This is a genomic window from Lachnospiraceae bacterium GAM79 (genome assembly GCA_020735665.1).
GTDB lineage: Bacteria > Bacillota > Clostridia > Lachnospirales > Lachnospiraceae > Coprococcus.
Window position 1 is genome coordinate 1,166,029 of the sequence record CP085928.1, and the last position, 115,343, is coordinate 1,281,371.

Annotated in this window: 114 protein-coding genes, 1 tRNA gene, 1 other RNA gene and 1 other annotated feature (2 of these 117 only partly in view); of the genes, 9 read left to right on the top strand and 107 right to left on the bottom strand. The window is 39.7% G+C overall.

What is annotated here, in order from left to right:
- The 17 genes from plsX to LK416_05265 all read right to left on the bottom strand — a co-directional run.
- A protein-coding gene (plsX, locus tag LK416_05185; protein ID UEA75577.1) for a phosphate acyltransferase PlsX crosses the window boundary here: on the bottom strand, nt 1-90 show its 5' portion. Its footprint begins 927 nt before the window's first position; only the first 90 of its 1,017 coding nucleotides appear in the window; it begins with the start codon at nt 88-90; its stop codon lies beyond the left edge, outside the window.
- A 235-nt stretch (nt 91-325) separates the two neighbouring features.
- On the bottom strand, nt 326-508 hold the full coding sequence (rpmF, locus tag LK416_05190; GenBank protein ID UEA75578.1) for a 50S ribosomal protein L32: 183 nt from the start codon (nt 506-508) through the stop codon (nt 326-328).
- 13 nt (nt 509-521) lie between these two features.
- Nucleotides 522-1,037, bottom strand: a complete 516-nt coding sequence (locus tag LK416_05195) for a DUF177 domain-containing protein (GenBank protein UEA75579.1) — start codon at nt 1,035-1,037, stop codon at nt 522-524.
- Nucleotides 1,038-1,134: 97 nt separating this feature from the next.
- On the bottom strand, nt 1,135-2,322 hold the full coding sequence (locus LK416_05200; protein UEA75580.1) for an acetate kinase: 1,188 nt from the start codon (nt 2,320-2,322) through the stop codon (nt 1,135-1,137).
- 154 nt (nt 2,323-2,476) lie between these two features.
- Nucleotides 2,477-3,160, bottom strand: coding sequence for a dephospho-CoA kinase (coaE, locus tag LK416_05205; protein UEA75581.1), 684 nt, complete (start codon nt 3,158-3,160; stop codon nt 2,477-2,479).
- The gene (polA, locus tag LK416_05210; GenBank protein UEA75582.1) at nt 3,147-5,783 is read right to left on the bottom strand and encodes a DNA polymerase I; all 2,637 of its coding nucleotides are present in this window, start codon (nt 5,781-5,783) and stop codon (nt 3,147-3,149) included. Before polA ends, coaE begins: the two co-directional genes overlap by 14 nt.
- On the bottom strand, nt 5,776-6,369 hold the full coding sequence (locus tag LK416_05215; GenBank protein ID UEA75583.1) for a zf-HC2 domain-containing protein: 594 nt from the start codon (nt 6,367-6,369) through the stop codon (nt 5,776-5,778). Before LK416_05215 ends, polA begins: the two co-directional genes overlap by 8 nt.
- 41 nt (nt 6,370-6,410) lie before the next feature.
- Nucleotides 6,411-6,908 carry a transcription elongation factor GreA gene (gene greA, locus LK416_05220; protein ID UEA75584.1) on the bottom strand — a complete coding sequence of 166 codons (498 nt, stop codon included), beginning with the start codon at nt 6,906-6,908 and terminating at the stop codon, nt 6,411-6,413.
- 137 nt (nt 6,909-7,045) lie between these two features.
- On the bottom strand, nt 7,046-8,068 hold the full coding sequence (gene ilvC, locus LK416_05225) for a ketol-acid reductoisomerase (protein ID UEA75585.1): 1,023 nt from the start codon (nt 8,066-8,068) through the stop codon (nt 7,046-7,048).
- Nucleotides 8,069-8,159: 91 nt separating this feature from the next.
- Nucleotides 8,160-8,648, bottom strand: a complete 489-nt coding sequence (gene ilvN, locus LK416_05230) for an acetolactate synthase small subunit (protein UEA75586.1) — start codon at nt 8,646-8,648, stop codon at nt 8,160-8,162.
- Between the two features lie 102 nt (nt 8,649-8,750).
- Complete coding sequence (locus LK416_05235; GenBank protein ID UEA75587.1) at nt 8,751-11,174, bottom strand: homocysteine S-methyltransferase family protein; 2,424 nt, start codon at nt 11,172-11,174, stop codon at nt 8,751-8,753.
- Nucleotides 11,167-11,652, bottom strand: coding sequence for a ribonuclease HI (rnhA, locus tag LK416_05240; GenBank protein UEA75588.1), 486 nt, complete (start codon nt 11,650-11,652; stop codon nt 11,167-11,169). The genes LK416_05235 and rnhA overlap by 8 nt, the downstream gene beginning before the upstream one ends.
- Before the next feature lie 87 nt (nt 11,653-11,739).
- Nucleotides 11,740-12,552: a purine-nucleoside phosphorylase gene (locus tag LK416_05245; GenBank protein UEA75589.1), complete on the bottom strand. Its 813-nt coding sequence runs from the start codon at nt 12,550-12,552 to the stop codon at nt 11,740-11,742.
- Nucleotides 12,553-12,686: 134 nt separating this feature from the next.
- Nucleotides 12,687-12,774, bottom strand: a tRNA-Ser gene (locus LK416_05250).
- Between the two features lie 114 nt (nt 12,775-12,888).
- Nucleotides 12,889-14,589 (bottom strand): peptidoglycan binding domain-containing protein, encoded by a 1,701-nt coding sequence (locus tag LK416_05255; protein ID UEA75590.1) that lies wholly within the window; start codon nt 14,587-14,589, stop codon nt 12,889-12,891.
- Nucleotides 14,590-14,601: 12 nt separating this feature from the next.
- Entirely contained in the window at nt 14,602-15,465 is an 864-nt protein-coding gene (locus LK416_05260; protein UEA75591.1) for a metallophosphoesterase, read from the bottom strand.
- Between the two features lie 11 nt (nt 15,466-15,476).
- Complete coding sequence (locus LK416_05265) at nt 15,477-16,787, bottom strand: D-alanyl-D-alanine carboxypeptidase (GenBank protein ID UEA75592.1); 1,311 nt, start codon at nt 16,785-16,787, stop codon at nt 15,477-15,479.
- 199 nt (nt 16,788-16,986) lie between these two features.
- On the opposite strand from LK416_05265, the gene LK416_05270 reads away from it, so the two are divergent.
- Nucleotides 16,987-18,015, top strand: a complete 1,029-nt coding sequence (locus LK416_05270) for a 3-deoxy-7-phosphoheptulonate synthase (protein ID UEA75593.1) — start codon at nt 16,987-16,989, stop codon at nt 18,013-18,015.
- A gap of 92 nt (nt 18,016-18,107) precedes the next feature.
- Here the strand turns inward: LK416_05270 and LK416_05275 are convergent, their stop codons facing one another.
- The 5 genes from LK416_05275 to ilvB form a co-directional block, all read right to left on the bottom strand.
- The gene (locus LK416_05275; protein ID UEA75594.1) at nt 18,108-18,434 is read right to left on the bottom strand and encodes an SCP2 sterol-binding domain-containing protein; all 327 of its coding nucleotides are present in this window, start codon (nt 18,432-18,434) and stop codon (nt 18,108-18,110) included.
- A gap of 15 nt (nt 18,435-18,449) precedes the next feature.
- On the bottom strand, nt 18,450-19,118 hold the full coding sequence (locus tag LK416_05280) for a DivIVA domain-containing protein (protein ID UEA75595.1): 669 nt from the start codon (nt 19,116-19,118) through the stop codon (nt 18,450-18,452).
- 154 nt (nt 19,119-19,272) lie between these two features.
- Nucleotides 19,273-19,719, bottom strand: coding sequence for a D-tyrosyl-tRNA(Tyr) deacylase (gene dtd, locus LK416_05285; protein UEA75596.1), 447 nt, complete (start codon nt 19,717-19,719; stop codon nt 19,273-19,275).
- A gap of 14 nt (nt 19,720-19,733) precedes the next feature.
- Entirely contained in the window at nt 19,734-20,240 is a 507-nt protein-coding gene (gene ilvN / locus LK416_05290; protein UEA75597.1) for an acetolactate synthase small subunit, read from the bottom strand.
- 13 nt (nt 20,241-20,253) lie between these two features.
- Entirely contained in the window at nt 20,254-21,978 is a 1,725-nt protein-coding gene (gene ilvB / locus LK416_05295; GenBank protein ID UEA75598.1) for a biosynthetic-type acetolactate synthase large subunit, read from the bottom strand.
- Nucleotides 21,979-22,065: 87 nt separating this feature from the next.
- Nucleotides 22,066-22,329, bottom strand: a binding site (T-box leader).
- A gap of 114 nt (nt 22,330-22,443) precedes the next feature.
- Here ilvB and asnB point away from each other — a divergent pair.
- The gene (gene asnB / locus LK416_05300) at nt 22,444-24,300 is read left to right on the top strand and encodes an asparagine synthase (glutamine-hydrolyzing) (GenBank protein UEA75599.1); all 1,857 of its coding nucleotides are present in this window, start codon (nt 22,444-22,446) and stop codon (nt 24,298-24,300) included.
- Nucleotides 24,301-24,658: 358 nt separating this feature from the next.
- On the opposite strand, the gene LK416_05305 is transcribed toward asnB, so the two are convergent.
- From LK416_05305 to thiM, 25 genes are all read right to left on the bottom strand, one after another.
- Complete coding sequence (locus tag LK416_05305) at nt 24,659-25,243, bottom strand: dipicolinate synthase subunit B (GenBank protein ID UEA75869.1); 585 nt, start codon at nt 25,241-25,243, stop codon at nt 24,659-24,661.
- A 150-nt stretch (nt 25,244-25,393) separates the two neighbouring features.
- On the bottom strand, nt 25,394-26,257 hold the full coding sequence (locus LK416_05310; GenBank protein UEA75600.1) for a dipicolinate synthase subunit DpsA: 864 nt from the start codon (nt 26,255-26,257) through the stop codon (nt 25,394-25,396).
- 84 nt (nt 26,258-26,341) lie between these two features.
- A complete protein-coding gene (locus LK416_05315; protein ID UEA75601.1) occupies nt 26,342-27,643 on the bottom strand; it encodes a D-alanyl-D-alanine carboxypeptidase in 1,302 nt (433 codons plus the stop codon).
- Nucleotides 27,644-27,751: 108 nt separating this feature from the next.
- Nucleotides 27,752-28,381: an SMC-Scp complex subunit ScpB gene (gene scpB, locus LK416_05320; protein UEA75870.1), complete on the bottom strand. Its 630-nt coding sequence runs from the start codon at nt 28,379-28,381 to the stop codon at nt 27,752-27,754.
- 169 nt (nt 28,382-28,550) lie between these two features.
- On the bottom strand, nt 28,551-29,399 hold the full coding sequence (locus tag LK416_05325) for a segregation/condensation protein A (GenBank protein UEA75602.1): 849 nt from the start codon (nt 29,397-29,399) through the stop codon (nt 28,551-28,553).
- A gap of 60 nt (nt 29,400-29,459) precedes the next feature.
- Entirely contained in the window at nt 29,460-30,932 is a 1,473-nt protein-coding gene (spoIVA, locus tag LK416_05330; GenBank protein ID UEA75603.1) for a stage IV sporulation protein A, read from the bottom strand.
- A 149-nt stretch (nt 30,933-31,081) separates the two neighbouring features.
- A complete protein-coding gene (locus LK416_05335) occupies nt 31,082-32,083 on the bottom strand; it encodes an NAD(P)H-dependent glycerol-3-phosphate dehydrogenase (protein UEA75604.1) in 1,002 nt (333 codons plus the stop codon).
- A gap of 58 nt (nt 32,084-32,141) precedes the next feature.
- Nucleotides 32,142-32,819 (bottom strand): glycerol-3-phosphate 1-O-acyltransferase PlsY, encoded by a 678-nt coding sequence (plsY, locus tag LK416_05340; GenBank protein UEA75605.1) that lies wholly within the window; start codon nt 32,817-32,819, stop codon nt 32,142-32,144.
- Complete coding sequence (der, locus tag LK416_05345; GenBank protein UEA75606.1) at nt 32,819-34,141, bottom strand: ribosome biogenesis GTPase Der; 1,323 nt, start codon at nt 34,139-34,141, stop codon at nt 32,819-32,821. The genes plsY and der overlap by 1 nt, the downstream gene beginning before the upstream one ends.
- Nucleotides 34,134-35,009: a peptidoglycan editing factor PgeF gene (pgeF, locus tag LK416_05350; GenBank protein ID UEA75607.1), complete on the bottom strand. Its 876-nt coding sequence runs from the start codon at nt 35,007-35,009 to the stop codon at nt 34,134-34,136. Before pgeF ends, der begins: the two co-directional genes overlap by 8 nt.
- 17 nt (nt 35,010-35,026) lie before the next feature.
- Nucleotides 35,027-35,398 (bottom strand): YraN family protein, encoded by a 372-nt coding sequence (locus LK416_05355; protein ID UEA75871.1) that lies wholly within the window; start codon nt 35,396-35,398, stop codon nt 35,027-35,029.
- Nucleotides 35,399-35,424: 26 nt separating this feature from the next.
- Nucleotides 35,425-36,198: a ribonuclease HII gene (locus LK416_05360; GenBank protein ID UEA75608.1), complete on the bottom strand. Its 774-nt coding sequence runs from the start codon at nt 36,196-36,198 to the stop codon at nt 35,425-35,427.
- Nucleotides 36,199-36,258: 60 nt separating this feature from the next.
- Nucleotides 36,259-36,801, bottom strand: coding sequence for a signal peptidase I (gene lepB / locus LK416_05365; GenBank protein UEA75872.1), 543 nt, complete (start codon nt 36,799-36,801; stop codon nt 36,259-36,261).
- A gap of 356 nt (nt 36,802-37,157) precedes the next feature.
- Entirely contained in the window at nt 37,158-38,015 is an 858-nt protein-coding gene (ylqF, locus tag LK416_05370) for a ribosome biogenesis GTPase YlqF (GenBank protein ID UEA75609.1), read from the bottom strand.
- Entirely contained in the window at nt 38,012-38,584 is a 573-nt protein-coding gene (gene lepB / locus LK416_05375) for a signal peptidase I (GenBank protein UEA75610.1), read from the bottom strand. The genes ylqF and lepB (LK416_05375) overlap by 4 nt, the downstream gene beginning before the upstream one ends.
- Nucleotides 38,585-38,664: 80 nt before the next feature.
- A complete protein-coding gene (gene rplS / locus LK416_05380; GenBank protein UEA75611.1) occupies nt 38,665-39,015 on the bottom strand; it encodes a 50S ribosomal protein L19 in 351 nt (116 codons plus the stop codon).
- Between the two features lie 167 nt (nt 39,016-39,182).
- Nucleotides 39,183-39,529, bottom strand: a transfer-messenger RNA (tmRNA) gene (gene ssrA, locus LK416_05385).
- 42 nt (nt 39,530-39,571) lie between these two features.
- Entirely contained in the window at nt 39,572-39,961 is a 390-nt protein-coding gene (locus tag LK416_05390) for a hypothetical protein (protein UEA75612.1), read from the bottom strand.
- Nucleotides 39,962-40,112: 151 nt separating this feature from the next.
- A complete protein-coding gene (gene smpB / locus LK416_05395; protein ID UEA75613.1) occupies nt 40,113-40,580 on the bottom strand; it encodes an SsrA-binding protein SmpB in 468 nt (155 codons plus the stop codon).
- Nucleotides 40,543-42,729, bottom strand: coding sequence for a ribonuclease R (gene rnr / locus LK416_05400; GenBank protein ID UEA75614.1), 2,187 nt, complete (start codon nt 42,727-42,729; stop codon nt 40,543-40,545). Before rnr ends, smpB begins: the two co-directional genes overlap by 38 nt.
- 74 nt (nt 42,730-42,803) lie before the next feature.
- A complete protein-coding gene (gene secG, locus LK416_05405) occupies nt 42,804-43,046 on the bottom strand; it encodes a preprotein translocase subunit SecG (protein ID UEA75615.1) in 243 nt (80 codons plus the stop codon).
- Nucleotides 43,047-43,143: 97 nt separating this feature from the next.
- Entirely contained in the window at nt 43,144-43,944 is an 801-nt protein-coding gene (gene thiD, locus LK416_05410) for a bifunctional hydroxymethylpyrimidine kinase/phosphomethylpyrimidine kinase (GenBank protein UEA75616.1), read from the bottom strand.
- An 83-nt stretch (nt 43,945-44,027) separates the two neighbouring features.
- The gene (locus LK416_05415) at nt 44,028-44,678 is read right to left on the bottom strand and encodes an HAD family phosphatase (GenBank protein ID UEA75617.1); all 651 of its coding nucleotides are present in this window, start codon (nt 44,676-44,678) and stop codon (nt 44,028-44,030) included.
- Between the two features lie 2 nt (nt 44,679-44,680).
- Nucleotides 44,681-45,334 (bottom strand): thiamine phosphate synthase, encoded by a 654-nt coding sequence (thiE, locus tag LK416_05420; GenBank protein UEA75618.1) that lies wholly within the window; start codon nt 45,332-45,334, stop codon nt 44,681-44,683.
- Between the two features lie 15 nt (nt 45,335-45,349).
- The gene (gene thiM / locus LK416_05425) at nt 45,350-46,171 is read right to left on the bottom strand and encodes a hydroxyethylthiazole kinase (protein ID UEA75619.1); all 822 of its coding nucleotides are present in this window, start codon (nt 46,169-46,171) and stop codon (nt 45,350-45,352) included.
- Between the two features lie 216 nt (nt 46,172-46,387).
- On the opposite strand from thiM, the gene LK416_05430 reads away from it, so the two are divergent.
- A complete protein-coding gene (locus LK416_05430; GenBank protein ID UEA75620.1) occupies nt 46,388-47,368 on the top strand; it encodes a hypothetical protein in 981 nt (326 codons plus the stop codon).
- 13 nt (nt 47,369-47,381) lie between these two features.
- On the opposite strand, the gene LK416_05435 is transcribed toward LK416_05430, so the two are convergent.
- The 10 genes from LK416_05435 to LK416_05480 form a co-directional block, all read right to left on the bottom strand.
- Nucleotides 47,382-48,107, bottom strand: a complete 726-nt coding sequence (locus LK416_05435; GenBank protein ID UEA75621.1) for a hypothetical protein — start codon at nt 48,105-48,107, stop codon at nt 47,382-47,384.
- 13 nt (nt 48,108-48,120) lie between these two features.
- The gene (gene coaD, locus LK416_05440; protein UEA75622.1) at nt 48,121-48,606 is read right to left on the bottom strand and encodes a pantetheine-phosphate adenylyltransferase; all 486 of its coding nucleotides are present in this window, start codon (nt 48,604-48,606) and stop codon (nt 48,121-48,123) included.
- A gap of 1 nt (nt 48,607) precedes the next feature.
- Nucleotides 48,608-49,165: a 16S rRNA (guanine(966)-N(2))-methyltransferase RsmD gene (gene rsmD / locus LK416_05445; protein UEA75623.1), complete on the bottom strand. Its 558-nt coding sequence runs from the start codon at nt 49,163-49,165 to the stop codon at nt 48,608-48,610.
- 62 nt (nt 49,166-49,227) lie between these two features.
- Complete coding sequence (locus LK416_05450; GenBank protein ID UEA75624.1) at nt 49,228-50,856, bottom strand: cellulase family glycosylhydrolase; 1,629 nt, start codon at nt 50,854-50,856, stop codon at nt 49,228-49,230.
- An 18-nt stretch (nt 50,857-50,874) separates the two neighbouring features.
- Nucleotides 50,875-52,125, bottom strand: a complete 1,251-nt coding sequence (locus tag LK416_05455; GenBank protein ID UEA75625.1) for a hypothetical protein — start codon at nt 52,123-52,125, stop codon at nt 50,875-50,877.
- Nucleotides 52,115-53,236, bottom strand: coding sequence for a DUF58 domain-containing protein (locus LK416_05460; GenBank protein UEA75626.1), 1,122 nt, complete (start codon nt 53,234-53,236; stop codon nt 52,115-52,117). The genes LK416_05455 and LK416_05460 overlap by 11 nt, the downstream gene beginning before the upstream one ends.
- Before the next feature lies 1 nt (nt 53,237).
- Nucleotides 53,238-54,188, bottom strand: coding sequence for a MoxR family ATPase (locus LK416_05465; protein UEA75627.1), 951 nt, complete (start codon nt 54,186-54,188; stop codon nt 53,238-53,240).
- A 13-nt stretch (nt 54,189-54,201) separates the two neighbouring features.
- Complete coding sequence (gene recG / locus LK416_05470; protein ID UEA75628.1) at nt 54,202-56,232, bottom strand: ATP-dependent DNA helicase RecG; 2,031 nt, start codon at nt 56,230-56,232, stop codon at nt 54,202-54,204.
- Between the two features lie 15 nt (nt 56,233-56,247).
- Nucleotides 56,248-57,930, bottom strand: coding sequence for a DAK2 domain-containing protein (locus LK416_05475; protein ID UEA75629.1), 1,683 nt, complete (start codon nt 57,928-57,930; stop codon nt 56,248-56,250).
- A 17-nt stretch (nt 57,931-57,947) separates the two neighbouring features.
- Nucleotides 57,948-58,307 carry an Asp23/Gls24 family envelope stress response protein gene (locus LK416_05480; protein ID UEA75630.1) on the bottom strand — a complete coding sequence of 120 codons (360 nt, stop codon included), beginning with the start codon at nt 58,305-58,307 and terminating at the stop codon, nt 57,948-57,950.
- 283 nt (nt 58,308-58,590) lie between these two features.
- Here LK416_05480 and rpmB point away from each other — a divergent pair, with 283 nt between their 5' ends.
- Entirely contained in the window at nt 58,591-58,776 is a 186-nt protein-coding gene (rpmB, locus tag LK416_05485; GenBank protein UEA75631.1) for a 50S ribosomal protein L28, read from the top strand.
- A gap of 351 nt (nt 58,777-59,127) precedes the next feature.
- Here the strand turns inward: rpmB and LK416_05490 are convergent, their stop codons facing one another.
- The 6 genes from LK416_05490 to LK416_05515 all read right to left on the bottom strand — a co-directional run bounded on the left by LK416_05490 (nt 59,128) and on the right by LK416_05515 (nt 63,841).
- Nucleotides 59,128-59,535, bottom strand: a complete 408-nt coding sequence (locus tag LK416_05490; protein UEA75632.1) for a sporulation protein — start codon at nt 59,533-59,535, stop codon at nt 59,128-59,130.
- Nucleotides 59,535-60,608 (bottom strand): DUF2953 domain-containing protein, encoded by a 1,074-nt coding sequence (locus LK416_05495; protein UEA75633.1) that lies wholly within the window; start codon nt 60,606-60,608, stop codon nt 59,535-59,537. Before LK416_05495 ends, LK416_05490 begins: the two co-directional genes overlap by 1 nt.
- Nucleotides 60,609-60,622: 14 nt before the next feature.
- On the bottom strand, nt 60,623-60,952 hold the full coding sequence (locus LK416_05500; protein UEA75634.1) for a hypothetical protein: 330 nt from the start codon (nt 60,950-60,952) through the stop codon (nt 60,623-60,625).
- Between the two features lie 32 nt (nt 60,953-60,984).
- The gene (locus LK416_05505) at nt 60,985-62,412 is read right to left on the bottom strand and encodes a hypothetical protein (GenBank protein UEA75635.1); all 1,428 of its coding nucleotides are present in this window, start codon (nt 62,410-62,412) and stop codon (nt 60,985-60,987) included.
- Between the two features lie 40 nt (nt 62,413-62,452).
- Nucleotides 62,453-63,295, bottom strand: a complete 843-nt coding sequence (locus tag LK416_05510; protein ID UEA75636.1) for a hypothetical protein — start codon at nt 63,293-63,295, stop codon at nt 62,453-62,455.
- Between the two features lie 210 nt (nt 63,296-63,505).
- The gene (locus tag LK416_05515) at nt 63,506-63,841 is read right to left on the bottom strand and encodes a LysM peptidoglycan-binding domain-containing protein (protein UEA75637.1); all 336 of its coding nucleotides are present in this window, start codon (nt 63,839-63,841) and stop codon (nt 63,506-63,508) included.
- Nucleotides 63,842-64,099: 258 nt separating this feature from the next.
- On the opposite strand from LK416_05515, the gene LK416_05520 reads away from it, so the two are divergent.
- On the top strand, nt 64,100-68,317 hold the full coding sequence (locus tag LK416_05520; protein UEA75638.1) for a 2-hydroxyacyl-CoA dehydratase: 4,218 nt from the start codon (nt 64,100-64,102) through the stop codon (nt 68,315-68,317).
- 478 nt (nt 68,318-68,795) lie between these two features.
- Here the strand turns inward: LK416_05520 and hisF are convergent, their stop codons facing one another.
- From hisF to LK416_05620, 20 genes are all read right to left on the bottom strand, one after another.
- Nucleotides 68,796-69,557: an imidazole glycerol phosphate synthase subunit HisF gene (gene hisF, locus LK416_05525; protein UEA75639.1), complete on the bottom strand. Its 762-nt coding sequence runs from the start codon at nt 69,555-69,557 to the stop codon at nt 68,796-68,798.
- Between the two features lie 2 nt (nt 69,558-69,559).
- Nucleotides 69,560-70,171: an imidazole glycerol phosphate synthase subunit HisH gene (gene hisH / locus LK416_05530; protein UEA75640.1), complete on the bottom strand. Its 612-nt coding sequence runs from the start codon at nt 70,169-70,171 to the stop codon at nt 69,560-69,562.
- A gap of 139 nt (nt 70,172-70,310) precedes the next feature.
- The gene (locus LK416_05535) at nt 70,311-71,372 is read right to left on the bottom strand and encodes a HipA domain-containing protein (GenBank protein ID UEA75641.1); all 1,062 of its coding nucleotides are present in this window, start codon (nt 71,370-71,372) and stop codon (nt 70,311-70,313) included.
- Between the two features lie 21 nt (nt 71,373-71,393).
- Nucleotides 71,394-72,164 (bottom strand): Fic family protein, encoded by a 771-nt coding sequence (locus LK416_05540; GenBank protein UEA75642.1) that lies wholly within the window; start codon nt 72,162-72,164, stop codon nt 71,394-71,396.
- A gap of 9 nt (nt 72,165-72,173) precedes the next feature.
- Nucleotides 72,174-73,151: a hypothetical protein gene (locus LK416_05545; GenBank protein UEA75643.1), complete on the bottom strand. Its 978-nt coding sequence runs from the start codon at nt 73,149-73,151 to the stop codon at nt 72,174-72,176.
- Between the two features lie 85 nt (nt 73,152-73,236).
- Nucleotides 73,237-73,707, bottom strand: coding sequence for a hypothetical protein (locus tag LK416_05550; GenBank protein ID UEA75644.1), 471 nt, complete (start codon nt 73,705-73,707; stop codon nt 73,237-73,239).
- Entirely contained in the window at nt 73,704-74,150 is a 447-nt protein-coding gene (locus LK416_05555) for a DUF4869 domain-containing protein (GenBank protein ID UEA75645.1), read from the bottom strand. The genes LK416_05550 and LK416_05555 overlap by 4 nt, the downstream gene beginning before the upstream one ends.
- 75 nt (nt 74,151-74,225) lie before the next feature.
- Nucleotides 74,226-74,567, bottom strand: coding sequence for a hypothetical protein (locus LK416_05560; GenBank protein ID UEA75646.1), 342 nt, complete (start codon nt 74,565-74,567; stop codon nt 74,226-74,228).
- Nucleotides 74,551-75,339 carry a hypothetical protein gene (locus tag LK416_05565; protein ID UEA75647.1) on the bottom strand — a complete coding sequence of 263 codons (789 nt, stop codon included), beginning with the start codon at nt 75,337-75,339 and terminating at the stop codon, nt 74,551-74,553. Before LK416_05565 ends, LK416_05560 begins: the two co-directional genes overlap by 17 nt.
- Before the next feature lie 193 nt (nt 75,340-75,532).
- A complete protein-coding gene (locus LK416_05570) occupies nt 75,533-75,934 on the bottom strand; it encodes an ATPase (protein ID UEA75648.1) in 402 nt (133 codons plus the stop codon).
- Nucleotides 75,924-76,376, bottom strand: coding sequence for a DUF4869 domain-containing protein (locus LK416_05575; protein UEA75649.1), 453 nt, complete (start codon nt 76,374-76,376; stop codon nt 75,924-75,926). The genes LK416_05570 and LK416_05575 overlap by 11 nt, the downstream gene beginning before the upstream one ends.
- Entirely contained in the window at nt 76,354-76,563 is a 210-nt protein-coding gene (locus tag LK416_05580) for a hypothetical protein (protein ID UEA75650.1), read from the bottom strand. Before LK416_05580 ends, LK416_05575 begins: the two co-directional genes overlap by 23 nt.
- Nucleotides 76,553-77,023: a DUF4869 domain-containing protein gene (locus LK416_05585; protein UEA75651.1), complete on the bottom strand. Its 471-nt coding sequence runs from the start codon at nt 77,021-77,023 to the stop codon at nt 76,553-76,555. The genes LK416_05580 and LK416_05585 overlap by 11 nt, the downstream gene beginning before the upstream one ends.
- A 14-nt stretch (nt 77,024-77,037) precedes the next feature.
- The gene (locus LK416_05590) at nt 77,038-77,361 is read right to left on the bottom strand and encodes a hypothetical protein (GenBank protein UEA75652.1); all 324 of its coding nucleotides are present in this window, start codon (nt 77,359-77,361) and stop codon (nt 77,038-77,040) included.
- Between the two features lie 96 nt (nt 77,362-77,457).
- Entirely contained in the window at nt 77,458-77,784 is a 327-nt protein-coding gene (locus LK416_05595) for a hypothetical protein (protein ID UEA75653.1), read from the bottom strand.
- On the bottom strand, nt 77,781-78,605 hold the full coding sequence (locus tag LK416_05600; protein UEA75654.1) for a hypothetical protein: 825 nt from the start codon (nt 78,603-78,605) through the stop codon (nt 77,781-77,783). Before LK416_05600 ends, LK416_05595 begins: the two co-directional genes overlap by 4 nt.
- A gap of 42 nt (nt 78,606-78,647) precedes the next feature.
- On the bottom strand, nt 78,648-79,415 hold the full coding sequence (locus tag LK416_05605; GenBank protein ID UEA75655.1) for a Fic family protein: 768 nt from the start codon (nt 79,413-79,415) through the stop codon (nt 78,648-78,650).
- A 187-nt stretch (nt 79,416-79,602) separates the two neighbouring features.
- Nucleotides 79,603-80,103, bottom strand: a complete 501-nt coding sequence (locus tag LK416_05610; protein ID UEA75656.1) for a hypothetical protein — start codon at nt 80,101-80,103, stop codon at nt 79,603-79,605.
- A 31-nt stretch (nt 80,104-80,134) separates the two neighbouring features.
- A complete protein-coding gene (locus tag LK416_05615; GenBank protein ID UEA75657.1) occupies nt 80,135-81,043 on the bottom strand; it encodes an ATP-binding protein in 909 nt (302 codons plus the stop codon).
- Nucleotides 81,044-81,178: 135 nt separating this feature from the next.
- On the bottom strand, nt 81,179-81,880 hold the full coding sequence (locus LK416_05620; protein ID UEA75658.1) for a hypothetical protein: 702 nt from the start codon (nt 81,878-81,880) through the stop codon (nt 81,179-81,181).
- 271 nt (nt 81,881-82,151) lie between these two features.
- Between LK416_05620 and LK416_05625 the strand changes: the two genes are divergently transcribed.
- Nucleotides 82,152-84,059 carry a hypothetical protein gene (locus LK416_05625; GenBank protein UEA75659.1) on the top strand — a complete coding sequence of 636 codons (1,908 nt, stop codon included), beginning with the start codon at nt 82,152-82,154 and terminating at the stop codon, nt 84,057-84,059.
- Between the two features lie 120 nt (nt 84,060-84,179).
- Here the strand turns inward: LK416_05625 and LK416_05630 are convergent, their stop codons facing one another.
- From LK416_05630 to LK416_05730, 21 genes are all read right to left on the bottom strand, one after another.
- Nucleotides 84,180-88,289: an AAA family ATPase gene (locus LK416_05630; GenBank protein ID UEA75660.1), complete on the bottom strand. Its 4,110-nt coding sequence runs from the start codon at nt 88,287-88,289 to the stop codon at nt 84,180-84,182.
- Between the two features lie 467 nt (nt 88,290-88,756).
- On the bottom strand, nt 88,757-91,036 hold the full coding sequence (locus LK416_05635; protein UEA75661.1) for a DNA topoisomerase (ATP-hydrolyzing) subunit A: 2,280 nt from the start codon (nt 91,034-91,036) through the stop codon (nt 88,757-88,759).
- Nucleotides 91,037-91,053: 17 nt separating this feature from the next.
- Entirely contained in the window at nt 91,054-92,958 is a 1,905-nt protein-coding gene (locus LK416_05640) for a DNA gyrase subunit B (protein ID UEA75662.1), read from the bottom strand.
- 67 nt (nt 92,959-93,025) lie between these two features.
- Nucleotides 93,026-94,633, bottom strand: coding sequence for a HAMP domain-containing histidine kinase (locus LK416_05645; GenBank protein UEA75663.1), 1,608 nt, complete (start codon nt 94,631-94,633; stop codon nt 93,026-93,028).
- The gene (locus LK416_05650; protein UEA75664.1) at nt 94,608-95,309 is read right to left on the bottom strand and encodes a response regulator transcription factor; all 702 of its coding nucleotides are present in this window, start codon (nt 95,307-95,309) and stop codon (nt 94,608-94,610) included. Before LK416_05650 ends, LK416_05645 begins: the two co-directional genes overlap by 26 nt.
- An 80-nt stretch (nt 95,310-95,389) precedes the next feature.
- On the bottom strand, nt 95,390-96,115 hold the full coding sequence (trmD, locus tag LK416_05655) for a tRNA (guanosine(37)-N1)-methyltransferase TrmD (protein ID UEA75873.1): 726 nt from the start codon (nt 96,113-96,115) through the stop codon (nt 95,390-95,392).
- 17 nt (nt 96,116-96,132) lie between these two features.
- Nucleotides 96,133-96,642: a ribosome maturation factor RimM gene (gene rimM, locus LK416_05660; protein ID UEA75665.1), complete on the bottom strand. Its 510-nt coding sequence runs from the start codon at nt 96,640-96,642 to the stop codon at nt 96,133-96,135.
- A 70-nt stretch (nt 96,643-96,712) separates the two neighbouring features.
- Entirely contained in the window at nt 96,713-96,940 is a 228-nt protein-coding gene (locus tag LK416_05665; GenBank protein UEA75666.1) for a KH domain-containing protein, read from the bottom strand.
- A 21-nt stretch (nt 96,941-96,961) separates the two neighbouring features.
- Nucleotides 96,962-97,207 carry a 30S ribosomal protein S16 gene (gene rpsP / locus LK416_05670; GenBank protein UEA75667.1) on the bottom strand — a complete coding sequence of 82 codons (246 nt, stop codon included), beginning with the start codon at nt 97,205-97,207 and terminating at the stop codon, nt 96,962-96,964.
- A gap of 41 nt (nt 97,208-97,248) precedes the next feature.
- Nucleotides 97,249-98,595 (bottom strand): signal recognition particle protein, encoded by a 1,347-nt coding sequence (ffh, locus tag LK416_05675; GenBank protein ID UEA75668.1) that lies wholly within the window; start codon nt 98,593-98,595, stop codon nt 97,249-97,251.
- A 32-nt stretch (nt 98,596-98,627) separates the two neighbouring features.
- Complete coding sequence (locus tag LK416_05680; GenBank protein UEA75669.1) at nt 98,628-98,984, bottom strand: YlxM family DNA-binding protein; 357 nt, start codon at nt 98,982-98,984, stop codon at nt 98,628-98,630.
- A gap of 95 nt (nt 98,985-99,079) precedes the next feature.
- Nucleotides 99,080-100,009, bottom strand: coding sequence for a bifunctional riboflavin kinase/FAD synthetase (locus LK416_05685; protein UEA75670.1), 930 nt, complete (start codon nt 100,007-100,009; stop codon nt 99,080-99,082).
- A gap of 14 nt (nt 100,010-100,023) precedes the next feature.
- Nucleotides 100,024-100,956: a tRNA pseudouridine(55) synthase TruB gene (truB, locus tag LK416_05690; protein UEA75671.1), complete on the bottom strand. Its 933-nt coding sequence runs from the start codon at nt 100,954-100,956 to the stop codon at nt 100,024-100,026.
- Complete coding sequence (locus LK416_05695) at nt 100,950-101,897, bottom strand: bifunctional oligoribonuclease/PAP phosphatase NrnA (GenBank protein ID UEA75672.1); 948 nt, start codon at nt 101,895-101,897, stop codon at nt 100,950-100,952. The genes truB and LK416_05695 overlap by 7 nt, the downstream gene beginning before the upstream one ends.
- Nucleotides 101,887-102,276, bottom strand: a complete 390-nt coding sequence (gene rbfA / locus LK416_05700; protein ID UEA75673.1) for a 30S ribosome-binding factor RbfA — start codon at nt 102,274-102,276, stop codon at nt 101,887-101,889. The genes LK416_05695 and rbfA overlap by 11 nt, the downstream gene beginning before the upstream one ends.
- Nucleotides 102,276-105,203 carry a translation initiation factor IF-2 gene (gene infB, locus LK416_05705; GenBank protein UEA75674.1) on the bottom strand — a complete coding sequence of 976 codons (2,928 nt, stop codon included), beginning with the start codon at nt 105,201-105,203 and terminating at the stop codon, nt 102,276-102,278. The genes rbfA and infB overlap by 1 nt, the downstream gene beginning before the upstream one ends.
- Before the next feature lie 3 nt (nt 105,204-105,206).
- Complete coding sequence (locus LK416_05710; GenBank protein ID UEA75675.1) at nt 105,207-105,530, bottom strand: ribosomal L7Ae/L30e/S12e/Gadd45 family protein; 324 nt, start codon at nt 105,528-105,530, stop codon at nt 105,207-105,209.
- Nucleotides 105,520-105,789, bottom strand: coding sequence for a YlxR family protein (locus tag LK416_05715; GenBank protein ID UEA75676.1), 270 nt, complete (start codon nt 105,787-105,789; stop codon nt 105,520-105,522). Before LK416_05715 ends, LK416_05710 begins: the two co-directional genes overlap by 11 nt.
- A 69-nt stretch (nt 105,790-105,858) precedes the next feature.
- On the bottom strand, nt 105,859-107,040 hold the full coding sequence (nusA, locus tag LK416_05720; GenBank protein ID UEA75677.1) for a transcription termination factor NusA: 1,182 nt from the start codon (nt 107,038-107,040) through the stop codon (nt 105,859-105,861).
- Between the two features lie 24 nt (nt 107,041-107,064).
- A complete protein-coding gene (gene rimP / locus LK416_05725) occupies nt 107,065-107,535 on the bottom strand; it encodes a ribosome maturation factor RimP (GenBank protein UEA75874.1) in 471 nt (156 codons plus the stop codon).
- 108 nt (nt 107,536-107,643) lie between these two features.
- Complete coding sequence (locus LK416_05730) at nt 107,644-108,288, bottom strand: bifunctional precorrin-2 dehydrogenase/sirohydrochlorin ferrochelatase (protein UEA75678.1); 645 nt, start codon at nt 108,286-108,288, stop codon at nt 107,644-107,646.
- A 207-nt stretch (nt 108,289-108,495) separates the two neighbouring features.
- Between LK416_05730 and LK416_05735 the strand changes: the two genes are divergently transcribed.
- Entirely contained in the window at nt 108,496-109,737 is a 1,242-nt protein-coding gene (locus tag LK416_05735) for a peptidoglycan-binding protein (protein ID UEA75679.1), read from the top strand.
- Between the two features lie 552 nt (nt 109,738-110,289).
- On the opposite strand, the gene LK416_05740 is transcribed toward LK416_05735, so the two are convergent.
- Entirely contained in the window at nt 110,290-110,691 is a 402-nt protein-coding gene (locus LK416_05740) for a PH domain-containing protein (protein UEA75680.1), read from the bottom strand.
- Between the two features lie 187 nt (nt 110,692-110,878).
- Here LK416_05740 and LK416_05745 point away from each other — a divergent pair, with 187 nt between their 5' ends.
- Together LK416_05745 and htpG are read left to right on the top strand one after the other, a co-directional pair.
- Nucleotides 110,879-111,364 (top strand): DUF5721 family protein, encoded by a 486-nt coding sequence (locus LK416_05745; protein UEA75681.1) that lies wholly within the window; start codon nt 110,879-110,881, stop codon nt 111,362-111,364.
- Between the two features lie 243 nt (nt 111,365-111,607).
- Nucleotides 111,608-113,545 carry a molecular chaperone HtpG gene (htpG, locus tag LK416_05750; GenBank protein UEA75682.1) on the top strand — a complete coding sequence of 646 codons (1,938 nt, stop codon included), beginning with the start codon at nt 111,608-111,610 and terminating at the stop codon, nt 113,543-113,545.
- 273 nt (nt 113,546-113,818) lie between these two features.
- On the opposite strand, the gene LK416_05755 is transcribed toward htpG, so the two are convergent.
- Nucleotides 113,819-114,688, bottom strand: a complete 870-nt coding sequence (locus LK416_05755) for a methionyl aminopeptidase (GenBank protein UEA75683.1) — start codon at nt 114,686-114,688, stop codon at nt 113,819-113,821.
- 17 nt (nt 114,689-114,705) lie between these two features.
- Nucleotides 114,706-115,343: the 3' portion of an orotate phosphoribosyltransferase gene (gene pyrE / locus LK416_05760; protein ID UEA75684.1), read on the bottom strand. It continues 37 nt past the right edge of the window; the window shows 638 of its 675 coding nt (coding positions 38-675); the start codon falls outside the window, past its right edge — the gene reads right to left on this strand; it ends in the stop codon at nt 114,706-114,708.

A 115,343-nucleotide genomic window follows, 5' to 3' on the forward strand; every position in this document is an offset into this window, starting at 1 on the left:
ATTGATTGCTTCTACGGCACCTCTTATGATCCACTCCGGTGCGTAATCTCCACCCATGGCATCTACGACTACTCTTGTTACTTCGCTCATCTTATTCCTGTTTCCTTTCTACACCGGAACTTTTCCGGTGTTTCCATATTTCTTATTATACGAATCGGAGTCCAGACTCCTACGCAGACCAACCCCAGGGTTTGTCAGAATAGGACTCTGCTCTGACCGTATAAATACACAAAGCTATTATATATTTTGCCTTTCTTAAAGTCAACAGGGGATATCGGTGCAAAAAAATAAAGCCTTCCGATCGCTCGGAAAGCTCTATTTATAATTACTCACCTACTGAGATAATCTCTTTCTTGTTGTATGAACCACAATTCTTACATACTCTATGTGGAACCATTAATTCGCCACACTTGCTGCACTTTACTAATGCAGGAGCAGTCATCTTCCAGTTAGCTCTACGCTTATCTCTTCTGGCCTTTGAACTCTTATTCTTTGGACAAATTGACATTAATCACACCTCCTCAACCTTTCAAGATGTTTGCAAAAACTGATAATCTTGGATCCGGAACAAAATCATCACAATCACATGTTTCATGATTCAGATTTGCTCCACACACTTTGCACAGACCTTTGCAATCATCTTTGCATAATATCTGCATCGGGACTAAAGTCATTAGTTCCTTCTGTAAAAGCATGTCCATATTAATAATGTGATCTTCCAGATAATCTAATTCCTCGATCTCATCAACTTTATCTGTTTCAAAGATAGCCATATCGATCATCTCGTCTATGTCCACTTCAAAATCTTCTGTAATTTCATCCAGACAACGGTCACATAACATCTTAAGTGTAACAACACAGCCACCCTTAAGACTTGCTTTTCTCTTTCCTTCATTTCTGGCGGTAAGATGAAAATCCTTTACATTATCGACTACATATACATTTCCGTTGAAAGAAAATTCCTTCAATTCAGATGTAACATCGTAGTCTTTTACCTGCCCTTCTGTCGATAAAATCTCTGATAAATCAATTAACATAATATCTCCTAAAAATCGCACATTGGTTATTATACATATTTGAACACTCTTTGTCAACGATAAAATCACATATTTTTTGCCATATTTTTCTTTTTCGTTACACTAAAGCAACAGTCTCTCTGGCAATCGCAAGCTCCTCATTTGTAGGAACTACGAATACCTTTACTTTTGAATCCGGTGTAGAGATCAGCTTTTCATCTCCCATAACCTTATTTGCTTCCTGATCGATCGTAATACCCATGTATTCCATATCTGTCATTGCAAGATTTCTGACATATGGATTGTTCTCACCGATACCGGCTGTAAATGCAATCGCATCTACGCCACCCATGGCTGCGGCATATGCACCGATATACTTCTTGACACCATATGCAAATACATCAAGCGCAAGGCGACATCTGTCATTTCCTTCTTCCATACCCTTGCCAAGATCTCTGAAATCACTAAATCCGCCGGACAGACCATAAACACCGGACTTTTTATTTAAGATCGTATTGATCTCTTCGATATTCTTTCCTGTCTTGTTTGCAAGGAATTCGATAATGGCAGGATCGATATCGCCGGATCTTGTTCCCATGATCACACCTGCAAGCGGTGTCAGACCCATGGTCGTATCTACTGATTTTCCACCCTTAACCGCTGTAATACTGGAACCATTGCCAAGATGACACACGATAATCTTTGTATCTTCGATATTTTTTCCAAGAAGCTCTGCTGTTCTCTTTGATACGAAACTGTGGCTTGTGCCGTGGAAACCATATCTTCTGATCTTATAGTCTGTATAATATTCATAAGGAATACCATAGATATATGCTTTATCCGGCATTGTCTGATGAAACGCTGTATCAAATACACCGACATTCGGAACACCCGGCATCAGCTTCCGGCATGCACGAATACCAATCAGGTTTGCCGGATTATGTAATGGCGCAAGATCGTTACATTCTTCAATCGCAGCAATTACTTCATCTGTAATCACAACAGACTTAGCAAATTTCTCACCACCATGTACGATTCTGTGACCTACCGCATCGATCTCGGACAGATCAGCGATCGCGCCTGTCTCTTTATCTGTTAATGCTTCTAATACATAGCTGACTGCTGCATTATGATCCGGCATAGGAAGATCCTTTGTATATTTCTCTTTTCCTGTCGTTGTATGGGTAAGTCTTCCATCTACAGCGATACGTTCACATAAGCCCTTTGCAAGAAGTTCTTCTGTATCAGAATCGATCAACTGATACTTCAATGATGAACTGCCACAGTTAATAACTAAAACCTTCATATTAAATATCCTCACTTTATATATTTTGTTCTGACTGGCACAAAGCCTGTCGAATATAACATAATTTATTTATACAGTTATCTGCTTTATTCTTTGACCTTTAATTTTCGATCTCTTTTCTTCAAGACTTAAACTTTATTTCTCAGACAACACTTTATATTCTACATTCATCTAATATGTGCTTCAAGTCTTTTTTCGTATTTTCAAGCGACCCGGAATTATCAATCTTATAGTCGCAGGCTTCCAGATAAAAAGCTTCCGACTCCTGTGAATCAATAACCGCCTGTGCTCGTTCTCTGGTAAAGCCACGATATTCGCAGAGTCTGGATATCCGGACATCCAAGTCTGCATAGACATAGCACATCTTATCACAGATACTCTTATATCCATCCTGAATCAGCAAAGCAGCTTCAATCACGAACAGCTTTTTTCCGACATTCTTCTGTTCCTCAATCCGGCGCAGGATTTCTTCTTTCACTAACGGATGTGAGATACTGTTCAGCAAAGCCAGTTTATCTTTATCGTGGAATACGATATCTCCAAGCTTCTTTCTGTCAATCGAGCGGCTAACTGTTGATTGATCGTTGTCTGTCGCTACATTTTCTTCGTCAGATACAGATGTATCTATGTCAGTATCTGCCAAAATCTCCGTACCAAATGCATCCACAATTCCCTGATAAACCGTTCTTCCTGGATTCATCAGCTCATGTGCCAGATGGTCTGCTTCTATTATATATGCATCATATTCTTCCTTTAATATTGTAAGAACTGCTGTCTTTCCGGAACCGATGCCTCCGGTCAGTCCAAGGATCAGCATGTCGTCTTTATTTTGCATCATACCAATTATCTCCTTCACTGATACCGATCTCAAGCGGTACTGCCATGTCGGCTGCACCCATCATTTCCTTTTCCATGATCTCTTTTACAATATCAACCTCATCCTTTGCGGTCTCTACCAGAAGTTCATCATGGATCTGTAAGATCAGGCGGGATTTCAGTCCTCGTTTTTTCAGTTCCATATTCACACGGAACATAGCAATCTTAATAATATCTGCCGCCGTTCCCTGAATCGGCGAATTCATTGCAACACGTTCACCAAAGCTTCTGGTCATGAAGTTTGAAGACCGAAGCTCCGGTACAGGACGGATACGACCGAACATCGTCCGTACAACACCATCTGCTTTTGCTTCTTCCACCTGACGGTCAAGGAATGACTTTATATTCTTATAGGTTGCAAAATATTTCTCAATATAATCAGCCGCTTCTTTTCTGGATATTCCAAGATCCTCCGACAAGCCAAATGCACTGATTCCATAAACAATACCGAAGTTAACTGCCTTTGCATTTCTTCTCTGCAAGGATGTTACCTGATCGATCGGAACATCGAACACCTCGGAAGCTGTCGTTGCATGGATATCTACATGATTCAAAAAGGCATTCTGCATGACCTGATCTTCGGACAGATGAGCAAGTACACGAAGTTCAATCTGAGAATAATCAGCATCCACAAATACATATCCATCCTCCGGAATAAATGCCTTTCGAATCAGTCTGCCAAGTTCCAACTTCATCGGAATATTCTGGAGGTTCGGATCAGTCGAACTGATACGACCGGTCGCTGTGATCGTCTGGTTAAAGGTTCCGTGAATTCTGCCATCTTCTGATATATATGCCGTCAAGCCCTGCGCATAAGTGGAATTCAGCTTTGTAAGCTGACGATATTCCAGTATCGCAGGTATGATCGGATGGTCATTCTTTATCTTTTCCAGTACATCAACGCTGGTGCTGTATCCGGTCTTGGTCTTCTTGCCACCGGAAAGTCCCATATCTTCAAATAAAATAACGCCTAACTGTTTCGGTGAATTGATATTAAACTCTTTTCCTGCATAACCGATGATCTCGGTATGCAGTTCGTCAATCCTGCTCTGCAGCTTTACGCTGTAATCATCCAAGGCTTTTCGGTCAACCCGGATTCCCCGATGCTCCATATCATAAAGCGTATATACCGTCGGCATCTCGATCTCATTATAGAGAGTGAACATCTCCTGTTTTTCCAGACGTTCCATTAGAAGATCACCTGCAAGATATGGGATCAACGCCTTATATGCAAATAATTTCCGGAAGGTCTCATTTGTAAAAGAGAACAGATTCAGTTCATCTTTTCCAACCAATTCTTTTTCGGATGGCAGTGTTGCGCCAAGATAATCTCTTGCGATCGCATCATAGGAATATACATCCTCCATCGGATTTAAGAGATATGCCGCTACACCGATATCATGCACCTTTGTATCACTCTCATCAAACGGAAAGACTGACAATGCTTCCTTTAAATCCAGAATATCAATCTGCATACCATCCCTGGTGACTGACACTATATTCTCTGTCAGTCTGTCATGCTCCATTCCATTCAGATTCGACAAAATAAAGACATCTTTATCGGATATGGCGGCAGCCAGCCCGAATAAGGTTCCATCCTTTCGGATCGGATATAAACCGATCTTATGTGTATTTTTCATCTTATCAGCAAAGAATCCGTCTATCTGCTCTGTTGTTTCAAGCAAGGTGATAACCGGATCGATCTCCGCCGCCTCAGTCACTGTGTCAAACTTTTTTAACAGACTGTTAAAGCCTAATCTTTTAAAAATCTTATATGAATCTTCATTAAATAATGATTCGATCGTCATTTCATCCAGAGAGACATCCAGCTTGCAGTCCAGTTTGATCGTTGCAAGATCCTTTGACATAACTGCAAGATCCATATTCTCTGTCAGATTCTTCTGAACACGCGGAGGCTTTACCGTATCCAGATGATCCAGAATATTCTCCATGCTTCCGTATTCGATCATCAGCTTTGCCGCTGTCTTTTCTCCGATTCCCGGAACTCCCGGAATATTATCTGAAGTATCTCCCATAAGTCCCTTCATATCTATAAACTGAACCGGTGTAACGCCATATGCCTCAACAACATCCTTTGCATAATAATTTTCTATCGTTGTTCCGGTTGCTTTTGTCTTTGGGATACGCACAAGTATTGTATCCGTTGCAAGCTGTAGAAGATCTCTGTCACCCGATACAATAACAGTTGCATAACCATCCCGTTCTGCCATTCTTGATATCGTACCGATAATATCATCTGCCTCATATCCGCCTTTTTCCACGATCGTGACATGCATGGCTGTAAGCACTTCTTTCATAAGCGGAACCTGTTCCCGAAGCTCCTCCGGCATTGGTTTTCTGGTTCCTTTATAAGCACTGTATTTCAGATGGCGGAATGTCGGTTCATGCACATCAAATGCTACGCACATATGATCCGGCTTTTCTTCGTCCATGATCTTAAATATAATGTTAAGAAAACCAAGAACTGCATTTGTATGCAGTCCTTCATAGTTTGTAAGATCCGGCAGACCATAGAATGCACGGTTTAATATACTGTGTCCATCAATTAATAATATTTTATTCATTTTCTATATCGTCCTTCTCTGCCGTTTCCTCGGCGACTTCCAGATAATTTTTATGTGTCTGGTTATATTTCTTTATTTTATCCATAAACTGTACATTCTTATCACTGTTTCCCGGAAGATCCTCATCTTTATATAAAATATTTTCTAGATATTCAATCATATACTTATTACCGAATAACAGCTTTTCGCCGAATGTATCGCTGTAATAATATTCTGTCTGTGATTTCTGCTTGGAATTCTGTTCATAATGATAAACCTTTTCAAGTACGCCACTGTATACCCACAAAAGCCCTGTGATAATAGCCGCAAGAACGAGAACAATCGTAGATGTTGCAATTCGTTTTACAGCTGTCATACGTGTCATTTCTTCATTCAGCTTATCATCCAGTTCCTTTTTAAAGTTAGTTGAAAGATTCTCTTCATTATCCAACTCTTTCATCCCAACGATCAGGGTGTAATAGATTTCCAGTTCCTCTGAACAATTATCACAGTTTTTGACATGCTTAATAAACTCCTTTAACTCGTCATCCGGGAGCTTATTCTCTATAAATGCCATGATCTTCGATTGTGCTTCCAAACATGTCATCTGACTGTCACCTTCTTCATCCTGTCCGTATTTTTTATCGTCTATCGAATATGATCCCGGGATTCATCGGTTGTCTTAACAATCTCCCGTATCACAATATGAAACGGGTCCCCCTTTCCCGGAACCACCTCTACACGGTCACCGACTTTATGTCCAAGTAATGCTTTCCCCATTGGAGATATATTACTGATAATGCCGTTTAATACATCTTCACGTACTGTCGTCACAATACGATAAGTATCTTCTTCTTCATCCTCTTCAAAATAAACACGAACGGTATTATTCAAGCCAACTTCATCATCTGCTGATTCATCCTTTATGATCTCAGCAGTTCTTACCATACGATCCAGATAACGGATTCTCTTTTCATTCGCATTCTTATCCTTCTTCGCAGCATAATATTCAAAATTCTCACTCAGATCTCCCTGTGCTCTTGCTTCCTTCACAGCTTCCAACTTTTCTTTACGAACTACGACTTTTCTATATTCGATTTCTTCTTCCATCTTCTTGATGTCAGATTCTGTTAACTGATTAAACATTAAACCAACCACCCTGTTCACATTTTTGCTAACAGTATAGCACAAAACATTTTTGGATACAACAAAAGCAGATCTTACGTCCGAAAACATAAAATCTGCTTCTGTTATTATATGAAATAAAATATATTTACTTCAGATTAGTTGTTGATGAGCTTGTCTTCACCATTCCAGCTGTACAGCTTTCTGATGCTTTCGCCAACGATCTCTGATGGATGCTCAGCAGCTTTCTTTCTCATAGCCTTGAAGTGAACCTGACGTCCTGCAGGTGACATATCAAGTAAGAATTCCTTAGCAAATGTACCATCCTGAATATCAGAAAGGACTTTCTTCATAGCCTTCTTTGTATCTTCTGTAATGATCTTAGGGCCTGTTACATAATCACCATACTCAGCAGTATTTGAGATAGAATATCTCATTCCCTTGAAGCCTGACTGGTAGATCAGATCTACGATCAGCTTCATCTCATGGATACATTCAAAGTATGCATTTCTTGGATCGTAACCAGCTTCGCAAAGTGTCTCGAAACCAGCCTGCATAAGTGCACATACACCACCGCAAAGAACTGCCTGCTCACCAAAGAGGTCTGTCTCAGTCTCTGTTCTGAATGTTGTCTCAAGAACGCCGGCACGAGCTCCGCCGATACCAAGTGCATAAGCTAATGCTCTGTCAAGAGCCTTTCCTGTGTAATCCTGCTCTACAGCTACAAGACAAGGTGTACCCTTTCCTGCCTGATACTCAGAACGTACTGTGTGACCAGGTGCCTTAGGAGCGATCATAGTTACATCAACATTCTTAGGTGGAACGATTGTTCCGAAGTGGATATTGAAACCATGCGCAAACATTAACATATTGCCTTCTTCAAGGTTTGGCTCGATATCGTTCTTGTACATATCAGCCTGTAACTCATCATTAATAAGAATCATGATAATGTCTGCTTTCTTAGCAGCTTCTGCAGCTGTATATACTTCAAATCCCTGTGCTTCAGCCTTTGCCCAAGACTTACTTCCTTCATAAAGACCGATAATTACGTTACAGCCTGATTCCTTTAAGTTAAGGGCATGTGCATGTCCCTGTGAACCATAACCGATAATAGCGATTGTCTGTCCGTCCAGTAATGATAAATTACAGTCTTCCTGATAATAAATTTTTGCTTCTGCCATTATTTTGTCCTCCTGATATAAATGACTTCTTTATAATAATTAACTGCATAACTGCAATCAATCTATCAATAGTTAAACAAGGTGCGCATGATTAATCCTGACGCTGACCTCTCACCAGTCCTGTCAGGCCGGTACGAACCAGTTCAATGATCTCAAATCCATCTAACAGTCCGAGAAATGCTTCACACTTCGAGGTTGCGCCTGTTAGCTCAATGATCATGGAACCTTTTGAAACATCAACGATGTTTGCTCGGAATATATTTGCAATGGACATGATATCCTGACGGGTATCCTTATCACTTCTCACCTTTACGAGTACAAGCTCTCTGCATACTGATTTGCCCGGCTCCAGTTCAACGATCTCTACGACGTCCTCGAGCTTATTCAACTGTTTCTTGATCTGGCTCAGACTTGCATTATCTCCGCTTACTGCTACAGTCATTCTGGAATATGCAGGATTCTCCGTAACACCTACCGTAACGCTGTCGATATTATAACCTCTGCGGCTGAATAAACCTGAAACTCTGCTCAGTACACCTGATGTATTATCTACAAGAAGTGACAAAACTATATTATCCATCAATAAGTACCACCTTTCAAACCTATGAAACGGCTGTATAATCAATACAGCACAAATCCTTGTTTTATTATAGTTATCTTGTCAATTATTGTCAACGAAGAATTACTCAATATCAAGCAATCTTTTTACAACCTGAACACATTCTGCCGCATCCTCTGAATAACCGTCTGCATGGATCTCCTCGGCAAAGCTCTCCGTGATAACGGCTCCGCCGATAACGACCTTAATATCCAGATTTTTTTCTTTTACCAGTTCCACGACATCCACCATTTTCATCATGGTTGTTGTCATCAGTGCCGAAAGTCCGATGACCTTGGCATCATTTTCTATGGCTGCATCTACGATCACATCCGCAGGTACATCCTTTCCAAGATCGATAACCGGGAATCCGTAGTTTCGTAGCATCAAGACAACCAGATTCTTTCCAATATCATGGATATCTCCCTCTACGGTAGCAACCACGATCGCAGGCATTGCCTTTCCATCATCCTCTCGTACGATAAGTGGTGTGATCTGATTGATCGCAAGCTCCATCGTCTCTGCGCTTGCGATTAACTGTGGCAGAAAGTATTTTTTCTGTTCAAATAATTTTCCAACACGGTTAATTGCCGGAATCAGCTCATCATCAATAATCTTCTGCGGATCTATCCCCTGTTCCAGTTCTTTTTTGACATCTTCTGAAATATTTCTTTTATTTCCTTTTACAACATCTGTGTAGATAACACTTTTTTCTTTTTCATCCTCCTGACTGCCTCCATTCTGTACAGGTGCAGCCGTTGTGATCCCGAGAGGTTTTACATTCTGGATATACCGGATATCTCCTTCGTCTTTGTTAAGAAGCATATCCGATGCATATGCCATATTCATAAGCATAGTCTGTGACGGATTTGCAATTGCCATCGTAAGACCATTCTGGATCGCCATCGTAAGAAAAGCTGCATTTACAAACATACGCTCCGGCAATCCAAATGAGATATTCGAAAGTCCGCATATCGTAGCAAGCCCCATATCATGACAATAACGGATTGTTTTCAGGCAGTTGACAGCAGCAGCTTTCTCTGCTCCGACTGTTGCAACCAGACCATCGACCACAACATCCTCTTTCTGAAAGCCCATCTTATAAGCAGCATCCAGAACTGTATGTATAATGTTTTCTTTTTCATCACTGTCTTTCGGAAGTCCCTCATCAGAAAGCGGAAGCAGAATGAACATCGCACCATATTTACTGACCAACGGAAGGATCTCCTGCATTTTTACCTTTTCCAGAGATACAGAATTCACAAGTGCACGTCCCGGATAGATACGAAGTGCCGCTTCGATAACAGCAGGGTTACTGGAATCAATACATAACGGAAGATTCACTGCCTGTGACACCTCATATACAACCCTTACCATCATTTCTTTCTCATCAATACCATTCATGCCGACATTGATATCAAGGATTGATGCACCCTTTTCCATCTGTTCTTCCGCCATCGTCATAACAGTATCGAGAACTCCCTCCCGAAGCTCTGCCTGCAGTTTCTTCTTACCGGTTGGATTGATACGTTCTCCGACCACCATAAAAGGACCATCCAGACTGATCTGTCTTGTCATGCGTTCTGATGATAGCAAACGTTCTTTCTTGTCTGATATCTCAGGAATATCCATTGTCTTTGCCATATCAGAAAGTGCTTTGATATGGGCAGGAGTTGTTCCGCAGCAGCCGCCGACCATACCGGCTCCCGCTTCTATGATCATCTTCATATCTTCTGCAAAGGTTTCCGGTGTCATGGCATATACACTTTTACCATCCACAAGTTCAGGCATACCGGCATTCGGCTTCGCAAATACGGGAACAAATGCTACCTCTTTCATGGCAGCCACAAGCTCTGTCATCTTGTCCGGTCCTGTGGAACAGTTTACACCTATCGCGTCCACGCCAAGATTCTGTAATACATTGACCGCGGTTACCGGATCCGTTCCATATAAGGTTCTTCCGTCCTCGTTAAATGTAAGGCTCGCCATGACAGGGAGATCACAGATCTCATTTGCAGCGATCACAGCAGCTCTGGTTTCGGCAAGGCTCATCATAGTTTCTACAACCAGAAGATCACAGCCCGCCTCAACAAGAACTTTGATCTGTTCTTTATAGATATCAACCAACTCTTCAAACTGAAGTTTTCCCATCGGATATAGCATCTCACCTGTCATGGTAAGATCGCCTGCGACATAACCATGCCCGCACTCAGCAACAGCCTGCTTTGACAGAGCTACCAGATCCATATTCATCTGATAGAGATTATTCTCCAGTCCATATTCACGAAGCTTTAAACGATTACAGGTAAATGTCGGAGCATATAAGATATCTGTGCCTGCATTCAGATACGACGTCTGAAGTTCCAGCATAACTTCTTTGTGCTCCAGTATGTATTTTTCCGGACATACACCAAGCGGCATGCCTGCATTCATCAGATTTGTTCCGGTTGCTCCATCTAAGATCAGTATTTTCTCATCGAACAGTTGTCTAAATTCGTGTTTATTCATTCGTTATCACACCTTCGTCGTCTATTTTGTTATCTCCGTCTGCCGCTGTCGTTGCAAGCATATCACATCGTTCATTCATCGGATGTCCTGCATGTCCCTTTACCCAGTGAAAGGTTACTGTATGCGGTTCTTTTGCTTTTAACAGTCGTTCCCACAGATCCCGGTTCTTTACCGGTTCATTCTTGCCACGTTTCCAGCCCTTCTTGATCCAGCCCCATATCCAGCCTTCATTAAATGCCTTTACAAGATACTGGGAATCTGAATATAATTCCACATTACAGGGTTTTATCAATGCTTCTAAACCAACAATAGCTGCCATAAGCTCCATGCGGTTATTTGTAGTCTTATTATAGCCCTGTGAAAATTCCCGTTCATGGAGCGTTCCTTTTCCATCAATAAACTGGATAACCGTACCATATCCGCCCGGTCCGTCCGGATTACCTCTCGCTGCACCATCTGTATATATCTTTACATCCATTCTTTTCGCACCTCATATCCATTCTAATTAATCCATATCCGCTTATAAATGACTGATTATCACTTTTCATCAAATGATCGGAATATTTTATTCTGTGCCATCACTATAACTTTCGATCAATTCTGTAAGGAGTCTGCTCATTTTATCAGACATCTCCTTACTGCGATCCAGAATATCCTCATGCTTTAATTCAGCACCAAGTCCTGCCGCTTTATTTGAAATTGCCGAAAAACCGGATACACGGATTCCCATATGGCAGGCCGCGATTGCCTCACATGCTGTACTCATGCCGACCGCATCTGCGCCGAGCAACTGAAACATCCTTATCTCAGCCGGTGTTTCATATTGCGGACCGGTCGCCTGAATGTAGGTTCCTTCCACAACATGAAGTCCAATCTGCTCAAATACTTTCCTGCTTATCTGTATTTTTTCTTTATCATATATATGGCTCATATCCGGGAATCTGACGCCAAACTCATCTATATTTCTTCCAATCAACGGAGATGGAACAAAGCTTGATATCTGATCCGAAATGATCATGATATCTCCCGGTGCCAGCTCTTCACTGATTCCTCCCGCCGCATTGGTAAGGATCAGCCACCGTATTCCTAGAAGCCCCATCAGCCGGATCGGCTTCACGACATCCTGCATGGAATATCCCTCATAGTAATGAACTCTTCCCTGCATGACAACAATCGGCTTTCCACAGGAATAACCAAATATAAACCGTCCCTTATGACCGGCAACCGTCGAAACAGGAAAACCCGGAATCTCTTTATAATAAACATACACAGGATCATCCATGGTAAATGCATCGCCCAGTCCGCTTCCAAGTACAATCCCTATCTCCGGCTTCATCTTTATTTTGTCAGTGATATAACGAACAGCCTCATCATACATAAATAACATCTCCTTATCCCGGTGCTGCAGCTCACCTGTACCCAGTCTCTGAAATACATAATTCTGAGTTTTCCCATATATCCATATGGTAAAAAAGCTGACACCCATCTGAATGTCAGCTTATTTTCATAAAACGGAGATAGAGAGATTTGAACTCTCGCGCCGGTTGCCCGACCTACCGCTTTTCGAGAGCGGACCCTTCAGCCACTTGGGTATATCTCCTTTTTCCTATGACTTTGCTATAATACCATTAATACACAAAATATACAACTATTTTTTATGATACTTTCTGATGCCTTTTCACCGGGCATGGTCATACAATGGTAACACTTAAAACTAATAGTAGCAGATTACAGGCATCCCGGCATAGATATTCTCATAAATAACCGCGGCTTTCTGATATGGCAGATTAACGCAGCCATGCGAACCGCTGGAATAATAAATGTCTCCGCCGAACTTATCACGCCATGTCGCATCATGAAGCCCGATTCCACGATTAAAAGGCATCCAGAAATTGACCTTTGTCTCATAATCCTCTCCTCTTAAAACAGAAGGTGATTCTTTATATGTGATCGAATATAACCCATCCGGTGTACCATGTCCTTTCTTTACACAACCTGTTACACAGGGAGAATCTTCAACCAATTTTCCATCTATGATCAAATATACATGCTGGTTCGACAGATCGACCTCTACATAAGAATAACCGATATCCCCGTATTTGTTATATGCTGCTCCCGTCTGGGAAAACTCCGGTGTACGCTCCTGTGATTTCCCACTTGCAAGTGCTTCCCGCAAGCCCTTTGTCTCCGCTTCTACATCAATTGCCCATCCATAACGATTGCCTGTTTCTTCTACATATCTTCCTGTATAAGTCTGAAAGGTTCTCGTTGTTCCGACTGTATCATATGTCTCTGCAAGCTGTCTCACATATGCCTGAACCGATTTCTTTTTGAACTTCCATTTTCCGTTATCATAATAGAGCCAGCTGCCAAATGTTGATGCATCAAGCGTCCATGATACACGATCAATGCTGTAGTCGATCTGAACCGTAAGATATGTTTCCAGTGCTTTTTTCCGGTCTGCAATCTCCTTACTGTCTGCCGTGATCTCTGCATTCTCGTAACACGCTTCTTTATCAAGGTCTGTAGTAGCTTTCACCTGTTCAAGCGCCGTTTCTATCACTTCATGAACCTTATCTGTATCCAGATAACTGCCTTCTGTCTCTGGTATGATAACCGCCTCGCTCTTATCAACTGCTACATAGGCATTCTTTGGTTTTTCCATATTCTTTTCCTGCATACAGTCCTGATCTTTTAAAAATTGATACAGTTTTTCCTTATCATAGGTTACCTCATAACTGGTTTTATAATCTTTCCGCTTATTATTCAGATATAAAAACCACAGAAAGCCATTTTGCTTCTTCTTAATGCTTTTCTCATTGGAAACTGCCTGTATCGTCATATCGATATCTTCCGGACGGATCACAAATGATGCATGTTCTCTGCCGTTTACGCTTAAAGTATATCCACTCATATATGTATCGATCGTGTTTTTTACGGATTTTACTGTATGATAGGATACATTCTGTCCGTCAATATATGTATTCTTGTTAAAATGGAAGCTAAACCAGATCGACAATGTAAGATAACAAAGTAAAATAACTCCGCCCACAGAAATTGATATAATCGCAGCGATCTTTTTTCCTTTTTTTCGTTTATCGATCTGTTCATAGACACTCTTATCGACAAAGACATCCGATGGTATAGCAGCAGCCGTGGCAGCAACCTCCGGCTGGTCTTTTGTTTCTATTTCTTCAGCCTCCGCCTGGTCTGTCTCTTGGTCTGCTTCAGTTTCAATCTCCATCTGCCCAGCCTCTTTGCCTGCCTCATTCTCTTCTTTGTCTGCGCTGTTTTCTGTTTGCTCTTCTTTAGTCTCTATTTGTGTTGCCTCTTTATCCGCTTCGCATTCTGTTTGTTCTGCATCTTTGACGGCTTTGCTCTCTATCTGCTCTACTTCTTTGTTTTCCTCACTCATAATCTTCCCCTGTTATTCTCCTTCCAAATGGATCACGCATATCTCCGGTTTATTATTGACCCGAAACTTTAAAGTATGACCACCAAGTCCACCTGTTAAGATCATTTTTTTATTGCGATATTCATACATACCCCGGTAATATTTCGGAAACAGCCGTACCATCGGTGATATCACTCCCCCAAAAAACGGAAGTATGATCATGCCCCCGTGTACATGACCGGATAACACCAGATCTGCTCCCCATTCCGCATAAACCGAAAAATAATCCGGGTTATGCGCAAGTAATATCGTATATGCATCCTGATGTCTCGTCGGAAGAAGCTCCACCAGATAGTCCGTCTCCATCTTCAGAAGCCGGAATCTTCTGTAATAAGCCGCATCCATGTCAAGCCCCACCACCCGGATATTTTCAGATGTCAGAATCATTTCCTCATTTATAAGCCATTGAACATAATCCTTTGTCTGTTCATATAGATTTTCCCAGATATCTCCATACTGCTCTGTATATAAACTGGTTCGCATCTCATGATTTCCCTTTGAAATATAAACAGGGAATTCACTTCCAAGCTTTTGCAGAAGGTCTATCGCAACACCCGAACCGACATCTTTCTTTCCGACTATAACATCTCCTGCGATCAAAACTGCATCAGGAGCAATCTTTTTTATCTCTTTTATGAGCTCCTCATTTTTATCTCCGAATTCCGCATTATGAAGATCTGCGATCATCGCAAATGTAGCAGACTTTTTGATTCTTTTATCCGTGATCGTATAATGAGATACCGAAAGCATGTGATTCTCCCGTCTGCTTTCAATCAGAACTGCGAACAGACAGATAAGCGCAAATATACAGATGATACTGATAATATTGAATAACATTTCCTCTTCCTCTAGGAACGAAAGGCAAGATATAATACTTTTTTAAAACTATAGCCAAACGTCATTTTCTTTATATTTTCTGCAGCAACAATCTCAACTGAACCAAGTACACGGCCATTGATCGAATATTCCATTTTTCCAATCACGTCTCCTTTGTTGATCGGTGCTGTAAGCGTCTCTTCCTGAATCGGTGTCTTCTTCACATCATCTGCCTTTTCTCCGCGAAGCAGAACGGATGAGAAGTCCGATGCACTTTCAATCGCCAGTTCGTCACTGATACCATTTTCTATAGAAACGCTGCGGGTGTCAAGTACATTTTCATCTTTATACAGATTGCAGTTTGCATATCCATAATCGAATAGCTTGCAGACCTCTTTATTTCTGATATCCTTTGTTTCAGCTCCCATGATAACTGCGATCAATGTAATGCCGTTTCTGTTCGCCGTCGCCGACATACAGTATTTGGCTGTCGCCGTATATCCAGTTTTAAGCCCGGTCGCCCCAGTGTATATATTAAGGAATTTATTTGTATTAGCAAGGTCAAATCTTGACTCGCCCCTTGCGGTTTTATGTATGATCGAATCCATCCAGATACCGGAATATTTCAGGATCTCAGGATGTTCATCAATTAACTGTCTGGACATAATTGCAATGTCTCTTGCCGATGTCTCATGTCCATCTGCATCCAGTCCACAGGCATTGACAAAATGTGTATGCTCCATTCCAAGTTCCTTTGCCCTGTCATTCATTCTCTGAACAAAGGCTTCCTCGCTTCCTGCCGTGAATTCTGCCATAGCAACTGCCGCATCGTTTCCTGATGCAATAATGATACATTTTATCATATCTTCAACCGTCTGCTGTTCACCGGTTTCAAAGAAACATTGTGAACCACCCATAGAAGCTGCATGTTCACTCACAGTTACAATATCAGACATCTGATAATCGCCTGCCTTCATTGCCTCAAAAACCAGAAGCAGCGTCATTACCTTTGTGACGGATGCAGGTTTCCTTGCCTCGTCTGCATTTTTCTCATATAATACCGTTCCTGTTGTTGCTTCCATAAGGATACAGAATGGTGATTCCAATTGAAGTCCGGACTGATCTGTCGCTATTTCATCTGTTGCTGTTCTATCTGTTACAGTTCCATTTGTTACGGCTTCATCTGTAAGCGGTTCTTCCTGTACGTTTTCCTCAGTTACCACCTCTGGCTCAGCAACACTATATATTACCGATCGGTCGGTATGTCCGACTACAAGTGCTATTCCAAGAACCATACCTATAAATGCTCTGCCTACCCTCTTTCCCATTTTAACCCGTTTCAATAACATCCCTCTAATCTGTTCATTTATACAATTTATGCTTAAAAAAATGAATAAAGAATGTTTGTGTTGATATTTTTCTTTCATAATTAATTATATTCTGCTATAATACTACAGAATTATGCGCAATATGCGGTAATTTAATAAATAATGACACTTTCGTCATTTATTAACTGGACAAATTATAACAGGAGGAAAATCAATGAGTATGAAATTGGTTAAACGAGTACCAACCGGTGAAGAGATCAAAGAATTATATCCTCTCTCACAGGAACTCAAAGACATTAAAGCAAAACGAGACGAAGAGATCAGAAAAATTTTTACCGGAGAAGACAAGCGATTTATATTTATAATTGGTCCATGTTCCGCTGATAACGAAGATGCTGTATGCGACTATCAGAACAGACTGGCAAAGGTTGCAGAACAGGTCAAAGATAAAATTCTTGTAATTCCACGTATATATACGAACAAACCAAGAACAACGGGTGATGGATACAAAGGGATGTTACATCAGCCGGATCCGAATAAGGCGTCTGATATGTTAGAAGGTTTATATGCGATTCGTAAAATGCATATCCGCGCGATCAAAGAAACCGGACTCACAGCAGCAGACGAAATGCTCTATTCCGAGAACTGGCAATATGTTGACGACATCTTATCCTATGTAGCGATCGGTGCACGTTCCGTTGAGGATCAGCAGCACAGATTAACGGCAAGTGGAATGGACATTCCGGTTGGCATGAAGAATCCAACCAGTGGTGATTATACTGTTATGATGAATTCTTGTCTTGCCGGACAGCATCCGCATACTTTCTTATATTCCGGATGGGAAGCCCACACAGACGGAAACCCACTGACCCATTGTATCTTAAGAGGTGCATTAAACAAACACGGTCGTTCCATCTCAAACTACCACTACGAAGATCTGCGTCTTTTATATGAATCATACCAGAAGTTCAATCTGGTAAATCATTCATGTATCGTTGATGCAAATCATAACAATTCAGGCAAAAAATTCGATGAGCAGCCAAGAATCGTAAAAGAGGTTATCCACAGCCGCAATTATGATCCTGATATCAAAGAACTTGTAAAAGGTGTTATGGTTGAAAGTTATATCGAAGATGGTAATCAGCCGGTTGGCGGAGGATGCTATGGCAAATCCATCACAGACCCTTGTCTCGGATGGGAAAAGACAGAACGTCTCTTAAAAGAAGTTGCAGATCTGTTATAAAAAACGATAAAAGAATATGAAATTTCTTTTTAATAACAATTATATGTATGGTAAAAAGGAACCTGCCAAATAACAACTGGCAGGTTCCTTTTTTAATCCTTTATGATGCGTGATAGAAAATTTCTACCTAACGACACATCTCCGGTAATATTCAATTTTCCGGTTGCATATGCATAAATCGGATCCATCACTCCATTTATTACTTTCTCCAGGCAGGATACTGTAACGATAAACTGAACATTTCGTTGCTTATATTCCCCCAAAGAGACCTCAAATGTATCATCTTTCAAATGAATGTAAAAATGCCCGCTATCACGTCCAATAACATCAAACTGGAAATACGTATCATCCTGTAATCCATCTATATTCTTATGCAAGGATAATTCATTAAAATAATCAAGACATTCCCTGTATGTCATATAAACAAACCCGCTTTATAAGAACTCGAAATCGTCTTCCTCGTCGCCATCACCGATCAGAACCTGATTACGCTTAACGCCTTCTTCGATTTCTCCTACAATTACTTCATCTTCTTCATCCTCTGTTACAGCACTCTTACCTGCAAATGCCTGTGGTTTGCTTTCCTCTTTCGGTTCTTCCTTTGGCTTCATCTTTAACTTCTGAGGTTCATTTGTTGTCTGAGACTTCATCTTCAGCTTAGTAATAGGATCAGCTTCTAATGCATCCTCATTAATGGATGAAGCAGTACCTGCTGTTGCTGTTGCAACACCACCATTTGCCTTAATTTCTTCCATCTCTGCTTTTAACTTTGCAAGCTCTGCCTTTGCATTTGAAAGAACTTCATTTGCACGCTTCTTTGCATCGTTAATGATTCTGTTGGCTTCATTGTTTGCTGCATTCTGTTCCTTTTTGGAACCCGGAGCAGCCTGCTCCAACTGTTTCTCTAATTCATAGATCTTTACGCTATTCTCTCTGAGAGAATTCTGAGCCAGTTCATTTTCTGCTGCAGCTGCATCATATTTTGCCTGTAATGAAGCAAACTCATCCGATACTTCTCTCATAAATGAATTTACTTCATCTTTATTATAACCAAAAAGTCCCTTTTTAAAGGTCTTTTCTTCAATGCTTTCCTTTGTTAACATTATAGTGCTTCTCCTTTTCGTGTTTTTTTAACATAACCTAAACTTAATTATATTAATTCTTTGTATGTTTTTCAAGAAATAATCGTATGTTTTTAAAAAAATTTACAATTTTTCATGAAAGATATTCAAGTCTAAGCTATTTTCATGTATTCTTTTACATTTCTTGACTATCAAGCAGAATTGTAAACGGTCCGTCATTAGACAGATCCACTCTCATATCCGCACCGAAAACGCCGCTTTCCGTAACAGTATTCTTCTCTCTACAGGCAGACAGGATATATTCATATAACTTATTTGCCTTATCGGGGTTACCCGCCTTTGTAAAAGAAGGACGATTTCCTTTCCTGCAGTCTGCACATAAAGTAAACTGTGATACGATCAGAAGCTCACCTTTTACATCTGTAAGAGAAAGATTTGTCTTGCCATTTTCGTCTGCAAATATACGAAGCCCCAGCAGTTTACGGATCAATTTATCTGCAACTTCTTCTGTATCTTCTTCGAATACACCTACAAATACCAGCAGACCTTTTCCGATCTTTCCGACCTCTTTATCATCTACTGTTACACTTGCATGATTCACTCTTTGAATCAGAAATCTCATAATCTTTTTCCCCTTTAACGTTCTGACATACTGATTGCTTCTACAGCAACACTTCCCCCTCGAACGACCTCGATTCGGTTCGGAAAACTCTGTTTGAATAATTTGATCGCATCATTATTCTGATTCTCTGTCTGTAAACACTCTACCAGAATATTCTTTTTATCGTAGTCGGTAATTCTAAAATTAAATGCATTTGCAATGCGGAATACCTCATCCTTATCATCCGTATTACATTCCTTGACCTTAATAAACAAAATCTCTTTATTATGAATCGGAATATCTGTATAATCAACCACCTTGATTACTTCCACACTACGGTTTAACTGCTTCTTTACCTGCTCAAAAATACGATCATCGCTTGTAAAACTGATTGTCATTCTGGATATAGTCGTATCCTCTGTCTCACCAACTGTCAGGCTGTTCAGATTATACGATTTGCCTGAAAAAAGGCCGGAAATCCTTGCAAGTACACCTATTTCGTTTTCAACATATAAACATATCCATCTTTTCTTTTCACTCATATGTCCATCCTCCTTAACAATCCATGATCATATCATTTAATGACTTGCCGCCCGGAACCATCGGGAATACATTTGCAGTCGGATCAATATAGAACTCTATAACTGTAGGTCCCTTTGTATTTGCCTTTGCCTGCTCAAATGCTGCCTTGATCTCTTCTTCCTTTGTAACACGGATTCCAAGTGCCTCATAGCTTTCCGCCAGTTTTACAAAATCCGGTGTATATTTCGGACAGCATTTGTCCGGATTCTGACAGTCATGATTACAGCTCTTTCTGTATCGCAGACATGTACTGCTGTAACGCTTGTTGAAGAACAACTCCTGCCACTGACGTACATTTCCAAGATAACCGTTATTTAAGATACAGATTGTGATCGGAAGCTCCTGTGCAACCGCAGTCGCCATCTCCTGAATATTCATCTGCACACCACCGTCACCGGAAATACAGATAACATTTTTATCCGGATTACCAATCTTGGCACCGATGGCAGCAGGAAGTCCATATCCCATCGTACCAAGGCCACCGGAGGTTAAGAGCTGGTTCTCTCCGCCAAGTGCGATATACTGTGTTGTCCATAACTGATTCTGCCCTACATCGGTTGTAATGATGAGATTGTCATACATCTCATTAATGGTCTTAATGATCTTCTCCGGTGTAACACCTTTATAAGAATTCATGTTGATCGGATACTGTCTCTTCACCTCCATGATCTCATCTACCCAATCGCTTATATCTAATTTCTTTGCATATTTTAACATCTTTGTAATCGCAAGCTTTGCATCTGCTACGATCGGGATGTCTACCTCGATATTTCTGGAGATTGATGCTGCGTCGATATCGATATGTATGATCTTTGCATTCTTTGCAAATGTGTCGATCGTACCGGTGATACGGTCATTGAATCTGGTTCCGATTGAGAACAAGACATCACATTCCATGATTGCTTTATTGGATGCAAGATTTCCATGCATTCCGATATTACCAACATATAAAGGATGGTCCGTCGGAATTGCTCCCTTACCCATGATCGTAGTAACAACAGGGATTCCTGTCAATTCACATAATTCCTGCATTTCTTTTCTTGCATGCGCGATATTTACACCACCGCCGATCAAAAATACCGGTTTTTTGGCACGATTTAATTCTGCCAGAGCCTTCTTAAGCTGACCGGAATGTACGCCTTCAGACGGCTTATATCCTCTGATATTTACCTCATCCGGATATTCATCCGACCCCATTGCCAACTGGATATCCTTCGGTATATCAACCAGTACCGGACCCGGCTTACCTGTTCTTGCGATATAGAATGCATTCTTGATAATCCTTGCCAGATCTTCTCTCTTTCTGACTGTTACCGCATACTTACAAATACTTCTCGTGATACCTACGATGTCAACCTCCTGAAAGGCATCGTTACCGATCAGATTCATCGGTACCTGTCCGGTAAAACATACAAGTGGAACACTGTCATAGTTTGCTGTTGCAATTCCTGTAACCAGATTGGTTGCACCGGGACCGCTGGTAACCAAGCATACACCAACCTTCCCTGTTGATCTTGCATATCCATCTGCCGCATGAACAAGTGCCTGTTCATGTCTTGGAAGGATCATATCGATTCCTTCCGCATCATATAATGCGTCAAATAAGTCGATCGCTGTTCCACCCGGATAGGCAAACAGTGTATCAACATGTTCTTCCTGTAATGCTTTTACAAACATCTGTGCTCCATTAATCTCCATAACCTATATCCTCCTTTAATTTCATTCATATAAATTTCCTAAAAGAGCTTTTTCACATCCATTAAAAAAGCCCTAAGCCGTATATCAGCTTAGGGCGAATAATCATATCCGTGGTACCACCTAAATTCAGGTTCTTCCTGCTCTTATCCGATACTTGCAAGTTTTACCTGTGTCATATCGTTTTCCTGTAACGGGGAAATCCGTTGAATCCTACTTAGCACTTCATAAGAAATTATGCTTTTCAGTCCACTGCTCGAAGGCTACTTCCATACATCCTAGCTGAAGATTCTCACCACCATCTTCTCTCTGGGAGCCGGTCCTGTATGTACTCCTCCTTGTCATTGCATTTGACATATAAACTGTTGTTACTTTAGCATAAATGAGGAAAAAAGTCAACGTGTTATTTAGGAATAATAACCAAATACTTCTCATACAATTATACGAAAAATATGAAGTGAGTTAGCTATGTGTTCTATCTCTGGATTCTATAATGTACATGGCAGATATACCGAAGCAGAAAATCATTTTCAAAATATTCTATCTGACATGAACATAAAACAAAAACACCGCGGGCCGGATGATGACGGTATCCTTCTGACGGATACCTGCGGTCTGTCGCATACCAGATTATCCATCCGTGATATCAAGGCCGGAATCCAACCAATGACCCGTACGGTCGCAGGCAGAAGCTTTACGATTGTATTTAATGGTGAGATCTATAATACAGATAAATTAAAGCAGCCTCTTATCTCACATGGATACAGTTTTACCACAACATCGGACACCGAAGTCCTGCTGCTCTCCTACATATACTACGGACCTGATTTTGTAGAAAAGGTAAATGGTATTTTTGCATTTGCGATCTATGACCATATGGAGCAGTCCATCTTCCTTTACCGTGATCCGTTCGGGGTAAAACCACTTTACTATACTTTTCTGTCTGACGAAACGCTGGTATTTGCCTCAGAGCGAAAGGCACTGTTCTGTTATCCCGGCACATTTCCTAGACTGGATAAAAAAGGCTTATGTGAAATCTTCGCCATTGGGCCGTCCAAAACTCCGGGCTGTGGCGTATTTAAAGGAATAAATGAAATCAAGCCAGGATATTATCTGCGGTACGATCGTTTCGGTCAATCCACGATCTGCTATTTCCGAATAAAGAGCATGCCTCATACCGACGATTACAAAACAACGATCGAGAAGACTGCCGATCTTCTTAAAAATGCGATCAAACGACAGATTGTATCCGATGTTCCAATCTGTACCTTCCTGTCAGGAGGTATCGATTCCTCGATCGTAAGTGCTGTCTGTGCAAATGAATTAAAAGAACGCGGACAGGTGCTTGATACCTATTCCTTTGACTTTACAGATAATGCGCGTTATTTCAAATCAAATGCCTTTCAGCCGGAACAGGATCGTCCTTATGTCGATCAGATGGTATCCTATCTCGGAACCTCCCATCACTACTTAACCTGTAATATGGAGGAACTTGCCGATCTTCTCTATGACTCGGTTCTGTCGAGGGATCAACCAACCATGGCAGATGTCGACTCTTCGTTATTGTATTTCTGTAAACGGGTGTCCGAACACAATAAGGTTGTTTTGACCGGCGAATGTGCAGACGAGATATTCGGTGGTTATCCATGGTTCTACCGGGAAGATCTGCTTGCATCCGATACATTTCCATGGATGATCGATCTCACACCGAGAAAGCAGCTGTTAGATCCGGAGTTTGCAGATGCCTTACAGATGGATGACTATGTGAAAAATCTTTACCACCAGATCATCTCGGAGATTCCGGTTCTGCCGGAAGAATCAGATATCGAGAAATCCCGCCGCCGGATTGGCTATATGAACATCCGGATGTTTATGCAGACCCTGCTTGACCGTATGGATCGTACCAGTATGTATAATGGTCTGGAAGCCAGAGTACCATTTGCGGATATTCATCTTCTGCAATATGTCTTCAATGTTCCGTGGAAATACAAATACAGAAATCAGACCGAAAAAAGTCTGCTCCGCCATGCTGCCGTGAATCTCGTGCCAAATGAGATCCTGTTCCGGAAGAAAAGCCCGTATCCAAAGACATATAACCCGCTTTATGAAACGATCCTTGCCGACCGCTTAAGAGAAGTGATCGATGATCCTACAAGCCCTGTCAACCGATTTCTGGAAAAAAAAGCAGTTCTGCAGTTTCTGGAATCACCGAAAGATTACGGAAAGCCTTGGTATGGTCAGTTGATGGCAGGTCCACAGATGATGGCGTACTTATTACAGATCAACTACTGGCTGAAAGAATACCAGATCTCCATCGAATTCTGATCATAACACCCACCAGCCGGTGGGTGTTTATATCTTATATACCAGAACTCCAAAATGCCCGATACTCTATCGCCCCTTTTCCAGCAGATTATTTATCTTATAAAAACAAACCTCCTATAAAGTAAATAAAGAGCATGTAACCTATAATTCAGTATGATGCCCTACATAAATTACTAACATTTGCGTAATTTCGTTATGAGACTTGCACCAGCTGTCAGCACCAAGCCCATGTTTGAACCCGTTAGGGTGAGTTTGGGCGACTGCTGACAAATACGCGTGCGAGTCGAATAGAAATGAAGCAAGTCATGTAATTATATAGGGCATCAAATGAAATTAAGGTTACAGGCTCTCATTCTTTTTATTTGTCACATAACACCGGCTGAATCTGCTTCCCCTTTAAAGCCTCCTCTATCGTATCCGGTATCATAGACAGTTTTCCGATCAGGGAATTCGGTTTCTTTACAGGATCATCCTGATAAAAAGGAACAAAATAAATATTTTTCATATTCATAAGCATTCCGATATTCTTAAAATTCATTCCCATCGCATCATTTGTCGATATGCTGATGATCAGTGGTTTATTATTCCTGATATGTGCCTTTGCTGCCATCAGCACAGGAGAATCCGTTATACCGTTACACAGCTTTGCGAGTGTATTTCCGGTACATGGGGCGATCACCAATACATCCAGATATGCCTTAGGACCGATCGGTTCTGCCTCCTGAATCGTAAATATTCCCTTCTTCCCTGTAATCCTCTGAATGTCTTTTACAAATTCATCACTTTTACCAAATCTGGTGTCGTATGTCGCCGAACGATCAGAAAAGATCGGATACACCGATATTCCCATTTTCGTCATTTCCTCTATCTCTATCTTTACTTTATCAAAAGTACAAAAAGAACCGGTTATTGCAACGCCGCAATTGCACCCTGATAAACTCATATCTATAATCCTTTCCATGCTATATGAACTCCATAAAATCAATATTCCGGCAGGTAGTCAGGTTTTTATTTAATTAACTCATAAAACAATTACCTTTGCAGAGAAATTTTATGTTTATTATAGATTATGCAGAACATCATGACATGTGACTCAAAAAAGCAGATACTCCAAAACCGCCTCTCCAAGGATCTCGCCCGAAGTCTTCGGTGAATAGCGTCCCGGAATACCCAGACTGTGTCGGTATCTTATCCCTCTTTCATCCAGATAGGAAAAATCTGTTCCACCGGGCATCGATGCGATATCAAGGATCACTATATTTTGTCGGAACTTTGATAATATATCTCGATTTAATACAGGCGCAGGTATGGTATTATAACAAAAATCAAACTGATCAAGCTTATTGTCTGAGCCAAGCTGATTTAATAGAATCGTATGGCAGTCTCCCATTGCCGCCTTAAAACATGCTTCCACACTTCTGGTTGTAACCGTTACCTCAGCGCCCATACGAAGGAGCTTCTGTGCAAGCACACGGCCACATCTTCCATATCCGGTGACAAGACATTTGCTGTTCTCAATATTAATATCACTCATCATAAAGCTTTCAGCTATAGCCCCCTCCGCCGTAGCAACTGCGTTCTTTAACGCCACACAATCATCCTTCATATAATCATAATATGGTACACCGGCTGCTGTACAGGCATCTGTCAGCCCGGATGGGAGCACTCCCCCGCATACAAAATCAAAAGCTGTAAGACTCCCTGCAATATTTTCTATCGCAAGCTCTGTACATCCATTGATATGGATTCCGTCTTTTGCAACCGGAACAGGTAATAACAATACCCTTTCTTCAACAGTACTGTCATTTCTGAAAGTTTCAGAAAGCATTGGCCAGCTGCTGTATTCATCCTCACAGTCTGGCACTTTATATGTTGTAACATATACTCCCTGTTCTTTTAAATATGCTGCCAGATAATGACAACGCATATCTCCGCCTATCATTACAAACTGTCTCAAATTATATCCTCCTTATAGACTTTCTTACATCTGTCATCTATTATAGATCATACTCTTTCCGATTACTGAATTATTACAGTCTAATCAGAAGAAATTCCTGTCTATGTAGTCTTTTACATATTCCTTCATGAAATCATACAAAGATTCACTTTGAACATTTTCTGTTATTGTCACCGAATAGATTGCAAATGCTTTCCCACCAATTAACAACACCACAGAACCTGCCTGCATTCCTGCATATATCGGGCATTTCAGATACTCAGGCAGCAGATACTTAACCGAGATCTGTTCATCTGTCCGCAAAAGCAGAGTTTCCGAAAAATGACATTCCCAGCCAACTGTCTCTGTATCTTCTTTTATTGTTCCATAAACAGAATCCGAAAGAACCGGTATCTTATTCTTTTGAAGTATATCATCAGTAATTACATGCTCCTGATAATTTGCTAGTCCGTAATTCATTAATTTTTTTGTATCTGCCCATTTATAGGTCTTATTTCCCGGCCACCCACAGCCAAGAAGGGCAACGATCAGTATTTTTCCATCCCGCTCCAACGCTCCGACATAACAATATCCTGCAGATCCGGTAAATCCCGTTTTTCCGGTCAAAGCTCCATCCATCATATTCAGAAAAGCATTATGATTGGAACAGCTAAAGCTTCTCGTTCCCCCTACATTTGTAAAGGAATATGTAGCTGTTCTTGTTATAGCAAGAAACTGTTCCCGTTTCGGTGACTCTCTGATACAATACCGCATGATCCGGGCAAGATCCTCTGCGGTCGTTCCGTGAATCCCATATTCATCCTTTGCATCCAGCCCATTAGGCGTAATAAAATGTGTATTTGTACAGCCGACTTCTATTGCTTTTCGATTCATCAGATCGGCAAATGCTTCAACGCTTCCACCAATATATTCAGCTATTGCAACAGCACTGTCGTTATGACTTTCAAGCATCAGCGAATAAAGCAGATCTTTTAACCGGTATTCTTCACCCTCTCTGATATTCAACTGAACATCCGGCATCTTTGCCGCATAAGAGGATACTATAACGATATCATCGGGATCACCATATTCCAGCGCAAGGATACAGGTTAAAATCTTCGTTGTACTGGCATTTGCCCGAACCTCTTCACCAGCTTTATCATACAGTACCCTGCCATTTTTTCCATCCAACAGGATAGCTGATAAAGCATGAAGGTCATTGTCCGAGAGCTTCACTTCTGAAGCAGTCCGACCGGTATTATTATCCTGCCTGATGCCCTCCGTTCGATAATATGGTATCTGGCATACAGGCATATTTAACGCTTTTACAGGGATCACGGAACCAAGCAGCACGGCTGCTGTCAGAAACCATGCAAACAGAAAACCTGCCGGAATTTTTTGTTTCATTCTTCCCGCAGGTTTCTTTCTTTTTTTATGATATTTTTTATATATTTCAGTCATATCATCACCGGATATATTCTTTATTCATAAAATTATATTCCGTATCCGGCTGCTTTATGACTCATTATCCAAACCAAGTGTGATCTCGTTTGCCTCTTCCTGAGCTTCTTTCTTGAAATCCTCAATCTTATCCGGGCTGATCATCGGAAGTTCTTCCGTGGATGCAACACCAAAGCTTCGCAGAAACTCTTCTGTTGTTCCAAAAAGAATCGGTCGTCCCGGAGCATCCAACCGTCCAACCTCATCTACTAATCCATATTCCATAAGCTTATTGATCGCATGTGCACAGGAAACTCCTCGAATAGCCTCTATCTCCGGTCTGGTGATTGGCTGTTTATAAGCTACGATTGATAAGGTTTCAAGAAGTACATCTGTCAGATTCGGCTTCTTAGGTGTACAGACAACCTTTGTAAGTACATCGTAGTATTCATTTCTGGTACATAATTGATAAGCGTTTTCAAGTTCTACCATCTTGATGCCACGATCTGACTGATTGTAGATCGCAAGTACCTCTTCCATCTGTTTGGACAGCTTTTTTATTTCCATCTCAAGTGCCTTTGCCAATCTGTCAACCGACACAGATTCTCCGATGGAAAACAGTATAGCCTCAACCGCAGATACAAGATATTCTGTACTGTATTCTTTATAAGTAACCGGCTGTTTCTCTGTATTCTCCGGCGTCATATCTTGCTCACCTGCATCTGACAGATCTGCCTGAACTGTTCTGGATACATCTTCCTCATTACTCTTATCGCTGTCATATTCTTTTAAATTATATGCTGCTTCGTTCTCTTTTATCTTATCCATACCTGTTTTATCCTCGTCCTGTCTCATCCGTTTCATTATCAGCCTCTTAAATCGTGTCCGGCTTTTCCTCTGCGGAAGCAGACTCATTCGTATCTTCTTTATCTGCGCTGACAGTAAAACTGTTCAACTCATATGTTTCAATGTCATCCCGAGAATCAATGATGATCTCTCCAAAGATTTCTTCCTGCCGAATCTGGATCGCTCCGATTTTCATAAGCTCTAAGATTGCAAGAAACGTTACTATAATGTTCGACCTTGAAGCCTGCATCTCAAGCAGCGTCCGAAAGTTGATTCCGGCAAGTCCACGAACCTGTTCCCGAATCTCAGCCATCTTAGCTTCCAGAGAGATTTCTTCTCTTTCAATGTTCTTAAACTTACTACGGATCGGATCTACCTTTTCAACCTGTTTCCGCATCACAGACTTAAAAATCTCATTCAGCCTTTCCAGATTGATGTCATATTCAGAGATCAAAGCAACCGTATCTACTGCTGGCTTGAAATTCTTCACCTCAGCAGGAATGCTTTCTTTTTTATAGAATGCCTTTGCGCCATCAAGCTCCAGATCCTTCAGCTCACTTGCTGCATATTTGTACATCTTATATTCCAACAGCCTTCGAACAAGCTCGTCTCTTGGATCTTCTTCCTCTTCGTCATCTTCCGTCACTTTAGGAAGAAGCATTTTGGATTTAATACGAATCAGAGTTGCCGCCATTACGAGGAACTCACTCATAACATCCAGATCTTCCTCCTCCATATGATTCACATAATCCAGATACTGTTCTGTGATCGTTACAATCGGTATATCATAGATATTTACTTTATTCTTTTCGATCAGATGAAGGAGCAGATCAAGCGGTCCTTCAAATACGTTAAGTTTTACATCGATTGCCGACATAGTTTCTCCCTTTATCACTCACAGATACCATGTAAGTCTCTGCATCTGTTCTTTGTATGATTATATAATAATACAGACCAGTCCACCATTTCCGTCATTCACGATCTTTTCCATGGTGTCCTGTAACTTCTGCTTACTTTCTACATTCATCTTGTTTGTCTTAGTATTTAATCCATCTTCTACAAGCTGCTCGATCGATTTTCCAAATATATTAACATCCCAGATATCTTCTCCGTTTTCTCCGGTACTGGTCTTAATATACTCTACCAGATCTTCTGCTTGTTCCTTCGTACCAATGATAGGTGCGATCTCCGTTGTGATATTCGCCTTGATCATATGTACGGAGGGCGCTTCTGCTTTGATCTTAACACCATATTTGTTACCGGATTTTATAAGCTCCGGTGTCTCAAGCGTAATATCCTCTTTTTCGGGCATTACAAGCCCGTATCCGCCATTTTTTACACCTTCAAGTGCATTCATGACTCCATTGCAGAATTTCTTCTTTTCTGCCATTTCCTTTATTTCAGTTATAAAATCATATTCATTATGAATATCTGTTCCCAGCATATCGGAAAGCATCTCGTAATAATATCTGTTATAGATCGTTACCTGTACATTCAATGAACCGTCTGCCAGATTTATATTGTTATATGTATATTTTTCCACATATTCGTTTTCAGGGAACGAACAATGAACCATGTCATAGATATGCTGATTGCCATTCAGTATATCCATGGCATTCTCGATGACACTCTTTTTGATCTTGTTTTCATTTTCCGATACTTCTAACCATTTGGGAATTACAAAATTAATACATGTGATCGGAAAACTGTATAACATGGAAGTAAAGATCTCATTGATATCCTTCCTGTTCAGTTGATCGCAGTTAACCGGAAGAACAGCTACTCCATACTTTTCTACCATCAAATCTGCCAGTTCCTTTGTCTCGGCTGCACCCGGACGATTCGAATTCAATATAACAACAAAGGGTTTCCCGATTGACTTTAACTCTGCAATTGTTTTTTCCTCTGCATCGATATAACTCTCTCTGGCAAGATCGCCAAAGCTTCCATCACAGGTCACCACAATCCCGACCGTTGAATGACTGTTTATAACCTTCTTCGTTCCGATCTCTGCCGCCTTGGCAAATGGAATATCATAATCATACCATGGTGTCTTAACCATACGCTCTTTTCCATCTTCCGTCTGCCCTTCAGCTCCGTCTACCACATATCCGACACAATCGATCAGACGAACCCTCATATCAATCTCATCATCTACCCGGATTTCCACCCCTTCTTTCGGAATGAATTTCGGTTCTGTCGTCATGATTGTCTTACCGGATGCCGATTGCGGCATCTCATCCAGAGCAATTTCGCGGTCATTCTCATCTTTTATGTTCGGAAGAACCATCATCTCCATAAAACGTTTGATAAATGTTGATTTTCCTGTCCGAACAGGTCCGACAATACCCAGATAGATCTCTCCGTTTGTTCTGGCATTGATGTCATTATACACATTAAAGCCTTCCATATATACCTCCTGCATTTCTTACACATTTTCCGTTCCTGTTTTTGTATTCCGCAATATATGTGTCCAACCCGAAATACAAAATCTGTTTCCTATGTAAAGATTATCATATAAGTAATATATGAATGTACTTTTATAAGTATGTCAGAAAATTATTCCTCTACAGATATCTCTGCTTTTCTGTCTCTGGTAAGCAGATCTACCACTGCTTCACGAGCAGGCTTTCCCTCGAACAAAACCTTGTTTACCTCTTCAACGATTGGCATATCAACACCATATTTCTTCGCAAGCTTCAGGGTTGCTTTTGCTGAGTATACTCCCTCTACAACCATTTTAACCTCAGCCATTGCTTCTTTATAGCTCTTTCCCTGTCCGATCAGATAACCGGCATTCCTATTACGACTGTGTCTGGACGTACATGTCACGATCAGATCTCCCATACCTGACAAACCGGCAAGAGTCTCAACGTGAGCGCCCATTGCAGTACCGAGTCTTATTATTTCTGCCATGCCTCTGGTCATTAACGCTGCTTTTGTATTATCTCCGAATCCTAGTCCGTCTGTGATTCCGGCAGCCAGTGCGATAACATTCTTAACCGAGCCTCCAAGCTCGATTCCCGTCACATCTGTACTTGTATAGACACGGAAGACATCATTCATAAATGTATTCTGAATCAGCTTTGCCGTATCCATATCACGTGCACCTGCTACAACAGTAGTCGGAATACCGATACCGACTTCCTCCGCATGGCTTGGACCGGAAAGGACTGCTACCTTTGCCCCCGGTATCTCACTCTCGATAATCTCTACGATCGGAGTCAAAGTTGCTTCCTCAATACCCTTGCTGACATTAACGATCAGCTGTTCGTTTGTAATATAAGGTGCTATCTTTTTTGCAGTGCTTCGGATAAAAGGAGATGGAACCGCACAAATGATCATTTTCTTACCATCTATCGTCTGTTCCAGATCTGTTGTAAATACAATTGTATCGTTCAAATGAACACCCGGCAGACGATCCTTCTGTTCCCTGTATGTATTCAACATCTCGATTTCTTTTTCATCTATAGACCAGACTGTTACATCATGTCCATTTCCAGCCAACAGGTTTGCAAGTGCTGACCCCCAGCTTCCTGCTCCTAAAATACCAATTATCATACTATATACCTCTCCATCTTATAAAACTTCATGGTCGATTAAACCACAAATTATTATCCTATGCCTGTTCTTCTTTTGTTTTTCTTTTATCTTTTAATGAAAACTTATTCTCTGTACCTTTTATAAGTCTTACAATATTCTGTTTGTGCCTGTAAATAGCAAGCAGAGTAATAAGTCCTAATACGATACAGCTTTCAAGCTTCATGGAATCAGATGTAAAACCATAAGAACCGGTATAAGCAAATATCGTATAGGAGACCATCAGTCCGAGTACCAGACAAATAGAACCTACCGATACATATTTTGTTACCACTACGCAAAATACAAACAATCCAAGCTCGATCAACGCAACTCTCCAGTCAAGCAGACCGATCGCAATACCGGAAGTCGCTGCAATTCCCTTACCGCCTTTAAACTGCATATAAAATGGGAAATTGTGCCCAAGAACAACGCCTGCCGCTGTGTAGATCACGAACAAATACACATTCTCAATACCAAGTGCATTCATAATGATATGTGTGATACTGCAGGCTACAACTGATTTGAAAAGATCTCCCAGAAAGACAACCGCTCCCGCTTTCTTTCCCAGAACCCGAAGTGCATTTGTAGTGCCTGCATTTCCGCTTCCATATTCACGGATATCGATACCGTGTAATTTACCATAGATATAGCTTGTCTGGATAATACCGAAAAAATATCCTCCGACCAGACATATGATTCTTGCTAAGATTAACATTATTTTTCTTTTCTCTCCCTGATAATGAATTTTAGAGGTGTACCTCGGAAACCAAATGCTTCTCTGATCTTATTTTCAATATAACGTGTGTAAGAGAAATGCATCAGTTCTTTATCATTTACAAATATTACAAATGTAGGAGGTTTAACCGCTACCTGAGTAATATAAAACAGCTTCAAACGTTTTCCTTTATCTGTAGGCGGCTGCTGCATAGCAACTGCTTCTGTCATGATCTCATTCAATACACCGGTGGCAACACGGAGCGAATGGTTCTCGATAACGGCATCAATCGTTTCGAATAATTTCGGAAGTCTCTGACCTGTGGCTGCTGACACAAATAATAATTCTGCATATGGCATATAGGACAGCTTCTCACGGATCTCCTTTGTAAACTTATAAATAGTCTTATCGTCTTTCTCCACCGCATCCCATTTATTTACAACAATGATCATTCCTTTTCCACGTTCATGAGCAATGCCTGCGATCTTTGCATCCTGATCCGTGACACCCTCTGTCGCATCAATAACCAGTACAGCTACATTACAGCGTTCAACAGCCGATACGGTACGAATGATACTGTAACGCTCGATATCCTCCTTGATCTTGCTCTTTCTTCGAAGTCCTGCAGTATCAATAAATACGTATTCCGTTCCATTTCTCACGATTTCGGTATCGATCGCATCTCTGGTCGTTCCGGCAATATCAGATACGATCACACGATTCTCTCCGAGAAGCTTGTTGATGATCGATGACTTACCTACATTCGGCTTGCCGATAATGGCAATTCTAGGTCTGTCATCTTCCTCTTCATTTTTTGAATCTTCATCAAAATGAGAGACAACCTCATCTAACATATCTCCGATTCCAAGTCTGGATGCACCGGATATCGGAACAGGATCACCCAGTCCGAGATTATAGAACTCGTATACATCATTCATATATTTCTCAAAGCTATCTACCTTATTTACCACAAGGATCACCGGCTTCTTGGATTTACGGAGCATCTGGACTACCTTATGATCATCATCCACAAGTCCCTGTCTGACATCTGTCATAAATATAATAACATCCGCGGTTTCAATGGCAATCTCTGCCTGCTCCCGCATACTTTTTAAAATAATATTGTCGCTTTCCGGCTCAATTCCACCGGTATCTATGATCGTAAAATTATAATCGAGCCAGCTCACATCTGCATAGATTCTGTCTCTGGTTACGCCTGGCGTATCTTTTACAATTGAAATTTTCTCTCCTGCCAGTGCATTGAACAGGGTAGATTTACCTACATTTGGTCGTCCAACGATGGCTACTATCGGTTTACTCATTTACGTTTCCTCCGTCTGCTGTCGATTTCAGCATGATAACAGCTCCCAGATTGCCACGTTTTCCATGGCTCGCCCTGTGTGAAAACAGGAAATCCGGATTGCAGCATGTACATATGTCGGTTACATTTATATGTTCAGGCAATATACCTGCACCAGTCAGATTATAATAATTTGCCCGGTGTAAATCAAGCAAATACTTACCATTTCCAATATTTTTTGTCATTTTCATGTACTGTTCCGGTAAATAAGCATCCTTAAATGCCTCAGCTACATCCTCACTTACCTCATAACAGTTCTGACAAATAGACGGTCCGACCGCACAGATCAGATCCGAAGCCTCACAGCCATATTCTTTATTTAGTGCTTCAACCATATGCCGGCTGATATTCTTAACTGTTCCCCGCCAACCGGAATGATTCATGGCTACAACTTCTTTTACCGGATCGTAGAAGAATACCGGTACACAGTCTGCATAAAATGTGATCAGCGGCAGATCCTTTACATTCGTCATCAGGCCATCTGTCCCCGTTATATCTGATTCTCTTGTGATCCCTTTTCCGGCATCTTCCTCTGTCACTTTGCGGATCACTGTTTCATGTACCTGATCGGAAAATACCAGTCTTCTGTGATCATATCCGACTGCCTGTGCCAGTCTCCTATGGTTCTCCATCACCGCATCCATATCATCTCCACGATGAAAGCTCAAGTTCATCGTAGAATAGATTCCCTCACTGACACCTCCAAGCCTTGTCGAAAACCCATGCACGATACCGGGCAGTTCCAGATTCTTGAATACGATATACGGAACTCCGTTCTTCACTTTTATCTCTGTAGTTTTATCCTGATTGATATATATTATGTTATACATCTTCATACCTCATAGCCTTAATAATATCCTTGATAAGGAAACGCATCCTCAATATGACGAATCTCATTTTCCGTCACAGCAATAACATCAAATCTTACCGGTGTGTTATACGGATCATATCCATATCGTTTCATATAATACACAGCTACCTTACTGATCTGCCGCTGCTTGGCAGGCGTTACTGCTGATTCCGGTGAACCATGTCTGCTGTTGCTCCGGTATTTTACTTCTACAAATATCAGATACCCGTCTTTTCCTGCGATCAGGTCGATCTCTCCGGCAGAAATCCGATAATTTCTGGCAAATATCCGATACCCTGTATCTTTCAGATATAATGCAGCCATGTCTTCATATTCTGTTCCTTTTTTTCTCGTATTATAACGCTCGATACTGACTGTTCCCCTTTTTCTTTCTACTATTCTTTCCAGAAATGTGTAATAAATGATCTTCTGTGGATCTCACATGGTCCAATTGTTTTTAATGCTTCTATATGCTCTTTCGAACCATACCCTTTATTCTTTGCAAATCCATACCCGGGATAGATCTCATCATAAGCGACCATTAACCGATCCCTCGTTACCTTTGCAATAATACTGGCAGCGGCGATCGAAGCCGACTTTGCATCTCCTTTAATGATCGATACCTGTGGTATCTCTACCTCCGGTATTCTGACCGCATCGTTTAATAACAGATCCGGCTTCACGGCAAGCTTATGTATCGCGATCCGCATGGCCTCATAATCCGCATTTAAAATATTGATCTGATCGATCAGCTTCTCATCTGCCATACCGATTCCGTAAGCAACCGCTTTTTCTGTAATCTCATCATATAATTCTTCACGCTTCTTTTCAGAGAGCTGCTTGGAATCATTCAGGTATAGAATATCGCAATTCTCCGGCAGAATGACAGCCGCAGCTACTACCGGACCTGCAAGCGGACCACGGCCTACCTCATCAATTCCACAGATATACTGACAGTCCGCATGCTGTCTCTCATATTCAAACATATGCTCCATCCGGTCAAGCTCTTTTTGATGTGCTGTAAGCTTCTTTTCAGCAGAAAGGATCAGTTTTTTTACACCTTCTCTGTCATCCTCTGCATATCTTTCCATCACCTGTCTGACTGAATGAATATCTGCATTTGCAAATTCGGATTTAATCTCTGTTATACTTTTTCTTTTATTTTCCATCTCATCCTCATATAAGCATAAATGGCTGTTGTTTCTTACACGACAGCCATTTATCTGTACTTATTGTTCTTCTTTATTTAAAAAACCGAATCCACCGGTAAAACGGAATACTGCTTTACCAACAAACTTGTCCTTATGTATATTTCCGACATCTGACAATCTGCTGTCCCGGCTGTTATTCCGGTTGTCTCCCATTACGAAATACTCATCATCTCCGAGCGTAACCGCTTCTGCCGCAAGTCCTCGATGATTTTCTTCGATCACTTCTTTACCATAATTTTCTTCTAACGGCTCATCATTAATATAGATCACACCATCTTCATCAATATAAACGGTTTCGCCGGGAAGACCGATGATTCGTTTGATATAATAGGTCTCATCCTCTTCCTCATAAGGAAATACCACAATATCAAATCTTTCAGGATCTTTAAAGCGATAAGACAGCTTATCGATCCATAAACTATCACCATCATGCAGAGTATCATTCATGGAATCTCCGCTTACTTCTGTACGCTGTCCCACATAGGTAAGAATCAGCCAGCATACCGCAACGATCGCAAGAATATAAATGGCAAGACTAATTAAATCTTTTACGATATTGATCTCCTCTTTCTCCTGCTTTTTCTTTTCTTTTTTCTTCTTTTTTTTCGGCTTATCAACTTCATCCTGAACATGAGTGTTCGATGCCGGATCGGATTCTGCGAAATAATTGGTTATCGCTTCTCCATCCTCATTTAAAACCTTATCAGATGCTTCCTTTTCATCTGCATCCGCCTCTTTTACTGCTTCTTCTGATCTCTGCTGTTCCGGATCGATCCCTTTTTTTTGCAGCTTCGCAAGCTGCTTTTCACGTTTCTTTTCAAGCTTTCTGATCTCTTTTTCACGCTCTTTCCGCATGGGATCATCATCAAATATTGCATTTAACGCTTCTACGCGTTCATTATCTTCTTTCATAATAACTATTTATCCTTTACCATACTCGGACGTTCCAGTGAGATTCTGCCCAACTTGCCCGAACGATAATCATCAAGCAGGAGCGCAGCCGCCTTATCAATGTCTAATTCTCCACCCTTTTTGATGCACGCACGTTTCTCGGCAATCTGTTCCAGAATATGAACACTGTCGTCATCATCATTAATATTATACCTATCTGCAAGGCTCTGACAATAGTTTAATTGTAAAAATTTGATCAATTCATACGCAAGGTCAGTAATACTTAAGATCTCATCATTGATCGATCCGATAAATGCAAGTCGTAATCCAACCTCTTTATCATCAAATTTGGGCCATAATATTCCCGGGGTATCCAATAATTCAATATCCTTTCCAAGACGTATCCATTGCTTTCCTTTTGTAACACCCGGCTTGTTGCCAACCTTTGTACACGCCTTTCTGGCATAAGAATTAATAAATGTAGACTTACCGACATTTGGAATACCGACGATCATGGCACGAAGCGGACGATTAATGATTCCACGCTTTCTGTCACGTTCAATTTTCTCTTTACATGCTTCCTTTACTACATTGCTAATATTCTTCATTCCATCCCCGGATCTGGCATTGATCTTAGCAACAAAAAAACCTTTTTCCTTATAATATGCTTCCCATTCCGCGGTCACAGCTGCGTCTGCCAGATCTGTTTTATTCAATAAAATCAATCTGTATTTATTCGCAGCTAAAGCATCAATATCAGGATTTTTACTGCTGTATGGCACTCTGGCATCGATCAGCTCGATCACAACATCGATCAGCTTGATATCTTCCTGCATCATACGTTTTGCTTTTGTCATATGTCCCGGATACCACTGTATATTCATCGTTTCTTTATCCTTCCTAATAACTCAGCTTTTTTCACGTTTCCCACTTTTAAGAAACGGGAATCTTCGCTGTTATTCACATTATCTCCAAGAAGAAAATATTCATCATCAGCAAGTGTGATCGTGTTCTCTGCAAGCCCTGCCGTAAAGATATAATCACTGAACGGAGTATCCGTAAGTTCTTTATCATTAATGTAGACCTTGCCATCCTTTATCTGCACGGTCTCTCCCGGTAAACCGATCACACGTTTAATATCATAATATTCATCCGGTGTATCAACACTTCTATATGCTACTATGTCATATCGATCCGGAGAGCCAAGAAGGTAACATAACTTATTTACTGTAACCTTATCTTGATTTATGCACACCGGACTCATCGAGTCCCCAACCACATACACAGTCTGAAAACAATAAGATACCATTCCATATCCCAGTACGATTGCAATCAAAACAGACAACAACCAGCCAAATATCGTTCTGACTATACGTTTAAAGCTTCTTTCTTTTCTTCTCTGCCGCCGCTTTTCCCGTCTTATTCTCTTTCTGCGTTCACTTTTATCGCTCATATTCTTACTCCAATATGCTCATATTGCAAAAATGGCTGGAGCTATTAACCCCAGCCACTTTTTCATGTAACCTGTAAAAATTATTTAACAAGCTCTTTAACCTTTGAAGCTTTACCAACTCTTGAACGTAAGTAGTAAATCTTAGCTCGTCTTACTTTACCATGTCTAACTACTTCAATCTTCTCAACAAATGGTGAATGTACCGGCCATGTCTTTTCTACGCCAACACCATTTGAGAACTTTCTGACTGTGAAAGTCTCTCTGTTGCTTCCACCCTGTCTCTTAATAACAGTTCCTTCGAAAATCTGGATTCTCTCTCTGTTACCTTCTTTGATCTTGTTGTGTACCTTAACAGTATCACCTACTGCAAAGTCAGCAACTTCTGCCTTCATCTGAGAAGCTTCAAGATTCTTAATGTAATCGCTATTCATTTTGTGTGACCTCCTTGATATTTAGATGTTCTTACTACCACACCGGTACAGAGGACCATCGATTTTTTTCACAACTCGTTCAGTTTACCATACAAATAAAAAGAATGCAAGAAAAATCTACATCTTTTTGGATGTATGACCTTGCATTCTTTTTGCCATAGTTCATGCTATGGAGCTGGTGGGATTCGAACCCACGTCCAAAAGCTCATTCATCACGGCATCTCCCATCACATTCCGTATTTTAACATTTCCTCAATACCACGCCTACGGACAGGCTGGATACATCGGTAGCTTCATGAATTTTCCGATACCGCAAAGCTTAAGCACCGGAGTTTCCCGTTGGATGATACCAGATCTAAAAGGTACGGGGGACCTTAAAGCTGGCAGTTGCCTTTAATTAGGCAGCGTAAGCTAAATTATCGTTAGCGTTTATATTTAGTCTAAGTTTTAACGTGGTCCTAGTCCACGGATGGCTTCCATGACTGCAAAACCCCTGTCGAAACCAGTCAACCCCTGGTTTATAAAGGAAAGCTCTGTTATCAGGTGCTTTCATATATTACTCAGCAGCTTCTGTGGTATCAGTCTCTGCTGTAGTTGTCGTTTCAGATGTAGTATCTGCTTCAGAAGCTGTGTCTTCAGAAGTATCACTGTCAGTATCTTCAACATCCGTACTGTCTCCGTCTGATGCATCAGATGAAGTTGCAGGGAAAATACTTCCATATCCCTGTTCTGCCCATGTCTGGCTGACATATGCACCGAGCTTCTCAGCCTCTACATACTTTGGAATGGCCTTGTATATCTTTACGCCCAGTGTGGCTGCAAGAATGCATCCGACTAACACGCCAAATATACACCATCCAAGGATTTTCTTTCTCTTTTCGCGCTTCATGATCGCTGCGCGGTTCTTCTTCTCATATTTTCTTTTATCTACTTTACTCTGGCTCACTTGCCTGACCTCCCAGTAAAAATCTTATTGGAGTATATCACATCTGCATGAAATATTCCAGCATTTCACAAAATCTTTAAAACTTCATACAAAATATCGGGAATAATTCTGTTTATCATACTCGGATATTTCTGAAATTCTTTATCAGATCTTACAAATTACGGATCTTGAACTCACGCTCATTCTCTCGCTTGACATCCTTCTTCGCGATGTCCTGACGTTTGTCGTATAATTTCTTACCCTTTGCCAGCCCGATCTCCATCTTGACCAGGCCGTCACGGATATAGACCTTTAATGGAACGATCGTATATCCTTTTACCTGCTGGGCTCCCATCAGTTTATTGATCTCATACTTATGAAGCAACAGCTTTCTGGTACGAAGTGGGTCTTTATTGAATATATTGCCTTTTTCATATGGGCTGATATTCATACGATAAATGTAGATTTCTCCTTTATCGATACTGATAAAAGATTCTTTGATGCTACAATGTCCCTGTCTGACTGATTTCACTTCTGTTCCGGTCAGTGCAATCCCTGCCTCGTACTTTTCTTCTATGAAATAATCAAAATATGCCTTTTTGTTATTTGCGATGAGTTTGTTTCCTCTTTCCTTTGCCATGTCCTGCTTCATCTCCTTCTTTGGCATCTGACCGGATCACAAATTCGATCCGTCTGCTCTGTTTATCTGCAAGCTTTACTTTTACCTTAACGGTATCACCGATCGAGTATTTCTTTCCGGTTGATTCTCCGATCATAGCATATTCATCCTGCGAATACACATAAAAATCGTCATAAAGTGTCGACACATCTACAAATCCCTCAATAGTATTTGGAAGCTCTACAAAGATACCACGGTTGATGACTCCTGATATGATACCTTCAAATTCTTCTCCGATATGATGCTCCATGTATTCCACTTTCTTTAAACGCTCGACCTGACGTTCTGCTTCTTCCGCGCGGCGTTCTTTTCTGGAATTATCATCGCTTACCTTTGGAAGGATCGCATCATAATGCGAAAGTCTTCTGTCATCCAATCTTCCATGGATATTATCCTTAATGATCCTGTGGATCTGAAGATCCGGATATCTTCGGATCGGCGATGTAAAATGGCAGTAATATTTACAGGACAATCCAAAATGTCCTTCACATTCCGTCGAATATCTCGCCTGCCGCATCGTACGAAGTGTCATACGGCTGATCAGATTCTCACATGGCTCACCCTCGATTTTTGATAACAGCTTCTGGAACTCCTTCGGATGAATATTCTCTTTGGATGCCTTAAAGTAATATCCGAACTTGCTGATCAGAATGGATAACTGCTTTACACGCTCCGTATCCGGTGCCTCATGGATACGATATTCAAATGGAATCTGTTGCCAGAAATAGTCTTCAGCGATCGTCTCATTTGCAGCCAGCATAAAGTCTTCAATAATCTGATTCGAACGTCTTCTCTCATACACTCCGATATAAGATACCTGACCGTCTTCATCAACTGTAATCTTAGACTCATCAAAATCAAAATCAATCGAACCTCGCTCATGTCGGATCGTTCTTAACAACTCTGACACATGAAGCATTAATTCAAACATAGGAACCAGTTCTTTATATTTTTCTGTTTCTGCCGGATCATGATCCTCTACGATTGCAGATACACTTGTATATGACATTCTGCGGTCAACATTGATCACCGATTCACAGATCTTATGATTGATGATCTTACCGTTTGCATCTATATCCATCAGGCAGCTAAGCGTCAGACGATCTTTCCCCTCGTTCAGTGAACAGATACCGTTTGACAGCTTATGCGGCAGCATCGGTATGACCTTATCGATCAGATAACAGCTTGTTCCACGCTTCAATGCTTCTTTATCAAGCGGAGAATTCTCCCTTACATAATGTGTAACATCTGCAATATGAACGCCAAGCTTATATAACCCGTTTTCCTCATAGAGTGTGATCGCATCATCCAGATCCTTTGCATCCTCTCCATCGATCGTAACGGTCTGCAACTGTCTGAGATCGGTTCTTCCTGCCATTTCTTTTGATGTTACCTCATCCGGTATATTCTTCACCTCTGCCATAACAACATCCGGAAAATCAACCGGAATATCAAGATCTCTTACAACCGATAATACATCCGTCTCCGGATCATTGATATGTCCAAGTATCTCAACAACACGTCCCTCTGCAGATTTGGACTTTTCTCCATAATTTGTGATCTCCACAACAACCTTATGTCCGGTTACTGCTCCCATGGATTTCTTCTCCGGTATAAAGATGTCACTGTCTAATTTACCATTATCCGGAATCACAAAACCAAAGTTCCGGTTCTTCTGATAGGTTCCGACCAACTGCTTTAAGCCTCGTTCCAGAATCCGTTCTACATGTGCTTCCGTTGATCTGCCCCGGTTACCGGATGCAACACGGATCAGCACCTTATCATTATGGAATGCGCCCATCGTATACTTCTGTGGTACAAAGAAATCTTCCTTATATCCTTCCACACGGACAAATCCAAATCCTCTCTGATTGCTGATGAATGTACCGACAAGGACACCCTTTCCAAGCTTCTGATACTTACCTTTGGAGGTTTTCTCAATCCTGCCCTCATCGACAAGCTCATTTAAGATTTCTAACAGGTCATCCTTATCACGTCCTCCGATCTGAAGCAGATAACAAAGCTCTTTAAATTTCAATGGTCTGTAATCATCGTCATTGATCAGGGTATATATATTCTCTTTTCTTTCATTCTTTAATTCTTCTGTCATAAATACCTCTCCGTATATCTAAAAAGTGCTTACATATAGGATATATGTAAGCACTGATAAATTCTGTATATGAACTAGAACAGCTTAGAATCAAGAAGCAATGCAATTACTATAAAAAGAACACCAAGCACTGTTGTGATCTTTCTGAGAACCGCATCTTTTGAACTTCCTTTATTCTTGCCCCAGTATGAATTATCATAATTACCGCCGGTAATTGAACTTGTCAGACTGGCTGATTTACCTTCCTGTGACAGGACAATAATTGTTAATGCTATACATATAATTACATATACGACCATGATAATTGTCTTTACCATATTGCCACCTCCATTCCAAGTGTTCTGGTGTCAAATGCGCTTTTACACCAACTTTGTCCATAATAACATAGTCATTTGAGATTCGCAACCACTTTTTTCATGATTCTGCAAATCTGCTTTTCAGATCAAAGCCGTGATTCATAGGTCCGCTTCCATGTCCCAGATCCATGCCATCTGCAAGCGCACCGGATATATAGTCTTTTGCGTTCTTTATTGCTTCATCGATCTTATACCCTTTTGCAAGATTTGATGCGATTGCACTTGATAGTGTGCATCCGGTTCCATGAGTATTCGGATTATCGATTCGTTTTCCATAATACCAGTTGACTTTTCCGTCTGAATATAAGACATCATTTGCATCGTTGATACTGTGTCCTCCCTTGCAGAGGACTGCGCAGCCATAGACTTTTGATATTTTTTCAGCTGCACAAACCATATCCTGTTCATCACGGATCGTCATTCCGGCCAATACCTCTGCTTCCGGAATATTCGGAGTAATAACCTCTGCAATCGGAAGCAGACATTCTTTTAAAGCACCGATCGCATCCTCGTCGATCAGCCGGTGTCCGCTGGTTGACACCATAACGGTATCCACAACTACATGTTCTGCCTGATATTCTTTTAACTTATCTGCGATCACACGGATCAACTTCTCGGATGCGACCATACCGATCTTAATCGCATCCGGCAGGATATCCGTAAATACGGCGTCAAGCTGTAAAGCAAGCATCTCAGGCGTTGTCTCCTGAATCCCGGTCACTCCCATTGTATTTTGGGCGGTCAATGCGGTGATTGCGCTCATGGCATAACAACCATTTGCCATAATGGTCTTTATATCTGCCTGGATTCCCGCACCGCCGCCGGAATCGCTTCCGGCTATTGTAAGAACTGTCTTCAACCCTTTGTCTCCTTTACTTTTAAAAATACTTTAGTTATCGGTTTGCTGTACATTTTCATCCATTCTGTGTCATACCGGTTTCTTTAAAGGAAGAAAATATTATATAATTCCTTTGTATTGTCAACATACAGCGTACTGTATTTTTTTAACTCATTTACATGCTCCGCACTCGCAGCATCATAGATACCACATACTTTGAAGCCTGCATCAAATGCCGTTCTTGCTCCATGATAAGCGTCCTCAAACACCCATGTATCAGCAATGTTCGTCTGCATATACTTTGCTGCCTGAATATAGATATCCGGATATTCTTTTCCGATTCCTACCTCCGAGCAGGTAAAGATCTTCTTGAAAAAATGATCCATATGATTATGCTTCAGTACGGCTTCGATATGAACCCTGTCTGTCGCAGTCGCTACTGTCATTGGAATTTTCCGCTCCTGTAAGGCAGATAAGAACTCTATGATCCCCGGCTTTGGTTCTGCTTCATTTCTGTAAAATGCTCCAATAGTTTCATTGATTCCATCTATGATATCAGGAATCGTTTTTGACAAGCCGTAATTCTTTTTTAGGTATTCCGCAGATTCTGTAATCGTAAATGTATACAGTTTTTTTTGAAGATGTGGTTCTGCCTTGATATTCATTTCTGCCAGATATCGTTCTGCCGCATGCTCCCACATTCCCATGGAATCGATCAGTGTTCCGTCTATATCAAAGATCGCACCTTTTATCATCCTTATTCTCCTAACATCTTCTTTGTCTGTTTTTTTAAATCTGCCGTAGCTGCCTCAATATCTGTCTGACCAAAGATCGCACTGATAACTGCGATACCACAAATTCCGCTTTGACTTAATTCCACAACATTATCTCTGGTTATGCCGCCGATTGCAATAACCGGAATATGCACATGCTCACAGATTTCCTGTAACATCTCAAAACTGACTTCTGTTGCATCATTCTTAGATCCGGTTGGAAATACCGCACCAACGCCCAGATAATCCGCTCCATGCTTTTCAGCCAGTTCTGCCTGTTCCACTGTCTGTGCGGATACTCCGATGATCTTATCGTCTCCCAGCACCTTTCTGACATCTAAGGCTTCCATATCCGACTGTCCGACATGCACACCATCTGCACCAATCTTCTTTGCAAGCTCCACATTATCATTGATTACAAACGGCACCTTATATTCTTTGCATAATTTCTGGATCTCAAGAGCTTCCTGATAAAATGCTTTATCATCCAGATTTTTTTCACGAAGCTGGATAAAGGTTGCTCCGCCTTTTAATGCTGCCTCAACCTGACTGATCAGAGTTGCCCCATTCAACCAATGTCTATCTGTTACTGCATATAGCAAAAGCTCCTCCGGCTTTATATGTGTCTGCTTACTCATAGCCTCGTTCACTCCTTATCTGATCTCATACTTTGCCATACTGCAAAGCTTATCTGCATCCATATTATAGATTGCGTCAATAATGCGGTTTCTATAAGTTGAATTGCCATCTGTAGACTCCATATTCGCAAATCCGACTTCTCCGGCAACTCCCATCAGTATAACGGCAGTTGCAGCAGCTTCCAGTTTGTTATCCGGATTTGCTGTCAGATAAGCTGTCATAAGACCGGACAACTGGCATCCGGTTCCTGTGATCTTACCCATCTCCGGTCTTCCGTTCCGAATCACATAACAGGTATCTGCATCTGCTACCAGATCGATTGCTCCTGTAACAGCGATGATACAGCCAAGTTTTCCCGCAAATTTTTTCACAAAATCAACCGCCTGATCGAGAGTATCTTCTGTAACTGCATCAGCCACATCTGCATCTACGCCTTTTGTACTGCCGGAACCAAATGCAAGAGTCTTGATTTCTGATATATTTCCACGGATCACATCAAATTTTATCTCATTTAAAAGCTTCATCGCTGTCTCTGTACGTAGTCTGCTGGCTCCTGCGCCCACCGGATCAAGCAGCACGGCATGTCCCAGCTCATTTGCCTTTTTGCCGGCAGCAAGCATGGATGGGATCGTATTCTTATTTAAGGTCCCAATATTAATATTTAAACCACCACAGATACCGGTGATATCTTCCACATCGTCAATATCATCTGCCATGATCGGACTTCCTCCACATGCCAGAAGCACATTTGCAACATCATTTACTGTTACATAATTCGTGATATTATGCACCAGCGGAGTTTTCGCCTTTACATTTTCAAAACACACCTTGATCATTTTATCTACCTCCTGTAATAGCAGCTTAACTATACTCAGTTTTCTTCTCTTTTTCAACTATTTTACCTGAAAATGCTTTACCTTATCTGAGCTTCTCCTGTTAATCTATCTGTTTTTTGTTTGTAAATATTATACGCAAATTAGGAAATTTATAATTCATAGTAATTACTCTTTTTTCATAAAATACAGATGAACAAATAAACCGGAGTTTTCCCTATGAAGCATCCTGCCTTATCTATCCGCTCATTCTGCTTATATCCTGCTTTCATCCTGCTTGTTATCACACTCTGTCTGAATTCTTCATTTGTTTCCAAAAGTTTTGCAGAGGGTCTTGTACTGTGGTATAACAATCTGGTTCCTCTGCTGCTTCCTTTTCTTCTGATCTCAGGTTTCTTCCTGTCTATGATTGACTGGGAGCATCCAAACCGGGCAGGCTGTCTGATCCTGTTATTCTTATGCGGTCTGTTCTGCGGCTACCCGGTCGGTGCAATCGCTATAGGCAGGCTCTACAAAAATCAAGTTATATCAAAAGATTTCGCCCATGCCATTATGCCCCTCTGCAACAACATCAGCCCTATGTTTCTGATGGGATATGTCTGTAACCGATATCTAAACGGGCAGATAAATACCATCACTGTTCTGGCAGTCATCTATCTGCCACAGATCTGCTATGCCATCCTGTACTATCTGTTATCCAAAAAGCAGTTATCTATTTTACATTTTAAGCCAATCAAAAAAACAGCTCATCTCTCTTCTGATGATCAACCAAATCACCGAATATATCTCTCTGAAACTGCAGGCACTCTGTCCGAATATGCAACGGCACAGGATGATAACTATATGTCTTCTGTTATCGAAAACAGTATAACAACTATCACCATCATAGGAATCTATGTTGCCATTTTCTCTGTTCTATATGATCTTGTAATCGCATTTACCGGAGGCATACCGATTCTTCATATTCTCGCCTGTTACCTTGAGATAACAAAGGGACTGTCGGAATTATCTGCACTCTCCCTTTCTCATGTACAAAAAACAGCTTTGATCCTTTCTGTTACATCATTTGGCGGAATATCCTCCCTGTGCCAATCCATGCATATCCTAAAAGGTACAAAGCTGTCTTTTATATGCTATACATTTGGTAAATGTATCTGCGCAACGTTTAGTTATCTGATAATCTTGTTACTTTTAAGCTAAAATCCGACAATCTCTAGTCATCCAGAAAGTCATCGTCAAAATCATCATCTTCATCGTCTTCTTCATCATCGGAATACTCAGTCTTACCATATACATTATAATTCCGATCCTCTTCTGCAGTTACTTTCTCTTCCGGTACTGCCTGTGGATCATCCTCAGGAGCCGCAGCCTGCTGCGCTGCTCCGGTCATATTTGCAATATCTCCATTAATCTCATTTGTATTATTCAATACAATATCCAGATTTGACTGTAAGGACTGAATCAGGTTATCGTAATTTGCCTTTTCAGCCTCTAATGTTGCATTAATATAATTGCTGACCTCTGTAAGCTTATCCTTAGTGTAATACATAGAACCCAGACGGATCTCATTTGCATCTGCATTTGCTTCGTTTACAATCTGGTCAGCCTGACTTCTTGCCATATCTAAAATCTCATTTGCACGGATATTTGCAAGTTCAACTATCTGGCTCTGATCTACCAGCTTATTTGCCTCCGCAACAGATTCTGTGATAATAGAATCTGCTCTTGTTCTTGCATCTGCAAGGATAGCTTCTTTATTACGCATGATCTTTTTGCAACGCTCAATCTCATTTGGAAGCTTTAACTTCAGTTCATTTAACATCTGTTCCAGATCATCCTTTGGAACAACGATCTTACTGGATGATAACGGCTGATACTTACAATTATCTATAAAAATCTCAATCTCAGAAATCATTTCCTCAATGCCTTTTTTTGCCATGACTTATTTCCTCCTAAAATGCTCTGTTATATTTTTCTTTTATACGATCGACAACTTCTATTGGAACAAACTGTGTAACATCTACCCCATATCTTGCATACTCCTTCACGATACTGGAACTCAGATATGCATATTCAATACTCGTTGTCAAAAATACGGTGTCAATCTCCGGTGCAACTTTACGATTACTCTGTGCAATCTGCAATTCATATTCAAAATCTGTTACAGCTCTTAAGCCTCTGATAATCGTTTTTACACCATTCTGTCTGGCAAAATCAATCAGCAGTCCCCCAAAGCTCTCAACACGAACATTCGGTATATCTGACACCACTTCAGACAACATATTAACACGTTCTTTTACAGAAAACAATGGAGTTTTTGAAGTATTGTTCAAAACGCCGATGATCACTTCATCAAACATCTCCGCAGAGCGTTTAATCACATCCAAATGCCCCAATGTGACCGGGTCAAAACTTCCCGGATAAATTGCACTACTCATTTTATAAAATCTCCTGTATAAATGTATGTTTATTCGTCTTATACTTCTTCACACGATCGATTTCGAATCCTATATCTGTTAAATAATCATATTCTGTATTCAGATCCGATTCAACAATGATCCATGTGTTTTTATCAACAATACCTGAAGACGCAAGACGGTTCAATACCTGTTTTTCTAATAATTTTCCATATGGAGGATCCATAAATATAATATCAAACACAAGTCCTGACCGTTCCAGACTGTCAATCGCCGCAACACAGTCTCCTGTGATGACCCTGGCCTTGTCTTTTAATCCGGTAAATTCCAGATTGCGGTTAATGCAGTCTACTGCCTTCCGATTCTGTTCTACAAGGACTGCCTGCTTTGCTCCACGACTCAATGCTTCGATCGCGATCGCCCCGCTTCCACTGAACAGATCCAGGAATGTACAATCCGGCAATTCTCTCGATATGATATTAAATAAGGTCTCTTTGATCCGGTCTGTTGTCGGTCTGGTATCCATCGTGTCGATCGTTTCCAAACGAAGACTTCTGGCAGTTCCCGCTATTACTCTCATAAATCATGATCTCCCATAGGTTGTTAAAATCTTTTTTTATTGTATATATTTCATCCCTTTTGTCAATAGGAACTCTCAATTTTTTCCTTAATATACCTTCCGCTGTCTGACAGATCATCATCTGTAAAGCCACTTTTCTTTGTACAGGAGGAATCAAATAATGACGATGTCTCGGCTTTATTTGAAATATTCCATGCCGCATAGCTTAGATTCTTATCATCGATCAGATCAAACCATGCATCGGACTGATCATAATCAATCGAACCGTTTCCTGATGCATCACACAAGCCAAACTCCGATACAAAAACCGGGAGTCCGGAATCAAGTGCAGACTGAACCTTATTTCTCAGATCATCCTTATGGGTTGCGGCATAGAAATGAACCGCATACATCAGATTTGTCTGATCTGTGATCGGATCTGCAGCTGCCACGTCTACATCCTGACTCCAAGTTGGTGTTCCGACAATGATAATAGCATCCGGCGCATTTTTTCGTATGATCGGGATGATCGTTTCCGCATAGCTCTTTACGGAATCCCAGGTTGTTCCCCCATTAGGTTCATTTGCGATCTCATAGATCACATTTCCGTAAGAAGCATATTTCTTTGATATCCGATCAAAGAAATCCTTTGCATCATCTATATGCATATTCGGGTCATTGTCATTTAAAATATGCCAGTCAATGATCGCATACAGTCCAAGATCCGTTGCTGCATCAACACCTTTTCCAAGAAGCTCCTCGATCTCTGATTTATTTCCGCCGGAACAATATCCATAGGAATCTCCTGTATCTGTATACATCGCAAAACGCACCAGATTGATACCAAAGGAATCTTTGAAATACTGATAGGTGTCCTTACTTACAAAATCAGCAAACCAGGTAAGTCCGTGTGTACTGACACCTTTTAACCGGAATTTACTGCCGGATGCATCCACCAGATCCGTTCCCGATACTGCAAGTTTTCCATGTACCTTATACGGATCATCTTCTTTTTTACCGATTTTGCTGTCGGTGACCTTATCGCTGCCGGACTGATCTTTTTTATCGCTGTCAGCGGACTGCCCATCTGTCTGAGCTGCATTCTCATCATTTTTCTGCTGATCATCGCCGGTGACAGTTGTTACTTCTTTTCCTGCGATCATCAATGTACAACGAACAGGCTTCACATCCGATGCTGACAAATTATATCCAAAATCAATGCTGCCACCAGCCGGTATCTCCTCATTATAGCTTTCTGCGGTTACATGAACCACCGATCCATCTGCCGTATACTTTCCATTCCAGAGCTGGTCGATCGTTACTTTCCCGGAAAATTCCAGATCAACGCTCCAATCCGTTGCAGCTTTATCGGTCTTATTATAGATCGTGACCGTCTCTGTAGCGGCTGTCATCCCGTTATTTTCCCATGTACTTCCAACCGTTACTTCTGCATATAAGGTCTTCTTGTCATCTGTCGACTTCTGAGTATCGGATGCACCCTTTTCTTTCTTTTGATCAGCGCCATCCTCAGCCTTTTGCTCCGTATCCTGCCCGGATCCCTCTATCACAGCTTCTGTTCCGGCATTCTTCTGTCCGTCCGGATAATTATTTTTCCGACTTTTTGTCACCAGTATAACTGACAGTGCCACAACAGCCGCTGCAAGTACTATGATGACTCCCCATAATACAATCGTCTTTTTCTTCTGGTTCATTTTTGCACTACTCCCTTTTTATTTGCCTTTTTCATTCACCCTTTTATTCTGTCCTGATGCCGCTTTCATTTCTCGTATAACATGGCTGTCCACTTCTCCGGCTCCATATCGGATCTGTTCATATATAACAGAAATACCCTCTACATTTCCAACCTCCGTCTCTGTTATCTCCTGCCTGATATCTTCACAGGTCATCCGTTTGTTAAGTGTGATCACATCCTTATATCGCAGGATCGACTTCTTATAAATTTTTCTTGCCCGTTCTTCAGCTGTCAACCTGTGCATTATGCGTCTATCTGTTATACGTTCTTTATATTGCCTCGGTTCTTCGGCGATAAGCTCGATCACATCATCTGCATGGCTTCTCGGTTTCAAAAGGAAACGAATCACCTGCAACAATATCCGTACCAGAAAGAATATCAGAAGAAGAACTACAAATACCTTTAATATCAAGGTAAATACATCATATCCCTTTACACTGTTCTGATAATATTCATTTAAGGTATCCTGATAATCGAGACCGGTTGCTGCCGTTCCTCCCTTCGTAAGCAGCGTCAGCACAAATACCCATATGACCATGATCGCACCAAATACTGTCTGAACCACCTTTGCAAATGCACGCGCAAGTACATTTACAAACCCGGACAGATCAAGGAAACGACAGGCTCCCATTAATAACAACACAAGCACTGCAAGGAATAATACAACCCTGCCATTTATAACTGCGATATCCCGGATGGATTGCTCCGATATTTCTGTTGTCTGTGAGATATAGCGTTTCAACCCCTGTATATACCGGATCATCATATATATAGCCATAAGTAATGCAACTGCAATATAAGACAGGTTCGACAAAACAGACAGTTTCATGCCGATACTTGCAAAATAAATAATAATTCCTGCTAAGATCGATGGCCATGGTTCGCTCATATCTGTAAGTCCGGAGCCTCTCTTTGCATAAGCAACCGCACATGGCAGCAGATACCCGATATCATAAATCCCTGTAACCATTCGGATCCATACTGTGCCCGGCAAGATAACTAAAAGTCCCGCAAGCACCAGATGTCCAATGGTAAGTAATATATGATTCGGTGCAAAATCTCTGATCAGATAGGACAACAGAAATATTCCTGCGATCCAAATGGCATCCGTAAACCGCGGATCTTGTCTCATAAATATCATGCAGAATGTATACATGAACAATTCCGCCGCTACCACCTCATAAAGATAACGTAATCCTCGCTCCGCCCAATATATCTTATGTGTCATTTAACTCTACCTCCATTCCATGAAGATAAGGTCTGATATCATCGCACCCCTGTATATTCAGATATGGAACTATCATATAAATATTCTTTCCTTTTTCAGCCATATGATCAAGTTCATTCAGCAAATCCTTTTTATGGTATGCAGATACGATCAGATATGTTGTATTACTGTCTACATCTGTCACTTCCTGCTTCAAGACTTCAACAAATCTATCAATTCCGGCATTTTCCGTTATCCGTGCCAGATATTTATCAACCGTAAATCGATGTTCTCCGGAAGAACCAAAATCCACCCATTCCACCTCACCGGATAACAGATCATATCCATTTGCCCGTATCATGACAGGAATCCGGTTATCCAGAAAGTAAGATGCTGCCGTGGATGCTATACTGATACACATTTCCTGTATATAATGAACTCTTATCATGGTGTTCGGCTCCAGGCAGACAAGTATCTTCACCCTCTGTTCTGCCGTGTGCTCATATACATTTACCATCAGGTCGTCGCATCTGGCTGTTGCTTTCCAGTTAATGCTCTTTCTCGGGTCTCCCACACTGTAAGTCCGCAGGCCGGAAAAAGCAAACGGATCCGGAAAAAGACTTCTCCTTGATGTCAGATCACCCAACATACCATCTAAGACCGTATCAAGCTGTATATTAGAAAGTTTTTCAGGGAAAACATACAGATATGCCTGATTTTCTACAGACAGCGCAAATGTCTTCGACATCAGAAAATCCTTTGCCATCAGCTTTACAGCACTGATAAAAAACAAACCTCGCTCTTTCGCCGTAAATGAAAGCTTTCTGACTACCTTCCGGTTTCCCATAATCGAAAACGGATCATTTCTATGATAAAAATCCGTAACAACCGCATTCTCATTTTCCTGAAACTGTAAGGATCTCGCTGTGGAAAACTTCACATGTAAAGTTGTAAGAGGCAGCATCTTTCGATTTGTAATTGTCTCTGTTATCCCTGATTTATCGCCAATCTCCAGATACCTGTCATCAAAATCCAGATCAAGAGAAAGCCCCTGATCCCAGTATTTGCGGTAAATAACAGTCTGTCCGAGATAGATCACCAGAAAACACAATACTGCTATCAGTATCTCCATATTAATTCTCCCAATCTTCAACCGGAACAGCGATCTGATCGACCAGTTCCCTGATCACTGCCTTTTCCTTTTTCTCATCCATGTGTCCTGCCATGATCACACGATGTGCCAGAACATACGGTGCCATATACCGGACGTCATCCGGACGGACAAAGGTTCTGCCCTCCATAGCAGCATATGCCTGCGACAGACGAAGAAGCCCTACCGTGCCTCTGGAGCTTGCACCAACCTGTATCCGGCTGTTATTCCTGGTCGCAAGGATCATGTCTGCTATATATTCCTTTACGCAAGGATGAACAAAAACTTCTCTGACCGCTTCCTGCATCGTCTTTATATGATCTGTATCACAGACCGTCTGAAGTGTATCAAACGGATTCTCAGACATAAAACGATCCATGATCGAAACCTCTGTAGCCTTTGAATTATCTCCCATGGAGATCTTTATAAGGAAACGATCAAGCTGGGCTTCCGGAAGCGGGTATGTACCGGTCGTCTCGATCGGATTCTCTGTTGCAATAACAAAAAACGGTGCTTCAAGCCTATGACTTTCTCCATCGATCGTCACCTGCTGCTCTTCCATTGCCTCAAGCAGACTGGACTGTGTTCTCGGTGTTGCACGATTGATCTCATCTGCAAGCAGGATATTTGTAAATACAGGTCCCTTCACCAATACAAAATCTTCTGATTTACGATTATAGATACTTAAACCTGTAATATCGGATGGCATAAGATCAGGTGTGAACTGAACTCTCTTAAACTGTCCTCCGATGCTTTTGGCAAATGTCTTTGCTAAAAGTGTCTTACCGGTTCCCGGTCTGTCCTCCACCAGTACATGACCTCCCGCAAAAAGTGCAGCCAGTATCACACGTATCTCCTTCTCTCTGCCGATCAGTACTCTCGATATATTCTCACAGATCTTATCTGCCTGTTCTTTTACCTCTGCTATCTTCATCGTTCTAATCTCCTTATAATATCGGTTTTCCATACATCTCATTTCTTGCTGCTACACTTCGGTCAAATTCTGTCCGTATGCGGTCACCATACTTCTCATAGACATCCGATGCTGCCTTTAACATGTCGGCATGTTTATAGATATCTCCCATCTTAAACAGTACATCTCCGCTCTGTCTGATACCAAAGAAATCTCCCGGTCCTCTCCGTTTCAGATCTTCTCCCGCAATATAAAAGCCATCGTTTGAATCTGCAAGTACATTTAATCGTTCCATCACTTCTTTATTTTTCTTTCCACTGATAAAGATACAATAAGACTGCAGATTTCCACGTCCCACACGCCCACGGAGCTGATGCAGAGCTGCCAGTCCAAACCGTTCTGCATTTTCTACCATCATAACCGTGGCATTCGGATTATTGATCCCTACCTCGATAACCGTTGTAGATACCAGTACATCAACCTTTTTTTCATAAAAATCCGTCAGGATACGGTTCTTCTCATCCCCTGTCATCTTGCCATGCAAATAGGCCACATGTATGCTGCTGTCAAGCTTCTGTGACAGATCTTCCGAATACTCAACTACATTTGCCACATCATCTAAGGCTTCGCTTTCCTCCACCATCGGGCATACCACATAGACCTGATGTCCTTTCTTAACCTCTGCCCGGATAAATGCCTGTGCTTTCGGGCGGTAGCTCTCATCCACTACACAGTTTTTGATCGGAATCCGTCCTGCCGGCAGTTCATTAATTACCGAAATATCAAGATCTCCGTACATAATGATCGCAAGGGTTCTCGGAATCGGTGTCGCACTCATAACAAGAACATGTGGCGTTCCCCCTTTTAACGATAATTTCTCTCTCTGTCTTACGCCAAACCGATGCTGCTCATCCGTCACAACAAGCGCCAGATTATCATATTCCACCTTGTCCTGTATCAACGCATGCGTTCCAACGATCACATCCGCACGATGCTCTGCAATCTCCTGATACGCTTCCCGTTTCTCCTTTGCCGTCATCGAACCGGTCAACAGCGTAACATGGATTCCATATGGCTCAAATAAGCCGGTCAGTTCTTTAAAGTGCTGATTTGCAAGTACCTCGGTCGGCGCCATGATCACACCCTGATAACCCTGCGTCGCACAGGCAAATAAAGCGATCGCAGCAACGATCGTTTTACCGGAACCGACATCCCCCTGTACAAGACGGTTCATCACATGCTCTGAATTCATATCTGCCATGATATCTCGAACCGCATCCATCTGTGCCCCAGTCAGACGATACGGAAGGCTCTCGATAAACCCTGTCACCTGCTCCGTAAATGGTATCTTCGCCTGATTGTATTTCACCGTATCATGTTCTTTCAGACTATGCATATTCTCTATAAATTCATAAAATTCATCAAAGGCAACCCGCTTGATCGCAGCTCTTAAGTGATCCTCCGTATCCGGGAAATGGATATGGGTTACGGCTTCATTTGCCCTCATCAGATCATATTCATCCCGAATGTCCTCCGGTATATAATCTGAAAGCGTCTGAATCAGAGGAAGCGTTCCCTTTACCGCTTTCTGGATCGTCTTGCTTGTAATACCCGCCGTACAACCATATACAGGCTGCCATTCTTTTAAAATTTCCTGATATTGGGGCACTGTATAGTACTCCGGCTGGCTCATCGTATACATGCCATTCTTATATTTCACTTCTCCGACAAAGATATAACGATCTCCAATATGAAAATAATTACGCAGAAAAGGACAATTAAACCATGTCAGTTTAATTGTCCCGGTATAATCTTTGGCATAGGCAGTCGCAATCGAGAATCCGCGAAGCTTCTTCACTTCCACCCGACTGTTGATCGTCACACTTACTGCCTGACGCTCATCTGCCTGTATATCCTGAATGTCAACAGGATCCATATATGTAATATAAGTTCTTGGATAATAATGGATAAGGTCACTCACTGTAGAGATACCAAGCTTTGCCAGATTACCGGCTGTTTTTTCTCCTATCCCTTTAATACAAGTTACCTTATCCTTTAATTCCATGTAGTTTTTCTCCCTTTATTCTACAGAAACAATGTAATAATAGATTGGCTGACCACCATAGTAGTTCTGTACATCGCAGTCAGGGAAGCTTTCTTCCACTCTTGCCGCAAATGCCTCTGCATCCTCCTTCTTTACATCTGCTCCGTAATAAATACTGATCAGTTCGCTGTCTTCATCTACTGCATCTTTGATCAGATCGAATGTAACATCCGAAATGTCATTACCAACGGATACCAGTCCCTTATCACCGATACCCATGATATCTCCCTCATGGATGGCTTTTCCATCGATGGAGGTATCTCTGACCGCATATGTTACCTGTCCGCTCTTTACATTTGATACAGCTTCTAACATATTGTTTTTGTTATCCTCTAATGTCATCGTACTGTCAAACGCTATCATTGCACTGATACCCTGTGGCGCATTTGCCGTTGCAAGGACGATGATATTCTTATCTTCACATAAGCCGGCTGCCTGATTGGCTGCAAGAACAACATTTTTATTATTTGGGAATATAAATATATTCTCGGCATGAACCTTCTCGATCGCATTCAGCATATCCTCAGTGCTTGGATTCATCGTCTGACCACCTTCGATCACATAATCAACTCCAAGCTCCGTAAAGAACTCCTTTAATCCATCACCCATGGATACTGCGATGAAACCATATTGTTTCTTTGGCTGCTGTTTTTCTTTCTCTGCCTGTCTTGCAGCTTCCTGTCTGGCTGCTTCTTCCCGTTCTGCCTGCTTGATGACCTTCTCATGATGCTCCAGTCTCATATTATCGACCTTCATATTTGACAGATAACCAAGGGTAAGACCTTTTTCAAATGCCTGGCCCGGATGGTTTGTATGAACATGGATCTTTACGATCTCATCATCTGATACACAGACAATGGAATCACCGATCGACTCTAAGAACTGTTTCAGATCTTCTTCCTCTTTTATGCCGTATGGTTTTTCCAGATTAATAATAAATTCTGTACAATATCCGAACTTGATATCGGCCGACAGATCTTCAGAATACTTTGGATTGTCAACACCGGATACTCCTGCTCCGGAAGGCTTTGTATCTGCAATTACGACACGTCCGAGAATACAGTCAACTGCACCCTTTAATACTTCCATCAGGCCCTGTCCGCCGGAATCCACAACACCGGCCTCTTTTAATACCGGAAGCAGCTCCGGTGTGGAAGCAAGCACTTCATCTCCATGCTTAATGATGGTTTCGCAGAATTCCTCCAATGTAATATCTGTACCTGCACATTCTCTGGCCTTAGTAGCAATACCTCTGGCAACTGTAAGGATCGTTCCTTCCTTTGGCTTCATAACAGCCTTATAAGCTGTCTCAACCGCCTTCTGGAATGCATCAGCAATCTCGATTACTCCGATCTCTGTTTTATCCCCGATCTTCTTGCTGAAACCACGAAGAAGCTGAGAAAGGATTACACCTGAATTACCTCTGGCTCCACGAAGGGAACCGGTTGACATTGCCTTTGCGATATCACTCATTGTCTCCTTACAGGATTCAACTTCCCTTTTTGCTGACATGATCGTCATTGTCATATTTGTACCGGTATCTCCATCCGGTACAGGGAACACATTCAGCTCATTAATATAATCTTTTTTATTATCAAGGTTATTCGCACCGGCTATAAATGCTTTCTTCAGTGCAAGTGCATCAATCGTATTTTTCACTTCTACAGTTCCTCCGTCTAATCTAGAATCTTTACATCTTCAACAAATACATTTACCTGACTGACCTTAAGAGATGTAAAATCTTCTACTTTATATTTTACAGACTGCATCAGATTATCTGTTACAGCCTTGATGCTGACACCATATGCCACAACGATATGAAGCTCTACCACAATATCTCCATTCTCATCAAACGTAACATGAATTCCCTGCGTGATATTGTTTCCTTTTAACTGTTTTACGATTCCGTCTTTTACACTGACAATACCCATACCAACAATGCCAAAGCAATCGAGTGCTGTCATACCTGCTACCTGTGCAACCACATTCTCATCCAGACTGACGGTTCCATTATCATTATTTATATATTCGTTCATAGAAAACCTCCCATGCTTTTGTCCTGTTATATGATGTGCAGGAATCCCATCTCCTTATCATTCTGAAAAGTATATTTAAAAATAGGCAAACCTGTCTCACCATAATTATAAACATATAGTTCTATTATAACAGAGAATATGCAAATTTCAAGACAACCATTTATTGTCTATTCTTTTTAAAAAAATTAAAAATATGCTTGCATATAACAAAATTATCTGATATAGTAACATTTGTTGTGAACTTATGAGAGGATAAGTTTAATAAAAATAAGGAGGTGCTATCATGGCAAAATGTTCAGTTTGTAATAAAGGTGCTCATTTCGGTATCAAAGTGAGCCATTCACATAGAAGAGCAAATAAGATGTGGAAATCAAATGTTAAGTCTGTTAAGGCTATCGTAGATGGTTCTCCAAAGAAGATTTATGTTTGTACTTCATGTTTAAAATCTGGAAAGGTTGAGCGTGCATAGTTCACCTCGTATTCTTTCTAAAAAAGACTGCCATAAAACAATGGCAGTCTTTTTTATTTTCTTTTTTCAGACTGCCGGCCAAGCTTCTATCATAAATTCTCAAAATCTCTCCTGCCGTAACCCGGTCAGGTCATTGACTTTTAGCATCTGCAAAATAATATATATGCCATTAAAAAAAAGATTACAATAAGCAAAAATTCCAGAAACCCTTCTACCAGATAGCTGAATATCATTCCGATTGCAACGAAAAAGAGGGCAAATCCAACTACACGCTTCAAACAACATCACCGCCAAAAAAAGACTTCACATACCATTATAAGATATGCAAAGTCTTTTTCTTTTATGTCTGTTTTATTCCTCTGCCGGTTTCGATGCTTCTTCTACCGCCTGTTCAATCTGCTCTTCTTCCTCTGTCTTTTCCTTCTTAAAGAAGCCGGTGATCCGGTCAACGATCTCAGGTGCCATATCAATGATCTTGCTGATGGCATCCTGATTCTTAATATTAACAAGTCTTGTCTTACCGTTTGAGATAACCAGAACCGCAGCCGGACTGAGCTTTGCTCCGATACCACCGGCCGCATTATTGCCGGTCTGTTTATTGAACGCACCGGCCGCCATACCGAAATTCACATCAAGAAGTGGAATAATGATCGTATCTCCTACCTTGATAGGATCTCCCACTACAGATTTGGATGAAACAAATCCATTCATTCCATGAAACAAAGTGCTGATCGTTCCGTCAATATTTGTATTTGCCATTACTTATTTCCTCCCGAAATCTTTTTTAAATATGCCATAGATCTTTTCACGTATTTATTAAAGTATACCTTGCAGCAATAATATAATATATTATAAACCCTGATTCTTCCTTTTATGAAAATATCCCCTTCCAATATCTTCTTGGAAAAATCCGGAGTTATATCTATTTTATTATAATATAACGGTAAAATCAAACTCAGATATCCAAGCTGTTTTCCGGTAGATGCCGGATCTCCTGAACCATATGTTACCTGCCCTTTGATCTTTGTCGGATTCAGATGCTTTAATAACAGGATCACGTTTCGCTTTAACACCTGAAATGCCTGCTTCGTTGTACCCGCCCGGACGAATTTCTTATACTGCTCCGCCTTATCTTTCATATGGTGCAGTTTTCTTACAACTGCTTCGATCTTATCCTTTACCGCAATAACAAATCGGTCGAACTTCTTACCGATACGGGTAAATATCGTCTCCGGACTTTTTTGAAATTCCGAATGATCTTCTGCAAATTCCCGGTTAGCATCTCTATCTTCTCTGTCGGGATCTGCATCCTGCATCATCTGATCTGACAAACCATCCTGCTGATCGGATTCAGCATCTTCTGCTTCCTGCTTTTCCGTTTTTTTCGCTTTTTCGGCTTCTGCCTGTTCGCGTTTTTCCTGTTTTTTTGCTTTTCGAATCTCTGCCTTTTCCTGTTTTTTCAGTTTTTTTGCTTCTCTGACTTCAGCTTTTTCCCGCATACGAGTTTCTTTTTCACTTTCTGTGACTTCTGTCTCCGTATCTGTTTCTTCCTGGCTTTCTTCCGAAAATCCACCTTCATTGGATACCAGCGTTCCGCCGAATGACCGCAGCCAATATACAAAGCCGTTTTCATCATAATTTGCTTTGAAGCAGAATACAAAACCCAACCATGAGGCTTTTAATTTGCATATAAAATTGTCATGTTTTTCTGCATAAAACCGATACCGGACAGGAACGAATAATAATAAAAGCAACAGTACAAGTACAAGCCCTATCAGGATCAATACTGTAATCAACAGAATCTTTAATATCAATAAGAAAATATGTAACATATGCTCCCCTTATATCAGCACACTGTCATGTCATATAGAAAATAGTCCTTACAATCAAACTTTCCGGTCATACCATATACATCCCGGATAATATCCCGTATAAGAAAAAACGCTCCGGCCTTTGTCATCGACATTCCAACGATAACGATATCATCTGTTCGTTTCTTATAGTACGGCTGCAGGAATTCATTTGCCTCATAAACCTCTAACAGTCCGTCCTCAAACAATGGAAGTGTTATGACATAAACATCCGCACAGGGCTTCCGCTTTTTTATTCTTTTTATCAGTCGGGATGCCGTCTTATCCGGCATAACTCCGGTATAAAGCCGCTTTGCTATTGTCATTTTTTCACTCCCCTGCTCTGTCCGACCTCTCTCTAATCTTCCATAATTCCCTGAATAATCACATAACATGCAAGAACCTCGCTGCGATTTGAACAGCGCACCAGTGCATTATCAATATAATCTTTGATCTCCTGCTGTGTATTAAAGAACACAGGAATTGTAGAAAGTATCTTCGCCATGACCGCACGATTAACTACCTGTGAGTTTCCGGTAAATACCTCTCCGAATTCTTCTATGAGTTTATCCTTTTTCGAAATAATATATTCAGAATCCGCAAGTGCGCCTGTCTCAATCTTCACATGATCGATATCTACAAACATACTGCCGGATAACAGCTTTTCCAGTGTATCAATACGATGATAAGCATCCTCCAGACCAAGGCGGATAATATCCGGCTGATTGGAAGATATGATATCATAGATCGGAGCTTCAAGCACCATCCGGTGTTCTCCCGCTTCCTCCTGTGCGCCTTCATTTGCAACCAGCATATCATATGCATCCGTCGGGAATTCATCTTCATTTTCCATGGATTCATAGATACGTCTGATAATGGATAATGCCCGCATACAGGATTCCGATACTCCTGACTTGCATTCAGCCGCAAGCATCATGCTGTACAGATCATTTACCAGCTCGATCAGCATCATATAATCTGATACGACATCATTGATAAAGCCTGCACTTTTATCCAGAACCGTTGACAGATTCCTGTATCCGTCAAAATCAAGATGTGCATAATCTCCCTCTTTAATAATCTCGTACGCTTCATGCAGAGAAGAATATTCTGTCTCGAATTTCTCCGGAAGCTGTAATAAGGCAGTTTCTTCTACTGTCTCTATAAAATCATCCAATGAACTGATCTCACAACCATTATAAATTGATAAAGTCTGTCCGATAATATCGTAAAATCTTGCCTTTGTCATACGAAGCGGAAGCTGACCTACGATCTGCTGGATCTTCGCATTTACCGCTACCTTATCCTTATCTGCAAAGATGAAGTTAAAGACCTCCGCGCTGAACTGCTCTGCATCAAATTTCTCAAACATCTTCTCAAGTTCTTCGTCCACATTTTCCTCGAATCCATATTCTTTTCGGTTCAGGATATATTCGTACAACTCAAACGCATCAGTATATGCAGTAAGTACCTTCATCTTCTCCGTGATCTTATTTCTCATTCCGGAGATAAGCGCCAGATCCTTGTCATCCAATTGATCCGCATCTCCTGCCAGATAAGTTCCGACCAGCTTATTGATTCCCATAACACATTCATAAATATATGGATCCTCTGCAAAATCTTTGTCTGCCATCAGTTCACGGATCACGACATAGTTTAATGCAAATTTCTGACAGGCATATTCGAAATCTGCCGTCATGACTGCATCTGCAAATTTTGCAAGATTCTCATCCATATTGTTCTTACGGGTTATCTCTGTGATCAGTTTTTTATCTTCATTATACATAACTATCTATTATCCTCTCATTCTTAATTAAATCCATCTCTTATTTATGCTCGTGCGTAAACAAATGATCCTGGCAATATTCCTTGTTGCCTGTACATCTGGAGCAATAACGGAACTGCATGTCCGGTGCTTCCTTATCTGTGATGCCGCATACATAACATTTATGTGTCACATTCTCTGAATTGTTGACACGCACCTGCTTCGCATAATTCCTCCTTCGCTTGATCTGCTTTGGAGAAAGCCGTCTGAAATCCTTTGTGCTGAAATAGAAAATTACAAAGTTTAAAAGTGACATTATGATATTTACACGTCCCATCAGGTTTGCGTTCATAAAATAATATCCTATAAACACCAGATACAAAACAGATAACCACTTCATCTTAACCGGAATGATCATTGCATACAGTACCTGCATATCCGGATAACAAACTGCAACTGCCAAAAATAAAGACAGGCAGATATAATAACTGGATACGATATAGATATGAGAATCCCATGACATCGGAATATGAAATACATACTGACAAAGTATATATGCGATCATCGTTCCTGCCATCGTGAGAAACATACCACCAAATATATACAGGTTGTACAAAAACGTACCGATTGAACGTTCTAATAGATTACCGATACTATAATAAAAAAACAACATAATGATAGTAAAGATACTGACACTTAATTCCGGAGGAGTGATTACCCATGTAAGTAATCTCCAAACTTCTCCCTGCATAACAAATGCAGGAACAAGAATCAGCTTTGATAAAATCTGTGGTGCAAACATCAGAAGCAGATAGCCAATGACATATCCAAGGATCAGATACAGGGACAGATTCTTGATCGCATACCGACCAAACTTCCTTTCAAGCTTGTTTATCATCTTCATGAATGGATCTCCTTTTAATTTCATTCATACTATTTGTTTTCGGTATATAAACAGATTTTCCAACATCTGTTATATCCACAAATCAGGGAACTGCCATATTCCCATCCAATGAGAATATGGCTGATAGTATCCCGACATTATCAAATTATATAATAGAACGAAAAACTTTACAACAGCACAATCATGAAGAATTTCTAACTTTTATATATCTTAATCCACAACCAGCTCCAATCCTTCCGGCAAAACGACCTGATATAAGTTCTTATTGTTCTCAAATAATTCCTGTGGACCGACACCAAAATACATGAATACAGATTCAAAGGTATCTCCTTTTTTCACTGTATAATGCATCTTTCCATCTCCGGATCCTTCCTGTTCTATCGGAATACAGATTTCTTCCCCTTCCTGCATATTATAGACATTTACATACGGATTTGCAGTTATGATGTCACAGAGATTACATTTGTAGTGTTTTGAAAGCTTATATAATGTATCCCCTTTTTCTACTACATGGATCACTCCATTGCAATGATCATAATTTTCCATTTCATACCATCCGGCTTTTTTTATTATTATATTCGGAATCTGAAAAATGTTCCCTTTTCTTCTTATTAAAATATAAATCTTTCTCTACCTTTTTCTAAAATAAAAATTAAATAATAAAAAATCAAGGAAAATCAATCCTAAAATAAATATTAAGTTCGTCAGAAAAGGGAAAAAATCATTGTTTTTTGTAAAACGTTCCACTATAATAGATTCGGTTCAATAAAGAGAAAATTTTGCAAAAAGATTAGGATGGTTTTTATGTACAAATTAGGAATTGACATTGGCTCAACAACCGTTAAAGTTGTTGTTCTTGATGATTCACACAAGATTTTATTTTCTGATTACAGAAGACACTACGCAAACATAAAGGAGACATTACAGTCTCTTATAAATGATGCAAAAGCCAGGCTTGGTGATGTAGAAGTTACTCCGGCGATCACCGGCTCCGGCGGTCTTGCGCTGGCAGAGGTTATCGGTGTACCTTTTACGCAGGAGGTAGTCTGTGTTTCCGAAGCATTACAGGACTATGCTCCACAGACGGATGTTGCGATCGAGCTTGGTGGCGAAGATGCTAAGATCATATATTTTACAAATGGAATCGAACAGCGTATGAATGGTGTCTGTGCCGGTGGTACAGGTTCCTTCATCGACCAGATGGCTACTCTTCTTCAGACAGATGCCAGTGGTCTGAACGAATATGCAAAGGACTATGATACGATCTATCCGATCGCTGCCCGCTGTGGTGTATTTGCCAAGACAGATATCCAGCCTCTGATCAATGAAGGTGCAACCAAGCCGAATCTGGCTGCGTCTATCTTTCAGGCTGTTGTCAACCAGACAATTTCCGGTCTTGCATGTGGTAAGCCGATCAAAGGAAATGTTGCGTTCTTAGGCGGCCCGCTTCATTTCCTCCCGGAACTGAAAAATGCATTTATCCGTACTCTGAATCTGACCGGGGATGCGATCATCGATCCGGGTCATTCTCATCTTTTTGCTGCAACAGGTGCTGCCCTGAATTCCAAGCCGGAGGTATCCAGAACGCTCGGCGAACTCAGCCATTCCTTAGACGGCGAGTTACATATGGCTGAAAATGTACTCCGTCTCCCTCCATTATTCGAAGACGAAGCAGCCTATGAAGCATTCAAGGAGGAGCACAATAAATATAAAGTAAAACGCGGTGACCTTGCTACATATAAAGGAAACTGCTTCATCGGTGTTGATGCCGGTTCTACAACCACCAAGGTAGCTCTTGTCGGTTCAAATGGTGAATTATTATACGACTTCTACAGCAGCAACAACGGAAGTCCGTTAAATACGACGATCAAAGCGATCAAGGATATCTATTCCAAGCTGCCGGAGGGTGCTGTCATCGCCGGTTCATGCTCTACCGGTTACGGCGAAGCCCTGATCAAGCAGGCACTTTCTCTTGATTTTGGCGAAGTAGAAACGATTGCCCACTATACGGCAGCAGCATTCTTTGATCCTGAAGTTGACTGTATCCTCGATATCGGCGGTCAGGATATGAAATGTATCAAGATCAAGAACAAAGTCGTAGATAATGTCATGTTAAATGAAGCATGTTCCTCCGGCTGTGGTTCTTTCATTGAAACATTTGCCAAATCCTTAAATTATGATATTGCGGATTTTGCAAAGATCGCTACAACTGCCAAGACTCCTATCGACCTTGGTTCCAGATGTACGGTATTCATGAATTCAAAAGTAAAACAGGCACAGAAGGAAGGTGCGTCTGTAGCTGATATCTCAGCCGGTCTGGCATATTCCGTTATTAAGAATGCACTTTTAAAGGTTATCAAACTGACGGATCCAAAGGATCTCGGTAAGAACATCGTCGTACAGGGTGGTACCTTCTACAACGATGCTGTCTTAAAGAGCTTCGAGGTAATCTCCGGCAGAACCGCTATCCGACCGGATATCTCCGGTATCATGGGTGCTTTCGGTGCTGCCCTTATTGCCATGAATAAATATAAAGAGGGCTTTAAGACTTCTATGCTGTCGATCGATGAGATCAGCAAGCTGACTTATACCACAAATATGACCAGATGTAAGGGCTGTACCAACAACTGTCTGCTGACGATCAACCGTTTCTCAAACGGTAAGAACTTCATTACCGGAAATCGTTGTGAAAAGGGTGTCGGTCTTAAGAAGAATGCTGATAACATCCCGAATCTGTTCGAATATAAATTAAACAGGATCTTCGACTATACCCCGCTTACACCTGATATGGCAAAACGTGGTGTGATCGGTATCCCTCGTGTTCTGAATATGTATGAAAATTATCCATTCTGGTTCACTTTCCTGACAAAGCTCGGATTCTCGGTAGTACTTTCTCCAAAGTCATCCAGAGATATCTACAGTCTTGGTATTGAATCGATTCCAAGTGAATCCGAATGTTATCCGGCTAAGATCTCACACGGACATGTTATGTGGCTGTTAAAGAATGGTATCACATCCATTTTCTATCCTTGTGTTCCATATGAAATGAACGAAACACCGGAAGCAAATAACCACTACAACTGCCCGATTGTTACATCCTATGCCGAAAATATCAAAAACAACATGGAAGAATTAAAGGATGACAAGATCACCTTTATCCGTCCGTTCGTCGCACTGGATAATGAACAGGCTCTTGTCGATCGTATGTATCGTGAAATGAAAAAATACTACGATGTTACAACCGATGAGATCGCATCTGCTGTCCGTGCTGCATATGAAGAAGCAGAAAAAGTAAAGACCGATATCCGTGAAAAAGGCGAAGAAACTCTTCGATATATCGATGAACACGACATCCTTGGAATCGTCCTTGCCGGTCGTCCATACCATATCGACCCTGAGATCAACCACGGTCTTCCGGAACTGATCAACTCATATAAGATCGCTGTTCTGACAGAGGATTCCGTTGCTCATCTGGGACAGGTAGATCGTCCGCTTATCGTATCTGACCAGTGGATGTACCACTCCAGATTATATAAGGCAGCAAACTATGTTAAGACCTGTGACAATCTGGAACTGATCCAGTTGAACTCCTTCGGCTGTGGTCTGGATGCCGTAACAACCGACTGTGTAAATGATATCCTGACAAAATCAGGAAAGATTTATACCGTTTTGAAGATTGATGAAGTAAGTAACCTTGGTGCTGCCAGAATCCGTATCCGTTCACTGATCAGCGCCGTTAATTCCAGAAAGGAACAGAACTACAAGACCTGCCCGTCAAGCAGTGCGATCAACCGAATCGAATTTACCAAGGATATGATGAAGGACTACACCGTTCTTGCTCCACAGATGTCTCCGATCCATTTCAATCTGCTGGAATCTGCATTCAAAGTTATGGGACTTAATATCGAGATCCTTCCGGATGCAACCAAGGAAACGATCGATGTCGGATTAAAATATGTTAATAACGATGCCTGTTATCCATCTCTGATCGTCGTTGGACAGTTGATGAGTGCCATCACATCCGGTAAATATGATGTAAATAAACTTGCAGTTATCATGAGCCAGACCGGTGGTGGCTGCCGTGCAACCAACTATGTCGGATTTATCAGACGTGCGCTTGCAAAAGCAGGTTACGGCCAGATCCCTGTAATTGCATTATCGGCTCAGGGATTTGAGAAGAACTCCGGTTTCCCTATCACCTTAAAGCTTGCAAAACGGGCAATTCAGGCACTTGTCTATGGTGATGTCTTCATGCGTTGTCTTTACCATACAAGACCATACGAGAAAGAACCGGGATCTGCAAATGCGATCCATAAGAAATGGGAAAAGATCTGTAAGAAGACACTGGAAGAAACAGGAAGCACAGCAAGATTTAAAAAGAATATCAATGGAATCGTACATGACTTCGATACTCTCCCGCTTCTTGACATCAAGAAGCCAAGAGTTGGTATCGTTGGAGAGATCCTTGTAAAGTTCCTTCCATCTGCAAACAACCATCTGGTTGATCTGCTGGAATCAGAAGGTGCTGAAGCTGTTATGCCGGATCTGCTTGATTTCTTCATGTACTGCTTCTACAACAGTAATTATAAATATGAATATCTGGGCAAGACACACAAAGGCGCAATCATCGGAAATGCAGCCATCTCGCTCCTTGAGCATATGAGAAAGCCTGCAACTGATGCTTTAAAGGCAAGCAAACGTTTTGATCCACCTACACCGATCACGCATCTTGCAGAATATGCCAGACCTTTTGTATCCATCGGTAACCAGACCGGTGAAGGCTGGTTCTTAACAGGTGAAATGATCGAGCTGATCAACAGCGGTGCCGCAAATATTGTCTGTGCACAGCCATTTGCCTGTCTGCCAAACCACATTGTCGGCAAGGGTGTTATCAAGCATCTTCGTGAGGCTTATCCGGATGCTAACATTGTGGCAGTCGACTACGATCCTGGGGCATCCGAGGTTAACCAGATCAACCGTATTAAGCTGATGCTGGCAGCGGCCAACAAGAAGCTGAAATAGCCCGCCTGTTTGGACATTGCGGCAAACTGCATATAGACAAATATACTTAACAATTACAAAAACAGACACATATAACTTCTATTCCGCAGATCACTTTCGTTCTGTTTTTCACGTAGCGGTACTAAATTCACCGCTTATCGCGGTTCATTAAGAACCGACGTGAAAAAAGGTCTGCTTCATAGAAATATATGTGTCTGTTTTTTCTTTTATATACGAATGCCTATATGCAGTTTTTATATTTATCGAAGCATTATCATTCTCTACACAAGGCAAGTATTTCATAATAAAAACAGCTACATATATCTTCTATTCCGCAGATCACTTGCGTTCTGTTTTTCACGTAACGGTACTAAATTCACCGCTCTTGCGGTTCATTAAGGACCGACGTGAAAAAAGGTCTGCTTCATAGAGATATTTTGTAGCTGTTTTTATTTACCCTTTTTTTGCATGTATTTTGTTCTTATAGTAAGATAATATCTTATATCATCCGCATAGGGATGCCACGTTCACTTAAATACTTCTTCAGATCTGAGATCTCAAGCTCTTTGTAATGGAATAATGATGCCGCGAGTGCAGCTTCTGCTTTTCCTTCTGTCAGTGCGTCGTAGAAGTGTTCTTTGGTTCCTGCTCCACCGGAAGCAATAACCGGTACATTTACATTCTCTGCAATCGTTCTGGTAAGGTCGATATCGTATCCGGCTTTCGTACCATCACAGTCCATACTGGTTAGTAGGATTTCTCCTGCACCGAGTTCAACTGCTTTCATTGCCCATTCTACTGCATCGATACCGCAGTCAATTCTACCGCCATGTTTGAAGATATTCCAACCGCCATCCGGTCGTTTCTTTGCATCAATGGCAAGAACCACGCATTGACTTCCGAACTTATCGGCTGCTTCTGCGATCAGATTCGGATTGTCGATCGCTGCTGAATTAACCGATACCTTATCTGCACCTTCGCGGAGAATGGCTTTGAAATCATCAACGGTACGGATACCACCGCCAACCGTAAATGGAATAAAGATCGTCTCAGCCACACGTCTGACCATATCTACTACGATATTTCTTTGATCAGAGGATGCAGTGATATCTAAGAATACAAGCTCGTCCGCACCGGCTTTATCATAAGCTGAAGCAACCTGAACCGGATCTCCGGCATCTACCAGATTTACAAAATTAATACCCTTTACAACTCGTCCGTTTTTCACATCCAGACATGGAATAATTCTCTTTGTATGCATGATTATGCCTCCAATTCTATAAAATTCTTCAGGATCTGAAGTCCAACGGTTGAACTTTTCTCCGGATGGAACTGGCAGGCAAATACATTACCATGTTCGATCGAAGCATGGATATTCGTTGAGTAAAATGTGGATGCAGCTACATCTTCCTCATGATCTGCCTTCAGATAATACGAATGAACGAAATATACATATGGATGTTCCGGAAGTCCTTTAAATAACCTTGCTTTCGGATTGATATCAAGTGAGTTCCATCCGATCTGTGGAATCTTAAGTCCCGGTGCATCCGGAATCCGAAGGATCTGTCCATCTACGATTCCCAATCCTGTTACTCCCGGTGTCTCCTCACTTGTCTTAAATAATAACTGAAGTCCAAGACAGATACCCAGAAATGGTTTTCCCGAATCAACGACATCATAAATAACATTTTTCAATCCATATTCATTGATTTTTCCCATTGCATCGCCAAAACTTCCAACACCCGGAAGAATAACTCCAGAGCTGTCCATAATGACATCCCTGTCTCTTGTAATTATGGCTTCTTCGCCAAGAAATTGTACGGCTTTTTCGACGCTTTTGATGTTACCTGCATCGTAATCAATAATCGCTATCATTTGTCTATTTCCTTTCAAATCAGGTATATTTATCAGCATCACTATGCAAATATTTAACTACAAATCAAACAGTGGTATTATAGCATAAAAAAATATATGTGTCTAACCGGAATGACCGGTGAGAAATGATTCACTTTCTTTATTTAAACGCATCTAGATATTTCACATCACCGGATATACGAAATTTACATCTCAGCTCTTGTATAAGTGCGATATCCTCATCAAATCTACCATTCACATAATCTTGTTCAAATAACTCTTCCGTATAAGGCTTTCCATCTTTTAATCTATCTAAAGACTCAGAATTAAATTGCTTTGCATTTACTGCTTGTAATGATTTATCCAATAAAAGTTTCTTCCTAGCATTTAACATGATCTTATAAAAATTCTTTCTCAGCTTAGGAATTATTGGAGTTTCATCAATTATTGAATTGATACTTTCCATATCAATTCTCGGAACAATTCTTTTTATAGCGTTACTGCAATTTGTATCATATCCCGAAGTTAGAATATCACAATAGTTAGCTTTAGTGTGATTAATCAACAAAGCAGCATTGGGAAACACATAAATTTGTTTTAAAACCTCTTTATCATTGCTAAGAACATTAACTATACCATCATCACCAATTACAGGGTATAAAACACTGCCATAATCGTAAGTAGGTGCAAGCGAAACCTCACCGGATTTTTTATTTACTAAAAAAGCCCAATCACCTATATATCTGTCAAAATTAGCTAGAAGGGCATCAACAATAAAAGTATCCCAATATCTCTGAATTGCACTCTCTTTTAATTTTGATAAAATAGGATTATTATTATACACTTCATATATTTGTTCTAACTTAGGTAATTTACCTATGTCTGCTGAATCATACTGCATTCGCATAAATTGCGAAAATTCCTGGCATAAATACTCAAACCCACAAAAATCTTTACAAGCTACAACTAATTCTCCGGCATAATATCCTAATAAAGTTTCATGAGTCGGAACATTAATGCTTGCAGCTATAGAACTACCTAGATATTCAGAAATACAATTATTTATGTTGCTTGTAGTCAATTCATTTAATTTATGACTCTTTTCAGTAAACTTAATCATATAAGGATGCCCATGATATAAAATTCCAAATTTTCGATCAGACCCACCATAACTTGATAGTACATTTACAGGGCAATTACTAAAATCTATTAATTGAGGCATTAACTCACTTCCTCTATTCTATCAGAAAGAATTTAATTTATTAAGCCTTTTCTTCATTGACTTATTTACTTTTGACTGCCAGGTTTTATTTAATTCTTCTTCTAAAAGCAACTTTAAACCGCTTATTTCTTCCGTACGATCATATACCTCTAATGCCAAATAGTAAACATTTTTATCTTCGGTACTTATTATTAATGGTGGATAATTTTGTAAAAGAAGGTAATAATTTAATAATAATCTTCCTGTTCTACCATTCCCATCAGCAAATGGATGTATATTTTCAAATCTTGCATGAAAATATGCTGCAGCAAGTAATACATCTCCATCCCAAGAATTTATTTCGGCTAAAAGATCTTTAATTTCATTTTCTACTTCATCCGGAAAAGCACCAACTTCCTGCATCCCAATAGTATAATCATTTTTCTTAAAATGACCAGGTCTCTCACCCCTACTCCATATAGTGGAATCATAACATCCAGACATTAGTACTCGGTGAAATTGAGATATAATTCTAATACTCAAAGGCTCTTTTTTCTCAAAATTTTCTAAAATACTCTCAAATGCAAATTTCTGATTTTGAGCTTCAAAAATTTCTCTTACACTAACTTCATTAATAGATACATCTTTACCCTCAAAAATATCACGGGTTTCATGATAAGTTAATCGATTTCCTTCAATACTATTACTATTTGTAGCAAAAACTATACTAAAATTCTCCAGAGCATTTCTTAAATCATCTTTTGTTTGTATATTTTGAGCTCTCCACCAATTAATTACAGCATCATTAATCATAGTAGTTTTCTAAAACTCCTTTAATGGTTTTATTGTATTCATTTTTTCACCAGCAGGGAGAATCAGTTCATTAAATCTTAATAATAATTGTTTTTGATAAAAAATCTTTCGGCTGATACTGCATACTTCATAAATTCTATCATTCACAGTGATGAACTCTGGTAAAAAATTGATAAAATCCATAATTTCGTCTAAATGGGCGATGATTCTATTAGTAGCACTATTTAATGCTTTTTGAAATTCTAAACAATCTTGAAATTCTTGTATAAATTTCTTAGCAGATAACAAATGTCCATTTCTACTATAAGCTGTTAACGCATTTAAACAATTATCTCTTAACTCATCCGAGGATAATAACCTTATTATCTTATCCTCGCTCATTTTAGGTGAAAAACTTGCCCCATTATCAAAAATAGGAGCAATTCTATCCTTCTGACCATTAATTCTTAAAATTCCCCAGTTATCATTGGTTCTATCATTGTTATTAATGAAAATATCAATCAATGCTTGTTCAAAAAAATGTTGCTTAATTCCATCAATTACATTAAGTAAAGGATTTTTCTCAAGATGAAACATAAGTTCATCAATATCTACAACATGTGTAGATGTGGAATGTATATTGGAATGACTTCTGAATTTATCAAGTAAATCTCCACTTAAATAGTTTTTTATTGTTCGTATCTCAAGCAAAAATCCATCAATCGCAAAGTCTTTACAAGCAACAATTAATTTATTATTGCGTACACCAAGTATAGTTTTATGGACATCATATCCTAATATTCTATATATTTCACTACCCAAGAATTCTGATAAAGAAGAATAAGAAGCATTTTCATCTTCCATTTGTGATAAACTTCTCGGATATTTAACAATCCATTCGTCATCATCAATTAATATACCATCCTTATTGCAAGCTGTTCCACCATAAAATCCGTTTTTTAAACTTAACGGATTATTGGATAAGTCATAAATATTTATAGTAATCATATTGTATTCTCTATCCAATCATATTTAGCAGGTTCTACACGAAAAAAGAATTGAATCTGATAACATGGTTATACTAAAACCTTCATCAGATATCCGAATTTAACTTACAAAATTTTGACACATTTACAATAGTATCATTTATAGACTGTAAAGTATAAATGCTGTCAACGCTAATTGGTAACCAGCCTAATATTTCTCTAGTAATTATTATAAAATAGTTCTTTGATTCCTTAAAAACTTTACCAATATCCCATTTGGATAGAATTTCACTCGTTTCATCTATAATAAAAACTGCTCCCTGTACTGAATTAAAAATTAAATGATAATCAACACTCAGGGTAGACTCATTTTCCAGGATAAATATTTTATCTTTATCAATCTTATTACCAAAATCGTCAACGATAGTACAAAATACTGAGCTAACGTTTCTTTTGTATTTCGCTAACGTTTTTAAAAAATAAGTTTTCTTTGTGCCAGAATTTCCTGTAATAATGTTATATTTGCCACTCATTTTAAAATTGAACTTTTCTTTTCTATTCTTTAATTCTATGATCATGGCACTAACTCCCATCTAGCTTCCTTTTCATACTCTGCATAGTCTTTATATAGACGCTGCTTCAGCAAGCTATAAGCCTGAAATTTATCTGATGGAAACTTAGCAAGATGTTGCAAATATATAGTAATATCATGCGTTTGTTCTAACTCAAGTAAAATACTATTGCAATTATCTCCAAAAATAGTTCCCCAAATTTTGATAGATTTATTCATATTACAGAGCATCAATGCTTTGGCACCGGTACTAATTTCAAAGATACTAAACAGTATATCTTCATTGTCTTTATCCTGTATACCAATAGGTGTGACAATTGCATTGTCTATCTCATTTAGTATTTTTATATTAATTGCATTCTTTAACCAAGAGTATTCGAATTGTTCCTCAAATTCTAAATCCACTGCATAAATACAATCGTCAGGTCTACCATATCCTATCTTTAACATGTTCTTTTCTGCTAAACCATTTAGTAATAATGAGACAACCTTTTACAGTTGCTCTATCTGTTTGTTTATTAATAATTATTGCGTTATCTCTCTTAAAGTAAATTCATCTCTCACACATCTACCTTTTAGATAGTCTAAAATTACAAATTCAGTATAGTATGGTGCTCCAATTATCCTAAGAATTTCTCCAATATTTTGCCTGTCCGGTGGAATCACTCGCTCCCGAACAAACATAAGTGCATAGTGATTATCCAGATGATACATTCCCTGATATGCTGCGGTAGCAAGAAATGCTGGCATATCCTCTATTGGATAATCTCTACTAGTATCAACTTCATAGGAATCCTTTTCAGTATCATATGTCAAAATACCACATGAAACACCTTTAGGATCAACTATCTTATAAGTTCTTAACATACTCAAACCTCCAATCAAACATATGCTGAATATTTTCCCAATAATAATCGGGAGCTGAATCTCTATCTATTCCTTTAAAAATATCTTTTGGATAACTAAGCTCTTTGAGATATGATCGTGGAACATACTTTAAATTTTCAATCAGATCTTTGCTTCCAATAAAATTATTTACCGGGCCAGATTTACTAATGTCAAATTTTTCAAAGTCATCTTTAAATCTGCAAGAGCACATAAGGGATAAACCGTGATCAAATAAAAATGCTAAATTATAGTTACCATTCTTAAATAATATCTCTAGGTTTGAACTATGTCTATCCCTATTGCACACTAAATAATCTAATGTGAGCATGTCGTAGAGATATTTTCCATATCCAATTCTTTTTAAAAATGTAATTGGGTCCTCATTTTCCATATGTTTTAAATCATAAAAAGCACCAAACGATAAAGATTTCATACCACTTTGTTTGAAGCTGGCAGATCTAGTTAGCCATGTAGTATACTCTTTATTATCAACTACAACTAATGCTTGTATCAACTCATACTGTAAGCAATCATAGCCAAGAGCGTTTGCAATATTTTTGCAAATAACCTCGTTTATACTCTCGAATCCCCAAAAACCATCTATTGAATTATATGAAGACATTTTATAATAATATTTTATTCCATCTATAATCTCTTCAGATTTTAAGAAAGATCCACTGCTCCCACTGGAGTCTCTGGCGATAGCCCATATAAGATGCCTTAAATCTAATGGTGAAAAAAGCATCATCATATAGCAACAACCTCCAATAAAACATATATAATATTTATCATCATCTGTAACAGCCAAATCTGATAATGCATCCAATAATCCCTGATTACTTCCCTTACTCTCGACTACAAGCTCATTATCAAAGAAAAACTAATTAACTAATCTCCAGAAGTGAAACCCTGCACCGGTATCCTCTGTCCATAAATATTTCATATCACAACTCCGTTTCCAGTGTTATCCTATTATTGTCAAACTTCAACACCTTAAAGCTCTTATCAGAAACATTGAGGTCATCACAATTTCGCAGAAAAAGCATATATTGGTTCGATGGCTCAAAATTAATAAAACGTCTGACCTCATCATTAATCAAATTATCGGCATTATCAACCAAAATAAAATTATCTCTGCACTGTTTAATTGATTTCAAGAAATTATCCGATTTGTAATTAAACAATTTTATAGCATTGTATTCATCAGTTAATCGTAAATCTTCTAACATTTCATAAAGCACAGTTTTACCGGTACCGCTATCTCCACCAACAAGAGTTATTCTGTCATCAAATTCCAGATTGTACGAAAACGGATCTGCTCTAAATTTAATATTCTTATAAATCATCTGCTTCTCTCCTTTCATACTCCTTGCCCCACCAAGTATTATATCCTCTTCCTCCGGTCACTATATCAGAATCGTTGAATCTGATTCGCACACCATCCGGAATATTAAAAAGCGTTGGTCTGGACATATAAATTCTTATATTATCCATAGTAAAAATGATATTAAGCACATTCTGACCACATTCCTCTACATTCACCACCTTATCGGGATGCTTCACAATATTAAGTAAGGTCTTGCAGCCGGATGACAAATTACGGATTATACCTAAACCATATTTTGTTTCAATATGCTTATCTGGTGTCAGCTTCGCCTCATCTACTTGCTGAATGAGACTTATTTCATATTGAGACATTTCTTCATTACCTGTATTCAAATTAAAATACAAATCGTTTTGAAGTATCCAGTCCTTTGAGTCTTTTTTATCTGTATATATATCTATCATTCAAGTTTACTTCTTTCACACAATGGACAAAGGTAAAGATCTGGTAATGCATATGAATAAATGATTTTTCTATTAAGCTTAACAATTCTGTCTTGCCCTCTCCGCTGTCTTTTCCAATAAAACATGTATATTTGCTAATTATTTCGATACTGAACTCATGATCTGAAAACTGAAAACTAATCTTCATCAGGATCCTCCTCTTCAGTTGCACACCACAAACAATAATCATCTTCATATTCCTCAACAGTAACCCGAGAGCCATTTACTCGTATATCATTACTTATAAAATCTTCATCCGGTATATCCATATAATGTTCAAGCATAATACTAACGTCTTTCTTTTCTGCAATTTTTAAAAGAAATGGAACGCAATTATCTCCTAATAAGGATCCATAAAACCATCCATTCAGAAAATAAATACAGCATAATGTTTTGCAACCAGTTGAAATCATTTCTGTGCTAATTCCTCTGCCTTTATAGTCTAATAATGCTTCCTCAAATAAAACAGTGGTCCCATCTATTTCTTTTAAAAACTGCCTCACAAATTCATCTTGAAACCACTCCGGCTTTTTATTACGTCTGAAAATCAATCTGGCATCTAATTCAAATTCTTCTAAATTCTCTCTGCCAAATACAATATTTAACATACTCAAACCTCCAACTAAGTGTTCTTACTATCTGGAAATTTAAACCAATACCTATCATATAGCTGCTTTCCTTCACTAATCCTAAATATGTCAGCTCCTATTGGCCTTATTCCATATTTAGCACATTCAGAAAGCAAGTTTTGACGATTATCATCCGGCAACCTGCTGAGCAGCCACTCGTAAATATTTCCTTCAGTGATTTCATTTCTAAATTCCCATATATTATTAAGCTGTTTCTCGTCATATACCTCATAAGTTATAAAATCATCACGTACATCAAGAGACATCAACACTTTCTGTTCAAGCATTACGTCACAACAAAAACGACCTAATCGCATATTATAACCTCCATATCTAACTGTTCTGCACTATATTTTAAATATTCTCCAGCTAAAAAGGGCTTGGTAATAATGAACTTTCTACCTTATCACATCTTACTGCTCTACATTTATCCAATAATCATCTTCAACTGAAATTCCTTTGTTGTACTTAATTAAAAGTACCGGGTCGTAATAAGGAATTCCAACTGCATGCAATTCTTTTGTTAATCCCTGTCTTGTTTCCGGTACCACGCGATCATCTATAAATAATTCTGTTGCAAGGTAATCATCTCCATCACAAAGTAAATATGTGTATGGCAGTATACCACGATCAGATACTAAAATTTTGAAATCTTGTAATACCCCACCGGCAAATCTGAAGGATACAATTGGTACATCTTTTTTCATAATAGTACCCTTTAAGTCACCAAAACTTTTCATACTCCTATCACCTCAACATTTAATATTTTTGCTCGATTTAGAATATAAGAACTTGCCTTTAATGAAGGTAACTCAATACCAGTCAAATCAAACTTCTCTGGTAAATACTTTTGTATATCATACTTATCTGAAATAAATGCTATTAAATCTTCATTATGCCGTGCAAATGGTTTACATTCCATTTTTGAAATACACTGTTTTAAAGGTAAATTTTCGTATTTTCTATCATGTTCAAATAAGCCCAATCCGAAATCAAATAAAGGAGAAATCCTGAACTTACCATCACAATAGATAATACCGAAATTACTTAGATGCCTATCTTCATTTCCTACTAAAAAGTCTAACAGAGACATGACAAGTAAATAATCTGAACAGTCTGACTTAGTCAAATTATTTAAGGTATCAAGGGCAAAAATCCACTTGGTCTCTATGGAACCGGAATAAGGAAATTGTATCTTTTTAGCACTTAAGATTCTGGAAAATGGAACAAATACTTCACCTTGAGTACAAAAATTTTTAGAATATACTCCATAAATTGTATTGTAGCCTAAATCGATTTTACAAGGAGATTGCTCCAAAATCTGAACTCTCTTGTCTGTTAAACAAAATTGTTTTCCTAGCTGAGCTGCAACACATTCTACCAAATCATCACGCCAGAATTTATCTTGAAAATAAAATTGTGCTTTTATATAAATATCATTTTTACTATCATACCACTTCATCTGATTTCCCTTAGAAGTACTTCTACACTGTAAGCTAAGCAAATCAGAAGCATTAAAAATCTTTAATTCATTAGAATCAAATATATCTAAATTTTTCATAACAGATCCTCCAATTTAGCATATAATAAATCTAATTGCTGGTTATTCTAAGTTATTATCAAAGAAATAAGATAACTTATCTCTAAATTTATCCTGTTCCCTCTGAAATAAAGCAAGAAGCTGTGTCTCATCTCCACTTTGTGCCATTTTAATTGCGTTTACATACTCTATTCTTGCTGTTTCACTGATTATAAAGGGGCATATATCATTGTGTAATGCTTCACGAAATAAGATTAATCTTCCCACTCTCCCATTACCATCCTGAAATGGGTGAATTTTCTCAAACTTTGCATGAAAAATAGCTAATGCTCTTAAATCAATTTTACCTTTAGAATATTCTTCTAAAAGATTTTTCATTATAATTGGTACATCTTTGGGAAATACTGTTTCTGTATCACCAACTATATTTGCTCTCTTTTTATACTCACCGATAGCATACCCATTTAAACGATCTTCAAAAACACCAGCCTTTAAACAATAGTGAAATGCTTTTATAATATCTTCCGTCAATGCACCATCTATAGTTTTAATCAGATGATTAAAAGCCAAAAAATGTCCTTGTGCTTCTTCTACATCCTTCATCCGTACAACAAAACCATTTGCATCTAAAGTCTTTGTATCAAAGATTAAGCTGGTCTGATCTTCTGTTAATGTACTTCCCTCTATGTGATTTGAACTGTATGTCATTCTTCTCTGAATATAACCATAAATACCATTCTTATATTGCATTGTAAATTCATCATTCAAAGCATTTCTAAGTTTGGAACATATTTGTATATCATCAGAATTAAATATATTTAAGTTCTTCATAGAAAATCCCTCCAAATTAGTATAGATTCAGCATTCTAAATGATGCTCTACATTTACAAACAAATATATAAAAATAGCCGCTTTATAAACTAAGCGGCATCTAATTGCACTCATCCTTATGATTGTATTAATTATACAATTTTAGCATTTCAATGTCAATTTAACGCTAATCTGCAATTACTCAATGTCAATTAGACGCTGATCTCATATTTATTACATCTGATAAAAACTCATTTGTTTTTAATACGACTTTTTTACATCCCTTTTGCTTTTTTAACATATCAATCCAATAATCCCAATTTCCTATAAAAACCTCTATAAAATCATCTGTATTTCCTCGTTTTAAATACCTGTTTCTGTATTCATCTTTCAATTCATATGCCGGAAAAACAAGAGTGAATGGAAGATTATCACAATATAGCCAACTCATTATTTGTATATCAGTTGGAATCAAAATTATTTTATTAGACTCCGCTTTGCAGAGTGATAAAAAATTATCATAATATTCGTATCGCCAGTTAGGATTTAAAATTAGTTCGGAAGCAGCTTTAATAGTTTCATCATTGTAACTGTCACTGATTTCTTTTAAATTAATATACTTATAAGGCATAATGTTTAGATCAATAACATTTGTATTTTTTTTAGCAAATGTTGTTTTACCTATACCTGAAAAACCTGCAATTATCATTTTATTACCTGCCATTCAAATTTAATTTATATTACTTTTCTGGTTCAAGCAAACTTTCCGGTTCGTTTTTTATTCGTTGCCAAGTTTGTGCTTCTTTCTCTGTCAAATTTCTTTCAATGACAATGGAATTTTCCTGTTGATATACTCTAAAAAATAATGTATCAGTTAACAGACAATTTCCACAAGTACGAGGACCTAATAAACCAAATGTGCCAATCTTAGGTGGGTAGTCCCATCCCGCTTCAAAAGCCTCTTGTGCGGTACAAAAAATCTTTGTACCACAAACTTCACAATAATGCCAGAACGGGCGAAAATTCATACTTTCAAACAATTCTAAACGTTGTATATCTTTTTCTTTCTTTTGTTCCATTTGTTGTGCCTCTTCAGCAAGTTCTTTGTGGGCTGCGTCAATAATTTCAGGCTTAGAAGCATCCATTCGCAATCTGATATTGCCATCTATAACCTCATATATTTTATCAAAGCCTTCGCAGACATTAGGAAATTCTATTTCTTTTGCATTGGATTTTAACCACTGGACAGAAGAATCTAATTTTCGTTCGTTTATATATGTATTCCAAACAGAATCGCTCGGACACATCACATATATCTCAATAAATATATCTTTAAATTCATTACGAATAATATCTATATATGATATTCTACGCTTTGCTTTGTATAAAGTTTGTTCAACTACTACATTTTTATCTTCTTGCAATGCTTTAATGATATCTAATAAAAGGTATTTATTTGCTCTGTGCAAGCATAGACGTGCTTGCTCAAATGGGATAAATTTATCATTCCCCAATTCTTTATAAGCTGCTTGCTGATAATCGTATATATTTAATTTTACAGTGCTTTGATTTCCAGAAAAATGATTGTTGATAAAAGTTGTTTTTCCTGAAGCTGTAGCACCTATAACAAAAGTAACTGTCCTGTTCATAAAAATACTCCTTGTCTTTCTAATTCCAGAAATTTTTTACTATATAAATATTTTTCATTTCTAATTTCTAATTTCTATTATTATTTTTCTCTTCGAAACCGCACTTATATGAGAATCATAATAGAATTTTAAGTATTACCATTCACACGTCTCGATATGGTGTTCACCTTGTTTCTTTACTATAATATCTTCAATCTCAGTATTGTGCTTATTCGATTTAATAAGTATCCAGTCATCAAAATAATAATATATCTTTTTATATTTTTGATAAAATTTTATAATAGACAATTTTCCATCTATACTTATTTCTCTTTTTATATCGTCAATGTCATAACCTTCATCTTCAATATATTTTATAAAATCCCGATCTGTTTTTCCGTAATTATTCAAAACATATCTTAGTATTTTATCTTCAACTTTTCTCAAAAAATTAAACTCGTACCCTGCTTCATCCAAATTCTCTTCTATCAACTTTGTATGTATTTTTATTCTAAATGGACCAGGAACTATATAATACCACACATGATCCAAATCATAAAAATATCCATAATCAATAAATGCTATTTTATCAAAAATACATCGTTCCGTATTGCCTAGCCAAAAAGGGTCTCCAGTAAGCTGATGTGAGACCGACCAATGATAATCCCCATATTCACTTCCCTTTTTCCCTATCAGTCTAGTCTGTCCTAAATTAAAAAGATAATCAACATCCTTAGGATCCTGATACCAGGAAAGGAGTCGTCGACCTACTACATTAAAATAACCGCCATTACCACTCCATCCATACTGAACATGTCCATTATCCAGCCTCCTTGCAATAATACTTATATCTCCCATATTGTTTTGTTCCTTCTTTTTATTACTCAATAAATAATTTGTCAAAAAAACGATTATTTATTTCTCGAAAAAATGATATAAATTTTGATAAAAAAAGTATATATTAAATCGTCTTTCTATTCCATCCCTTACAAGTACCAACTTTTTTCGAAACACCTATTTATTTTCATAACCACAATAATTGAACATACTATAACATTATGTTATTCTAAATCTGAAACAATATTAGCATTCTTTACATATAAAGATATAACTAACGAGGAAATTTATAATGGACAAAGAAAAAACACAACTTTATGAAACGGACACTGTTAAAGAAGAAAATGGAAAGGCACTGCTCATTTTACTTCATACAATGTTCTCTCATTGGGCCATAGACTCGATAGAATCGTATAAAAAGCTTCACCCAAATTCAGAAAATTCGCAAATTCCCCAAATAATAAGTTTCTCAACTACTATTGATAAAAATGCACCTGCAGATGGAAATACTTTTTATAACATTATTGATCTGCTTAATGCAAAGTATTTTACAGACAATGAATGTGATGCCACCACAGGTGACCTATATACATTTATTGCAGAAAATATTTATACTTATCTTCTGAGAACACGAAGTAAATGTAGTTCAGAAATTTCCCATACATTACTATTGGAAGATCTCGCAGATGGTGTAATATACTATCCTTATCTACCTAGAGTTAAAGGCACAGCAAATACTTCCTATTCAGAAAATGCATTATCAGCCAAAACAACCTACGGAAGATATACTGCTGAAATAATGACAGCTTTAACGGGTGTATTTTACACAACTTTAGAAGACCAATTTAAGGGTAAAATCATTGAATGTGATGCTGCCCTTATAACGCTTTTGGCTCCATATATAAAAAAACCAAAACGCTTTTTAGAAAATAATAACAATTATACAAAATCCGAAAAAAAAGCTATAATAAATTTAAACAAAAATCTTCGTTTAAAGAACATATCAAACATGAATTTGCTGTCTTACTATTATAATAATCCGGAGTTAATTATAGAACAGCTTCTTTTTACTGTTAGACGACTATGGAGTAAAGAGATACCTATAAATAAGAGTCCCGAACAGCTTTCTTTATTTAGCTATGTTGAAAAATATAGTGAATTAATAAATGCAATAACCGACAATGCCAATTCCGTGAGTTCAACAGATAAACAAAATAAGTACTATCCGATGTTTGCTGATAAAAATCCAGACATGCTAAATAAATACTGCAAAATTACAGCTATAAATATTGCCATTTATCAAATATATAAATATTTACATATTCTGATAATGCCGGAAAATTTTTCTTCTGTTAACGCATACACCAGAAATAATAGTTATAATACATGTATACATAAAATAATCGCACAATTTCTACTCATAATATATGTTGAAAAAAAGGGATTCGAGGGAATAGATATATACAATAAACTTACTAACTCTCCGCCTTACGAACTCTGCCATCCTTTTATAGCACTTGGTAACAACTATAAAGGAAATCATCCACAAAATTATAATAGCAGGATAAAATTTTATGACCATACCCGCGATTACGATATTATGGATAGTATTCTCGAAAAATATGATACTATATGTTACCAAACAGCAATGAAAACATTTCAAAAAGGAGTGGATGCTTCTTACATAAATTCTGAGGCATATATAAATGAAGCTGAAAATATTGCCAAGACTATAACTAAAGATTATAAATTTGATAAAGAAAAATATAGGTTATTTATAAAACTATATTTTAGAAAATTTAACAATATATTCTTCATATCAAATTTTCTTAATGAGAATGTTCTTAATAAAAAAGATCAAAAGCCGGAAAATAATATCCAAAATGCTCTGGATTCTCAAGATAAAGCTGAGGTTCGAAAAGCTCTATGGAATTTTATAGGACTCTACGGACATTATATGAATAATAATTGTCGTTACTGCAATCATTACTCTAAAATAAGAGCCTGTGAATTAAATAGCGACAAAAACAGGATTCAAAACAAGGACGCAAAAGACATACGCGAATGGGAATATAATATTGATGGTTGTAACTGTGGTTGTAACATCGGAAAAAAATTGGCTGAAATAGAAGATGCTCTATATGACCTGTATTCTATGTTTAATTTTCCGAACAAAAACGATTCTCTATCTAGAAAATAGATACAGTCAAGCGTGATCCCGTAAAAATACGCTCTTCCCTAACAGTCATACAGACCTGCCAGGGAAGAAAAACATGTATCTTTTCCTATCATCATAGGACGTATAGCTTTTTTACGGTTTTTATTCACTTCCTGTCTTATTTATATTCTCAAACTCTTTTTTAAACTCTTCTCCTGTCATAGTTTCTTTTCCATACACTATTTCAGCCATTTTTTCGATAATGTCCTTTTGTTTTTTTAATTCTTCTCTGACAATTTCCAACTGTGTTCTCAACAGATTTCTGACTTCAAGATCCACATCATATCTGAATGTTTCGGAACAATCATATCTAGAATTGCTGCCAAGAAAATTAGTTGAATCATTCTTAACAGCCATAATTCCTATTTTTTCAGACATTCCATATATAGCAACCATGTCTTCTGCCAGCTTTGTAGCACTCTGAATATCCTGAGCCGCCCCCACAGATATATCATCACCATAGAACAATTCCTCGGCAACTCTTCCTCCCATAAATACTCTGATCTGATTAATATAGTCTTTTTTGGTCCAAAGAGAATTATTACTACTCGGTATAACATAACCAAGTGCATTCCCGCGAGGCATTATGGTGATTTTTTCAAAAGGCTCCATGTCTTGTAACAAGCATACCATTGCATGACCGACTTCATGTATTGCAACAGCTGAACAGCCTTTATTTTCTTTATATGAAAATTCGTTATCATCCGAAGATTTAGGTTTTTTATCACCGATCTTAAGCTGTTCTATTTTTTCTTTTACTAAAATTTCAAATACTTTTATTTTTATTATTAGTTTAATTCGATCTTCAAGTTTTAAATCATCAATTCTGCTTTCAATTATCTCATTATTTTGAGCTGACGTAGATTCATCATTCTGCAATTGAGTTTTTTCTGTAACTTTATTAATTAGGTTCTGCAATTGAGCTTTTTTTGCAGCTTCATTAATTAGGTTCTGCCATTGAACTGATGGTATAGGTGAATTAAAATCAATTGCAGCTTCATTAATTAGATTCTGCAATTGAGCCGGAGTAAACGACTTTGTTGCATCGGCGATAGCTCCAAGAAATTGATTAAAAGTCTCATTTTCATCATCGCTTAGCGCATTTTTAGCCCATGCCAGTTTTTTAACATACAATTCAATTATTTCTTTTCTGTCATCCTCAGTTGGATATGAAACTTCTATATATCTGTCAAATCTACCCGGTCGCTTCAATGCCTCATCAAGGCTCTCCGGAGCATTCGTTGCAGCCATTACAAATATATTTGTCCTCTGTTCAAAACCATCCATCTCTTTTAAAAGCTGAAACATAGGCTCAGGATTGCTGGAATACTCTCGTTTTATTCCTATGGAATCTATTTCATCAATGAATATAATAGCAGCATCATAATCATCGGCTTCGGCAAATAATTCCCCAACGAGTTCCGGCGTACGAAGTTCCGTACCAAGCACCGAAATAAAAGCAATCTGCTTATCTGAACTTTCATCTATCAAATTTTTTTGAAACTCGCCGGCAACAGCCCTTGCCAAAAGCGTTTTTCCTGTACCCGGAGGTCCAGCTAACAAAGCTCCCTTCGGCACATTTATTCCACGTTCACAATAATCTTCATGGTTTATAAGCATATTAACAATTGGTTTAAGTTTACCTTTAACGTCATCTCCAATTATGTCATCAAAGGTTGTATCAATATCCCTACTCACTATAAATTTTCTTGATTTTTCATCCTTAGATAATAACGCAACATACTGAGCCTTGATTTCTTTTTTACTCTCTTCTATTATTCTATTTATAATAGCACCTGCATTATCAGATTTTCCAACTTCACGGACTTCACATGTTTCAAAGAACTTTTGAACTCCAGCATAATTTCCAAAGTATTCAGCATTTTCCCTAGCTATAGCCCATGTAAAGTAACTTTTTATGTCGTTTGATGATTCTTTAAATTTTTCCATTAATTCTTTATTGTCCTTGGCAAGCATCTGTAGATTATCGTACAAAGCAGAAGCAATTGGGCTTGGCAAAACAAGCTTAACCATTCGCCTATATAACCCCGGATTTTCACTAAGTGTTCTACGCATTTGATGTTCATATCCTGCCATCCAGATTGGAGGAACTATGTGTCCTTCTTCCTCAAAATCAAATCTTTCCTCCTTATCTTCTCTCATTTTAGAAATAACTGTACGATCTCCGTTCATAATAGGTAGTAAGTATGCTAAAGCCTCACGTCCAAATTGATCCTGTTGTAGAAGATATGCTTCATCTAAAAATAATATTTTTTTATTTTCACTTGCCTCTTTAAGATATTCATATACTTTGGGTATGGTCTGTCCAACATATGCTCCTTTTAAATCTGATGGCGACAATTGTATAATCTTATTTTCTTTATCAATATTATTATCTATCTTGTCTCCATCAAAAAAACAATCAGCTATTCGTTTTGCTATAGTTGTTTTTCCTGTTCCGGGAGCACCCATAATCACAAAATTTGGGATTTTAGGTTCTTTATTCTCCTTTTTAGCTTTTTCCCACTTTTTCACTTCATCATATACCTGAATAGCAACAGCATGATTAGGTGTCAGACCATCAAATAATTTATCTTCAATTTCTTTTATATATGAATCATTTTTATTAAGTGATTTTTTTTTCAAAGCTTCGAGTTTAGATTTAGTACAAAACTCATTTAATAAAGAGACTAATTCTTTAACAATCTCTTTAATTTTTTCCCAGTTTTTTTCAACAAAATCTAGTTGCTTATTAAAGGTCTCCCCAATTTCATTTTGATCTACTATTTTAATTAGATTTTCTATTTTAATTAGATTTTCTAATTCCTGATTCCCATATCGTTCATATGTATATATAATATCTTGAATTGTATTAGATATAGGAATTTCTTGATTTTCATCTATTTTATATATATAGTTAAAAATGCAGTCGCCTATTTTCCCTTTTTTAATTGTGACATCTGAATTTTTTATATCTTTAAAAGATATTTTGATTGTATTTACCTTTTCACGCCATGTATAATCACTCTGTGGTGCATTTATTAGTGGTTCTCCTACATAACTTAAAATACAGTTTTCCTCTTCCATTTCTTTAGAAAACTCGTTGTTATCTCCAAGTTTAAAACCATTTATATCTTTTCCATACTCACAGAAAGCTTTATCCCTACATGATTTTTCAAGGTTTTCATAATTTATAGTTTCGTTTTCTTTACAGTTTCGAATTATTTCTTTTAAATCATCATTAGCATTATCAAACTCAGAATTAAAAATTATCTTTTGTTCTCCATTATAAAAATGATATCGCACATCATAAGCTGTAATAATCGAATCTTTTACCACTATTTTAGGACATAATTTATCTTTGTAGTAATAAAATATCCCTTTACCCAAGTCGTCAGATTTACCTGAAAAAAGCATAATCTGATAATCCATTATGCAATTTTTCATCTGTTCCTGCGTTATTACCGCACATCTTTTGTAATATACTAATTTACGTTTAGGATTTGACAATTCATAATATAAGCATGCACTAGCATCCTCATATATAAAATCAGCTTCTTTCAGACATATAGGAAATCCGATTCGTTTTAAATCATTTCCAGATTTACCCCAAAAGCTCACATAGCCATTATCCCAGTTATTAATTTCGTATTTAGTCCTTTCACTATCAATTTCAAATGTAATTGAAGATTTATTGCCCTCGTCATCGGCCTTGCTAAATGTGATACTTTCTATATTAATGTTCATATCATTAGGTTGTTTATATATAATCCAAAAAACATCCGCTACAATTCTTCTGAAATCTCCTGTATAAAACGCATTAGCGTCTGAACAATTATTTTTAGCTGGATATATTACTCCATTTTTGAGGTTAACTGTTGTGACATGTATTTCATTTCTTTTTAGAGAATATTCATAAAGAAAATCTTCGTCTTCTTTTTTTCCATTAGGTAGACATCCATAGTAAGTCTCACCTTGATCTTTTGTACTCTTATAGAATTGGCGCTTACTCCCTTGGCCTCTATATTTATATAAAAATCTTCTCATTAATTGTGATTCATTCTGTTCACAATTAGATACACTAATTTTAATTTTAATACTTTTGTGTAAATCACTCACATGTTGTTTGTCTACATTCCCATTCTCCATTTTCGCTGCATAATCCATAAATGTGTAGACATACATATTGTCGTTTGTTTTATCTTCTCCCATCGCTACCTCCATACTAATCCTATTATATGCATATTTTCTCTCTGTTCTAAAAAATCAGACCCGCTATGTTTATTCCAAATATTATTTTATATGCATCATTTTGTAAAAGCAATAACTAAATATATTTGTCAAATGAAATCGAAATATTCCCTAATAAATATCATATTTCTCACAGCACTTTACACCATTTAAAACATAATAAAGATGTTTCTAAAAAACTCTCAATAATCTATGTCGAATTCTTGATTGTGCTATTTGCGATATAGTAAAATATGTTAAATCAGATGATGACCAGATATTATAAAAGAGCAAGAGAAACCAATCTCCTGCTCTTATTTTGATGGAATCTAAAAAAAGGCACACCAGATACCTCCGTATCTGATATGCCTTATCCGTACATTCATATTTAATTTGCCCTAATTCTATTTCAGCGCAAATATGGTAATATGCTGCTTTTACTTTCTTCCCTACAACCGCAGCTTTGTTCCTTTACTGCCGCGTTTACATGCTTTGATTCGTGTAAACAGGATCTCTGTGTTATCTACAAAGAAGCTGTCCTTTGTGCTGCCGACTGCTACTTCTTCGATCTCATCATCGTCGGTGATGTTTACCAGGCGGATGCAGCCTGCGCCTTTTCCCTTGACCGGGATCTCGCTGATCTGGATTCTTGCATAGTAGCCAAGCATACTCTTTACAACGATGAAATCTTCCATCTCGGCATCATGGATAAAGATGATATCTTCTTCCTGCTTGGACGCTGCGATCATCTTACGAAGTACATCGTAGTTATTTCCCGGAACCAGCTTTGCCTGACCATGCTTGGTCACAAATAACAGGTTCTTATCTATGATCTGCTCGAGGCAGCACATATATAATATGTTTTCATTTCCATTCATATTGCAGAATTCAAAGATCTGAATACCCTTATCCGACAATCTGCCGATCAGACCGGAACCATTTCCCTTTTTACCGGTATTCTTCTTTGCCTGAAGCTTGATGATATCAGCAACCTTGATCATATACATCTGATTATTATCTGCAAATACACCGACACGTTCTGTGTTCTTACATTTGAATGAGAACCGGTAGTCTTTGTCGATCTGCGCTTTGTTTTTATCATAAAGATTGGCATCAACGACCTTGATATAATAGAAACGATCGAGAAGTACAGCAACCTCTGTCTCGACTGCCTGTGCCTTCTTAACGACAACTTCGCCACAATCTGCGATCACAGTCTTTCTTGGAATCGCATATTTCTCCTTAATCTCTAACATATCTGCGATCATCTGCTTCTTCATATTGCTCTTGCTTTCAAGCAGCTTTGAATACTTCTTGATCAGCTTCTCTGCATCTTCCAGTTCTTTCTTAAGGGCATTTACTTCCAGACCGATGAGCTTCTGTAAACGCATGGCAAGGATCGCATCTGCCTGTTTCTCGGTAAAGCATAAGAACTTTGCATCTGCCTCTGAACCTTTGAACCGGAATGTAATGTTGGAGGTATCTCCATGCATCAGACATGCCTTTGCATCCGCTACCTTCTTACTTCCACGCAGAATCTCTATGATCAGGTCGATACAGTCAACCGCTGTAAGAAGACCGGTCTTGATCTCCCGTACTTCCATCTGATTTTCTAACAACTTCGTGTATTTAGTATTGTATAGTCCGTATTTGAAATCTGTATAGATTGACAGGATCCGCCTCAGTCCCATGACCTCCGGCTTGCCGTCATAAATACAGTTGATATTTACACCAAAGGTATCCTCAAGTCCTGCCTTTTTATATAAAATATTAATGATATTCCGGATTTCTTCATCTGTTGTACCCTTCTTTACATCGATACACAAACATTCTCCGTTCTTATCTCCACGGTCAGCGATATCTACAACGGCCGGTAATTCACGGTTTCTGGTAAGCTCTGCAACCGTATCCAAGAACTTCGCTGTTCCACCGATCATCGTAAACGGGATCTCGGTTACACAGATACTTTTTCTTCCATGACCGATATCACGGATCTCCACCTTACCTCTGACCTTGATCCTGCCAAGCCCTGTTTCATAGACCTGCATCAGATCTTCCTTGGATGCATTGATGATGCCGCCGGTTGCGAAATCCGGTCCTTTCATCACATCTAACAGATTCTCAAGCGGTACTTCCGGATCATTCAGATACATCACGGTTGCATCGATCACTTCTCCGAGATTATGTGTCGGAATATTGGTCGCCATACCAACTGCAATTCCGGTCGAACCACTGACTAGGATATTCGGAACCTGAAACGGAAGAAATGTAGGCTCTGTCTCTGTTCCGTCGAAGTTTGGAATAAACTGATCCTTAAAGAAAGACAGATCCTTCATGCAGACATCCTCGGTATATTTGGATATTCTTGCCTCGGTATATCGCATTGCCGCTGCTCCGGAGCCATCTACCGAACCAAAGTTACCATGCGGATCTACAAGCGGGATCGGAAGCTTCCAGTTCTGCGCCATATTTACAAGGCCTTCATAGATTGAACTGTCTCCATGTGGGTGATATTTACCCATCGTATCACCGACGATTCTCGCACATTTACGATGTGGCTTATCTGAACCTGCCAGACCATTTAATGAATACAGGATACGACGCTGTACCGGCTTTAAACCGTCCCTGACATCAGGGAGCGCACGTTCTGTTATAACGCTCATGGAATAATCTACATAGGATTGTCCCATTTCACTTTCATAATCAACATTTAAGATTTTTTCAGACATAGATTTCCTCTTTCCTCTTAGATATCAAGCACTGCATCTGTACTGTGTGTCTCAATATATTCTCGTCTCGGTGCTACTTCTGTTCCCATCAACGTCTGTGTCAGTTTATTTGCTTCCACGATACTGTTGATCGATACCTGCTTTAACACACGGCTCTCCGGGTTCATCGTTGTCTCATAGAGCTGGTCTGCATCCATTTCTCCAAGACCTTTGTAACGCTGGATCGTGAATTTACCGGTATGCTTCTTTCGATAACGGTTCAGTTCTTCATCTGAATACAGATACTGCATATGCTTGCCCTCGCCCACTCTGTAAAGCGGCGGGATCGCGATATAAATATGACCCTCATTGATCAGATCCGGATAAAACCGATAGAAAAATGTCAGAAGCAATGTAGCGATATGCGCGCCATCGACATCGGCATCAGTCATAATGATGATCTTGTCATAGTTTAATTTATTAATATCAAAATCGTTGCCATAGCCCTGCATAAAGCCGCATCCAAATGCATTAATAAGTGCTTTGATCTCGGCATTCTCAAGAACCTTGGCTACTGTTTTCTTCTCTACGTTTAAGATCTTACCACGAAGTGGCAGGATCGCCTGATATTTACGGTTTCTGGCTGTTTTAGCAGAGCCACCGGCAGAATCACCCTCGACTATGAAAATCTCGCATTTGGACGAATCATTGGATTCCTGCTTGGCAAGCTTTCCATTTCCTTCAAAGGAGAATTTATTCAGATTGATCTTGGATTTTTCCAGAGCCTTCTTCTTAGACAGGCTGACTGCACGATCACAGATATCCTTTAAGACATCGTAGTTACGGTCAAAATAAACAGTAAGCTGTTCTTTTACAATATCATCGACTGCCTTTGTAACGTCTGTATTCGACAGCTTCGTCTTCGTCTGCCCTTCAAACTGCGGATCCGGATGCTTTACAGATATGATCGCCTGCATACCGGAACGAATATCCGCACCACTTAAGTTTGCATCCTTTTCCTTTAATAACCCAAGCTCATTTCTTGCATACGAGTTGATCAGCTTTGCAAATCCTGACTTGAAACCTGTTACATGTGTTCCGCCTTCCGGATTCGTGATATTATTTGTAAAACCGATGATGTTTTCTTCCCCATCCTCTGTCATAACGAATACGATATCAGCAGTTATATTCTCTTTCTCTCCGCTGATCGCAATGATCGGTGAAGTATGTGTAAGTCCTTCCGATATATCCTCTACAAATGCGGACAGACCGCCCGGCTGATGGAATACGACCGGTTCCTTGCCGTCTCTCTTATTATGAAATGTGATCGTAAGCTCCGGATTCAGATATGCCGTTTCCTTGATTCTCTGCATGATCGCATCGGCTTTGAATTTTACTGTTTCAAAGATCGTATCATCCGGATATAGGGTTACCTTTGTTCCGGTTCGTTTCTCTTTTAACCGGGTACGCGGCAGATTTCCTTCCGGAGTCAGCTCTGTTACCGGAACGCCATACTCATAGCTGTCCGTGTAGAGATATCCGTCTCTTGCGACCTCAACCAGCAGCTTCTTTGATAATGCATTTACAACAGCAGAACCTACACCATGAAGACCACCACTGATCTTATATGTGGAGCTGTTGAACTTACCACCGGCATGCAGTACGGTATATACGACACGTTCCGCAGGTATTCCCTCTGTCTCATGTATATCAACAGGAACACCCCGTCCATCATCTGACACGGTCGCTGAACCGTCTTCATTGATACTGACATATATATTTTTACAATAACCTGCAAGGTGCTCGTCCACGGAGTTATCGATCAGCTCCTGAATCAGATGGTTCAGACCGCTTCTTCCGGTGTTACCGATATACATACCCGGTCTGAGTCTTACAGGCTCCAGTCCCTTCAGCACCTCTATATTTTTTGCACTATACGACATAACATTTCCTCTCTATCCACATAATCATTGATTAGTATATTCTGTATTCCATTTTTTTGCAAAGAAATTATTCTGTTTCTTTCTTTTCAATACCGATTTTTTCTTCGATATCGTCTGTCTCCCCGATAATATCCAGATCAAAATAGAATACAACTCCATCTTTTACATTATACACACCATAACACTTCTTATGTGCCTGCATGGTAGCCGCGACAATGGACAGACCGATGCCGCTTCCGCCATATTCTCTGGTTCTTGCCTTATCTACCTTGTAGAACTTGATGAACAGCTTCTCCAGTTCGCCCTCCGGTACATTTGGTCCCTGATCATATACATAGACACGGAGATTTCCAAGGATCGATCCTTCTTCATATGTGTCTCCCGGTTTTTCATACATATATTTTTCTGTCCAGACACGGACTTCTTTCTCTTTATAGCAGTAATGGATCGCATTTGTCAGATAATTACGGAAGACTTCTTCGATCATGAATTCGTCCGCATAGACATTGATCGGATCTACATCATCATAAACGATCGTAACCTGACTCTGCTCTGCAAGGATTGCAGACGAATCGATGGAATTATGGATCAGATCAACGATATTGAACATTTCCTTATTCACTCGGTTCTGCCCGAATTCTATCTCATTCAGATCAAGTAACTGCTTTACCAGCTTATTCATCTTGTTTGCTTCATCAACAATGACATCACAATAAAAATTCTTACTTTCTTCATCATCATTGATATTATCCCGCAAGCCTTCTGCATAACCCTGTACCAGTGCGATTGGTGTCTTTAATTCATGTGATACATGTGACAGGAATTCCTTACGCATCTCGTCAATCTTGATCTTCTCATCAATTTCCACCTGAAGCTTCTGGTTTGTCTCCTTAAGCTCCGTCAGCGTCTTATTCAGCTTATACGACAGATCATTCATATAACAGGACAGCTCACCGATCTCATCATTGGACGGATGCTCGATCCTTGCATCAAAATCAAGAGTTGCCATTCGTTTTGCAACCCTGGTAAGCCGTTTGATCGGTCCGGCAAATATCTCACTGACAAAATACATCAGAATACAACTGATGATTGCTGTTGTAATCAGTACAGCCATAAAATATTTGATCGTTGTCTGGATCGTGGAATCCACTCTGGCAATTGTGGTACGCACGATAATAACAAATCCATTATCCAGAAATCCGAGCAGATCAAAATAACTCTGAGCTGTATCCTTATCCTTTGTGATCTGTATCTTATAATCCTTATGCTTCTCGACCTCTTCCCGTTCGATCTGGGAATTATTCGCATCTATACTGTCTGAGAACATCAGGAACTCACCGATACTTTTCAGATTGTTAAATACAGCCGTATCCTCATTTACCGTTGTATAGATCTTCATATGAATATCATCCACAATATAGATCATCGCATCGGATTTATTCTCGAGCAGGCTCTCCATGCTGTCAAGGTCATAGCTGCCATCTCTGTTCTTATTTGATGAATCTTTAAAAAAAGCATCACATTCCTGATAGGTCTGGATCAGATTATTTTTCAGTTCATTGTAGTAATATTTTTTAATGAAGATAACGGACAAAATGCCTGACAGCAGGATCATCACAGTAATGATCGCCATCAGACAAAGTGTTATCTTACTCCTTATCGACCTTTTTCTCATCATCCACCTCGAACTTATATCCCATGCCCCAGATCGTCTTGATATAGTCACCTTTATCCTTCAACTTGCTTCTAAGCTTCTTTACATGGGTATCGATCGTTCTGGCATCTCCAAAATAATCATAATTCCATACATTATTCAGTATCTTCTCTCTGGATAATGCAACTCCTTTATTCACCATAAAATAATTCAACAGCTCAAATTCTTTATAACTGAGCTCGATCGGTTCTCCATCGATCGTTACGATATGGGCTGCAAGATCCATCGTGATACCGCCTGCTGAGATCACACTGTCAGCCGGTACATCACTGGTTCTTCTTAAGATTGCTTCTACTCTGGCAACCAGGATCTTCGGACTGAACGGCTTCGTGATATATTCATCAATACCAAGTTCAAATCCCAGAAGTTCATCTCTTTCATCTGACTTTGCAGTCAGCATGATGATCGGAACCTGTGAGAACTTCCGTATCTCCTTACAGGTCTCCCAGCCATCCATCTTCGGCATCATAACATCTAAAATGATCAGTCCGATGTCTTTATTATTCATAAAGATATCAACCGCTTCTTCACCGTCTCCTGCTTCCAGAACGATATATCCTTTCTTACTCAGGAAATCCTTGACCAGCTTACGCATTCTGCTCTCATCGTCAACTACCAATACCTTTATACTATCCATATGCGACCTCCTGTTATTTCCATTTCTTGCTGTATTCTAACAAACATCTATGTCATAAATGTGAATTTCAATCGGGAAATTTACCTTTTTCTCTTTTTCTTCTCCACAACCGGGTGATTTGCTTCATATTTCGCATACAGATCCGGTCGCCGTTCTTTTGTCCGGCTGATCGACTGTTCCAGTCTCCATGCCTCTATATTCTTATGATGACCGGAAAGCAGCACATCCGGAACCTTCTTCCCCATGAATTCTACCGGTCTTGTATATTGTGGATATTCTAACAGATCGTCATGAAAGGATTCGATCTCCGCACTGTCATCATTGTTCAATACCCCAGGAACCAGTCTGGATACAGTATCAATGATTGCCATTGCCGGAAGCTCACCGCCGGTTAAGACAAAATCACCGATCGATACATAATCCGTTACGATCAGCTCCAGCACACGTTCATCGATACCCTCATAATGTCCGCATAAAAGCACCAGATCATCTTCAACAGCAAATTCTTCTGCCACCTTCTGTGTAAATGTCCGTCCCTGCGGTGTCATATATATAACCTTTAATTTCTTTCCTGTCTTTTCACACAAATACTGATAGGCATTATAAACCGGCTCCGCCTGCATCACCATTCCGGCTCCGCCGCCATACGGATAATCGTCTACATGCTTATGCTTATCCTTTGTAAAATCCCTGATATTCACTGCTTCAATATGGATCAGCCCTGCTTCCATCGCCCTGCCGGTAATACTGGTTCTAAGCCCGTCCATGATCATATCGGGGAATAATGTAAGAACATAAAAATTCATCATTCTCTCCATTCGTCCTAATCTTCTGCGATTTTCAGAAGATGTACCTTTACCGTTTTATTTACCGTATCAATATCTGTTACCCATTCCTTTACAACCGGAACATAGATATCGTCCTGTCCTTTTTTCTTTATAACAAAGATATGATTCGCCGGTGTCTCCAGTACATCATCGATCACACCGATCTCTGTGTCATTCTGATCGTATACCTTTGATCCAATCACATCACAGATAAAGAACTCACCATCCTCTAAGGCTACGGCATCCTCTCTGTTTACAAGAATATCATACTGTCTTAAAGCTTCTACATCATTTATACTATCATACCCTGCAAACTTCAAAACTACCATGTTTTTTAAAAATTTACAGGATGTACATTCAGTTTCAATCTCTTTGCTGCCTGATACCAGAAAACATTTTTTCAGGCTTTTAAATCGATTCAGGTCATCCGTTGTCGGATATACTTTTACCTCTCCCTTGATACCATGCGGTGCTGTGATCACACCCACTCTCAGTCTGTCTTCCAAAATTATATCTTTCCTCCACTATAACTAAAAATGGGGGAGTTATGATAACTCCCCCAAAAAGATCTTTGTACTACTTAATATCTACAATTACCTTTTTGTCACCCTTTGAAGCAGCTGCTTTTACAACTGTACGGATGGATTTGGCAATTCTGCCTTGTTTTCCGATAACCTTGCCCATATCCTCTGGTGCAACAGTCAGTTCAACTTTAATTATATCGTCTTTCTCTGTCTCAGTAACAGATATTTGCTCTGGATGATCTACTAGGGATTTTGCAATGATTTCAACTAAATCTTTCATTTAAACACCTCCCTGGTGATATTATTTTTCAATACCTGCCTGCTTGAATAACTTAGCAACAGTCTCAGTTGGCTGAGCACCTGTCTGAAGCCACTTCTTAGCTGCTTCTTCATCGATTTTTACTACGCTTGGCTCCTGGTTAGGATCATATGTTCCAATCTCCTCGATGAATCTACCATCTCTTGGGAATCTTGAATCTGCAACGATTACTCTGTAAAAAGGATGCTTCTTATAACCCATTCTTCTTAATCTGATTTTTACTGCCATTTTGTTTGTTCCTCCTGAAATAAAATATAAAATATAAAAATTTATTTAAATCCAAACGGAAGCTTGAATCCACCGTGGCGTTTTTTGCCACCCATCATACCGGACATCTGCTTCATCATTTTCTTGGATTGTTCAAACTGCTTTAAGAAACGGTTGACTTCCGCGATCTGAACGCCCGCGCCGTCTGCAATACGTTTCTTTCTGGATGGTGAGATCGGATCCTTCAAACATCTCTCATTCGGTGTCATGGACTGAATGATCGCCTTCGGCTTCTTGCCTGCATCTTCATCAATCTGTACATTCTTCATCTGACTGGACATTCCGGGCATCATGGAGAGCAGGTCTCCGATTCCACCCATCTTCTCAAGCTGATCCATCTGTTCCATAAAATCATTGAAATCAAAGGATGCTTTCCGGAACTTCTGTTCCATCTCTTTCGCTTTCTCATCATCGATCGCATTCTGTGCTTTCTCGATCAGCGATTCCACATCACCCATTCCAAGAATACGGCTCGCCATACGGCTCGGATAAAATGGTTCCAGATCTGTCAGCTTCTCACCCATTCCTGCATACAGGATCGGCTTTCCGGTAACAGCCTTAATGGAAAGTGCCGCACCACCTCTGGTGTCACCATCTAACTTCGTTAGGATCACACCATCTATACCAATCTTATCGTTAAATGTCGTTGCAACATTGACAGCATCCTGTCCTGTCATCGCATCAACGGTAAGAACTGTATATGTAACATTGATATTTTCCTTGATCTCCGCAAGCTCATCCATCATATCTTCATCTACATGAAGTCGTCCGGCAGTATCGATAAATACCAGATTCATATGATTCTTTTCTGCATGCAGGATCGCAGCCTTGGCAATATCAAGCGGCTTATGATTATCTCCCATCGTAAAGACAGGCACGCCAACCTTTTCACCATTGATCTGCAGCTGCTTGATCGCAGCCGGTCTGTATACATCACAGGCAACTAACAATGGTTTCTTGCCTTTATTCTTAAACTGATATGCAAGTTTTGCAGCCGTTGTTGTCTTACCGGCACCCTGAAGACCGCACATCATAATGACTGTAATCTCATTTGACGGAAGTAATTTCAGCTCTGTTACATCAGAACCCATCAGCTTATCCATCTCTTCTTTTACAATCTTAATGACCATGTGTCCGGGATTCAAACCCTTAAGGACTTCTTCACCAACAGCTCTGTCACTTACAGCTTTGATAAATGATTTAACAACCTTGAAGTTTACATCGGCTTCCAGTAAAGCACGCTTTACTTCTTTCATTGCCTCTTTTACATCATCTTCTGTAAGAACACCCTTGCTTCTCAGTTTCTTGAAAACATTTTGAAGCTTGTCAGATAAACTGTCAAAAGCCATGAATATCTCCCTTCGTTCCTAACACTCATCTACTAAAACTCGTCCAGTATCCGATCCGATAACCGGTCGATTGCTTCTATCTTCGAATTCAGCCTGTCATCCCGATTCTCCTCCATCAGCTCTGAAATGCAGTCTTTCATCTTCTCGACCTGCTTTCTCGCTTTCATGAATTTGTCAACAAGCTGTAACTTATCTTCATATTCTTCCAAGATCTTATCGCAGCGCTTGATCATGTCATAGACACCCTGTCTGCTGATCTGATTCATTCTGGCAATCTCGGAATAGGACATATCATTATTGACCACATCTTCATAAATTGCTTTCTGATGCTCTGTCAAAAGCTCTCCATAAAAATCATATAATAAAGACTGTCTGACTATTTTCTCCATACGATCACCGCCTGTAAAGTATTTTCCCTTTACCATGGGTTATTCTATACCATGCCTGCATCGTTGTCAAGTAAAATATCTTGACAAATTAATTTTTATCCGAATATCCTCTGTTTTGCCACTTCCATGTCTGCAAGCATCTGTGCTTTTAATTCTGAAACACCTGAAAATTTCTGCTCTCCGCGAATAAAGGATAACAATTCCACGACCAGCTTCTGTTCATAGATATCCTCATCAAAATCAAAGATATGCGTCTCGATTGTTACCCTGCGATCTGTATTCACCGTCGGATTGTCTCCGATATTCGTAATCCCATAACAGACCCTGCCGTCCTCCAGATGTATCCTTGATGCATAAACACCCGTCACCGGATAGATTTTCCCATGCTTTGGAAGCAGATTTGCCGTCGGAACCTGGATCGTCCTGCCAAGCTCTCTGCCATGCACTACATGACCGGACAGAAAATAAGGTCTGCCAAGGAAGGTTTCTGCTTCTTCCATTTTTCCCTCACTGATCAACATTCTGATATAAGTGGAACTTACAATGACATCATGGATTTTTTTCTTTTCTATCACGATCACCTGATAGCCGTGTTCGCCGGCCATCTTCCGCAGAAGTTCTACATTCCCGCGTTTCTTTTTTCCGAATCCGTAATCGGTTCCTACGACTACATATCCGGCATGTAACCTTTTTACAAGGATATCCGTTACGAAAGCTTCCGGTTCCATCGATGCAAATGCATCATCAAACGGATACTCCACCAGTACATCGATTCCCATCTGTTCTGCAAGCATACATTTTTCTTCCGAGGTTATGATGCTTTGAAGCTTATCTACATCAAAGATCGAATTTTTACGAATATCAAAGGTAAATACGACTCCGGTATATCCATCCTTCTGTAAACGAAGCACCTCGTCAAGCAGCAGCTTGTGGCCCTGATGAAAACCGTCAAACTTGCCAAGTGCAACGACGGAACCTTTTTCTGTATTGATCTGTATATCTTTCTGATTAAAATAATGCTGCATTGTCTTCTATCCTATCATCTATCTGTCTCTGCATTCTTCGGGAACATCTTTACCGGCTGGCAGATGCTCTTTTCCTTTTCATATCGGTATATCGCTGCAAAGCTGTCCGTTTCATCATAGACACGGATGCCCGGAACATCTGTAACCGTTTCAGGACTCACAGCTTCCGCAAACTGGGAAAGCTGAAGTTTATTTCCATTTCTTAACAGCTTTCTTGCATATTCATCTGTACCGATATGAAGCTCCGGATACTCCGGCAGCAATAGTTCTTTCTTCATTACATATGAAGCGATCGTTCCCTGATCTCTCGCCTGCTCGATCTCCGCAAGTGTCAGGCTGTCTTCAACCCTGAAGTTCTTCACTTCAGTACGGACCAGCTTCTCCATGACTGCTCCGCAGCCAAGCTTTTCTCCGATATCCCGGCATAAGCTTCTGATATACGTTCCTTTGGAACAATGTATGGTAAATGTAACCCTTGGAAGCGACACATCCTCTATCTTTACCTCAAGGATTGTTACCTCTCTCGGACTCCGTTCGATCTCAATTCCCTGTCTGGCATATTCATAGAGCTTTTTGCCGTTTACCTTGATAGCCGAATACATTGGCGGTATCTGTCCATAAGTGCCGATAAAGCTGTTTACCGCTTCTATTACCGATGCTTCATCCGGGATATCTGCTGTCTCTGTAAGGACTTTTCCTGTTACATCCTCTGTATCTGTTGTCTTTCCGAGCAGCATGACACAGCGGTATGTCTTATCCTTATCGATCAGCATTTCGCTTAATTTTGTTGCCTGTCCAAGACACACCAAAAGCACACCTTCCGCCATCGGATCAAGTGTGCCTGTGTGACCGATCTTCTTCTGTTTTAAAATACCACGAAGCTTGGCTACTACATCAAATGATGTATAGCCCTGCTCCTTGTATACATTCAAAAAGCCGTCTAGCATAACTGTTCCTTAATCTCCTCTATCACGCCGGCAAGGATCTCTTTGATATCTCCCTTCATGCTGAAACCTGCAGCACGAACATGACCACCGCCGCCATGATTGCAGGATATCCTGCTTACATCAACGATATTATTCGACCGAAGTGAAATCTTGTATTCTTCTTCTCCTGTCTGATAGATAAATACCGCCGTTTCCGTTCCCTCTGTGATCCGAAGCTGATCAACGATACCATCCGTATCGATCTTGCCTGCACCACTTTTTCGGAAATCCTCTGTCTCAAGCACTGTGCTGATGATCCTGCCATCTGCATGCTGCTCTGCTTTTGTCAGAGCGATTCCAAGCAGCTTATTTGCGACAAATGTCTTCTTATAGAAGGTTTCATCTATAATAAATGACGGATTTGCACCCTTTTCGATCAGATCACCCGCTATACTCATCGCACTCTTTGTTGTATTACTGTGTTTGAATACGCCTGTATCATGTACAATTCCCATATAGAGTGCTTCGGCAGCATTCTTATTAATCTTGTCCTGTTCCATCAGCTTATAAAGTGCTTCTGCCGCGGAACACGCTTCTGCATCCACATAGCATACCTCACCAAATCCCGGATTGGAGATATGATGATCCACACACATTGTACGCTTCGCACGTTCAAAGATCGGAAGAAAATCTCCCTGTCTTTCCTTATCACCACAATCCACCGCAATACACAGATCATAGACCTGATCTGTCGGTGTATGACTGATCTTATCTGCATCATGTAAAAACAAAAAATCCTTGGAGAATTCCTCCAGATAGATCTGTACCTGCTTATCATAATTGCTGATGATATAATTATATAATCCAACCGTTGAGCCTACACAGTCGCCATCCGGACGTACATGTCCGGTTATAGCGATTGTGTCTGCCTGCTCGATCATGGTAAGAAAATCATTCTTCATTTTCTGTATCATCCTCATCATCTTCGATGTCTTTTACAACATCATCAATCTTTTTGGACATTGTTACACCGTATTCGATCGACTGATCCATGATAAATGTGATCTCAGGTGTATTTCTGAGATTAATGGAATGTGCAAGTTCTCTTCTGATAAATCCCATTGCACTGTTCAGTCCCTCCAGTGTGGAGTTTACGGAATCCTGATCTCCAAGGACACTGATGTATGCCTTGCAGTATTTCAGATCCGGTGTTACAACCGCCTCTACTACGGATGTCATCGGATTAATGCGGGGATCCTTGATCTCTCTGCTGATGATCCGTGAGAGTTCTCTCTGAACCTCTGCATTAATTCTTGTATTTTTTACACTGTTCTTTCTCATTATTTTCTTGGAACCTCTACCATCTGATATGCTTCAATCTGATCCTCTACCTGAATGTCATTAAAGTTCTCAAGAACAATACCACATTCAAATCCTGACTTAACTTCCTTCACATCATCCTTGAATCTCTTTAAGGAAGCCATCTTGCCTTCGTAGATCAGATTTCCTTCACGGGTTATTCTTACGCTGCAATTTCGGTTGATGATACCATCTAATACATAAGAACCTGCGATCATACCGACACCGGAAGCCTTGTAGGTCTGTCTGATCTCTGCATGACCTATTACCTGTTCTTCAAAGATAGGATCTAACATACCCTTCATTGCAGACTCAATATCTTCAATTGCATTGTAGATGACTCTGTATAAACGAACATCTACACCTTCTGTCTCTGCTGTCTCTTTTGCTCTTGCATCCGGCCGGATATTGAAACCGATTACGATTGCATTGGATGCGGATGCCAGAATGATATCTGACTCGTTGATCGCACCAACACCGGAATGGATACATTTTACTGCAACTTCATCATTTGAAAGCTTTAACAGACTCTGCTTAACAGCCTCTACAGAACCCTGTACATCAGCTTTGATAATGATGTTCAGTTCCTTGACATTACCTGCCTGGATCTGGCTGTACAGATCATCCAGTGACATTCTGGATTTCGTCTCAGCAAGCATCTTCACTCTGCTCTGCGAAATGTATGTCTCGGAAATCTGTCTTGCTTCCTTCTCATTATCAACCGCCATAAAGATCTCACCGGCTGATGGAACTGTATCCAGACCAAGGATCTGCACCGGAGTGGATGGAGTTGCTTCTGTTACACGGACACCTTTTGAATTGTGCATTGCACGAACCTTACCATGGGAAGATCCGACTGCAAGATAATCTCCTACATGAAGTGTACCCTTCTGCACTAACATAGTTGCAACAGGACCACGTCCCTTATCAAGCTCTGCTTCGATTACGATACCACGAGCATTTCTGTTTGGATTTGCCTTTAACTCAAGAACCTCTGCAGTTAACAGGATCATCTCAAGCAGGTTATCCAGTCCTTCACCTGTATGTGCGGAAACCGGGCAGAAGATCGTTGATCCGCCCCAGTCCTCAGGGATCAGTTCATATTCTGTAAGCTCCTGCTTTACACGCTCGATATTTGCACTTGGTTTATCGATCTTATTGATCGCAACGATGATCTCGATACCGGCTGCCTTTGCATGGTTAATAGCCTCAATCGTCTGTGGCATAACACCATCATCTGCTGCTACAACAAGGATAGCAATATCGGTAGACTGTGCGCCACGCATACGCATAGCTGTGAACGCCTCATGTCCCGGTGTATCTAAGAATGTGATCGTCTGTCCATTGATCTCTACTACAGATGCACCGATCGCCTGTGTGATACCACCGGCCTCGGCTGATGTTACATTTGTCTTACGGATCGCATCCAGAAGGGATGTTTTACCATGGTCAACGTGACCCATAACGCAGACAACAGGTGGTCTTGGAACCATATCCTTCTCGTCTTCTTCATCCTCTTTTAAGAGCTCCTCGATCACATCGACTTTCTCTTCCTCTTCAGCAATACAGTTATATTCCAACGCGATCTCTGCTGCTGTTTCAAAGTCTAACTCAGAGTTCACGTTATACATCTTACCTGCAAGGAAAAGCTTCTTGATCAGCGCATTTACAGGCTCCTTAATAATGTCTGCAAGTTCTTTGATCGTTATAACCTCCGGAAGTGTGATCGTACGGATCGTTTCCTTGTCCTCTGCCTGCTGCTGAGGCTGCTGTGGCTGATGATGCTTGTTTCTGACATTTTTAGCCAGTCTGCTGATATCTGCCTCAACCTCTTCCGGAGATCTTCTGTTGCCCTTACGAGGCTTATTCTTATCTCTGTTATAATTGTCTCTGTTCTGGCTCTTTAAATCCTTGCCCGGCATCTCTTTTGCTTCAAAATCCTTACGGGTATTTGTTCTTGGACTTCTTCTCTGATTATTATTATTATCATCCTCGTCATCCTTGCCGAATCCCATCGGAGTATTGTTTCTGTTATTGTTGAACCGGTTGTTTCTGTTATCCGGCCTGTCACCGAACTTCGGCTTGTCGAAGCCGCCCTGACGATCTCCGTTTCCGGAAAATCTGCCACGATCCTGACCACCACGGCCATTGTTAGAGAATCTTCCTCTGTCCTGACCATTTCTGTCATTGTTAAATCTCGGTCTGTCAGAATTATTTCTGTCACCGGAATTATTGTATCTTGGTCTGTCAGTGTTATTTCTGTCATTGTTATTTCTGTCATTGTTGTATCTTGGTCTGTCGGAATTGTTTCTGTCAGTACCGTTTCTGTCATTATTATATCTCGGTCTGTCAGAATTATTTCTATCACCATTTGTAAATCTTACACGGTCACCGTTATTTCTGTCGTTGTTATATCTTGGTCTGTCATTTCCCTGCTTGTCGCCAAATCTTGTCTTATCAGAATTCATACGCTCACTATTGTTAAATCTTACTCTCTCATTATTTTGTCTATCGGAATTATTTCTGTTTCTGTCATCTCTGACAAATCTCGTATGTCCCTCATCTTTACCCTGTTTCGACTTATTCGCTTCCCCTGTAGCCGGTCGATCATTTCTTGCAACCGTTTTCTTAGGCTCTTCTTTTACAGGATTTTCTTTCTGAACCTTTTCCGGCGCTGTCTTTGCCGCCTTTACGTCCTCCGGCTTCTTCTCCGGTACAGGCTTTGCTGCCGGCGCATCTGCTTTCTTTGTACCGGTTCCGCATGCCTTCTTAACGATATTGATCATATTCTCATCAACAGCCGACATATGGCTCTTGATCTCGATACCATTTTTGCCAAGGATTGCTTTGATTTCATTGTTACTTATATTCAGCTCTTTTGCCAATTCGTGTACTCTCAGTTTCGTCAAAAGTTACACCTCCATATTTTCACTCAAACTCATGTATTTTATGATCTGTTTCGCAAATCCTTCATCTAAGATTGCGATCGACGTCCGGAATTCTTTTCCAACGAATTTTCCCAGACTGTCTTTGTCTCCAAATTCAAAATATGGGATCTCATAAAAATTACATTTTTGATCAAATAGTTTCTTTGTATTATGGGCTGCATCACATGCCACGATCACGGCACATGCGCTTCCGTTTTTTACGGCCTTTTCTACTGAAAAGTTTCCGCTTACCAGCCTTCCGGCCTTTGCACATAAGGAAATCATGGAATAAATCTTCTTACTGTTCAATTGCCTCTAACTCCTTATCCAGTTTCTCATAAACCTCTTTTGGAATCTGCATCTTGAATGAGCGTTCCAGAGATTTACTCTTCATAGCTTTTTTCAGGCACTCTGCCTTACGGCATATATATGCCCCCCGTCCATTCATCTTGCCGGTCAGGTCGATCGCAAAATTATTCTCATTATCCTTCACGATACGGATGAGTTCTTTTTTCGGTATCATCTCATTACAACCAAGGCACTGTCTGAGCGGTATCTTCTTTGCCATAACATCACTTCCTATGCTTATATATTTATCACCGTTCCAATCGGCATGGTACCCGGTCAGAACTTCATTTTATTCTTCGTCTTCTTTTACTTTTTCCGTATCCTGCTGCTCCAGAGATTCTTCATAAGAACCATCAACGATATCGTCGATATTGTCAAATGCTTCTTCCTGCTCCGGCTCTTTATAGTCATCATTTTCTTCTGAGAAATATCCCATCTCTTCTGCCTGTGACTCACTCTTAATGTCGATCTTATATCCTGTCAGCTTTGCAGCAAGTCTTGCATTCTGACCTTTCTTACCGATTGCAAGTGATAACTGGTAATCCGGTACAACGACAAATGCGCTCTTTTCATTCAGATCTACATCAACTGCGATAACCTCTGATGGACTTAATGCATTCTTGATGAAGATTGCCGGATTCTCATCCCAACAGATAATATCGATCTTCTCGCCGTTCAGATCTTCAACTACGTTATTAACACGGCTTCCGTTTACACCTACACATGCACCTACCGGATCTACATTCTCATCATGAGAATAAACAGCGATCTTGGAACGGGAACCGGCCTCACGGCAGGAGCTCTTGATCTCTACTGTACCGTCTGCGATCTCGGTTACTTCCTTTTCAAATAAACGCTTTACCAGATCAGGATGTGTTCTGGATACTGTGATCTTAGGTCCTCTGGATCCTTTCTTTACTTCTGTTACATATAATTTGATACGGTCACCTCTGTTATATACTTCGCCGGGAACCATCTCAGACTCTTTTAAGATTGCTTCTGTCTTGTCATCCAGACTGACATTGATGTTGTTTCCAACATATCTCTGAACGATACCTGTGATGATATCCTTCTCTTTTGTATAGAAGTGATCGTAGATCGCATCTCTTTCGCTCTCATTAATTGCCTGAACGATTACATTTCTTGCTCTCTGTGCTGCGATTCTTCCGAAATCCTTTGTTGTGATCTCGATGTTGATGATATCTCCGAGATCATACTTGGAATTCATCATCTTAGCTTTTTCCAGAGAAATCTGTGTCGCAGGTCTTTCAACCTCTTCTACAACCTCTTTCTTCGCATATACATGAAACTCACCGGTCTCACGATCCATAACAACATCGATATTCTCATCGGTATCAAAGTCCTTCTTGCAGGCCGCCTTTAAGGATCTTTCGATCGCATCCAGCAGAATATCCTTGCTGATATTTTTCTCCTTTTCTAATTGATTTAATGCTTCGATAATTTCTGACACTTTTTTATCCTCCCGCTTCTTTTATTAATATACAAATGCAAGTCTTATCATCGATATATCTTTTCTTGCAATCTTCAGTTCTTTCTCATCTTCTGTCAAAATGGTAACTGTTTCTTCATCGTATGCTGTAAGTTCACCTTCAAAATCTTTACAGTTATCGATCTTGGTATATGTCTTGATCTCTACAATCTTACCAATACTCCGTTTAAAGTCATTTTCCTTCTTTAATGGTCTTGTAAGCCCCGGAGAGCTGACCTCCAGAATATAGGCATCCTTAATGAAGTCATCTGCATCCAGCAGATCACTCATGGCTCTGTTCACGATCTCACAATCTCCGATCGTTATTCCACCTTCTTTATCTGCATAGATCCGCAGATAATAATCACTGCCTTCTTTTACATATTCCACATCAACCAGTTCAAGGTTATTTGCTTCAATGATCGGCAGAACCATCTCTGTTGCTTTTGCTTCAATATCTGTTTTCTTCGTAGCAATACCACCTTTCTACAAAAACTAAGAGTGGGCCAAAACCCACTCTTAATAGTTACCATAATCTTACTAAAACAAGATTATAACACGTTATAAGGAAAATGCAAGTATTTTTTATCGCATGCCCTTCGCTCTCAGCTCATCTTCCTTCGCATAACGATCCAGAATCTTATTTGCCTTTCGGTCATCGATCATGTACTTATTGCTGATTGCCTGTTTGATGATCTCATCCAGTGCCAGTTCCCTTAAATAAGTATCCTTGATATTAATGGATGCAATCTCCCGGTATGCTCCCATCTTTCTGGTCAGGGTTCCGTACTCATAAGGAATCAGCTTCTCGATCATATTACGGATCTCCTTTGCTACATTTGAACTGTAGCCTCCTGTTGTGACCCCTATCACCAAGTCTTCACGCATAACAATTCCGGGGAACAAGAAGCTGCTGACATCCTTGTTATCTGCTACATTGACCGGAATATTATGTTCGTTACAATACTTTCCGATCTTAGCATTTACATCATCCCTCTTAGTTGCTGCAATTACCATATCTGCCGTATCAAGCGCATCTAATGTCATATTCGACTCATGTACACTGATTCCCTGTACTGCCTTGATCTCATCGCAGATTCTCGGTGCGATAACTGCGATCTTACAGTCAAACTTTATCAGAGAGTTAATCTTTCGAAGTGCGGTCTTTCCTCCGCCAAGTACGATTACTTTTTTGTTTTCCAGATTGATAAACATTGGAAAATATGCCATAGTGAAACCTCCTGTCGCTTCTTTTCTTTTATATTACTTTTCAATAAATTCTTTTTTCATATACCTCATCATTATATACCATGCATAACATACCTTTCTGTAAACAACTGATTATGTTTTTCCTGTTTCAGCATTGATAAAGTATTATTGGCATGAAATGCAACTTTGCTTCATATAATAAACAGATTATAATTCAGGATTACTAAAATGGCAAATGGAAACAATAACGGAACATTAAAAATCAGGATCATCTCGGAACAGACTGCATATCCGGTAACCGATGCGGTCGTTTCTGTCGCATCAACCGGAACTCCGGATGAAGTAATAGAGGAACTGCAAACAGACAGTGACGGTATCATCGACGGCATCACCCTTGAAACTCCTCCACTGGAATACAGCATGGAACCATCTGACAACCAGCCATATTCCGAATACAATCTGAAAATCAATGCACCCGGATTTGAACCACGTATTATCTCCGGTGTACAGATGTTTACTGAACAAAAGGGCATTCAGGCAGTTAAGCTGCGTGTTTCTGATACTGACCAATCGAGCTATAACCCAACGGTGATCGGTGCTCATACCCTCTGGGAAGAATATCCGCCAAAGATTGCTGAGGATGAAATTAAAACAGTTGCAGAGACAGGCGAGATCGTCTTGAGCCGTGTCGTGATTCCTGAAACCATCGTGGTTCATGATGGAGCACCTTCTGACCCAACTGCAATCGACTACTATGTACCTTACAAAGACTACATAAAGAATGTTGCATCAAATGAAATCTACTCCACGTGGCCGGATGCTTCTCTGCGAGCCAATATTCTTGCAATTATGTCCTTCACATTAAACCGTGTCTATACAGAATGGTATCGAGGAAAGGGATACGATTTTACGATCACATCTTCAACCGCTTACGATCAGAAATGGATCTATAACAAGACTATATATAAAAATATCTCCCGTATCGTTGATGAACAATTTGCCAATTATCTGTCAAGGCCGGGTGTCACACAACCGATCTTTACACAATATTGTGACGGGAAACGTGTCACCTGTCCAAACTGGATGACCCAATGGGGTTCCAAGCATCTTGCCGATCAGGGACTGTCTGCGATAGAGATCTTACGCTACTACTATGGCGATTCCATTTATATCAACTCTGCCGAAACCATTGCCGGTATTCCATCCTCTTATCCGGGATATGATCTGTCAATCGGCGCAACCGGTGACAAGGTTCGTCAGCTTCAGGAGCAGTTAAATCGTATCGCACAGAATTATCCGTCCATACCAACTGTCGCCGCCGATGGCATCTATGGACCTGCCACAGCCGATGCCGTCAGACGCTTTCAGCAGATCTTCGACCTGCCCGTTACCGGCATCACCGACTACTCCACCTGGTACAAAGTCTCCCAAATCTACGTTGGCGTCACCAAGATAGCCGAGAATATCTGATCACCGAACGACAGAGAACCCTGCATACCCTTTATTCCGCAGAACACTCGCGTTCTATTTTTCACGTAACGGTACTAAACTCCTCACCTTCGGTGACTCGTTAAGAACCGACGTGAAAAAAGGTCTGCTCCATAAAGGTATGCAGGGTTCCCTGTCTGTCTATGATAAGATATAGTCTACTTCGATACTTGATTCCACTGACAGATCAAAAGTGCGTTGTTGCTTTTATATCATGGTATCTTGTTTTCATATCGTAAAAGATCGTATCTGGTTGTTCAGCAATCACTTTACCTTATAATTTAAAATGAGAACTGATATTACTATTATGAAGCAAGCCTGCCTGAGCGTTGGTACTTAGGCTGCGTCTTTTGCAGCCTTATGTACCACTACGTCGAAGGTAGAGCGGAAGCGTCTTGCGGAATAATATGTAATATCAGTTCTCATTTAATTGTCAACGCATCCCTCTTGCTGAACAACCAGATACGATCTTACATTACTGATCAAAGCAAGCTACTATCATATAAAGCAACAACGCACTTTTGATCGTCCCTCTTAATATGTATCGTGGTCGTCGTATTCGTTGTAGTCGTCGAGTTCATCGCGTTCATGATCCATGAACTCACGGCTGGAAACCTTCTTTTTGGTACGTTCATCTTCTACCATATTTGATAACATTTCCTTGACCTCTCTGGACTTCTTGATGTTCTTGATCTCGAAATCTCCCATTGTCTTATCTGCAGAACAGCATTTGATCGTTCCAAGTCCGCACATTCTCTGCCATAATTTGCGTTCCAATGAAACATCCATGATGCGATAAAGTCGTACTTCATCTTCTTTCACACTGAAGAACCCCGTACTGATAAATAACCGATCCTCTGATAATCTGTACTTTGTAAATGTCCATGGTAATCCGAAAAATATACGTTTGCGATCCTTCCATATAATCTCTGCCATTTCAAAACCTCCCATATTTTTATAAATATGTAAAAATACTAACACACCTCCCGCTAAAGTTCAACAAATGGATTTTATCATCCGGCTGTTTTCAGATTTCCGATTGCAACCTTTCCTCTTTTCCTGTAAACTAAAAGCATCATTTTATCGCGATCCGTTGTTTATGGCAGGGAGGTAAGAGCTGCATATGCTTAATATAGAAATTACTGAAACAAAAAACTTCGTTAAAAAGCTTTTGATGGAACCGGTCTTTGACACATTTTTGCTGGTGGAAGCCTATGTCCGTTCCGACGTTTCTTATACGATCGACGGCAGACTGAATCCATCTTTTTTTGATACGGAAGAACTGGAAGAAATGACCTCAAAGACTTATACGACATGGGGGGCTGTCAGACATCATATCTTCAATGTCATCAAGGGCAATAAACTCCCATTAAACTTCAAGATCGTGCTGATCTTATCGGACGCGAACATTAACCGGATCATTGAACAGAACCATCTGAATCTCACGACATCCGACATTGCAAATCTGTCTTTAAACATCTACTTTGACGGAGAAAAGATCTCACTTACAACGATGGCATCCATGAACATTTTCTCCATGGATAAAACACTTGCAAACATCTGGGATGCAAATGTATCTGCTTTTTTTAAACAGAATCAGATCTTTTAACCACCTGTTACAGCATTCATTTCTAAATAAACCATAAAATATTTGTGAATTATTAGCACTCAACGTATTTGAGTGCTAATTTTGTCTTGACTTCTATTTTTTTCTGATTTATGATATCTGTTAGTGATAACACAGAACAGATAGGGCAGATATTTCTCTCATTACACATATATATATTTGCGTATTCCGATTTGTTCTGACAACTGGAATAATATAGAATTTATATAAGGAGATGCATTTTTTATGAAAAAAGGAAGTTTATCAATTAACAGCGAAAACATTTTCCCTGTCATCAAGAAATGGCTGTATTCCGACCATGATATCTTTGTCAGGGAATTAATCTCAAACGGCTGTGATGCTGTAACAAAATTAAAGAAATTATCTCTGATGGGCGAATTTGACGAACCGGACGAGCCTTATCGTATCGATGTGATCGCAAGCCCGGACAACAAGACCTTACAGTTTATTGATAATGGTATCGGTATGACTGCTGAAGAAGTCGAAAAGTATATTAATCAGATTGCATTTTCCGGTGCTGCTGCTTTCCTTGAGCAGTACAAGGACAAGGCAACAGAGGAACAGATCATCGGTCATTTCGGACTCGGTTTCTACTCCGCATTCATGGTTGCCGATAAGGTAACGATCGAATCCCTTTCCTACAAACAGGACGCAGAACCTGTATATTGGGAATGTGAGAACGGAACGGACTTCTCCATGGATAAAGGCGACAAAGAAACCAGAGGTACTGTTATCACCCTGTATCTGAATGAAGACAGCTATGAATTTGCAAATGAATACCGTATCAAAGAAGTAATCGACAAATACTGCTCTTTCATGCCTGTAGAGATCTACTTTACAAATGCAGATGCCCCTGCAAAAGATGTAGAAGAAAAGGCAACCAAAGCTGAAGCATCAGAAGAAGCTACTGCTGAAACCGATAAAACAAAGGATGCTGCCGAAAAGAAAGAAAAAGAAGCACCAAAGCCTTTAAATACCACAACACCTCTCTGGACCAAGCATCCAAATGACTGTACAGACGATGAATACAAAGACTTCTATCATAAAGTATTCCATGATTACAAAGATCCATTGTTCTGGATCCACCTGAATATGGACTATCCATTTAACCTGAAAGGAATCCTGTACTTCCCTAAGATCAATACCCAGTATGATAATCTGGAAGGAACGATCAAGTTGTATAACAACCAGGTATTCGTAGCTGATAATATCAAAGAAGTTATCCCTGAATTCCTGATGCTGTTAAAAGGTACCATCGACTGTCCGGATCTTCCACTGAACGTATCCAGAAGTGCTCTGCAGAATGATGGATTTGTTAAGAAGATCTCCGATTACATCACAAAGAAGGTAGCCGATAAATTATCCGGTATGTATAAGGTTCACAGAGAAGATTATGAGAAATATTGGGATGACATCAACCCATTTATCAAATTCGGCTGCTTAAAGGATGAGAAATTCTTAGAGAAGATGAAAGACTTCTGTATCTACAAGAATCTGGAAGGCAAATACCTGACTCTGCCGGAATATCTGGAAGCCGGAAAAGAAAAATACGAAAACAAAGTCTTCTATGTTACGGATGAAGTTGCTCAGTCACAGTACATTAACATGTTCAAAGAGGAAGGCATGGATGCCCTGATCATGACACAGACGATTGACAGCCCATTTATCACGCTTCTGGAACAGAAAAATGAAAATGTACATTTCTACAGAATCGATGCAGATCTGTCCGATAATTTTGTAGATGAAGCATTATCCGAGGACACCGCAAAGGAATATACGGATAATCTCACTGAGACTTTCAAGAAGGCATTGGGCGTAGAAAACATCGCGATCAAGGTCGAAGCATTAAAGAATGAGAACCTGTCTTCTATGCTGACTCTGTCTGAAGAATCCAGACGTATGCAGGAAATGATGAAGATGTATGGTATGGCCGGCATGGGCATGGATCCATCTATGTTTGGCGGCAAAGGCGAAACACTGGTATTAAATGCCAACAATAATCTGGTCAAATATGTCCTTGACAACCCGGATGGCGAGAACACTCCTACCATCTGCTGTCAGTTATATGACTTGGCAGTCCTTGCAAACCGTCCATTATCTGCCGATGCCATGACCAAGTTCGTCGCAAGAAGCAACGAGATCTTAAGTATTCTGGCAAAATAAAACCTTGTAATTAAAATATATAACACGGGGATTGCCCCTATACAGACCATAAGCCCCATTATAATATGACATTTAGTGAAGGTTTCGTCGTGAAATGCATATTGCCAGTAAATACGAGCGCTTGTCTGAGCCAACGTTTAGTTGGCGAGTTAGCGCAGGAGTATTTACGAATCAGGCATATGCATTGAACAGAAACCGTAACGAGTCATTTATAATGGGGCTTATCGTCTGTATAGGGGCAATCCCTGTGTTTTGTATAATTATATGAAAGTATTATTTGGCCAAAATCTCAATTCCGTGCTCGGTCATAAGAAGGGTGTATTCCCACTGGGCAGATGGCTTGCCATCATCTGTACGGATCGTCCAGCCATCATCAGCATCCTGCCATACGTCAGGCACACCAAGATTGATCATCGGCTCGATCGTAAATGTCATGCTTGGAGCAATCACATAATCCTTGCCCGGCTGTCCGATATGGCTGACATACGGATCTTCATGGATATCAAGTCCCACACCATGTCCGCCGATCTCACGGACAACAGAATAGCCCTGCTCTTTGGCAAATGTATTGATCGCATATCCGATATCACCGATCGTTGAATATGGCTTACATACTTCTACTCCAAGATCCAGTGCTTTCTTGGTATCCTCTACCAGCTTCTTCCAGACCGGATCAACATCTCCGATCATGAACATACGGGATGAATCGCCAAAATATCCATTATATTTCGTTGTACAGTCAATGTTGACAATATCTCCATTTTTCAAGATTGTTTTCTCATCCGGTATACCATGACAGACAACATCGTTGATCGATATACAGACACTCTTCGGATATCCTTCATATCCAAGGCAGGCAGGTATTGCATTAATTGATTTCGTATATTCATAGATTCTTCGATCAAGCTCACCTGTAGATACTCCTTCTTTTACAAATGGAGTGATGAAATCAAGCACCTCTGTATTTACCTTGGATGCCACGCGGATTCCTTCGATCTGTTCCGGTGAACGCATCATTCTTCTCGTCGGGATCTTATATCCCTTTAGCTTCATTTCTTCCAGTTTGCTGTCGATGTTCAAATGGCAGGATTTGTATTTCTTTCCACTTCCGCACCAGCAGATATCATTTCTTCCTAGTTTCATTTTTCTACCAACCGTTTCTACTTTACGCCATAAATGTCATAATAAGCATCGATCGCAGCCTTTAACTTATCATCGATTATGACTTTTCCCTTATATTCTTTATTATATAAATGCTCTACAACCTCTGCCATTGTAACAATAGCAGTTGTCTGGATACCATATTCTTCCTGAATCTCTGTCAGTGCACTCTTCTTGCCCTGTCCACGCTCCATACGGTCAACAGAAACAACGAGTCCCATAACATCTACATCTCCCTGTGCCTTAATGATCGGCATAGTCTCCTGGATTGATGTTCCGGCTGTTGTTACATCTTCAATGATAACAACCTTATCACCATCTGAGATCGGGCTTCCGAGTAAGATCCCCTTATCTCCGTGATCCTTGATCTCTTTTCTGTTTGAGCAATATTTGATGTCTTCATCATACATTTCTGCAATTGACATGGTAGTTGCTACTGAAAGCGGAATTCCCTTGTATGCAGGTCCAAACAATACATCAAAATCAAGACCAAACGCACTGTTGATTGCTTCCGCATAGAACTCACCCAGTCTCTTTAACTGTGCCCCTGTTCTGTAAAATCCGGTATTTACAAAGAAAGGTGTTTTTCTTCCACTCTTTGTTGTAAAATCTCCAAATTTTAATACATTACAATCGA

Bases quoted from the DNA above. Each gene is read 5' to 3' on its own strand.
- rpmF (UEA75578.1), bottom strand. From the start codon at position 508: ATGTCAATTTGTCCAAAGAATAAGAGTTCAAAGGCCAGAAGAGATAAG.
- LK416_05195 (UEA75579.1), bottom strand. From the start codon at position 1,037: ATGTTAATTGATTTATCAGAGATTTTATCGACAGAAGGGCAGGTAAAA.
- LK416_05200 (UEA75580.1), bottom strand. From the start codon at position 2,322: ATGAAGGTTTTAGTTATTAACTGTGGCAGTTCATCATTGAAGTATCAG.
- coaE (UEA75581.1), bottom strand. From the start codon at position 3,160: ATGATGCAAAATAAAGACGACATGCTGATCCTTGGACTGACCGGAGGC.
- polA (UEA75582.1), bottom strand. From the start codon at position 5,783: ATGAATAAAATATTATTAATTGATGGACACAGTATATTAAACCGTGCA.
- LK416_05215 (UEA75583.1), bottom strand. From the start codon at position 6,369: ATGACATGTTTGGAAGCACAATCGAAGATCATGGCATTTATAGAGAAT.
- greA (UEA75584.1), bottom strand. From the start codon at position 6,908: ATGTTTAATCAGTTAACAGAATCTGACATCAAGAAGATGGAAGAAGAA.
- ilvC (UEA75585.1), bottom strand. From the start codon at position 8,068: ATGGCAGAAGCAAAAATTTATTATCAGGAAGACTGTAATTTATCATTA.
- ilvN (UEA75586.1), bottom strand. From the start codon at position 8,648: ATGGATAATATAGTTTTGTCACTTCTTGTAGATAATACATCAGGTGTA.
- LK416_05235 (UEA75587.1), bottom strand. From the start codon at position 11,174: ATGAATAAACACGAATTTAGACAACTGTTCGATGAGAAAATACTGATC.
- rnhA (UEA75588.1), bottom strand. From the start codon at position 11,652: ATGGATGTAAAGATATATACAGATGGTGCAGCGAGAGGTAATCCGGAC.
- LK416_05245 (UEA75589.1), bottom strand. From the start codon at position 12,552: ATGTATGATGAGGCTGTTCGTTATATCACTGACAAAATAAAGATGAAG.
- LK416_05255 (UEA75590.1), bottom strand. From the start codon at position 14,589: ATGAGTGAGGAAAACAAAGAAGTAGAGCAGATAGAGAGCAAAGCCGTC.
- LK416_05260 (UEA75591.1), bottom strand. From the start codon at position 15,465: ATGTTATTCAATATTATCAGTATCATCTGTATATTTGCGCTTATCTGT.
- LK416_05270 (UEA75593.1), top strand. From the start codon at position 16,987: ATGAGTATGAAATTGGTTAAACGAGTACCAACCGGTGAAGAGATCAAA.
- LK416_05275 (UEA75594.1), bottom strand. From the start codon at position 18,434: ATGACATACAGGGAATGTCTTGATTATTTTAATGAATTATCCTTGCAT.
- LK416_05280 (UEA75595.1), bottom strand. From the start codon at position 19,118: ATGTTAACAAAGGAAAGCATTGAAGAAAAGACCTTTAAAAAGGGACTT.
- dtd (UEA75596.1), bottom strand. From the start codon at position 19,719: ATGAGATTTCTGATTCAAAGAGTGAATCATGCAAGTGTAACAGTAGAT.
- ilvN (UEA75597.1), bottom strand. From the start codon at position 20,240: ATGAGTGAAAAGAAAAGATGGATATGTTTATATGTTGAAAACGAAATA.
- ilvB (UEA75598.1), bottom strand. From the start codon at position 21,978: ATGGAGATTAATGGAGCACAGATGTTTGTAAAAGCATTACAGGAAGAA.
- asnB (UEA75599.1), top strand. From the start codon at position 22,444: ATGTGTTCTATCTCTGGATTCTATAATGTACATGGCAGATATACCGAA.
- LK416_05305 (UEA75869.1), bottom strand. From the start codon at position 25,243: ATGAGTTTATCAGGGTGCAATTGCGGCGTTGCAATAACCGGTTCTTTT.
- LK416_05315 (UEA75601.1), bottom strand. From the start codon at position 27,643: ATGAAACAAAAAATTCCGGCAGGTTTTCTGTTTGCATGGTTTCTGACA.
- scpB (UEA75870.1), bottom strand. From the start codon at position 28,381: ATGACGCCGGAGAATACAGAGAAACAGCCGGTTACTTATAAAGAATAC.
- LK416_05325 (UEA75602.1), bottom strand. From the start codon at position 29,399: ATGTCGGCAATCGATGTAAAACTTAACGTATTTGAAGGACCGCTTGAT.
- spoIVA (UEA75603.1), bottom strand. From the start codon at position 30,932: ATGGAAGGCTTTAATGTGTATAATGACATCAATGCCAGAACAAACGGA.
- LK416_05335 (UEA75604.1), bottom strand. From the start codon at position 32,083: ATGATAATTGGTATTTTAGGAGCAGGAAGCTGGGGGTCAGCACTTGCA.
- plsY (UEA75605.1), bottom strand. From the start codon at position 32,819: ATGTTAATCTTAGCAAGAATCATATGTCTGGTCGGAGGATATTTTTTC.
- der (UEA75606.1), bottom strand. From the start codon at position 34,141: ATGAGTAAACCGATAGTAGCCATCGTTGGACGACCAAATGTAGGTAAA.
- pgeF (UEA75607.1), bottom strand. From the start codon at position 35,009: ATGTATAACATAATATATATCAATCAGGATAAAACTACAGAGATAAAA.
- LK416_05360 (UEA75608.1), bottom strand. From the start codon at position 36,198: ATGGAAAATAAAAGAAAAAGTATAACAGAGATTAAATCCGAATTTGCA.
- ylqF (UEA75609.1), bottom strand. From the start codon at position 38,015: ATGAATATACAGTGGTATCCGGGACATATGACAAAAGCAAAACGTATG.
- lepB (UEA75610.1), bottom strand. From the start codon at position 38,584: ATGAGCGATAAAAGTGAACGCAGAAAGAGAATAAGACGGGAAAAGCGG.
- rplS (UEA75611.1), bottom strand. From the start codon at position 39,015: ATGAATAGCGATTACATTAAGAATCTTGAAGCTTCTCAGATGAAGGCA.
- smpB (UEA75613.1), bottom strand. From the start codon at position 40,580: ATGGCAAAGGAAAGAGGAAACAAACTCATCGCAAATAACAAAAAGGCA.
- rnr (UEA75614.1), bottom strand. From the start codon at position 42,729: ATGACAGAAGAATTAAAGAATGAAAGAAAAGAGAATATATATACCCTG.
- secG (UEA75615.1), bottom strand. From the start codon at position 43,046: ATGGTAAAGACAATTATCATGGTCGTATATGTAATTATATGTATAGCA.
- LK416_05415 (UEA75617.1), bottom strand. From the start codon at position 44,678: ATGATAAAAGGTGCGATCTTTGATATAGACGGAACACTGATCGATTCC.
- thiE (UEA75618.1), bottom strand. From the start codon at position 45,334: ATGAGTAAGCAGACACATATAAAGCCGGAGGAGCTTTTGCTATATGCA.
- thiM (UEA75619.1), bottom strand. From the start codon at position 46,171: ATGATCAAGGTGTGTTTTGAAAATGTAAAGGCGAAAACTCCGCTGGTG.
- LK416_05430 (UEA75620.1), top strand. From the start codon at position 46,388: ATGAAGCATCCTGCCTTATCTATCCGCTCATTCTGCTTATATCCTGCT.
- LK416_05435 (UEA75621.1), bottom strand. From the start codon at position 48,107: ATGGCAAAAAAAGGCATTGAGGAAATGATTTCTGAGATTGAGATTTTT.
- coaD (UEA75622.1), bottom strand. From the start codon at position 48,606: ATGAGTAGTGCAATTTATCCGGGAAGTTTTGACCCGGTCACATTGGGG.
- rsmD (UEA75623.1), bottom strand. From the start codon at position 49,165: ATGAGAGTAATAGCGGGAACTGCCAGAAGTCTTCGTTTGGAAACGATC.
- LK416_05450 (UEA75624.1), bottom strand. From the start codon at position 50,856: ATGAACCAGAAGAAAAAGACGATTGTATTATGGGGAGTCATCATAGTA.
- LK416_05455 (UEA75625.1), bottom strand. From the start codon at position 52,125: ATGACACATAAGATATATTGGGCGGAGCGAGGATTACGTTATCTTTAT.
- LK416_05460 (UEA75626.1), bottom strand. From the start codon at position 53,236: ATGGAGATACTGATAGCAGTATTGTGTTTTCTGGTGATCTATCTCGGA.
- LK416_05465 (UEA75627.1), bottom strand. From the start codon at position 54,188: ATGAAGATAGCAGAGGTAAAAGAACAGGCAGATAAGATCTGTGAGAAT.
- recG (UEA75628.1), bottom strand. From the start codon at position 56,232: ATGGAATTAAAGGATAAGGTAACTTGTATTAAAGGGATAGGAGAAAAA.
- LK416_05480 (UEA75630.1), bottom strand. From the start codon at position 58,307: ATGAACGAATATATAAATAATGATAATGGAACCGTCAGTCTGGATGAG.
- rpmB (UEA75631.1), top strand. From the start codon at position 58,591: ATGGCAAAATGTTCAGTTTGTAATAAAGGTGCTCATTTCGGTATCAAA.
- LK416_05490 (UEA75632.1), bottom strand. From the start codon at position 59,535: ATGGCAAATACAAATATTGACGGAACGATCAGCACTTTGTTTCATGGA.
- LK416_05495 (UEA75633.1), bottom strand. From the start codon at position 60,608: ATGTTACATATTTTCTTATTGATATTAAAGATTCTGTTGATTACAGTA.
- LK416_05500 (UEA75634.1), bottom strand. From the start codon at position 60,952: ATGACAATAGCAAAGCGGCTTTATACCGGAGTTATGCCGGATAAGACG.
- LK416_05505 (UEA75635.1), bottom strand. From the start codon at position 62,412: ATGTATAATGAAGATAAAAAACTGATCACAGAGATAACCCGTAAGAAC.
- LK416_05510 (UEA75636.1), bottom strand. From the start codon at position 63,295: ATGAAGATGATAAACAAGCTTGAAAGGAAGTTTGGTCGGTATGCGATC.
- LK416_05515 (UEA75637.1), bottom strand. From the start codon at position 63,841: ATGGAAAATTATGATCATTGCAATGGAGTGATCCATGTAGTAGAAAAA.
- LK416_05520 (UEA75638.1), top strand. From the start codon at position 64,100: ATGTACAAATTAGGAATTGACATTGGCTCAACAACCGTTAAAGTTGTT.
- hisF (UEA75639.1), bottom strand. From the start codon at position 69,557: ATGCATACAAAGAGAATTATTCCATGTCTGGATGTGAAAAACGGACGA.
- hisH (UEA75640.1), bottom strand. From the start codon at position 70,171: ATGATAGCGATTATTGATTACGATGCAGGTAACATCAAAAGCGTCGAA.
- LK416_05535 (UEA75641.1), bottom strand. From the start codon at position 71,372: ATGCCTCAATTAATAGATTTTAGTAATTGCCCTGTAAATGTACTATCA.
- LK416_05540 (UEA75642.1), bottom strand. From the start codon at position 72,164: ATGATTAATGATGCTGTAATTAATTGGTGGAGAGCTCAAAATATACAA.
- LK416_05545 (UEA75643.1), bottom strand. From the start codon at position 73,151: ATGATTACTATAAATATTTATGACTTATCCAATAATCCGTTAAGTTTA.
- LK416_05550 (UEA75644.1), bottom strand. From the start codon at position 73,707: ATGATCATAGAATTAAAGAATAGAAAAGAAAAGTTCAATTTTAAAATG.
- LK416_05555 (UEA75645.1), bottom strand. From the start codon at position 74,150: ATGTTAAAGATAGGATATGGTAGACCTGACGATTGTATTTATGCAGTG.
- LK416_05560 (UEA75646.1), bottom strand. From the start codon at position 74,567: ATGTTAAGAACTTATAAGATAGTTGATCCTAAAGGTGTTTCATGTGGT.
- LK416_05565 (UEA75647.1), bottom strand. From the start codon at position 75,339: ATGATGATGCTTTTTTCACCATTAGATTTAAGGCATCTTATATGGGCT.
- LK416_05570 (UEA75648.1), bottom strand. From the start codon at position 75,934: ATGATTTATAAGAATATTAAATTTAGAGCAGATCCGTTTTCGTACAAT.
- LK416_05575 (UEA75649.1), bottom strand. From the start codon at position 76,376: ATGATAGATATATATACAGATAAAAAAGACTCAAAGGACTGGATACTT.
- LK416_05580 (UEA75650.1), bottom strand. From the start codon at position 76,563: ATGAAGATTAGTTTTCAGTTTTCAGATCATGAGTTCAGTATCGAAATA.
- LK416_05585 (UEA75651.1), bottom strand. From the start codon at position 77,023: ATGTTAAATATTGTATTTGGCAGAGAGAATTTAGAAGAATTTGAATTA.
- LK416_05590 (UEA75652.1), bottom strand. From the start codon at position 77,361: ATGCGATTAGGTCGTTTTTGTTGTGACGTAATGCTTGAACAGAAAGTG.
- LK416_05595 (UEA75653.1), bottom strand. From the start codon at position 77,784: ATGAAAAGTTTTGGTGACTTAAAGGGTACTATTATGAAAAAAGATGTA.
- LK416_05600 (UEA75654.1), bottom strand. From the start codon at position 78,605: ATGAAAAATTTAGATATATTTGATTCTAATGAATTAAAGATTTTTAAT.
- LK416_05605 (UEA75655.1), bottom strand. From the start codon at position 79,415: ATGAAGAACTTAAATATATTTAATTCTGATGATATACAAATATGTTCC.
- LK416_05610 (UEA75656.1), bottom strand. From the start codon at position 80,103: ATGATAATTGCAGGTTTTTCAGGTATAGGTAAAACAACATTTGCTAAA.
- LK416_05615 (UEA75657.1), bottom strand. From the start codon at position 81,043: ATGAACAGGACAGTTACTTTTGTTATAGGTGCTACAGCTTCAGGAAAA.
- LK416_05620 (UEA75658.1), bottom strand. From the start codon at position 81,880: ATGGGAGATATAAGTATTATTGCAAGGAGGCTGGATAATGGACATGTT.
- LK416_05625 (UEA75659.1), top strand. From the start codon at position 82,152: ATGGACAAAGAAAAAACACAACTTTATGAAACGGACACTGTTAAAGAA.
- LK416_05630 (UEA75660.1), bottom strand. From the start codon at position 88,289: ATGGGAGAAGATAAAACAAACGACAATATGTATGTCTACACATTTATG.
- LK416_05635 (UEA75661.1), bottom strand. From the start codon at position 91,036: ATGTCTGAAAAAATCTTAAATGTTGATTATGAAAGTGAAATGGGACAA.
- LK416_05640 (UEA75662.1), bottom strand. From the start codon at position 92,958: ATGTCGTATAGTGCAAAAAATATAGAGGTGCTGAAGGGACTGGAGCCT.
- LK416_05645 (UEA75663.1), bottom strand. From the start codon at position 94,633: ATGAGAAAAAGGTCGATAAGGAGTAAGATAACACTTTGTCTGATGGCG.
- LK416_05650 (UEA75664.1), bottom strand. From the start codon at position 95,309: ATGGATAGTATAAAGGTATTGGTAGTTGACGATGAGAGCAGAATGCGT.
- trmD (UEA75873.1), bottom strand. From the start codon at position 96,115: ATGAATTTTTATGTTCTTACATTATTCCCCGATATGATCATGGACGGG.
- LK416_05665 (UEA75666.1), bottom strand. From the start codon at position 96,940: ATGAAAGATTTAGTTGAAATCATTGCAAAATCCCTAGTAGATCATCCA.
- rpsP (UEA75667.1), bottom strand. From the start codon at position 97,207: ATGGCAGTAAAAATCAGATTAAGAAGAATGGGTTATAAGAAGCATCCT.
- ffh (UEA75668.1), bottom strand. From the start codon at position 98,595: ATGGCTTTTGACAGTTTATCTGACAAGCTTCAAAATGTTTTCAAGAAA.
- LK416_05680 (UEA75669.1), bottom strand. From the start codon at position 98,984: ATGGAGAAAATAGTCAGACAGTCTTTATTATATGATTTTTATGGAGAG.
- LK416_05685 (UEA75670.1), bottom strand. From the start codon at position 100,009: ATGCAGCATTATTTTAATCAGAAAGATATACAGATCAATACAGAAAAA.
- truB (UEA75671.1), bottom strand. From the start codon at position 100,956: ATGCTAGACGGCTTTTTGAATGTATACAAGGAGCAGGGCTATACATCA.
- LK416_05695 (UEA75672.1), bottom strand. From the start codon at position 101,897: ATGAAGAATGATTTTCTTACCATGATCGAGCAGGCAGACACAATCGCT.
- rbfA (UEA75673.1), bottom strand. From the start codon at position 102,276: ATGAGAAAGAACAGTGTAAAAAATACAAGAATTAATGCAGAGGTTCAG.
- LK416_05715 (UEA75676.1), bottom strand. From the start codon at position 105,789: ATGGCAAAGAAGATACCGCTCAGACAGTGCCTTGGTTGTAATGAGATG.
- LK416_05730 (UEA75678.1), bottom strand. From the start codon at position 108,288: ATGGCATATTTTCCAATGTTTATCAATCTGGAAAACAAAAAAGTAATC.
- LK416_05735 (UEA75679.1), top strand. From the start codon at position 108,496: ATGGCAAATGGAAACAATAACGGAACATTAAAAATCAGGATCATCTCG.
- LK416_05740 (UEA75680.1), bottom strand. From the start codon at position 110,691: ATGGCAGAGATTATATGGAAGGATCGCAAACGTATATTTTTCGGATTA.
- LK416_05745 (UEA75681.1), top strand. From the start codon at position 110,879: ATGCTTAATATAGAAATTACTGAAACAAAAAACTTCGTTAAAAAGCTT.
- htpG (UEA75682.1), top strand. From the start codon at position 111,608: ATGAAAAAAGGAAGTTTATCAATTAACAGCGAAAACATTTTCCCTGTC.
- LK416_05755 (UEA75683.1), bottom strand. From the start codon at position 114,688: ATGAAACTAGGAAGAAATGATATCTGCTGGTGCGGAAGTGGAAAGAAA.